Source organism: Bacillus cereus group sp. MYBK222-1 (genome assembly GCF_051916425.1).
GTDB lineage: Bacteria > Bacillota > Bacilli > Bacillales > Bacillaceae_G > Bacillus_A > Bacillus_A paranthracis.
The window spans coordinates 57,672-173,014 of sequence record NZ_JBQAGP010000004.1 but is presented as its reverse complement, the minus strand read 5'-3'; the positions used below and the strand labels follow the sequence as shown (position 1 = coordinate 173,014).

Here is a 115,343-nt window from a genome sequence, read left to right as displayed (position 1 = left end):
TTTATGTCAAAAGCTAAATCCTTTATTACCGGTGTCATTTGCGGCGGAGCAGTTGCTGGACTAGCTGTTCTTTTCTCAACTCCTTCTTCTGGCAAAGACATGCGCGGCAAGTTAAAAGAAAAAGGAAATGATATTAAAAAGACTTTAGCTGATATTACAGCTGATACAAAATTATTAAAACGTCAAATCGTTGAAACTGCTTCAGAAGGTAAAGAAGTGTTCCAAGAATTAAAAGACGATATGCACGATACACTTTCTAACTGGAAGCAAGATATTTCTCAAAACAAACGACATATTGAGAAAGAGATTTTGGACATTCAAAAATCAATTGAGAAACTACAAGAAGCTGTTCCGGAAAAAGCGTAAACAAATTCCTGCTTAGTTTTTTGCATATAACAAATATTTTTTATATAAATTGACCTTAACACGGCATATCACATAGATATGCCGTGTTTTTATGCATTTACAATATATGTTATCACTTAACATGTATGGACAACACATGTATTCATGACTCATAAACCGCTTCCATAGTTATGCATGATTTGTATAGAATGTCATTTTTTTAAAAAATTTTCACAATTCTCACAAAAAGACTTTATTAATTTTTATTTTACTGGCATAATAGATAGTAATGAAAAAGAATGTTAAAGTGGGTGAGTATATGAAAAGTGGAGAAAAAGATTACTCGGTAAAAGAAGCGATGATTTTCAGCCAACGCATTGCTCAATTATCGAAAGCGTTATGGAAATGTGTAGAGAAAGATTGGCAGATGTGGATTAAACCTTATGATTTAAACATTAATGAGCATCATATTTTAACAATCGCTTATCATTTAAAAGGGGCTTCTATTTCTGAGATTGCTAAGTTTGGAGTTATGCACGTATCAACGGCGTTTAACTTCTCGAAAAAGCTGGAAGAACGCGGCTATCTTGTATTCTCGAAAAAAGAAGATGATAAACGAAATACGTACATCGAAATTACAGACAAAGGGGAAGAATTACTACTTCGCTTAATGGAGGAGTATGACCCTGAAAATAATTCAGTGTTTAATGGGGCTCTTGCACTTCGTAATTTTTATGGGAAGTTCCCAGAAAATATCGAACTGATTGCTATCTTGCGTAACATTTACGGACAAGACTTCATCGATATTTTTGAAAAATCATTAGAAGATATTGAAGAGAACTTTACAGAATCCGATCAGAAGTTAGTTAAGAAATAATCTATTTATTTTTTCGCAATCATGCTTAAGAATTCATTCATAAGCGGTTTGAATAAACCTTGTTTTGCTAGCGCTTCCGCAGTTTCGTGTACTTCGAGCTGATGTGGAAGCGCTTTTTCAAATTGATCTAACAGCGCATCGAACAAAAGAAGGCCTTCTGCTTTCTCCGCTACATATTGTTCGTTCAGTTTTTCACAAAGATGTAGTATACGTTCAACATCTTTTTTACGAGCTTTTTTCTTTATGATCAAAGAATAAAATGGACACTTTTCTTCATCAATCATTTTAAATAGTAGGTCTACGTAGTATTCAGCTTGTTCTAATCTTCTAACAACGTCCATTTTCTCCCTCACTTTCTAACACAAAGTCTTCTATTTCTGAATTTTATAACACGAACAAAATATCGTATGATACAATATATAAAGTATATGTATTTTAGCCAAAAGGAGGTCTCGCCTCATGACACTTATAACAGTTGTTTTTGTCGCATTCGCACTTCTTGTTATATTTTACACGAATTTCATGACACATACACTGTGTGAACGAAAACAAATATCTGCGAGCCGCCAACCCGGTGTCTTTCGGGTTATTAATGTATGTATAACAATTTTATTAATTTCTAGTTATATAGAAATTATATTTCATGGAAAGTGAGGAAGGAAAGCCCCTTCCTCACTTTTTTCCTCTATAAGCAAATTATACCTACAATAACCAATAAAATAAACAGTACAAGTAATAAAATAAGTTGAGAATTCATCCCCATCCCCTCCTCTTTTCTGTATATGCGACATACGCCCAATATGGCACACCTTCAAAATCTGACACGTACTGGTTAATTTTTCTTTATCAATATGAAAACACGTCGAAATATGATATATTAAATTTTGTACATATTGCTTATACTATGAAATAAATGACACGCATCTTAACTTTATCCTAAAGCCTCGGTAAGCCCTGTTAAGCGCGCTTTACCAATATACAAAGCAAAAGTATCAGTGAGACTTAATCGGGCTCTTATGAACTAAAATTCATTGGTGTAGGATAAATTAAAAATACATAATAGTAGGAGTGTTTATCGAATGAAGAAAGCTATGCTTGCCTTAGCCGCAACAAGTGTAATCGCATTATCAGCATGTGGAACATCATCATCATCAGACAAAGTTGTTACTTCTAAAGCTGGTGACATTACAAAAGAAGATTTCTACACGCAAATGAAACAACAATATGGTAAACAAGTACTAAACAACATGGTTATGGAAAAAGTACTTATTAAAAACTACAAAGTTGAAGACAAAGATGTAGACAAAAAGTTCGATGAAATGAAAAAACAATACGGTGATCAATTCGATACACTATTAAAACAACAAGGTATTAAAGAAGAAACTATAAAAAATGGTGTGCGTGCTCAATTAGCGCAAGAAAAGGCTATCGAGAAAACAATCACTGATAAAGAATTAAAAGACAACTACAAGCCTGAAATTAAAGCAAGCCACATTCTTGTAAAAGATGAAGCAACTGCGAAAAAGGTAAAAGAAGAACTTGGACAAGGTAAATCTTTCGAAGAGTTAGCGAAACAATACTCTGAAGATACTGGTTCAAAAGAAAAAGGTGGCGACTTAGGATTCTTCGGACCTGGCAAAATGGTTAAAGAATTCGAAGAGGCTGCTTACAAGCTGAAAAAAGATGAAGTAAGCGAACCCGTGAAATCACAATTCGGTTACCACATCATTAAAGTAACAGACATTAAAGAGCCAGAAAAATCATTCGAACAATCTAAAGCTGACATCAAAAAAGAAATCGTTCAGAAGAAATCACAAGACGGCGAATTCATGAACGATCTTATGATGAAAGAAATCAAAAAAGCTGACGTAAAAGTTGATGATAAAGATTTGAAAGATCTTTTCAAAGAGCAAAAAGCTGACGCTAAGAAAGACGAAAAGAAATAATGAATTAAAAAAAGCTTGGGCTTAGGCCCAAGCTTTTTACTTAATATCAGTTTCTTCGATTTTCATTAAATTGTCACGAGTTAAATTTACACCTCGTAAACGTACTGCTTGATTTCGTTTTGTTTCCTCATATACATTACGTACGTACCTTCCGTTACCAAACTGTTCTGCTGTTCGAGCTATTTCAGCCTTCGCTCGAAGTTTCTCATAAGCAGCCTCTGTTAACTCATATCCGTTCTCTTTAAACATTTTCTCTCCCATTTGCAGTAGCTCATCAACACTATAATCTTTAAATTCAATTCTATTTGGAATACGCGACCTCAGTCCTGGATTTGTATTTAAAAACCCTTCCATTTCATCCGTATACCCAGCAAGAATTACGATTAAATCTTCACGATGGTCTTCCATCGCTTTTAATAACGTATCAATCGCTTCCTTCCCAAAACCATGGCTAGTATTTACATCTTTAGCTAGAGCGTAAGCTTCATCAATAAATAGCACTCCACCAAGGGCCGATTGAATCACTTCTTTTGTTTTTATAGCCGTTTGACCTACATATCCAGCAACAAGACCAGAACGATCTACTTCAATTACCTTATTAGAAGAGAGAATTCCTAGATGATACAGTAACTCTGCCACAACTCTTGCTACAGTCGTTTTTCCTGTTCCTGGATTACCAGTGAAGATCATGTGTAATGCGGATCCTTCATCTACTGGCAAACCTAAGTTTTTCCTTGTTTGTGTAATTCGAATTTGATCTTGTAAACTTCTCATAAAGTCTTTCACTTCATTCAATCCAATAATTTTCTGTAAATGTTCTTCTAATTGGAATTCTGCAGTTGCATTATTTTGTTCCTTCTCAAAATCTTCAGGAAGCAAGGTAACCATTTCATTTCCATCTAGAATGCCTTCATTTACAATCCGATTATCTAACTCTCTCTTAGCTTTCTCAATCACATTTCGTACCAATCTTCCATTTCCTGCATCGGCTTTCAAGCGTTTCACTTCTCTTGCAAGCACTTTCGACAACGGTGCAATTGACTCCTCTGCTAATACAAGTCCTTCCCTTTCTGTCGTTACCTTTGCAATCTCTACTAATTCAGCAACCGAATAGTCTGGGAAATATACATCATTCGGGAATCGAGATTTCAAACCTGAGTTAGCTTGTAAAAAGTCCCGCATTTCTTTCTCGTATCCAGCTAGTATAACGATAACGCTATCTCGATGATCTTCCACTAGTTTCACTAATGTATCAATCGCTTCTCTACCAACATTATCAGTACTCAACGCATATGCTTCATCTATAAACAGTATTCCACCAAGCGCAGACATAAATACTTCTCTTACCTTCTCAGGCGTTTGACCAGCGTAAGGAGAAATAAGATTACTCTTATCCACCTCAACCAATTTACCGCTTTTTAAAACCCCCATTCTCTTTAATAAATCACCAACTACACGAGCTACAGTCGTTTTTCCTGTCCCTGGATTACCAGTGAAAATCATATTTAAATTTTGAGAAGACTTCTGCCTAATCCCAACGCTTTGGCGAAGTTGCTGGGCAATTAGCTGTTTTTCTAATGAACGGACGAAATCTTTTATGTCCGTTAATCCAACAATTGTTTCTAGTTCTTTTTCTAAATCAAAATCTTTATCTCTTTTATCTATGAGAAAATCTGGTGCTTCGAAAGTAATAAGTTCTGTGGAATCCGTATATTTGTATTCACCTTTACTAATTCGTGCTGACTGTCTACGAATCCCTTCCTCCACAATATTTCTAATCATTCTTCCGTTTCCTGATTCTGCGGAAGATAGCTGCATTTCAGATTCTACTCTTTCCACTAAAGCCTCTCTTGCCTCTTCTGTTAAAACGAATTCTCTTCCTTTAATCATGCTTTCTCCAATCGCAACAAGCTCCTGTAGAGAGTAATCTTTGAAGTCAACATTTAAAGGGAATCGAGATTTCAGACCTGAATTTGTTTTGAGGAATTCTTTCATTTCCTTCTCATACCCAGCTAGTATAACGATTATATTCTCTCGATGATCTTCCATAAGTTTTACAATTGTATCAATCGCTTCTTTTCCATAACTATCAGTAGCTAACGCATACGCTTCATCTATAAATAATATCCCGCCTAAAGCAGACATAAATTTGTCAGTTGTTTTCGGCGCTGTTTCTCCTACATATCTCCCAACAAGCCCACCACGATCAACTTCAACAAAGTGTCCTGATTTTAAAATTCCCATCTCTTTCATCATTGTCCCTAATAATCTAGCGACAGTTGTTTTACCAGTTCCAGGGTTACCAGTAAAGATCATATTCAAGCTTTGATTCATCGTAGAGTGTAATCCAGCAGTCTTCCTTTTCTTTTGCGCTACAAGCTGAAGTTCCATCTCCCTCATAAATTCTTTCACCTGATCGAGGCCAATAATTTTATCTAATTCAGCATTTAAGTCAAATGTATTTTCGGCACCTAATCCAAAATCTTCTTTCGTTAACATATTTAATTCTTCATCACTTAAAAGTTTTAAAGCTTCACCAGAATTTTTAAGTCGACCTGATTGCTCTGCTATAGCTTTCTCAACAATATTTCTTGCCAAGCGTCCATTTCCAGAATCATTTTTTCCGGGTATTTGTTTTCTCGTAAATTCTTCAATCAATTCATCTTTCAAATCATCTTCAATCGTAAACCCTTCACTTTCTACAATTTTTTCAGAAATCATGAAAAGTTCTTCAGATGTATAATCCGGAAAATCTATATGATTATTAAATCTAGATTGCAGGCCTGGATTTGTCTTTAAAAAATCGTCCATTTCATCCTTATATCCAGCAAGAATTACAACTAAATCTTCTCTAAGGTCTTCCATTCCTTTAACTATAGTGTCAATGGCTTCTTTCCCAAAATCATTTCCTCCACCTCTAGCTAAGGAATATGCTTCGTCGATAAATAAAACCCCGCCTTTTGCAGAATCAATCACAGCTTGTGTTTTTGGCGCTGTATGTCCTATATATTGACCGACTAAACGAGATCGATCTACTTCCACTAAATGACCGCTTGATAAATAACCTAAAGCCTTTAAGTATTTCGATACTAATCGTGCGATAGTAGTCTTACCCGTACCTGGGTTTCCTGTAAAGATAAAATTCATCGTTAAACGCGTTTGTTTCGACCCGCGAGATTGTCTAATCTTTTGCAGTGCCAAAAACTCTTCCAGCTGAAAAACTCTTTCTTTCACTGCATTTAAACCAATAACTTTTTCAAATTCTTTTTTAATATTTTCTAAATTTTCTGCTCCTGCTTTTTTACGAGTAACTTGTATTTTCTCCACACCATCATCTAAATATAATTCATCTGATGCTGTAAGCTGATAAATGATGCCTGGTTCTACTTTTCCTGATATGCGTAAATTAGTGATAGATTGATAAATATCATCTTCTATATAATTCTTAATTCCGTGTACACCCATTGCTAAATTGGCTTTCTCAACAATAAAGTCAGATACACCATGAGTGTAATTCATATTCACTTGTAATTTCGTATGAATACGTTTTTGATATTTTTTCAAATAGCGATCTGATATTTTTATTAAAGTACGGGGCGGTAATACAGACGTTTGCGGATAATCTATTATTTTCTCTAATACTGTGGCCGGAAACATTGTACGAATATCTTTCAAATCTTTTTCGGTAGATAAAATAATTAACTTATTTTCTATTTGAATCGAATCAATGCTTTTCTCCGCTAAACTGCTATATGTTTTTTCGAGCGCTTGCCAATTTCCATTATAAACATAGCGATCCTTCAACTTAATTTTCCCATCCATAATTAATTCTGATAACTTAGAAATTAAATCAGGCGGACATTTGTCCACATTATCAAAGTACAGTACATCTGACTTAGACCTGATTCCTCTATATACATCTGATAAAAAAGTACTTTCAATATCTGACGCTCCAAGCGAATTGCTAATATCGATATAGTGTACATCTGGTTTTTCATATAAATCATACTCATTCATAATCGCTGTTAAATATTTTACGGATTTATATATACCTGTACCTTTTCGACCAGAGACAAAAATAACATTTTTTAAGTTTGCATCTGGACGTTCGTAAATAAAGCTTCTCATATAACCCGTACATAACTGATCGATAAACTCTTCCTGACCGAGTATATAGCTATTTAAACGTTTTTTCCCATCTTCAAATACCCTTTTATACTTATCGATTTCGTTGTTACGATTTTGCTCCTCCGTATTGGAATCATAATTCGGGTCTCTTCTTCTTTGCTGCTTATATTCCTCTTTAGGAGGTTGCTTCATATTTACACCTTGAGCATGTAGCATTAACTCACGGAATCGATCAGCCCACGAGGAATTCGGATTTCTCATCAAAAATTTCTTACAACACTTTATACATTGTGCTTCCATTTCTGACTGTAAAAGAGCTTTCGCATAGTAATACTCTAACTCTTCACTCTTTCCGCTTTTCAACGCCTGTTCAAAATATGTAATTGCTTGTTGCACTTGTTTTTTTTCAAATAGATAAGCTTGTCCAATTCTAAAATTTGCTTCATGGTGCGATGCATCTTGACTTAAAACTTTATTGAAGTAAAATCTAGATTTCTCGTAGTTTTCCTGTTTTAAATATAATTTTCCTAACCCCATTAACGTAGTTATATCTGCTTCACCTAAATTATATGCACTTAGAAGCAATGTTTCTGCTTGATTAAGCTCATTCAATTCTACGTAAGTTATCCCTAAATACACCATGTATTCACTATTGCTCTCGTCTAATGATAACGCTTTTTCAAAATACATTTTTGCCTTATCATAATTTCTATTATGTAAAAATAATAATCCGGCTAAATAAAATAACCCTGGATGATCAGGATATCTCGCAAGTAATCCCTCAATTTGAGTCAATGCTTTTGACAATTCTCCTGAATGGACATTTGCTTCAAATAATGATTTAAAAGCCAAAAACTCTTCTTTGTTATATAAATTTGTCGTTGACATTGTATCCCTCCTATAAAACAATTAAAGATTTATGAATAAAGAAAACTCCTATATAGGAGTTTTCAAATTGTTTCATCATCTTTTACCAAATACAACCGATATGGCGGTTAAAATACTTCGATTTCGCTTCTCTCTTTGGCCCGTATGAACTTCTTTATTATCAAGCCAACCTGGAATTCTACTAATTTTCCAAACAAAATAAAGCAAAGCTCCACTAATTACTAAACTAATAAATGAGAAAGAAAATAGTGCATTTAAGAACCATATTGCTGGAATAAATCCTAAACCAACAAAACGTCCTACAAGGAACTTTGTTTGTAATGCTTTTTCACCTAAATCAATAAATCTTTGAATGAATCCAAGTAAATCTCTATCTGTCGCATAAATCTTAGCTTCTCTTAATAAGATTAGTCCTTGTTCAGCGCTCTCTTGAGAAATATAGCTATAATAAGTCTCACCATTACTCTCTTGAGCATATAGCATCGATAAACACTTATAATAGTAATTATAAGCTAATTCATTACCTAAACTTGGGTCTTTCCCATATGTTTCAATTAATTGATGTAAAATATCAATCGCTTGATCATAATTATCTCTATATCTTGCGATTACTGCCATTCTGAAACGATATGCTCGCTCGTTCGGGTTAATACTTAATGCTTGTTGAGTTAATCTTTCAACATGATCTAATCGCTCTTCAAAGCTTAATTTCGGATGATCGAAATATACATCAGATAAATCATAATAGAATACATCGTTATTCGTTTCGATGTCCATCGCTTTTCTATACTCATAAATCGCATCATCATACTCATTCCACATATAATGCGCTCTCGCTAATATCGCCCATCCGTGTGCGTTAGCTCCATAATCTTCAGTGACCTTTTTCCCTACAACAATTGCATCTGCAATTCTGCCTTCTTCTAATAGGCTCCATGCATAATCTATTAATTCTTGTGCAGTAGATTCTGTTGTATTATTAAACTGTTCTTGGTGATTCGTATTCACTTCAGGCTCAGAACCTTCTAGCATACGGTTATACTCACTTCTCTTCGCTTCATCCAAAAGGATTACCTCAGCTTCAGCAAGAATCTCAACTTTTCGTTCTGCTTCCTGTCTACGCTTTAAATCAGGTGCATTTGTTCTCCCTAACCATTTTCGCTGCGCCTCAGTTAACTTCTCTTTCAGCTCACTTGCTCCAATATTTGGATCGACCTGCAGCAATTCATAATAATTCTCCAAAGGTTAAACACCCCTATCCGTATAAAATACATCAAAAAAAACCGTTATTCTACTGAAATTCCTGCTAATTTTTCAGCTTTTTGTTCAATTGCTGCTTCTGTTAAATTTGATTTTCTTTCAATTTGCATTTCACCTAAATGTTGACCAGTATTTTCATCTTTTCCATAAACGTGTACAACGCCATTTTCATCATATGTAAAAATGAAACGAACTGGGTATCCTTGTGGTTTTGGTCCTCTTAAATCTAGAATCGATTCACCGATAATTTTTACAAAATCAGGGTCACTGTCTTCCCCTTCTGTTACTTGAACGCGAAGAGATGTTTGCCCCTCATCAACTGTATAAAACACAGCTTCTTTACTAGTTGGAATTGGTGTATTTCGAACAATCATTTTTTGGTTAATGTCTCTACCAGTGTTATGATCAACAAGTAACATCCCTAAACTATGCGAGTTTACATCTACTACTCTCGTTTTCGGTTTAAACTCTTCTGCATTGTTAGACGCTTCATTATCTACTTGTAATAAACTTCCTTGAATAGCAGCTCCTAATGCAACTACTTCATCAGGGTTAACATCTTTTGAAGGCTTAATTCCTGTTGTACGTTCAATTAAATCTGAAACAGCTGGAACCCTTGTCGAGCCGCCAACAAGTACAATCTTATCAATATCTCCCCAAGCTAAATCAGCATCTATTAAAACATTCTTCATAATTAAAGCAGTACGACTTAAAAGAGGTGAAAGAAGCTCATCAAATTTTTCTTTTGTCACTTCAACTTTTACTGTACGCCCTTGAGATGAAAGTGTAATAACCGATTTTTTACGAGATGATAGCATTTTTTTACAAGCTTCAGCTTTCTCACGTAAATCTTGTACTGCATTTAAATCATCATATAAATCTAATCCATGCTCTTCTTCAAATTTCTGCTCTACTAATTCAAAGATTTTGTTATCAAAATCGAAACCGCCTAAGTTACGATCTCCCCCAGTAGCCTTAACAATTACTTCATCTTGATTTAGTTGTATCAGCGTCACGTCAAACGTACCTCCGCCTAAATCGTACACCATTACATTCTGCTTTTGCTCACGATTCGCTAAACCATATGCTAATGCAGCAGCCGTCGGTTCGTTAATTACCTTAAGTACTTGTAAGCCAGCAATTGTCCCAGCATCTTGCGTTGCTTTTCTTTGCGCATCATCAAAATATGCTGGTACTGTAATAACAGCTTTCGTCACTTTAGCGCCTATTGCTTCTTCTGCATCTTCTTTTAAACGTTTTAAAATAAGAGCCGAAAGATCCTCAGGTGTAAATACCTCTCCACCTATCGGGAATTTATAACTTGCATTTCCCATCTGTCTCTTCACAAATTGAACAGTATTTGTTGGGTCTGATACAGAAATACTTTTTGCAGTTGAACCTATAACAGGTGATCCATCTTCAAAAAATATAACTGATGGAGTAACTCTTTCTCCCTCACGGTTTGGCAGAATTGTTGGGTTTCCACTATCATCTATGTATGCCACCGCCGAGTTGGTTGTTCCTAAATCGATACCAATAATCACCTAATCAGCTCCTCAATATCCTTTTTTCACTACATATTGTTATAACAAATAAGATAAATCTAACATTTTTTTCACAAATTTACCATAAACACGACTCATTAATTATAATAAATAGTTAAAAAAGTTCCGTCAATGAAAATTTCCCTTAATTTAACTACATCATTTTATGTATATTTTATACCTTCTACAACCATTTTTGTTGTGTTTTTTCAGAAAAATCATAAATTTTTTCTGATATAAAAATAAGGCAGCTTTAGTAAGCACACTACAAGCCACCTTAACTACAAATATATTAAATTTTTTCATCTACAATGCGAATCATAAAGTACTCAACAAGCGATTCAATTGTTAGAAACTTAGTCCCAACTTCGTTCAAATCCATTTCAAAGTTCAGCTCGAAAATATCATGTAATTCAATAAGAGCTGAAATGAACATCCCTACATCCCCAGTGTATCCAACAGGGGATCCATCTATTTTCAACTCTTCTACTGGCTTTAATCCTTTTTCCGAAATCACCGCTAATACCGATGCAATTACAGATTGTATTAAATTCTCTTTTATTGTTTTTAATGTTGACATTTTATCCACCTCATAAATATTTTATTAAACTACTATCTTTTTCGCTTATACAACAGTTTTCCTAATTTAATAGTCAGGAGAGGGATAGCAATCGTAGCATACGTAACGTGACGACCCACATTTTTAGCTTCTTCTCCCAGCCCTTTCGCAAATTCTCTCGTAAATTCTTTCCTTCTAATTAATTCCTTATAATGTTCCATGGCATTTTTCCATTGTTCTACAAATGTATCTCCTTCACCATTTGCTTTTCCTTCCTCAACACGTGTACGAACGTGACGAAGAAATGGAACAATTTCTCCTAACAACCATTCCGTTACTTCACTTGCAAATTCTTCTATAACTTCTTCTATTTTCTCTTGTAATGTTTCACTTATTTCTTCGGGAATTTCATCTACACCAAGTTTACCTTTCACATAATGGTCTACCGATTCTGCGAGTATACTATTATTTCCTTGCAACGATTCTCTATAAGGTCACTTATCTACATTAAAAATCTTCTTCCCACGCTTCTTTTGCATCTATTAATCTTCGCAAAAAAAACTCATAAAAATTATTTGCTTCAATTGTTTCATCAATCCCCATTTGTCTATCCCATACTATTACCGGACACTCATTATTCTCCATTTCATCTGTATATAAACAATAAGCGTATTCTCCGCTATCTTCGATAACAACTAAATTTTTATCTAATCCTAAATCCCTAAACCTTTCTGTTTCAATAACAACAGAAGCTATATTTGACTTTGCTACTCCTAAAATATCAACACCAAACATCCCCCCAGATCCATAGTTAATTAGAAACCATTGATAACTTTTAGGGAATACTACCCCTAGCTTATTTTGAATAGTATTTATTTGCTTTTCATCTATCCCACCTGTGAAATCATCTAATTCCATATTTTCATTAATAAAATTAATTAATTCCTTCTGACCCATAATTCTTTTCACCTCTTAAATTTGTTCATTCTCTATTTGTCTAGCTCTCCATCTCCAATATTTTGTCCTAAAGTTATCATATTGCTTCCTTAATACAGGGTTATTCCTAAAACTCCCACCGTTCTCCACTAAACCATGCAAAATTTTATTATACTCATCATGCATACTCGCTGGAATTTCCACCATTGAGCCTGGCTCTCTTTGAATTAAATGATGAAGCTCTATAGCGGTTCCATCTTTCCAAATTGGTGCTCTTCCTTTTTTCATCAATTGAACGTTCGTCATACCAGTTTTCAAGTCAATTCTCTCGTAATCAATATCTAACCTTTGAAAAACCCGTCTGCTAATATCCCTTGCTTCCCCATCAACTTTAGTTGTCCCAGTATATTCCACAGCTTTATAGTTTTTATATTCTTTACCTAAAGTTTTCTCTGCCACATCAACAACTGTATCATTTAATTCTCGCTGCATCTCTTGCTCTAAATCGTCTTCCACTACACTTTCACTATTTGGAGCAAAAACAGAGTGTGTATTATTTTCTTCAAAATGAGATAGATCTTCTTCATCTATTTGATCCTCTATCCCCTCCCTTTCTATTTCTTGAACTTTTTTGTATCATCTTTTTTCTCAGAAGCCTTATCATCAACTTCATCAAATAACCCTGGTGTGTCCATATATTTGATAAGATACATTCTTCCATCTTCAAACAGATGTCTCGTTTCTCTCTGAATACCTTTTATATTATAATCCCACCATGCTTTTGGGCTCTTATTAGCTACCTCTAGCTGCGCCTTAAAACTACTTATTATCGTATTTGCTTCACCAGCTTCTCTCCATTTTTTATCACGTGCTTCCAAAACATCTCTTGCATCAGCTAACGGCTTATACTTATCAATGATTTTATCCGCTACTTTCATACTATCTTCATAAACTGTTTTTATTTCTCTACTAAACTCTTCTTTATTATATTTAAACCATTCTGCCGGCCCTTGCTTTATCGCTTCTATTTGTGCTTTAATACTACCTTTCAATGTGTACTTTTCGTCTCCAGACTCGCTCCATATTTTCTCGCGTTCTATGACAACCTCTTTTATAGAAAATAGTATTTTATTACCTTCTATCATTTTATTTGCTACTTTCATACTATCTTCATACACATTTTTTATTTCTTTACGAAACTCTTCTTTGTTATATTCCCACAATCTACCTTCTTTTGCTGCATCTATTTGTGCTCTTACACTATTTTTACACATTTCCAATAGCGTTGCGCCCTCGCCATCTTCTATTCGCTTTTCATGTCTCTCTCTCAATGATACTTTTGCATTTGCTATTACCTTATAAGTATCAGTAATTTTATCTGCTATTTTCACGCCGTCTTCATACACATTTTTTATTTCTTTACGAAACTCTTCTTTGTTATATTCCCACAATCTACCTTCTTTTGCCGCATCTATTTGTGCCCTCACGCTATTTTTACACATTTCTAATAACGTTGCGCCTTCACCATCTTCTATCCGTTTTTGATGACGCTCTTCCAGTGACACTTTTATATTTTTTAACGTTTGATAATTGTCGGTAATTTTATCCGCCATTTTTGCACAATCTTCATACGCAGTTTTTATCTCTTTACTAAACTCTTTCTTATTGTACTCCCACCATGCTTTTGGCCCTTGTTTTGCTGCTTCTATTTGCGCCTCAATACTACTTTTTAATGTGTATTTTCCTTCGCCAGCTTCATTCCATTTTTTATTCCGCTCTTCCAGTACTTCTTTTATAGGACCTAGTATTTTATTATTTTCAATTACTTTATTCGCTAACTTCATTCCATCTTCATACACATGCTTTATCTCTTTACTAAACTCTTCTTTGTTATATTTCAACCACGCTTTCGGACCTTCTTTTGCCGCATCGATTTGTGCTTGTATGGCATTCTTCCACATTTCTTTAAAACTATCACCATAGCCAGCTTCTCTCCAAGCATCTTTTCTTTCTTTTAAAATTTGTCCAATCGTTCGTTGATCTATCTCTTTCTTTTTCTGATCAAACAATTCATCTAAATCGAATCCCGATTCTTCTTCTGTCTCACTTCTCGGCTCAAACTCTTTTTTTACAGTTTCTTCTTCTCCTGGACCTTCCGACGAATCAGTTCCTTCTATATTCTCTCTTGTCTCAGGGGGGTTCTCATCCTCTTGCACTTCTTGTTCCGATGGTTCTTCCGTCTGATCAAGTTTCTTGTCTTCACCCGTTTCTTCTTGCTTCGGCATTTCTTCTACTTGCTCTGGTTTCTCTTCTCCAGTTTCTTCTGTTGTTTCTCCTGCCTGATCAAGTTGGTTTTCTCCATCTGTTCCTTCTCGCTTTGGCATTTCTTCTACTTGTTCTGGTTTCTCTTCTCCAGTTTCTTCTGTTGTTTCTCCTGCCTGATCAAGTTGGTTTTCTCCATCTGTTCCTTCTTGCTTTGGCATTTCTTCTACTTGCTCTGGTTTCTCTTCTCCAGTTTCTTCTGTTGTTTCTCCTGCCTGATCAAGTTGGTTTTCTCCATCTGTTCCTTCTTGCTTTGGTGTTTCTTCTACTTGCTCTGGGTTCTTTTCTCCTGCTTCTTCCGCCTGTTCAAGTTTCTTGTCTTCATCTGTTTCTTCTTGCTTCAGCGTTTCTTCTACTTGTTCTGGTTGCTTTTCTCCTGCTTCTTCCAGCTGATCAAGTTTCTCGCCTTCACCTGTTTCTTCTTGTTTCGGCGTTTCTTCTACTTGTTCTGGTTGCTTTTCTCCTGCTTCTTCCAGCTGATCAAGTTTCTCGCCTTCACCTGTTTCTTCTTGTTTCGGCGTTTCTTCTACTTGCTCTGGCTTCTTTTCTCCTGCTTCTTCTGGCTGATCAAGTTTCTCACCTTCACCTGTTTCTTCTTGTTTCGACGTTTCTTCTATTTGCTCTGGCTTCTTTTCTCCTGCTTCTTCCGCCTGTTCAAGTTCCTTGCCCTCATCTGTTTCTTCTTGCTTCGGCGTTTCTTCTACTTGCTCTGGCTTCTTTTCTCCTGCTTCTTCCGCCTGTTCAAGTTCCTTGCCCTCATCTGTTTCTTCTTGCTTCGGCGTTTCTTCTACTTGCTCTGGAGTTTTCCCTCTAGTTTCTTCCGCCTGTTCAAGTTTCTTGCCTTCACCTGTGCCTTCTTGTTCCGGCGTTTCTTCTACTTGCTCTGGGTTCTTTCCTCCAGCTTCTTCCGTCTGTTCAAGTTTCTTATCTTCATCTACTTCTTCTTGCTTCGACGTTTCTTCCACTCGCTCTGGATTCTTTTCTCCTACTTCTTCCGCTTGTTCAAGTTTCTTATCTTCATCTATTTCTTCTTGCTTCGGCGTTTCTTCTAATCGCTCTGGATTCTTTCCTCTATTTGTTCCTTCTAGAGATTCTTTTGCTTCCTTTATTTCTTCCGCATTTTCTTCCATATTCTCAAGCCGCTTTTCGGTCTCAACATTTTCCTTTTCAACCTTTTTGGCTTCCATAACTTCCGGAGAATCTACTTCAGGATTTATTTCATCTTGTTCATTTTGTTGTTCTGTTATGTCCTTATTTAATTGCTTTTGATACTTATCAAAACTAATATTTCGATTATTTTCAGCAAGTTCATCTTCAATCGTTTCCTGCTTACGCCCCTCAAATCGTTCATTATATTTATCAAAATTATAAGCCTGCTCCTTCTTGCTTTCTTCCTCTATACTTTTTTCTTTCTTTTCTTCAAGTTTGTCTTCTTCCTCTACTTTATCAACATGGTCTTTTCGATCGAAATCTTTCATATTCATTCATCCTTTAATAGATTATGTTTCATATAATTTATAACCGCTTCTCGTTTATAGCTTTCTTCTAAATCTCTGTTACCTAAAAAGACATTTAAACTACATAATCTCGTATGATAATTTTGGAGTGAGCTCATTCCATTCTTTTCTAACATTTCAAACAAGCCCTCAAACCAATCTGGTTTAAATTCTGCATTTTTAGCGTCATCTAACATATCGCTTAACCAATTTTGCTTCACAATAAATTCCTTTATTTTCCCCATCTCTTCACGACGGTTACACTTATCCATACAAAAAGCACAAGCAGGCCCAAAATCATATTTTCTATCATAGTGATGAAATTCTTTTTTCACTGTATCTTTCACATTTTGAATAACAGTTTTTCTTGGATAATCAAAATCTTCTTTTATATAAGGCATTTGTACAAGTTTTGGCCGCATATCTCCTTCTGCATAAACAGCAGCAAATCCTCTTCTTAAAGAACTAATATATTCAATTTGTTCTTGTGTCATATTCATAGATTGTCCAATTAATTCCCGATCTTCTTGCATAACTATTCTATGTACAATTTTTAAATTTGTATTTTTTAATGTATCCGGTGCTAGTTTCGTCGGAACTTGATCCGCAATTAAAAAACCTTGTCCATAACTACGAATTTCGGCTAATAAATTTGTGAAAAATTCTACTGATTTCGCACGAACATTCCCTTCCCCACCACTTGATACATTAGCTAACAATCTATGTGCTTCTTCAATTAAAATAAGATGTTCAAATCCTTTATTTCTAGTAAGCTTCGTTCTTCTATATTCATACAATTGAACTAAAATAATTCCCATCATAAATGCTTTTACATCATCGTCGCCTATATCTTCTAGTTCTAAAATGACAGGTCGGGACAATAAATCCGCAATTGGAATAGACTTATCTGTATTTAACATGGCACCTTTTCCACCAACACGTAATGAGTGAATCCTTGCCTTCAGTGCTGCTGTAATATCTGATTTCAAGCGTTGATCATACCCTAAATTATCAACAACAACATCCACTTTGTAATATAAGTCATCTAAAGTTGGAAAAACATTTGCACCGTATTTATTTTTATTACTTAAAATGTCCCAACCTCGATCTTCATATATTTGATAAATGCTAGTTTCTAAAACATGCGGCATTGGTGCATAAAGCTCAAAACTCGCCTTAAAGGTTGATAGCACATAGTCAATATGAGTCTGTAATGGAACACCTTCTATTTTTTCAAATGGGTTAATTCGATACGGAACAGAATTTTCATCCTCCGCTCCCAAGGTGAAAACTAAAACATCTTCAAAACCTTCCATATTATACATTTCCCAATATTCTCGTTTAGCTGATTCAATTACCATAAAAGGAATGCGATGCTTATTCCATAAATTACGAAGTAGTCCTTTAGACGTATTGGACTTACCTCCACCAGTAATTCCTACAATTAAACCATGTCGGCTTAAATCCATTAAATCCATATCATAGATGAGATTACTTGGCTCTAATTTTTCATACGACTTTATTTCTTCATTACCATTAATAATCTTTCCTACTGTAAAATTATTACTTGCATCATGGATTGAACGACGGTTCGCAACATCAAACTCCACATACTGATCAATATAAAAACCCGGCATTTCTTTCCGCGGGATTTGGCATAAAGTTGAAAGCTCTCTGGTCGGCAAAATTGTTTGATACAAATACTTATAACAATGAACTTCCTTCGTAATCCCTTCACCATGCAAATCCCATACTCCTATCGGATGCTTCATTGCCTTCTGGCGTGGTAATTCATTCGCTGGAAACTGAAAATTAGATGCATAGTATAAAATGTTATCTACAGGTAAAGTTCTTATTCTCTCCGGTTTAGATTGTTCACCATTATAAACAGAAGTAATTAAGTTTCGTAGTTTTGTTGCATTTGTGAATTGATCCGCCAAATAATATCCAGCAACTCTCCACATTCCCATCGTTCTTCCACTATCCATGCTCTCTTCTAATGAATTAAGGTTGTCCACGTACTTTTGAATGGTTAAGTTCGTTACTTCCCAAGATTCCTTACCTAGACTTCCACCTGATTCTGATACTTTAATAAACTTACTTACGTTATCAATTTCATTCAATACCCTTTCATGCGCTAACGTTACTTGAAAAGGACTCATCGACTTCGCAACCACAATATACGCCCAAGAACTCCCATACATCCCGGTACATAAACGTTCAATTTGTTGACTCTTACTTTCCCCAAAAGTTTTATTAGTCGGGATACCTGTAATAATTCCTCCGTTATTCCCGATGGAACGTAACTTCTGTGACATCTCATCCATTTCAACTTCTTGCAATTTGGCATAAGGATATGAAGCGTGTAATGAAGAAGATAAAATGGACTGATTGAATTGATCCGTTCCAACATAAACACCTATTTCTTTCGGACTACCAATCAGTAAAAATGTAAATGTTGACTGTAAAGATGCAAAACCACTAAGCACATCGCTCATAATGGCGTCAAAGTCAAATTCCTTTTCGTCCTTTCCTTCCCAAAAATTTGCAAGACCTTTTATTTTAACGAAACTAAGTTGTCCCAATGATTCCATATTTAAATTTGGACTTAAATTCGATTTATCCAAATAAGACTTTCTCAGTAAATGATCTTTTTCTCTTATTTCTACTGTATCTATGTTATGTAAGCGCAAAGAAATCCCCCCATTAATAAACTAAAGATTGCATAAAAAAGCACTCATACTTTTGAGTGCTCATTTTCATAATCTATTTAACGAAAAACCTTTTTAATCATTATCCAAATTCCGAAAAGAACGATGATTAACGGTAATATAGCAACAAATATATTTGATATGAAAGTCAAAATGACAGATACAACTAAATTAACAAGCCCAATCCAGTCAAAAGAAATAACAAAATTAATAATAAAATATAATAAGAACATAATAATTGCCGTCATAAATCTTACACTATTTGCTGACATACCACTATTGACTGAAACTGTTGTGTTGCTATTTAAATTTTCAATATGCTTAGCTACTACTGTCCCATGACGATCTCGCTTTCCAAACACTTGAACTAAATTATGATCTCCAATTTTCCCTCTTACAATTTTTCCATATACAACTACTTCATGTCCTTCACCATCTTGATCATACACTTGGAATGTATTCATATATCCATCCTTCATAAATGGAATTCCTTTTATACATGCATCAAACCATCTTCCAAGCGTTTTACCTGGTATTACATCTTCCTGAAAATTACTTACCTGCCCTTTTATCGATCCATTCTTTTTAGCCTTGCTTACTTTTATTGTTTCTCTCGCTGCACTTGTTTGCTGCTCCGTATATGTAGATTCAAATGGGTCAGTTGTTTTATTAGGGGGTGTGGGCTTCTTTTCTTCATAAAAAGTATTATCAAATACATCCGCAAAATCATCATTTACCGTAGTATTCGCTGATTTTGTTTTCATCCTTAAAAAGTTTTTACACTTCGGACATTCCCCAACATTTTTAGGATATTCCACCCCATCTAAACATATTGGACATTCTTTCACTTCTCTCTCTCTCCTCCCAAGGCAAGCCTTGTATAAAATAAATATTACATTTCCATACATATTTTAGTATATAATAGGAATTTAATTTTAATAAGCCATTTTTTATATTTTTAATAATAAAACTATTTTTCTGTATATAAAGAACATAAAATGTTATTTACAAAAAAATATAAATAAGTACTCGAACATACAATAAAGTGACCCTTTAATCAGGTGAGCTTTCTCCCCCTCATCATTCGTAGCACCAATCAGGATTGTTCGTGCAGTTAATACAGAATACAACAACTAAAAACAAAAAAGACCCTAACCTCCTCAAACTATACAGGAAATTAGAGTCTTGTCTCATTAATCATTGATTAAATTAAAAAACTATGTTAAATTAGTACAGAAACACGTTTTCAGAAATACAAAGAACGTATTTATCCGTATCTTAATTGTACACCAAAACACATCTTCAGTCAACCTCTATTTTTCACTTTTAAAGGAGTGCTACCGTATGAATAAAAAACTTGATTTAGAGCAAAAACGCTTGGATACCGTAATCGAAACGATTGCGAAACAAATTGATAAGCTGGAAAACGAAACTGGTAGACGCCGGGCAGAAGTAATCAATATTCGTAAACATTTCTGGGATGACGTGAAAGTGAATACTGATACTTTTGATGATTATCTTGAAACAGTTATCAACTTAAGACAACAAGCTCAGTCACTAGCTGTCACACAAATTACTCATAAGCACACCTTTAATCGGCTTGCCGCACTAAAACGCATGCATAAATCACCTTATTTTGGACGAATTGATTTTAAAGAAGAAGGAGAATCTGCTGCGGAGCAAATTTATATTGGCGTAGCTACACTTACTGATGCAAGCGGAGAAAATTTTCTTATATATGACTGGCGCGCACCCATTTCAAGTGTCTACTACGATTATCCACCAGGACCGGCTGAATACAGTACACCAGGTGGCGTAATTCACGGTAACGTGGAGAAAAAATTACAATACATTATTCAAAATGGCGAGATTGATTCTATGTTCGATACGAGCCTTACAATTGGCGATGAAATCTTGCAACAAGCGCTCGGAAAAGGTACGAACAAACATATGCAAAGTATCGTCGCTACGATTCAGCGCGAGCAAAATGAAATTATTCGTCACGATGAAGGCCGACTCCTTATCGTGCAAGGAGCTGCTGGTAGCGGTAAAACGTCCGCTGCGCTGCAACGAATCGCCTACTTACTATATAAATATCGCGAATGGCTAAAAGCGGATCAAATTATTCTCTTCTCCCCTAACTCTATGTTCAACAGTTACGTATCTAACGTACTACCTGAACTCGGCGAAGAAAATATGCAGCAAGTGACATTCCAAGAATATTTAAACCATAGACTAAGTAAGTCATTTGACGTGGAAGATCCATACGAGCAATTAGAATATATGCTAACTGAAACAAATAGCCCTACCTATAAAACGAGAAATGCGAGCATTCGCTTTAAAGCATCTACTCAATTTTTCGAGATGATTCGAGCGTACAGACAATCTCTTGAATCATCAGGCATGCTATTTAGAGGAATGAAATTTAGAGGAAAGCTAATTGTTTCTGCGAAAGAAATTACAGAGCAGTTTTACAATACCGACTCCTCCCTCCGCTTCCATAGTCGAATTGAAAAGTTAACGGATTGGCTAAATAAGCAAATAGATGCACTTGAAAAAGCAGAACTGAAAAAGCCTTGGGTAGAAGAAGAAATTGAACTACTGAGTAAAGATGAATATCAAAAGGCTTATAAATATTTACAGAAAAAAGGTGAGTTTGACGACAACTCCTTTAACGATTTTGAGAAAGAAGCGAAAGTACTTGGACGTATGATTGTCCGTAAAAAATTGAAACCACTTCGCAAAGGTGTTCAAACATTGCGTTTCATCAATTTCACAGGCATATATAAACAGCTATTCACAGATGCATCATGGGTTACGGGAGAAAAGCCGAAAGACTGGGATGACATTTGCTCATTAACGGTGAACATGCTAGATGAAGGAAAGCTATATTACGAGGATGCGACTCCATTTTTACTTTTAAAAGAATTAATTGAAGGCTTCCAAACGAATAGATCGATTAAACACGTACTCGTAGACGAAGCGCAAGATTATTCGCCGTTTCAGTTCGAGTTTTTAAAACGTCTCTTCCCTGCTGCAAGAATGACGGTACTCGGTGACTTTAATCAAGCGATATTTGCCCATGCAAGTGAAACAGTGAATTTCAATACACTTACTAGCTTATACGGACCGGATGAAACAAACGGCATTAACTTAACTCGTAGCTATCGCTCAACAAAACCAATTATTGAATTCACACGTGCTCTCGTACCAGAAGGAAAGAACATTCACGCCTTTGAACGTGACGGCGAGAAACCTACAGTGACGAAAGTATCAAATGACAGCGAACTGCACGAACGTATTACTGCCAAAGTTGCTGAACTACAAAAACAAAATCACAACACGATCGCAATTATATGTAAATCTGCAGCTGAAAGCGCCGCGGCCTATGAGGCACTTATTCATATCGAGAATATTAAACTCGTGAAGAGTAACTCAGCTGAGTATGAGCAAGGCATCGTCGTGATCCCAGCTTACTTAGCGAAAGGTATCGAATTTGATGCTGTTATTATTTACAATGCTTCTAAAGATGTATACAGCGATGAGAGCGTTCGTAGATTATTCTACACTGCTTGTACGCGCGCGATGCACGAATTGCAACTTTATAGCGTTGGCGAGGTTAGTCCTTTTATTGTTGAGGCTGATTCGGAGAGTTTTGAGCTTATTACAACACCTTGATAACAATCAAGGTGTTTTCTTTTTTATGCAGGACTTACACCTTTAAAGTAGAATATATCAGTTTAGAAAAAAGTTAAGGAGCGAAAAGATGAACCATTATTTTATTGCTATTTATGACGGTGAGTTTCCTACCGAGAAATTACATACCATTTTACAATCTAATCCCACTTTTACTGATCTAAACGTCCGCACCCTTTCAATCTCATCACCAAGACCTTTCACATTATTAGTTGACGAAGAACACGATGCACTTACAATTGAACTTACAGACAAATACCACTTATTAACGAAAGAATTGCAAACACTTGAGCAGCAAGAAAAGTACTACTATGTATACGATTATAAAATTAGAAAGACCATCGAGAATCCTACCCAAAAATGCTTTCCATTCGCACAAATCAATATAAGTGTTACGAAATTCCATCAGATGATTCAAAAAGTAAAAGACTTAAAACGACCTGTATTTGCAGGTTATAACATCGTCTCTCATGATGCAGACATACTTACGATTGATGTACTTCTTTCTTCACCTTTATTGGATCCTAACACTTCTGAAAAAGATGCGACAGAATATGTTTATTTGCAACAATTAGCTGAATCAATTTCTCGTTCTGAATTGTGTACTTCTATTAAAGCGAGTTCACTTATTTAAACATAAAATGAAACTTTATCGCTAAGTTAGAGTTGTTCTATTATAAATTTAAACAGGTGTGCTATCCGAAAAATACTATTTTAATAAGAAGGAACCCAAATCAAATTACTATGTAGGAACAAAATAATAAAGAGGGTAGCCCTCGGCATACCCTCTTTACTTCGCCCCTTAACTTTCTGAAGTCTGCGAACGTTTTATAAACAAAGCTACAACGACTGCAAGTAGTGCCAAACCAAAGCCAATTGTAAATGCGTTATGCACGCCTGAAACCATTGCTTCTGTCAATTGAGCTGGGTCAGTCGGATTTGAAGATGCATCCAAATATTTCTTCTGTCCGGAAGTCATAACGCTAATAAAGAACGCAACTCCTACCGCACCCGCTACTTGTGATAGAGTATTCAAAATAGCTGTTCCGTGAGGATAAAATCGCTTCGGAAGTTGGTTCAAACCGTTCGTTTGCGCCGGCATCATGATCATTGAAATAGATATCATCATAGTGACGTGTAATAGGATGAAAGTTATTTTAGACGTATCTGCCGTTACTTGTGTAAAGAACCACATCACACCTGCTAATAATAGCGTACCAGGAATAATAAGCGCTCTTGGACCAAATTTATCAAAAAGCTTCCCTGAAACTGGAGAAAGCAGACCATTCAACAGGCTACCTGGAAGCATGATAAGACCGGTTGCATAGACAGTTAAGCCTAAAGCACCTTGGAATAGAAATGGTAATAAAGTCATTGTCGAGAACATCGTCATCATCATGATCGTCAATAAAATTGTCGTGAGCGTAAACATCGGATACTTAAATGCACTAAGGTCTAGTAATGGCTCTTTCAATTTCAATTGACGCAATACGAAGAATAGAATTGCTACAAGACCAATTAGGATTATGCCATATACTTGGAAACTACCCCAACCTTCACCTGAGCTACTAAATCCATAAACAATTCCGCCAAATCCAATTGTAGATAAAAGAATAGATAATACATCCACCTTTGGTTTAGTAGGCTCAGAGACATTTTTCAAATAAATAAATGCAAAAACAATAGAAAAAATCGCGAATGGAAGAACGAAATAAAATAGCCATCTCCAATTCAATGTTTCCAAAATGAGCCCTGAAAGTGTCGGCCCAATGGCAGGGGCAAACATGATTACAAGCCCAATACTCCCCATTGCCGCTCCTCTCTTTTCAGGAGGATATAGAAGGAGAATCGTATTCATTAATACGGGCATTATTAATCCCGTACCTGCTGCTTGTAACAAGCGACCCATTAATAGTATAGAAAATCCAGGCGCAATCGCACTTACAAGTGTACCGAAAGTAAAGATTACCATAGCACCTATGAATACTTGTCTTGTTGTAAACCATTGTACTAATAAAGCAGAAGCTGGAATGAGTACAGCAACTACAAGCATGTACCCTGTTGAAAGCCATTGAAGAGTCGACGCTGTTACATTCAACTCAACCATTAATTGTGGAAAAGCAACGTTCAATAATGTTTCATTCAAAATGGTGAAAAACGCTCCAATGATCATTGATATTAAAATTGGGAGTCTTTTCACATTGTCAAACTCCTTTGACTGCGAAGAAACAGGTGCAGTTTGAGTATTCATACATAAACCCTCCTTGTATTTTCTTTTATAAGTTTTTACTACCTTTGCTAGTCATATTTAACGTAGAAACGCCCATACCAAATTGAAAACGGTAGAGCACAACTACAAGTAAGATCAACAATGACATCACGCCGAAGATATTACTATACATATTTGCAGCTTCATTTGCAACAAAAGGATTTAGCTTTAGTGAAGTCGATCCTTTATCAAGCAATTTCCCTACTACACTCATAGCCATCGCGCCAGATATGAAATTAATCATCGACAGTAATCCCATTCCCACACCTGTCTCTTCCTTTGACAGTGTTTGTGAAATCGTATTAGACATTGAAATCTGCATAAAGGTCTGTCCTACATTTCCGAAAATTAAAATCAATGCTATGACAAAAGCCGAGACCCCAATGAAAGTAGATAATAATGAGAAAGCAAGGAATATGAATACTGAGGCAATAAAAACGAGTACAAAATTGCCCCGAGTATCAGCTACCCTTCCTCCCTTTCTTCCCATAATTGCCGAGGCAATTGCAGCTGGAACTAAAACAAAACCAATATTCGAAGGAGTCAATCCATTTACTGCCGATAGAAATTGCGGCGTCATGAATGTCATGCTAAAGCTCATCGCTGTCGTCATAAAGGCAAGGAGTAACCCAATCGAAAAATTCTTATTTTTAAACAGAGTCGGTTTAATAAAAGGCTCTGTAGCTTTTCTAATTCGCAAAATAAAGAAAGCTAACATAACAAATCCTCCAAGGAATAACAGCACTTGCATCTGCGTAATGGCAAGCAAGAAGAACGCGACTGATATAGCTAATAACCCTCCGCCAAGAATATCAATACTACCCGCCTTTCCTTTTGCATTGTCTAAATACTTTCTAAAGAAAGGTAGCGTTAGAAGCGGTAGTAATGAAAGAACAAACATGAGTCTCCAGCTTCCAAAACTCGTAATTAATCCAGCGGCAACGGGCCCTAAAGCATTCCCAAGCGCTAAACCAACTGCTGAAGTTCCAAGCGCACGCCCCCTTTTCTCTGGCGCAAAGTATCTAACCGGAATAATCATTGCTGTCGCAGGAAGAACAGAAGCTCCCGCTGCCTGAATGACACGGCCTAAAATGATAACCCAATACTCAGTAGCAAGTAGACCAAGCAAGGAACCTAGAGCGAAAATAAGTAGTCCATACGTTAACAAATCCTTTAACCGATATTTATCCGCCAGTTTTCCCATTACGATGGAACCAACAGCATAAACAACCATATAACTCGTCATAATCCAGCTAACCTCTGAAGGAACAAGGTTGAATTCTTTACCGATTTCAGGAAGAGCTACATTAAACATCGTACCGTTCATAACCGAAAATATTAGCGTAACTACTAAAACTGCTAGTAATTTATCCGCATTTTGTGATGAATGATCTACCATCGTGTAGACCTCCCTTCCTCTTTCCCATAATCTACATAGATTTAAATGAGTATCAACATAATGAATATCCTCACTATTTTATTATAATGAGGATATCATTTTTATCGTACGTGCTCAGTTTCTACCTCTATTCAATCAAATCTACAATTCGCTTTACAGAAGTTCTGTTACCGCTGAAAAATGAATGACCGCAAGAACTAGTGCTAAAATCATAAGCACGGCTGCTGGCATGATTTTTCCAATTGGATCTTTAACACGCATATGTGACAATACAGCTCCTAACATAATACAAGCAATCCATAATGCTGCTAAAACTAATACGATCTCATTCCAGAAACCAAAAATTAGTCCAACCACGCCTGCCAAAGCAATCCAACCTGTCGCAATTCTAAACCATTGCGGTAAACCTAAATGAGCGAAAGCCTCTACTTGCATTTTTGCTCCCGCAATTTTACTCACACTCGAAAAGAAAAATGCAAAAATTAATAAACATTGAAGTACTAATGCTACAATAGTCATGTACAATCCTCCATTATATATTTTTTAAGGGTATTGCTATTAAATGCTGAAACGATTTGAAATTCCTTACATAAATCCACCTCTCTCTATTATCGTTTTCTATAGATCCCCGCATCAGTTATAATAGTAATTATCCCGCTATTACACATTATGAGTACGCGATATAATGAGGTTACTCACTAATTGTTTATAATATAGAGAGGATACTCACTAATAATATACAATATATTTATGAAACGTGCAAAAATGAACTACAAAATAATGAGGAGGTCATCCCATTCATGAAATCAAATAATCCAGCTGCAATAGATATCATCCATATTTTAATGCAATCGTCCAACTATGTTCAAAGAGAATTTCAATCTCAATTGTCAGCCCTTGACACACCTTATCATCTAACAGGTCCTAGGTTACGCGTTCTATCCACCGTTTCTGAAAATGGTCCCATTCGAATGAATGAATTAGCTGCTAAATTAGGCGTCAAAGCACGTACAGTTACCGATTTTGTCGATGCACTCGAACAAGACAAGCTCCTAGTTCGTATACCAGATCCAACTGATCGCCGAGCTACATTAATTCAACTTACTGAACGCGCGCATTCCAATATGGAGCAGGCGCTCGCGTTCCAAGACAAGGTCGCAAACGATATTTTACAAAACCTCACATTAGAACAACGCGAACAGTTTTTTGAACTTCTATTACTATTAATAAAAGATAAGCAAATTCCAGATTCATGCGGAGAAGTTGAGAACGGAAAAACTTGTTAAGTGTGTAAATAAAACCACCTACACCCTAAAAAATATAGGGACTAGGTGGTTTGTTTTTTAAGCTGATTTTCTCGCTGGAATGTCTTTACGTCGATATACACTTAGTACGATTCCCATTATAAGCGCATGAAATACAGTTGGTGTTAATCCATAACTAATAAAAGGTAGTGATATAGCAGTAATCGGTAATAAACCTAAAATCATACCGACGTTATAAAGGAATTGTACTACGAAAAGAGTCAATCCACCAACGAGCAGCAATTTACCGTACCGATCATTTATTTTATAAGAGATGACTATTAATCTTGCTACAAAAAGAGAAAGAACGAAGACAAGAATTAACGCAAGCCAATACCCATAATAGTAAGTCAAACTTGCAAATACAAAATCAGTATCCGGAGCAGGGATGAATTTCATATCTCCATATGTACCAAACCAACCTGCTGACGACATTACCTCCTTTAAACGTATATACATAAATCCTGCGCCCTGTGCATCACGCTCTGGATTCAAATACCCTAAAAATCTATCCAAATAAACTCCTTTTACTGTGTGCCAGGAAAAATAGGCCCCTATAATCAATAAACAGATTGGTACAATTGTAATAATTAATGCCTTTTTCTTCCCTAACTTACTCCACCAAAGCATAACGAATACCATCGTGATATAAATAAAAATCACTGAAAAAGCTGCGCCAATTAAAAATAAATACAAAGAAAATAAATAAAGAGCCACAAGATGCATTACTTTTATCCTACTATTATTGAAAAAAGAAGCCCAAGCTAGAAAAAAGAACGGCACTGCCATTAAACGGTCAATTGCAATAGGACCAACTTTTATTATCGGTTCTCCAAGCATCCCAGCATTCGGAAAGCAGTATAGCATTAACAAGATAAGTACACCAATTGTATAAAACAACCATCCTAATCTCTCTAACTTCCGATAATTAATCAGCATCATCCCTAACGCTGTTGCAATACCAAGAACAACAAATATCACCTTATCCATTAGTAAATCATTCATATATCCAAAAGCTATAACCGGCAAAAACCCTAACCCCATCGCAGCCACTAATAAACCAATTAAAAACCAATCAACCTTTGGCTTATGCAGTTTGTTAAGTTCTTGTCCCAGTTTAATTGGACTCCCCATTTGCTCAACAGCCTTATCTTCAGCAACTTCCTCACTTAACCCTTTATCCATCCACATATTCTTTGCCTGTTTTAAGTGAAAATTCAGTTCAGTTGCTACTAAGTCCTTCGCTTCTTTTGATTTAATATGGTTCGTAACTTCTGTTAAAAAACGCTCCCCTTTTTTATTCAATTTTTCTCACTCCTGTACGAATCCTTTTAATATAAATCGTGCCTTCGTAGCATTCTTCTCTGCCTTTCGCAGCATCTTGTTTCCTTTATCATTTAATTGATAATATTTAGCTCCTTCGTGGTCCCAGCTAGATTGGATAAAGCGATTCTGCTCTAGACGATGTAACAAAGTGTATAGAGACCCTTCATTACCTTCAAATGTTTGAATCCCTCTCCCGCGCAGTAACTGCATCAATTCATAACCTGTTTTTTCATTCATAAGAAGTTGCAACACTGCTAAAAGGATGTCTTCTTCTTTTTCGGACGATTGATTGATTTTTTCACGCACCCGCTTCTGGTGCTGATCAGAAAAACTCAAATGTTTAAAAGTTGTGTTCTCCATTGATTTTCGCAAACCTTTTAATCGATCTTCCATTTGACTATTCCTCCAATCCTTTCTTCAAAAGCTCCTTCGCTTTTTTCATCCTCGTTTTTATCGTGTTCTCCTTCACATCTATTACAATCGCAATCTCTTTAATTGATAATTCTTCATAATAAAATAGATAAATGACTTCTCGATATTTGATCGGTAAATTCATTACTGCAGAAGCAAGCCTACTATCCTCTGCACTTTGAATAACTATTTGTTCCACACTTTCTTTTTGACTCTCCATATACGTAAAGTCATCCTCTGTCACGATGACCTTTTTGTTATACCAACTTTTTAAATAGTCCTTACAATGATTAATTGCAATTCTCCATAGCCATGTTTTTAAGTTCGAATTCCCTTTATATGTATGAAGAGATTTATAACATTTCACAAATATATCTTGCGTTAAATCCTCCGCAACCTCTTTATTATTCACATATGAATACATAAGCTGTAAGACTTCTTGTCCATACTTGTTCATGATTTCGTCGATAAGGTCCTCCTTATCTTCTATTTCAAACGCTTCTACCGTTAATTCATCCACAGCCTTCCCTCCTTCCCATATATTAGACGACGCACTGTATGGAAAAGTTTTATAAATTTATAAAAAAATACAGAGGGTAATAACGTTTTTTATAAAACACTTCCTCAGCAACTTACATATAATAAACCGAATAGTCGTTACAATACATTCACCTAAAGAGCGTCTTTCTCCCACGGCGCTCTTTAAGTTTGCAATAAGAAGGGCGTCTTCGTTTCCTATCGCTAAATGAAAAAGAGAACCGATTTAATCGAGTCCTCCTTCTTTCTAACGCTCACTTAAAGAATCTAATATTTCATGGCCATACAAAGATGGATCGATACTATCAAAACCAGTACACTCTTCATACAAGTGTAGTATTTGAAATTCTATACATAACGCAGCTGTTTGTTCTTGTTGATTTATTGCTTTTTCTAGTTCTGCCGTGTATTTCATTTGGATATTGTTATCAGTATCTTTATTTTTTTAGTTATGTTTATTTAACAAGGAGTCAACTCCCCCCACTGAGATAAAGCCTTTCAGTGGGGGGTTGAGTTTGAACGCTAGGGCTTTTTATCTATATGTCTTGTTCCCTATTTTAAAACATAATACAATGAATACGTAACTTAATAAGCTATAACTAGTAGGTGTGGTAATCATCTCTTCCATTTTGAAAAAAGGGGGAGGTGATAATATGATCGCGATGTTTGTCATTAAATTAGTGTATGGTATCCTAACCGGAGCTGGCGTTGTCATCGGTAGAAGATACGTCGGTCCGTGGCTAATTTCTGTATACAAAAAAGCGAGAACCACCCTGCTTCGTGGAAAAGGTAAGGGCGGTTCTCGGCTAAAACGTTAATGTAATTGTCTTATAACCGCACCTACTACCACCACAATAGCAAGTTAGGTTACAAAGGCAGAAGTTTCTCAGGCTTCTGTCTTCTTTATTTTATGCAAAATTCATACTATATACTCTACCATCATTGTAACACATTTTATTTATTTTTAGTCAAGATAAAAAACACCTAAAGAGTTTCTCTTCAGGTGTTTCTCTATTTTACGCTAATGCAGCTGCATGCTCTTGTTGATCTACAGGAATGACAGCGTCTCTTAATGCTTTTTCTAGTTCTGCTGTGTATTTCATTTGCTCTTCTTTGCTCCAGCCTAGTTTTGCAGCCATGTAGTTGATTACTGCTTCTTTCCACTCGTATACCCAGTGGATGTTGAAGAATACAGCGCCTCTGCGGCGTACGAAGAAGTCGACTGGTTTTGCTGTCATTTCGTAATCCATTGCGTATACAAGTGGGATTAGAACGTCTAGCGGCATGTTGTATTCTTTCGCTTCATCTTTATGTTTTTTCGCTAGGTCAAATAGTACGTCAACGTTAGAGCCGTAGAATTTCGCGAATTCTTCTGCTTGTGCTGTTGTTAAACCGTATTTCGTACCTTCGCCTGCTTTTTTCGCGATAAATGCTGGTAATCCTTTAGAGCCATCTACATGTCCACCAGAGATTGGCATATGTTTCGTTGTGCTCTTCGGATATGCACTATGCCCTTCTTTTTGTAGTAAGTTCGTTACGTAGTCTACTACCATTTCAGCCATTTTGCGGTATCCTGTTAATTTACCACCTGCGATTGTAATTAAACCAGATTCAGAAGTCCAAATTTCGTCTTTACGAGAAATTTCAGATGCACTCTTACCTTCTTCGTAAATTAACGGACGTACGCCAGCCCAGCTTGACTCGATGTCTTTTTCCGTAATTTTTACGCTTGGGAACATGTAGTTAATCGCATTAATGATGTACGTGCGATCTTCTGTTGTCATTTGTGGTACAGCTGCGTCTTTATCATAGAACGTATCTGTTGTACCTACATATGTTTTTCCTCCGCGCGGAATCGCGAATACCATACGTTTATCTGGTGTATCGAAGTAAATCGCTTGACCTAATGGGAAACGTTTTTGATCAATTACTAAGTGAACACCTTTTGATAACTGAAGTACTTTTCCTTTTTTCGAGTTATCTTTTTCACGAAGTGTATCTACCCAAGGACCAGCTGCGTTTACAATTTTCTTACCGTAAACTTCGTATACTTCACCATCTAGTAAATCGATTACACGTACACCACATACTTTTCCATCTTTATATAAGAAACTATCTACTTTTGCGTAGTTAACAGCTTTTGCACCGTGCTCAATTGCTTCTTTCATTACTTCAATTGTAAGACGCGCATCATCAGTGCGATATTCTACGTAGTAACCGCCGCCTTTTAATCCTTCTTGTTTTACAAGAGGCTCTTTCTTCAGCGTTTCTTCACGGTTAAACATTTTTCTGCGCTCGCTTCGTTTTACGCCTGCTAAGAAGTCGTATACACGAAGACCAATTGATGTACTGAATGATCCGAACGTACCGCCTGTATGGAACGGAAGTAACATCCACTCTGGTGTTGTTACATGGGGACCGTTCTCATATACGATCGCACGCTCTTTACCCACCTCTGCTACCATTTTCACTTCAAGTTGTTTTAAATAACGTAGACCACCGTGTACAAGCTTCGTTGAACGACTTGATGTACCTGCTGCAAAGTCCTGCATTTCAAACACAATTGTTGATAATCCGCGTGTTGCTCCATCTAATGCAATACCAGAACCAGTAATACCTCCACCAATTACGATCACATCTAATTCTTGTTTATTTACTCCGTTTAATACGTCTTTACGTTGTTTACTTGAAAATTTCATGGTAATTCCTCCCTTTGATAACGAAAAAAGAGACCACAAACTCCGCTATAGATTTCGCCTCTATAGCGTGTTGTGGTCTCTCCAAATCTCCTACCGAATTATTAACTTGTCACCATTATAACACTGTTTATGATTATTTGAAAGCTTTTGTTGCTTCAATTGCTTTTTTCCATCCAGCATATAGCTCTTCGCTTGTTTCCGCTTCCATTGTTGGTTCAAAGCGTTTGTCCATATGCCACTGTTCTTTAATTTCATCTTGGTTTTTCCAATATCCAACCGCAAGACCAGCTAAGTACGCTGCACCTAAAGCTGTTGTTTCATTGATCACTGGACGCTCTACAGGAACATCTAAAATATCACTTTGGAACTTCATTAAGAAGTTATTTTTAACTGCTCCGCCATCAACGCGTAATGTTTTCAGTTCAATACCTGAATCTGCTTCCATTGCGCATAATACGTCTTTCGTTTGGTAAGCTAAAGATTCTAGTGTTGCACGAATGAAATGCTCTTTCGTCGTACCGCGTGTTACACCAAACATAGCGCCGCGTACTTCACTATCCCAGTAAGGTGTACCTAATCCTACGAATGCTGGTACAACGTATACACCGTCAGTTGATTCAACGCGATTCGCATACACTTCACTCTCACTTGCATCTTTAAACATGCGCATTCCGTCACGTAACCACTGAATTGCAGAACCTGCTACGAAAATACTTCCTTCTAATGCGTAGTTTACTTTACCATCTATTCCCCATGCAATTGTTGTTAATAGGCCATGCTCAGAAGCTACCGCTTTTTCACCAGTGTTCATTAGCATGAAGCAACCAGTTCCGTAAGTATTTTTCGCCATACCTTCACCGAAACAAGCTTGTCCAAATAATGCCGCTTGTTGATCACCAGCTACACCGGCAATCGGTACATTTTGACCGAAGAAGTGATAGTCAATTGTTTCTCCATACACTTCAGATGATGGACGTACTTCTGGAAGCATGCTCTTCGGTACTGTTAACATGTCTAGAAGTTCATCATCCCACTGTAAGTCGTGAATGTTAAACATTAATGTACGTGATGCATTTGAGTAATCCGTTACGTGCGCTTTACCACCAGATAGTTTCCATACAAGCCACGTATCAATTGTTCCGAATAATAGATCGCCGTTTTCTGCTTTCTCTCTTGCACCTTCAACGTTATCTAAAATCCATTTTACTTTCGTACCAGAGAAGTATGCGTCAATTAAAAGACCTGTTTTTTCGCGAACCATTTCGCTATAACCTTTTTCTTTTAACTCATCACAAATTTCAGCTGTTTGGCGAGATTGCCATACAATTGCGTTATAAATTGGTTTACCAGTCGTTTTATCCCATACAACCGCTGTTTCACGTTGGTTCGTAATACCGATACCAGCGATTTGTTCTGGTTTTACATCTGCTTCGCTTAAGCAAGTTGCGATAACCGCTAAAATAGATCCCCAAATTTCTTGCGCGTTATGCTCTACCCAGCCCGGCTTTGGAAAATGTTGCGTAAACTCTTTTTGAGCTGAATGAACAATTTCACCTTTTTTATTGAAAAGAATTGCGCGTGAGCTAGTTGTTCCTTGGTCTAATGAAAGAATATATTTTTTCATAATGGTTTCCCCCTTATGCTACTTTTCTACTATTTGTATTGCTTCCACTTTTTTTGCTTGTCATATAAGAGATTGCTAGTACAATCACAGTTGCAATAATCACATAAATAAGTGCTGCATTTTGTTTTCCTTCAAATACAACTTGATGGAATAATCCTGCCAGTGATCCACCTAAAATTGGACCTACTACTGGAATCCATGCATATTTCCAGTTTGAACCGCCTTTTCCTGCAATCGGAAGGAAGAAGTGCGCAATACGCGGACCTAAATCACGTGCTGGGTTGATTGCGTATCCTGTCGTTCCACCTAATGATAAACCAATACTTACAATTAAGAAACCTACGATAAATGGATTTAATCCATCTGCAAATTTATTTGCACCAATTGCTAATATACCAAATACTAAAACGAATGTCCCAATCATTTCACTTAAAAGGTTTGCAAATGTGTTCGGAATTGCTGGACCTGTTGCAAATACACCTAACTTTGTTCCTGGATCTTCTGTTTCTTTCCAGTGTGGTAAGTAATGTAAATATACGATAACTGCCCCGATAATTGCCCCAATCATTTGTGCTGCGATATAACCAGGTACGTCACTCCATGGGAACGCTCCCTTAAATGCTAATCCTATCGTCAAAGCTGGATTCAAATGTGCCCCACTAATTGATCCAACCGCGTACGCTGCAACCGCTACCGCTAAGCCCCAGCCCATTGTAATAACAATCCAACCAGAATCTTTCGCAAACGACTTCTTTAAACTTACACCAGCACAAACGCCGCCACCAAGTACGATTAACAACGCAGTCCCTATTAACTCTCCTAAAAATGCTGACATAGTATCCCTCCACAATCAATTTAAACGCTTTCAAATGTGATAGAGGTAAAATGAATGGCCATTCGTTTTTGTCAAAAGAAAAAGACCCACAGCTTTGCACGCTTCTATATAAATTTATATAGAAACAATGAAATGTGGATCTCTACTTTTCTCCGTCACGTTTATTAACTTGTCTATAATGTTAACCGTTAATGAAAGCGGTGTCAACAGAATTATTTCACATTTTCGTCACTTTTTTTGGTAATGTTTCCATAGTTCGCGTTTTGATGTCGTAATTGCTGTCGCACCAGCATTTAAAGCTCTCTCTACATCATCAACAGTACGAATAAAACCACCCGCTAAAATTGGTACACCAGTACGCTCTTTCACTTCAGCGATCACATCCGTTAACGCTCCTGGGAGCACCTCTATATAATCCGGCTTCGTCTTTTCTAAAAGATTGCAACTCTTCTCCATTGCACTCGAATCGATTAAAAAAATACGCTGAATTGCCACAACACCTTTTTGCTTCGCCTTCATAATGACGCTCGCCTTCGTTGAAAGTAACCCGTACGGTCTAAACTCCTGACATAAATACTCCGTCGCATGCCCATCACTCTGCAAGCCATGAATTAAATCCACATGTAAAAACACCTTTTTACAATATTGCTTCGCAAGTGATATAACACTCTTCAATTGACCGACATGAATATCTAAAATAACGATATACTCATACGAACTATGTAATAGCTTTTCCAAATCTTTAATTTGCCTTACTGCCGGCAAAATCTTTTGTTCATGAAATTCCATTCTAAATGTCCCCTTCTTTATGTCATCCTATCCTTTATAGTACACAATTTGAGTGAAAAGAACAGCTAGTGTAGGGGATTTCTTTCATTTTTCTCGTTCTTCTTTTAAACGTTCACTAAAAATCATACGATGTTTCTCACCTATCTACGTCTAGTATGAGCAAATACATGATGAGTAAAGCGAGTTGTCGTTGCGTTGGCTGTGCAACTTGTGCGTTACAGGTTGTAATGGTGCTATTTCATGTGCTATACAATGTAGGTTTCAGATATTTTTCTTCTATAATAATTTCCCGAACAATAATACAAAGAATTAATACGAATAAAGACTAAATGGGGCATAAAAAATACGCTATCCTTTCTTATCAGTCTCCAGAAAGAATAACGTAAAGTTTCATTTTCAAACCTTTTCTTCAAAAAAAGAAGCTAACAATTCAGTGTTAACTTCTCAACTGAAAGCAAAATAGTATCTTTCCTTACCTTCTAATATCTAGGTTGTGATTGAATATTTGTAAGATGAACATCATACATATCAATGATTTCAAGAAATCTATCAGCTTCACGGAAGACATGGTCTGCCAATAATGGGTGGATGATACTCTTTATTTTACATTGCTCAATTAAATCACGTGCTGTTTTCTTAAAGTCCCGAAGAGATGCAACCGACACACGATTTTGATCTAAAAATTGATCTAGAAGAGGGACAGTTTGGGATTGTGGTTTCATTGATTCTAAGTCAATTGCTTGATACATTAATGTATCAAAATCATTGCTAAAATTTCGCGCTGTATCTACAAGCTTTCTTTCCGATGGATCAAGAAGATGGCCAATAAATTTAGCATGGTCTGCCATAATCCTCAAAAAGAAAACATTTTCTTTAATAATAGCATCAGGAAGAGCATCTAATTTTCCTTCATTTAATTCCATTAAACGTTTTCTAAAATAATCAGCTTCCCTACTCGTATGGTCAACTAACAGTGGAAAGTTATTTTGTCCCGGCAATTTACATGTGAGAATCAACCCTAAAATCTTTCGTTTAAATCCCCAAATATTAGTTGCGGCTTGTTGTACTTCTGCATTAAATCTTTTGATTTGCTCAGGATCTGTTTCATTTGTGTAGGAATGCGCTATTTGTTCAATATGTTCAAACAATCGATAAAATTGATTCGCCTCTTCAATTAGTTGCGTATCCTCGCATCTAAACCCTAAGCGAAGAAAAAGAGAATGCTCCTTCATGATTCTAGACCAAAAACGAATTTCATTTAATGAACGCTCAACAAACATTACAGATGTAACACCTGTATCCGGATGTAATGGAGTTTCATCCCTATGCATTGTTAATCCCCCCCAGTAAAATACCCCGCTAGTTCCATTCTTATGAGGAAACATATATATAAATGCCCTCAATAAAAGTTCATAATGAATTTCGTATACATGCTTCCCAACAAAGAAAAAGGCTACCACCTAGATGTAAACTTCTACTAGATAATAGCCTTTCAACATTTCTATTAAAGCAATACAGAATCTTTATCACTATCCTGATTACGTTTCTCGCGCTCTTCTGCTAAACGCTTCATATACACTTCGCCTTCTTTTTCAATAAACTCATTATCCATCTCTTGCTCTTTTTTTGAAGTATATAAAACCATGTAGCCACTTAATACGATCCCAACGATTACAAGATACACCCACCATGGTAAAGTTTCCACTCTACTTCATTCCTTTCCTTAGACAAGCCTTATTAGTTTCACTGTATGAGGAAAGAAGTACATTTATGCTTAAAATTTTATCATTGTGGATTCTTCGCGAAGAACGCTTGTACATATTCCATAAACTCGATTGGTTCCTGGCGAAACGGTGCATGGTATCCCTTTTCAATAATATGAAACGTACTATTTGCAAATAGTCCATGATACAGTTCACCATTTTTCCAAGAAACACTCTTATCGTGTCGTCCCCATATAATTAAAGTCGGCACCTTAATTTTATCGGCTTCCATCGCAATGCGGCGCTCTCTCATTTTCGTCAGCTGATCATAGTGCTCTTTATCGTCACGACTATTTTTCACTTCATTTTTATTGTAATCCGTAATCTCAGTTACAGTTTGTAAGTCTGTCGATAACGGCGGCACTTCATAACTTTCTTTTTGCTGGAAAGATTCAATTCCTGTAGAGTCTGCTAAAATGAGATGCGTCACTGCGTCCGGATATAAATACGCTAAATTCAGTGACATCTCTCCGCCCATTGAATGACCGAGCACCGCAAACTGATCGTATCCGAGCTTTTTCATTAACTTATAATATAAATTCACTTGTGCAGGAAACGAATACTCAAAATCAATTGGCTTAGAAGAACGCCCAAACCCTAAAATATCCACTGCAATAATCGTGTGGTCCCGCGCAAGTTCCGGATAAATATCACTAAATCCATCTGAAGAACCACCAAACCCGTGCAGCATAAGTAAAGGTGGTTTCCCCTCACCAATTTTCTTAAAATAAATCGTCTGCCCATCAATTTGCGCCATACTCTCTTTCGTATGCAGCTTCATCATAACAGTATCTTTCACTTCTCCAACCTTCGCAATCGGCTTATCAACGAAGTTACATACGATAAGCAAAACGAGCACAATACCGCTAATCAAATAAAACTTAAACCGTTTCAACATTCCCGTCTCCTTTCTCTTGTTGCTATTTAAAGTTTTTACATTATTTGGTTGTTTTATAATTATTTTTAATTGTAACTGTATCGGTTACAATTATACCAAAAAAATATTTCTCACTTTTATTACTGATGGTTATTTTGTAACTATTATAGTTACATATTTAAAGTAAGTCAATTCTTTTTACGACCAAAAAGAAAAGAGACCTCGTTGTGAGGTCCCTTCACTTTATTATTTAATTTAAAAATGGTCAGCATGTGAGTCTTGTTTGCTAATACCGCCACCGTCACCTTTATTGAAGTTGGCTGGTGCTCCTCCATCGCCTCTATTATCTGCTGGTGCTCCGCCTGTTTCACCAATGTTAACGTAGTCTGGTCTTGCTGGCGCTCCACCCGTGTCTCCTCTATTAAAACTAGCATAGTCTGGTTTTACTGGTGCCCCACCAGTATCTCCTTTATTAAAACTAACATAGTCTGGTCTTGCTGGTGCTGGAACATCACCGTGCTCCGCTTGTTGTACAAAAGAACTATTTAAACCGACAGATACAATACCAACTAACACTATACCAGTTACAGCCATACCAATTTTTTTAAACATTATTTTAATGCTCCTCTCTCTATCTTCTTCTCTTTTGCCTGTAATGCTTTGTAAAAATAGTCACTTGCTTTCATGTAATTAGCATCCTCACGAAACTTTATTGCAAGTTTTTCAACATATTCCTGAGTGTAACTATATAAAGATTCTTTATCAAAATAAGTAATTCCTTTAAGAATAATTTGCTCTAATTCTTTAATAGGAACATTACCATTTACTGCTTTTAAAATACTAAAATGATGTATATACTCTTCATTTTCTAACTCCATACAAATATTTAATCCTCTATCAATTAATTCTTCAGCAATGTTTGTTTCTCCCAGTTTAAAATGTTCCCTAGCTTGTAGGAAAATCGCTTTGAAATGTGCTGGGAATTTCTCTGTTACTTCTGAAAGATGTCGAATAGCTAGTGCAGAAAGGTTTTGACTTGCGTATAGCCAGCCTAAATTATGACGTACCCTTAAAAGCAATATAGCGTTATCCTGTTTTTGTAGAATATCTATCGCTGAATTTAAACACTCTTCTGCTTGTTCATATTGCTTTATTTGTATGGCAGTTAGTCCTAAAAGATTCTGAGATAAAGCAATATTCATATCTTGTCCTGCTTGTTTTGAAAAAATTTCTTTAGCTTTATTTACATATTTTATTGTATTCATTGGTTGCCTTGTATTGTAGAAAAATGCAGAAAGACGATAACAGAATTCCCCATATTCTAATTCATCAGGGATATATTTTATTAGTGTTTTGGCCTTCTCATAACATCTACTTGCATCATTGTAATTTGATATTAGAGTTGCATGCATTGCCTTAAAAAAATAATAGTAATATGACAAACGATTTTCAGACGTTTTATAAATTTCATCAATTTTATCAAAACTATTTTTAGTAATTTGTAAACCATCCGCCAGCACTTTATATCTAAAATCTAATAAAGAGTAATATAGCCACAAATCCCCATCCTCTTTTACATTAGAAAATTCACTCTCAATCTCTTCCTTCATCTCCGTTGCTTTCTCTATGTTTTGCTGCAACATTACACGATACCAATCATCTAAAGAATGTTTCATTTGCTCCCTTGTTACTACATCTGCTCCCATACACTCGCATCCCCTTTTCTCCAAAATTACAAAATTAGGATATTTATAGAATTATCAAAATTGTATAGTATCACCTCTTTTCTATGTATCGAAAAATAATTATCAGAAAATTAAATATTTTAATTAATTATACCAAAGTTTTCCTTTTCGATAACTTGAGAAAGAGTTGTCAGAAAACTTAATAGAACAAATAAAAAAGCAAGCAGTTCCAGCTATCAGCTAAAACTACTTGCTCTCCTACTTATTATCTCTACTTTTACTCTTTAATAAATTCCTTCGTGCTTCTTACTGTATCAATTGGACGAACTAATTTTTCGATTTCTTCACGTTTTGGCTCTAGGAATGGAGGTAAAGATAATTTTTCGCCAAGTGTTTCGTATGGCTCATCCCCCATAAATCCTGGGCCGTCTGTTGCAAATTCAAATAAGATTTGTGGTGCAACTCTTGCGTATAATGACTCGAAGAAGTGACGGTCTACATAACCAGATGAAGGAAGCCCTACGCTACTGATTCTCTCAATCCATTCTTCTAATACAGCGCGATCTTCTACGCGGAATGCAGCATGGTGCACTGTACCAAAACCTTGTCGTGCTTCTGGAAGAACTGTATTATGTTCTACAATGACAGAAGCACCGTTTCCGCCTTCGTTTACTTCAAATAAATAGAATTCTCCTTCTTGCGCAACCTCTTTAAATAATAGAACTTTTTCTAACACTTCTTTGAAGAAACTAAAGTTCGCAATGCGGATAAATACAGGTCCTAAGCCAGTAATTGCATATTCTAATGGAACTGGACCTTTTTGCCATGGTGTACCTGATTCGATTCCTTTATCAAGTTCATCTGAGATTAATTGATAATGTTGGTCATCAAAATCAACGAAAGAAAGAGTTTTCTTACCGAATTGTTCTTTAATTCCTGTATGTTCCACTTTCAGACGGTCAAAACGTTTTACCCAATATTCTAATGCTGCATCAGTTGGCACGCGGAATGAAGTTTTTGAAATTTCATTCGTACCGTGTACTCCTTTTGGAATACCTGGGAAGTCAAAGAATGTCATATCTGTTCCTGCACTACCTTTATCATCTGCAAAGAATAAATGATATGTTTGAATGTCATCTTGGTTTACTGTTTTTTTAACTAAACGCATTCCTAAAACGTGAGTGAAAAACTCATAGTTTTTTTCTGCACTACTTGTAATTGCTGTAACGTGGTGAATTCCTTTTAATTGGTTCATTTTATATTCCTCCAATAGTTTTAAAATTTATGTTTTCTCTTCTATTACTTCTCTTCAATAGGTGCTAAATTCGCTTCAATCTCTGCACGCTGATCTTCTAGGAACGGTGGTAAATCAAGCTTTTCTCCTAAATGTTCCACATCTCCATCAACTGTAAATCCTGGTCCATCTGTCGCAATTTCAAATAGGATTCCGTTTGATTCGCGGAAATATAAGCTTTTAAAATAGAAACGGTCGATGATTCCTGAAGACTGGAAGCCTCTTTGTATCACCTGTTCTTCCCAATAAGCAAGCTCTGCATCATTTTTCACACGAATTGCTAAATGGTGAATGCTACCGCGGCCCGGTTTTTCAGTAGGACCATCTAAATATTTCACAACGATTTCTCCAAAAGCCTCGCCTTTAATGGACTGAAAAATCGCTTCCTCTTCGCTGCGGCTAACCTCTGTATAACCAAACATCTCTGTAAGTGTACTCGCCATTTTATCAAGTCTACGAACTGTCATTTCCACAGAACCCATTCCTTGAATTTGATGCTCTGCAGGAACTTCTGATTTCTCCCAAGTTTCCCAGTGCTCTACTTTTTCTCCGTTTGAAACGAGTAATACTAAGCGAAGACCTTCAGCATCCTCAAATTGCAAAGCAGGACGATTTGCATATGTTGTTATTTCACTATGTTTCACATCAAATGTCTCAAATCGTTCTTTCCAGTAATGCAAGCTATCCTCTGAAGGAACGAGTAACCCAATTCGAGTAATGGCATTCGTACCGCGATATGTTTTTCCTACTAAAGGAATTTCAAAAAACGTTAATTCCGTACCTGGACTTCCTGTTTTATCTCCATAAAATAAGTGATACATTGATGGATCATCTTGGTTCACTGTCATTTTCACGCGACGTAAACCAAGTACATTTTTATAAAAATGATTATTTTTATTTGCATTTTTCGTAACCATCGAAATGTGATGATGCCCTTTAATCTCATACATTGTTTATTCCTCCGTTTCGTTTTACTAGTCAAGTGATAACTAAAAAAATAACATTTCCCACAACTAATATGGTTTTTAACGTTTCAATTTATTCTTCATTATGTTTTTGTAAATTCATCTTAGTTTTTACTGCATAACTTACTTTGTTTTTTATCGAAAGCAACTGAGTGTATGTTTTTCATATGACTCAATCGCTTTCGTTACTATCACTTTACACCTCAAGTGATTAAAAAGCAAGAGAAAAATCTCGAATTTGAGATATTTTTTTGTTAAATAACATTTTAGGATAAAGAATCGTTAATTGCTATATTTTTTTAAAGCGGTTATTTACATATTTACGATAATAAAATCACTTCATTTCAATTTCAAAAACACAATAGCCTATAATCAGTGCCGGATGTCCCACACTGATTATAGTTTCGTTTTATATATTCCAAAAATCACTATTTATATCACTATTATATTTATAATCAACCTTTTCTTTACCACACTTTTCGCACTTATAAAAATTAGCTGTGCCCATCTGACCTGTTTTAAAGTTTTCACTATCCAGAGTTTTAATAAATTTATATTTGTGTATACATTTAGGTTCTTTTACTTTATTCAGCCATTTGTCTAACATAAAGTGATCACTCCCCCTTTAAAGAATCTTCCTAATACACCTATACATTTAGAGTAACCTACAAAAGATTTCCAATCAATGGGCACTCGCTCTTACCTTCTTTGCATCACATCGTATGCAATTTTTTGTTAAAGATTTTTACTTTATTGTAAACAGATTCTCAACCATTAGCTTTACACCGGCTAATTCAACATTAATTTCCTATAGTTTCTTCTCTTATCGGGCAATAAAAAATGGTGTGAAAACTTAATTTCACACCATTTTTTATAACCATATTGGCATTCCATATTTAAAAAAGCGATTTTAATTATGAAACGTCGGCTTATAGAACGAACGATTATCAAGAGCAAAGACACGCTCTGTGTATTCGCCTGGTTTTGTGCGTCCTAATGCGCGGTCCATCATGTTCATTTTTGCATCTAAGTTATCGATGTAATGCAGAATTTCTGCTTCTTTTACTAATGGTGGTTTTGGACTACCCCATTCTGCTTTTCCGTGGTGAGAAAGCACGATGTGTTGAAGAATTAATACTTCTTCTGCATCGATTTGCAGCTCGTCTGCTGCTTTACCAATTTCGTTCACCATAATCGAAATGTGGCCTAATAAATTTCCTTCTAACGTATACGTTGTGGAAATTGGACCAGACAACTCGATTACTTTACCAAGGTCATGTAAAATAACGCCTGCATATAGTAAGTCTTTATCTAATGATGGATATAGATTTGAGATAGCTTTCGCTAAATCAAGCATCGATACGACGTGATAAGCTAGTCCAGATACGAACTCGTGATGGTTCTTCGTCGCTGCTGGATAGTCTAAAAATTCGTTTTGATGCTTATTTAATAAATGTCTTGTTAGACGTTGAATGTTCGGGTTTCTCATTTCAAATATGTATTGCGTAATTTTCTCAACCATATCTTCTTTTTTCACTGGTGCTTTTTCTACGAAATCTGAGATATCCGTAACTTCATTTTCATTCGCAACACGAATTTGTTTCACACGTAATTGAATACGGCCTTTGTAGTTTAGAATGTCACCAGCCACTTTCACGATTGTTTCCGCTACATATTGTTTCTCAACTTCTGGTGATACATCCCACAATTTCGCTTCAATATCTCCACTTGGATCTTGTAAGATTACTGTTAAAAATGGCTTTCCATTGCTTGCGATACCTTTTGTCGCTGTTTTAATTAACAAGAAAATATCGACTTGTTCACCAACTTCATACTCTGCAATTTTCTTTTTCATTCGAATTCCTCCACCAAATCAGTTACTTTTAGTATAGCACACTACAACTCATTTTCTTTACGCATATGTGTTAATTTTACAATCTGTTTTTCTGTAAAATACGCGAGTAAATGCGCATGACATGTAAAGAATATGACTTGTCTATCCTTTGCAATTTCCTTTATAAGTTCAATCGTCCGATTCGTCCTTACCGCATCAAAGTGCACGAAACTGTCATCAATAATAAATGGATAATCATGCTCAAATGTGTTCGCTAATGCAAATCTCAGCGATAAATACAACTGCTCAGCTGTCGCTTGGCTTAGTTCATGACTATAAAAACGCATACCGTCGTTACGCTCAACGATGAACGGCTCCGCCTCTGACGGTGAAAAGATTTTACTATATCGTCCGCCCGTTAAATACACAAAATACTCTTCTGATTTTTGTAAAATACGAGGAAGATGTACTTCATGATAATATTGCTTCGTTTTCGTTAACACTGTCTTTGCGGCCGCATACGCAGCCCACTTCTTCACTTGCTCACGCACTTGCGCTTTTTTCATTTCCCATTCATGCATTAAATCACCGTACGTACTACCTTCTTCTAAATTCGCAATTTCCATACGATGCTGTGCAATACGCTCTGTCAGTTCTTTTTCTTGTGCCAGACAGTTTTGCGCGGCTGTCAGTTCTTGCTTTAATTTTTCATCATAACCGTCAGCTTCATAATGTTCAGCTAATGATAAACTCGTTAAACGTTGTTCTAAAAGATCAATTTGCGGTAATAAACGTCCTACTTGCTTCTCCGCATCTTCACGTTTTTCCGCTAGTTTACCTGCTGCTAAAAACATCTCTTCATTTGTAGCTTCTGCAATATGCCATAAACTGTCTCGTTCTACTAGTAATTGCTTTAATTGTTCTTGCATAAACTCATATTCTTCTTGCCATTCCGTCAGTTTTTCTTTTAACTGCTTACAAGTTTGGCGTTTTTCTTTCTCATTTTGCATACGACTTTGCGCCTCGTGCAGCTTACTATACTCCGCGCTACCGATAACAGTTTCTAGTTTATGTTCAAATTGCGAAATCATTTCATATAATGAAGATTTTCGCGCACCTTGCTTCTCTAATTCACGATATAATTGTTGCATTTTTTCCATACGCTCAAATGCCGGCAATATGTGTGCATACGTATAAAATTCAGGGAACGTATAGCGCTTTTTATACACATTGACTTGTTCGCTCGTGCGGAACGTTTCTCTCTCCCATTCCTCATACGATGAAACGACTTTATCATACGCTCGCTCCATTTGCTGCAATTTATATGACTCACGCTCAAATAACTTACGAATTTCTTCGTCTTTTTCTAACTCATAACGAACAGACATCGCTTCTTCACTTTGTCTCCCGCCAGCACTTTGCTGAAGAGTAAGGAGCTCTTCTTGTAACCCACTTGACGGATCTTTATATAAAACAAGAGCAAGAACAATCCCTACAAAAACAATGACACTAATAAATAAGAGTAGGCGATTGTCTATAAATAAACTTGTGAATAACACGCCTGTGTTAATAAGAAGTAACAGAAGACAAACTCTTTGCCACTGTTTTTTCTTTTGCATCGCTGCTCCTGCTTTTTCCTCATATTTGCGCTTCATTCTCTCAGCGCCCATACCGATAAACGCCGCATCTTGGAACGATTTTTCTTTCTCAACTAACGTATTTCGCTCTTCATCCGCTAACATTTGCTTCTGAATTTGTCTTATATTTTCTTCTTGTTCTTCTAATTGCTCTTGCGCTACTTTAAAACGATCATCAAGCTGTGCTTTTTGCGTTTCTAATTCGCGCGCCTTTTGTACTGCTTGCGTAATTAACTCTTTCGTTGCCAAACTCATATCAAACGAAAGGACTGTTTCTTTTTCAAAAGTAGCACCGATTTGTTGCTCTAGTTCTGCCAGTTCTTCTTTTATATTCGTAATCGTTCCTGTTATATCACGCATTTCTTGGCGTGCATTTTCGTAAGACATATGCTGCATACGAAGTTCTTCTACATAACTTTCTTTTTGTAAAAATTCTTCATCTATTTGAATCGATTCTATTTCTGACTGCACATTCTCTATTTTTTTATGTAGCGAGTCCACTTGTAATTGGAGCGGCTCCATTTTCGCCTTAATCGCTTCATAACGCGCCATTCCGTTTACAGGAAACTGCCCCTTCTCGTTTTCTAACACTTTCTCATACGCACGCTTTTCAATAACGAGAGGTTCAAGTGCTGCTAATATTTCATAATCTTGCTTTCGTTTTTCTGCACTCTCTTTTTCTGCGCGAACAGAAGCAAGCTTCTCTTCACTTTCTTTTAACTGCTCCACTTGCTTTTCATACGTGCCAATTTTTCCTTGCCACTCTTTCATCTTCTCTTCAAGTTTCTTCATCTCTTGCAATGACACGTTAATTTCTGGCTTACGACCACTCGGCTTAAAGCGCTGATCCATTTCTTTTTCTAGCTTTTTATCTAACTGCAATAGCGCATCGCTTCCGACTGCACTTGCCGAAAATAAATAATTGCCGATATCCGCTTCGCCAAGCTGATGAATGTTTTGAAGACCGTGCATATCAAAAGAAAAGACCGATTCAAATAAACTTTCATTCATCCCGCTTAATATATCGTGTAAAATTTCTTCGCCGCCCGTTTTCCCGTCTTCAAAATAAACAGTTACCTCACCAACAGCCGTCTTTGGCAATCGTTCAATTTTCAAACGGCCGTACTTCTCTGTTTGCACAGTGATTGCTCCGCCATACTTCCCGCCTTCTTTCGGTTCATAACGGCGCTGTCCTCTCGTCGGAAAACCGAATAAAATACTTTTCATAAATGAGCGAATTGTCGATTTCCCCGCTTCATTTTCACCGTATAACACCGTCAGCATTGAAAGGTCCATTTCCACATTTTCTAATTTTCCGTACCCATAAATATGGAGTTTTTCCATTCTCATTTTTTATCCCTCTCTTGCTGGAATAATTGTTCTAAAATAATATTTTCCGCTTCCTTTTGAATCTCTTTCTTCTCTTCTTCTGTAAAAGATTCAATACTATTACGCGCTACAGGAGATGTCCAAATCGTGCGCAATACGCCGTCCATATTTGTGAAAGCTTCTAACTCCTTTAGCACACTACCGACGAAATGATTTTCTTCTTTCAAACGTTCGATTTCCGCAAAAGAGACCGTCTCATTTTTCCACTTCATCGCATACACGAAATCTTTTCGCTCTTCGCCAGCTGCTAAAATATGAAAAATCTCTTCCACACGCTTTTCGTCACGTAAATACGGAGAAAGTGGGCCTTGTCCTGTAAATACGACAGTTAGTAGCGTACCTTCCTCTTCTCTTCGACATTCATTCATCGCTGTTGACACTGCCGTCATAAGATCATCAACAGTTTCAAGTCCATCAATATTCACTTCTATCTCATCCCACACAACATCTGCCGTATGGAAAAATGAACATTGCGTTCCTTGTTTCGTAAGTTCAATCAGGTACGCACCCTTCTCGCCTATTTCCTTACGATGACGACCTTGTATGTTCCCTGGATAAACGATGTATGGCTCTTCTAATAAAATTTCACGTTTATGTATATGGCCAAGAGCCCAATAATCAAACTGCTTTTCTTTCAGCTCACGAATTTGAAACGGTGCATAGCGATTATGCTCTGCATCCCCTTCCACACTTCCGTGAAGCATGCCAATATGAAAAGGCGCATCACTCATTTTCGTATACTGCGCTGTCATATTATCCGTTACCGCTTGCTGCAAATAACTAAACCCGTAAATAGAAGCTAACAACTCACCATTTTTATAAAATGATTTCTCTTCTACGTAAGGCTCCGTAAACACATGAACATTTTCCGGAAACTCAATTGCTGCCCAGCTTCCCCCTAAATGATCGTGGTTACCGTGAATAATAAAAACAGGGATATCGTACTGCGAAAGTCTCTTCATTTGCTCACGCACAAACACTTGCGCCCTCAAACTTCTCGTCTCCGCATCATACAAATCCCCGGCTAGCAATACAAAATCAACGCGCTCTTGAATCGCTTTATCAACAATACGTTCGAACGATTCAAACGTACTTTGCTTCATTCTCTCCCAAACAGACTGCGGTACATTCATCCCCATCCCTTTAAACGGACTATCCAAATGCAAATCAGCCGCATGTATAAACTTCACTTGTTTCACAAATAACGATCCTTTCTTTTCCGTACTTTACTACAAATAGTAAATCTAGTGTCCATAAAACTTTCACTCTATTTTAACACGCAATGTCATATATTTCTTTGCATATTCTAGTGATTTATGCCAAAATAGTTATAAGATTCTGATTTTTATTATTGGAGGGAATTTTCATGGGAGTATACGTTCTAACAGTCTTTGAAAAAGATGGTTCAAAAGCATTAGACGAATCATTCGAGGCGGCAACTGAAAAAGAAGCGAAAGCAAAAGGTGAATCTATTTTACGAGAAAAAGGATTGTATGAAAAAACACATCGCTGCACATCTACTGCAGGTAAGCTCGTTTTATTCCAGCGCTAAAAAAAGAAGCGTCATCCGCTTCTTTTTCACTCTACTATATCTTCGTCACACCACGTAAACACCACATCTAGAATGCGATTACCGATACGTACGCGCTTATTCCATTTTCCTGTTTGGATCTGATGTTGCAATTCCGCTTTCATCTTTTCCGTCCAGTCGTGAATCGTTTCACTACCGTCGTACGGATATACGCTCGGAAACTCTTCCTGCAGTAGATGCAAGCTCTCTGCATCAAAATGAAAATGGAAGAAGTAGTTTGCTGTAAGCGATGGTTCTTGCAATCGTAAAAAATGATCATCAATTTGCTTTCTATTTCGATAGAAAGTAAAGATATTCACCTTACCACTCGTAATTTGGTCAATTTGAATTTCGTGCTTCTCTATAATCACGTCTTGTCCACCTCGTTGTATACTATCTTTAGTATATATGTCTTTTGCAACAAAGTTAACCATTTTCGCGCGAAATTCATTTCCTTCATTATATTACCTGTACCTCCATATGCAATCAGAACAAATAAAACAAAGTTGAAGGGGAGCGATCACATGTATTTCGGAAGCAAAGGTTGGTATGTAAAAGAACTTAAAAAATTAGGTATCCGTACTTATGAAGGTAAAAAACTAGAATCGTATCGTACGCATGTGTTATCTAGTTTACTTGAGAGAATGAAGAGAGCTTCGGCTTAATAGATGTAGGAAGCAACTACGGTTGCTTCCTTTTTCATGCAAAGACTATAACTTTTGTTTGCAAATTCTTATCTTTTTTCAAAAAATTTTGTATAAAATCCTGATCTAAAGTTATAAAGTAATCACATTTATTTCTAGCTATTGCTAAATGCATTGCATCGTAGGCCTCTAATTGATAAAGCTTCATATACTGAGCTGCAGCATCTATAGCCTTCTTATCAGAAGAAATATATTCAACCTTAATTTTGAAGTGATTTTCCATACTATACAGAAATTCCTCGAAGGTTTGAACAACGTTTGTATAATACGCTGTTAATCCACTTCTTCTTTTAGCATGCCTTTTTCCTACCTTTAGTAATTCTTTAGCATAAACCTCTTTACTTTCATCTTCAGATTCTGCCCTTACTTTAATAATATATTGATAGATTTCATATAAATTACATGCCGCTTCTATAGAAACAATATCTCTTCTATCATCTTCACTCAAACACCCTATTCCTTTAGATTTTATATTTTCCATATTCTCTATATAGATTTTCAATGCTCGCTCAATTTTATTTTTCATAAGAATACCTACTACTTCTGTAAAAGTATGTGAGCTAATCCCCATTTCTATTTCTTTCTCCGTCCATGCGTTAATTAAATTAGCTACCTTATCAGAACGAGTATCATCTTCATCTAAAAATGCCAAAATAAAACAAGCATCTACATAAATCGATGCTTGTTGAATACTTAAAACAGCATCCTCACCTTGAACGAAATTAGTTACCATTTATATTTCTCCCTTATCTTTCTTCTTTATAAATATCTACTAAATTTTTACTACCTGCTGTACGAGTTCCGATCATTTTGCGTAAATCTTGAGCATCTTTTGGGCGACGAGTTACTAATTTCTCTGTTTCTTTTGTTTCTAACGGTTGCATATCAGTCACTACTTGACTCATATCTATTACCCCCAATTCATCTTCTTTTTCATTTAAATTTAAAGACTGCCCTAACTTTCGACATCTGTCCATGCTTTTCCTCCTTGTCCAAATTAAAATTGTTACATACATTTTTGACAGAAAAAAGCTCTACTTAAACATATGATTTTCTAAGTTAAATCATGAATCTGGAACATAAATTTTGCTGTACAAAAAATCTCCTCAAAGTATAGACTTCAAGGAGATTTTTCTTTTAACCACATATATATATTAATATCAATTTATTCACCTTCAATAAAATTCCCTCATACCAAAAATGCTATAATAAACCCAATCAAACTAAGGGGGATCATTTATCTTGCACGGAAAACACATTCAATTTCACAAGTTCGGCAATCCAAAAGATGTACTACAAGTTGAATATAAAAATATAGAACCATTAAAAGAGAATGAAGTTTTAGTTCGTATGCTAGTTAGACCGATTAATCCATCTGACTTAATTCCAATAACGGGAGCGTACGCTCATAGAATTCCTTTACCTAACATACCTGGTTATGAGGGTGTTGGTATTGTAGAAGATGTTGGCGCGGGCGTTACGAGAGAGCTTATCGGTAAACGTGTTTTACCGTTACGTGGAGAAGGTACTTGGCAAGAGTATGTGAAGACGTCAGCTGATTTTGTAGTTCCTATTCCGGATTCTATCGATGATTTTACAGCGGCACAAATGTATATTAATCCTCTTACAGCGTGGGTTACTTGTACAGAAACGTTAAACTTACAACGTAATGACGTTTTATTAGTGAATGCTTGCGGATCCGCCATTGGTCATCTTTTTGCGCAGTTATCAAACATTTTAAACTTCCGACTCATTGCCGTGACAAGAAATAATAAGCATACAGAGGAGTTACTACGCCTTGGTGCTGCATATGTAATCGATACTTCCACTACCCCGCTTTATGAAACCGTTATGGAATTAACGAACGGGCTCGGCGCGGATGCTGCAATTGATTCTATCGGGGGATCAGATGGAAATGAATTGGCTTTCTCCTTACGTCCAAACGGGCACTTTTTAACGATCGGTCTTCTATCAGGTGTACAAGTTAACTGGGCAGAGATTGTCACGAAAGCAAAAGTGCACGCGAACATATTTCATTTACGACATTGGAATAAAGAAGTAACGCCATATAAATGGCAAGAGACGTTTCGTCATTTAATTCACTTAGTAGAAAATAAGCAATTACGTTTTATGAAAGTACATTCTACATATGACTTAGCGGATGTGAAAACGGCGGTTGATGTTGTGCAGTCTGCTGAGAAAACGAAAGGGAAAGTCTTTTTGACTAGTTATTAACTACAATTGAAGTGGGCTTTTTGATTGGCCTTTTAAATAGACTAGATAATACCTTTAAGAGCGAACATTTGTAAGTATCTGGTATAATTCTATTAAAAGGTGAAAGGAGATTTTCACATGTGGTTAATTTCGGCAATTTGGCCTGTTATACTAGTCGGGGGAATTGTAGTATTTGTAATAAAAAGATTGGAACATAAATATAAGAACGGAAAATTAGGTAAGAAAAAATCAAAAGAAGCTCAAAACTTATTAGATAGTCTCATACCTATAGGAATGCTTGTTGGCTGTATAATCGGTTTGATTTTCGGTATGTTTTTCCCGGACTTCTCCCTGCTTTCAGTTAGTTTAGGATCTGGAATAGGCTATTTATTTGGTTATTTCGCCTATGAAATTTATAGTAAGACAGGCAACAATTTTTCCTAATCCAAAAAGAATAAGCCGGACAGTACATAATAGTCATATAAAATATGTACTGTCCTTTATTTTTGCATCAAAACTATCACCTTATCTTCCACATCCTATACACCTTTTTGATTGATTTTCCTCTCCTCCCTCTTTTGTATATTCGCTTTTTTGTTTTCATTAGATCTATACCCATAGTAAAGTAGAGCGCATGTAATAACTGAGCCTACAATGTATCCTAAAAAACATCCTAACCAAAACATAATATAATCGCCTCCATCCATAATAAATTTTATGTAATATAACTCTTTACATGCTCAATCGTTTATTTCTATCAACTATACACTCTCTAAAGCTATTCATACTATTATTTCTCTTCTTACCTCAAATAATAATTTTATTATTTGTCATAAAGTTAACATTTTTCCATATTATTACTTTTATCTTCAAGAATAATATACTACATTTGAAATAAGCAGGCTAGTATATCAGCTCTTCTCCCTCTTACCTTTAGTTATGAACAAAAAAACCCCCTCAAAGCATAATCTTCAAGGGGTGAGCCTGTTTTTTTATTTACTTATATACGTACAGCTGTACCACTTACAGCAACCATTAACATTCCATCACGAACAACCTCGTAATCTACGTCAACGCCAACGATAGCGTTCGCACCTTTTTGTTTTGCAAGTTCTTTCATTTCATCCATTGCGATATCACGAGCTTCTTTTAGCTTACTTTCGTAAGAACCAGCACGACCACCGACAACATCACGAACAGAAGCGAATAAATCGCGGACAATGTTTGCACCCATAATAGCTTCACCATTTACAATATCGATATACTCAATAATTTCTTTACCTTGAATTCCAGACGTTGTTGTTACAATCATGACTGACACTCTCCTAATAAGTTGTAGTTTGAATAAGCTTTCTTATGTCTTTATTATGACATGGAACAAGCAACGAATCTATTGAATTACCTTACAGGAATGTGACAGTTTTGTAAGAATACAGCGACTATTTTGTTTAATAAAGTGCTTTAACATTAGGATACATAAACGATTCCCTATTTTCTTTCCAGTCGCGTTCTACTTCTTTAAAAGTTGGTCGTCCTAATTCTTCATTGTTTTCATGTTTACGAAACCATTTCTTCACATACTGATCCCCGTTTTTATTTTGCACTGTACAAAGGAAACTATTATTACTATCCTTTAATATTTTTACAATCACGACAAGACACCCCTTCTCTCTTAAACTTGATCTTTTACCATAAGCCCTTCCTCTCTTATAGTCATACGACTCCTCGGTCGCGCCAAAGTTGTAAGATCAAAAACGATATTTACTTTGTTTACATTTTATTTAAAGAAATCAGAGTTATAAGCATTATACTTATCAAATATTTTATAGATTTCTAACTTATCATCTAATTTTGCATCTACTAAAATTAATATATTCCCATCGTAAATATATTCTTCATACTTTTTAGCATGGTCTTCAGGGATTCCTAAGCCGATAAATGCTCCTATTAAACTTCCAGCTCCTCCGCCAATACCGGCTCCCCCAATTGCTGCTGCGATCGGTCCCGCTGCTACAATCGGGCCCAGTCCAGATACAGCAAGTACACCAAGGCCTGTTAATAAACCTCCGAGTCCACCTGCTACTCCTCCTGCTACAAGTCCTGTCGCTGAAAAGATATCTCCTTTATGTGCAGTTTCATGATTCACTTTCTCACCTGATTTTTCTTCCAGATGTTCAATTTCCTTTTGATCTTTCGCAATAGCTGAAATGTTATCTGCCGGGTATCCTTTTTCCTTTAATTCATTAATAACGAGTGCCGCATCATCAATTGTTGGAAAAACACCTACTATTTTTCTATCCATATTCATAACTATTAACCTCCTAAAATTTTATATAACGTATCTTTATTACTCTTCGTTTTTATATACACTTATTTTTTTATTCACATAACCATTTACGAAAAATGCTAATAATAAAAGGACTACAAGAGAACTACTTAACAAGTAAATGAAATCAAATGTAATATCCGTTATCATTTTATCCATATGTAACAGTCTCCTTTTTATTTAAAGTAAAAGTATATTTTTATAGACTAAAACTTTACAATCCATCTTCGGTCAATCTCTTTATGGTATATGTATACCCTTCTTCCCCCTTTCTAAACGTAAAAAACTATAATTATATTTTTTCTTATTTATATGTTTAACATTTTTTAAAACGGGTACGTTTATATTGTTATGCTTATTATATGGAAAGGAAAATTACGATGAACGCCATTCACTCTACTACTATTCTTTATAATGAAACACCTACAATAACGCAGATTCATCATTTTTATGCTTTAATGACAACATTTCAAACAAATGTATTTATAAGTAAACGAGGAACACTTACTTCTATTAAAAACTTAAGCACATTAGTATCATTTTTCCTTACTGTAAAAAAGAGAGAGCTTGTATTATTTATATTTGAAGGAATAGATGCAAAAAGAGCTTTAAGAACACTCTTTCCTTCTTAAAGGTTTTATTACCCCCTATTCCCTCGATTGTTATTTTTCATACATAGTTTTATACTTCAAAATGATTTCCTCTATTCAAAACGAGACCCCCTAATACAATAGGGGGATTTCTAGTTTAGCCCTATGAAAACTGATATAATATATATTACGTTTTTCATTCTTTAAAATAGAAAACTTTTAATAACCTTGAAGGTAGGAATTTTTAATGAACTCGAAAGCAAAATTTAGTATTCGCTACAAAATTATGGCTGGTTATTTAGTTATCATTTTGTTTTTACTTATTTCTTTTATTATGTTAAACAATCAGATTTCCAATTTACAAAAATCTCGCAATTTTATTATTGATCACGATTTTAAAGTTCTCAATTTAACGAATCAAGTGGAGAAAGACTTGCTAACAATAGAAAATAAAGCGAAAGGCTTTATTACTTCTAATAACGCGAACTATTTGCAATCTCTTAACTCTGCCGAAAGAGATTATGAAAAACATTACCATAATCTTTTTTCTTTATTAGAAGATAATCCATCTCAGCAAGAAAAATTAAAAGAGATTAACGGAAACATTACTAATTGGATGAATAAAGAGATTCACCCGTTAATTGCAAATCATAATAGTAATAAAATACAAGAAATCGACACTACCGAAATCCAATCATTACAATCACAACTAACTGACTTCCGTAGCACTGAGGAGCAATTAACGAAAAAAAGAGCTGCACAATTAGATACTAAAAATAATAAATTAGAGCTTTGGTTATACAGTTTATTGTTCTTACTATCTTGTGTTTCTATTATCGTTTCACTTTATATTTCGAATTCCATTACAAAAACGATTAAAAATGTAATTCAAGCTATTAAATCCATTTCTTCTAAAGAAAAAATTACGGAAAGAATTCATGTAAATACACATGATGAAATAAAAGATCTTGCTCATACAACGAACCATCTGCTAGACGAAATATCGAAAAGAGAGTGGTTACAAACGGAGATTGCAGAATTAATTTTAATGTATCAAGGTGTATCTTCTATTGAGATGTTAGGTAACAAAATTTTGAGTGGAATTATACAAAAAACGCAAACTTCTTGCGGTGCGTTTTATGTACGTGAAGAAGTTGAAGAAACTGTCTACTTTGTGAAAAAAGCTTCTTTCGCCGATCAAGGTGTTGATATTGGAAAACAATCTATTAAAATGGGTGAAGGCTTCATTGGACAGTCTGCTTTAGAAAAGAAAAGTTTTATTCTTAGGGACATACCTGAAGAGTTTCGTTACGTTACTACTGGATTATTAGAAATACGCCCTAAAAATTTACTAGTCATCCCTGTCTTATTTGAGGATGAAGTGATTGCAGTAATGGAGTTAGTAAGTGTAACTGACATTTCAGATTTACATCAAGATTTAATTCACCAAACTGTTGATAATCTAGGTTTAACAATCCACAGCATTATGGGACGTATGCGAATTCAAACTCTTTTACATGAATCACAAGCAATGACAGAAGAGTTACAAGTTCAATCAGAAGAATTGCAAACGCAAGCGGAAGAACTACAAATGCAAGCCGAGGAATTAAGAACAACGAACGAACAGTTAGAGTCTAGAACGGAAGAGGCCGAGCAAAAGACAGCTGACTTACAAGTGACTAAATTAGAATTAGAAGAAAAAGCAAGCGAGTTGTTACGTAGCTCAAAATACAAATCAGAATTCCTAGCAAATATGTCACATGAATTACGCACACCGTTAAATAGTATTTTACTATTATCTGAAATGTTAAAAGAAAATCATGATAATCATTTATCCGATGATGAAATTGAATTGGCAACCGTCATTCATTCATCAGGGAAGGATTTACTTACTTTAATTAATGACATACTAGATTTATCTAAAGTAGAAGCCGGAAAACTAGATGTCATTTTTGAAGCAACGAACATAAGTGATATGGCAGCAAGTATGCAGCAAAACTTCTTACATATCGCTGCACAAAAAAATGTAGAATTTACTGTTGAAGACAGTGACACCATTCCTAATCTGTTTTATACAGATGCAAAACGGATTGAACAAATTATTAAAAACTTATTATCCAATGCATTTAAATTTACGGAAAAAGGATCTGTCTCTTTACATTTTGATTCAATAGAAACAAGCAACTTGAGTCATGATATGCAGTCTATAAGTAAAGACTGGATAACAATTTCAGTAAAAGATACTGGTATTGGTATCGCTAAAGAACAGCATCAACTTATTTTCGAAGCCTTTCAACAGGCAGATGGTGCGACGATTCGGAAGTATGGTGGTACAGGATTAGGTTTATCTATTTGTAAAGAGTTTGCTAGACTATTAGGTGGTTGGATTACGTTACAGAGTCACGTAGGAGAAGGTAGTACTTTCACTGTATATATTCCTAACCTTCCAAACGGATTAACTGATATACAAGTATCCAATTTAGAAGTCGCAGCAACAGTAGATGAAGTTATTCCTGCTGAAGTTGTTGAGGAAACCATCGTTCTTCCAGAAACAAATAATGTCTTCCAAGAGAAAACTATTTTAATTGTCGATGATGATCATCGAAATATATTTGCATTACAAAATGCATTAAAAAAATACCATGCCAATATCATTACTGCACAAAACGGCCTAGAGTGTTTAGAAATACTAAAAAACAATACAAATATCGACCTTATTTTAATGGATATTATGATGCCAAATATGGACGGTTATGAAACGATGGAACATATCCGAATGAACTTAGGGTTACATGAAATACCTATTATCGCATTAACTGCTAAAGCAATGCCAAATGATAAGGAAAAATGTTTATCTGCTGGCGCTTCAGATTATATAAGTAAACCATTAAATTTACATCAACTCTATTCGGTAATGAGTGTATGGTTAATAAAATAAGTGAGGTTTCGTTTCAGTGGAAAATAAGTATTATAATTTTGATCCATCAGTAGATACGGATAAGCGTACGAACTTAGAAATTGACTTACTATTAGAAGCGGTATTTAAACTATCAGGATTTGATTTTCGCCAATACGCTCGCACATCTATTTATAGGCGGATTTGTAATCGAATGCAGATTTCTCATATCCCTACCATTTCAAAGTTAATTGAAAAAGTAATTCATGAGGAAGGGGTTTTAGAGCAGTTATTAAATGATTTCTCGATCAATGTAACTGAGATGTTCCGTAACCCTATCTTTTTTAAGGCGCTGAGAGAGCATGTTATTCCTGAATTAAGAAAGCATCCTGAAATTAGAATTTGGCATGCTGGATGTGCCACTGGTGAAGAAGTATTATCCATGTCCATCTTACTTCATGAAGAAGGATTAAGTGAAAAAGCTATTATTTACGCAACAGATATGAATACAGATGTGTTAGAAAAAGCAAAACAAGGTATTCTTCCATTAAATAAAATGCAAACTTATACGAAAAATTATTTACAAGCTGGCGGTACACAAGCATTTTCTAACTATTATTCAACGGATAGTCGTTTTGCTTATTTTAATCCTTCACTGTTACAAAACATTATTTTTGCACAACATAATTTAGTAACCGATCAATCTTTTAACGAATTTCATATTATCCTTTGCCGTAACGTTTTAATTTACTTTACAAGTAAACTTCAAAACCAAGTACAGCAACTATTTTATGAAAGTTTAAGTCACAATGGATTCCTATGTTTAGGAAATAAAGAAACTCTTCGTTTCTCGGATATCATGCCGCATTATACGCAATTTAATCCACACGAACAAATCTATCAAAAAATACAATAAAAGCGTATGAAATCCTCTATTTGGATTTCATACGCTTTTTATTTCGCATTCGCTTGTATCATGATAAGACACATATCATCTGATTGTGCTTCCTTCTGTTCTTCCTTGTAAAACCCTTCTATCTCTTCTTCTAACTCTCCCCATTTTCTTTCTGTAAAAGTACGTAATTTCTCTTCAGCCTCAAATTCATCATTTGCTATTGCTTCAAGTACACCATCTGTAAACAATACGATTTGAGCGTTCTTCTCAAAAGGTATAACTGTCTTTTCAACTTTTATTTCATCAAAAAATCCTACCGCACAACTCCCGCGATTTAGTTCCACTACATTTGTTTCATCAACTAAAACGTATCCAGAAGGATGTCCTGCATTTACATATTCAATCGTTCTATCTTCTGTATTAACTACTAAGTATATCGCTGTAAAATAATAGGGAATATTGTCATTCTCATTATGTAAAAGGGTCATATATTTATTTAAGTCTTTCATGACAAGTTCTGGATCGATTAAACATTTAATCGTTTCACGTAATACAGACGAAATGAACATGCAAACTAAGGAAGCGGATACACCATGTCCCATCACATCTAATAATATAATACCGTAGCGGTTTTCATCGATTTTATACCAGTAATACATATCTCCAGCTAGTTTAAATGAAGGTAAGTAACTTGCTTCGATTTTTATGTGTTCTTCTCTTAATGGGCTACTTAATAAGTTTCTTTGTACTTGCGTAGCTAAATCTAGTTCATTCCGAAGATTTTCTTCCTGTTCTTTATGCCAATTTAATTCCGATTTCAAGCGTAATGCTACACGCATACGCGCTAACAATTCAACTTTATTTATAGGTTTTGTAATATAATCCATTGCCCCCATATCAAGAGCTTCAGCTAATTTATTCGCATCTTCTAAAGCTGTTACAAAAATAATAGGAATATCTTTAAACTTCTCCTCTTTTTGTAATCGCCTACAAACTTCAAGTCCATCAATTTCAGGCATCATAATATCTAATAGTATTAAATCTATTTCATTATGCCTGGAAGAATCTTTTCCAAAATGGATGTATTCGAAAAGCTCTTGTGCAGAATTCAGCGATACAAGATCCTGATATCCGGCTTGTTTTAAAATCTTCTTAATTACAAAGATGTTAACCGGATTATCATCTACAATTAAAATGGACACAAGTGATTTCCCCTTTTCTTATATAAAATGTAAATCGATTATTATTTTCTATTTTTCTAGTATTACATACTCAGTTATAAAATAAAAATTTCCTACTCAAACATATTTTTTATATAGCAAAAGAACAAACCCCCAGAAATGAGAGTTTGTTCTTTCACTCTATAAGTTTCCACTTTTAATTTAACACCATTGCTTTATCATTTAAAAGACGATCCAATTCTTCCATATGATTTGTTTCATCTGCGATCATATCTTCTAACTTTACAACTAACTCTGTCATATTTAATTTCGCTGCTTGTTCTTTTCTCTTTTCATAACGCTTAATTGTTTCATATTCTGACTTTCTAGCTTCTTCTAACATTTCTCTAACGTCTTCTACTTGTTTCACTGGTAAAGGGATCGTAGTAGGTGTACCACCTAACGTCTTAATTTTCTCCGCTAAATATAGGGCATGTCCTTGTTCATCACTAATTTCAGATTCAAAGAAAGGTTTTAACACTTGTCTATATATACCAGAAACTGTTGCTGCATTATGGTTATACATAATAATTGCTGAGTATTCTCCTGCTAAATCTTCATTCAATCCTTCGATTAGTTCTTTCACATCGTGTGACATTTTTATATCTCCTCCTATACTTAATACGTACCCCTTTTCTCATGTTTTAAACATCATTATTTTAAATTTTTTATGTATCTAAAAATGCGGCTTGCTTCAATTTACTTATCGCTTGTCTTTTAATACGAGAAACGTGCATTTGTGAAATACCTAACCGTTCCCCTGTATCCTTTTGATTTAAATTTTCTTCAAATATATAATGAATAACACTCTTTTCCGTTTCATTTAATACGTTAAAAATATCTTTTAAAACGAGACGCCTTTCTGTCTCTTCATATCCTTGCTCTACTTCACCTACAGATTCAATTCTCGCTACCGAACTTCCATCAGATGCATTTTCAACTACATCATCTAAGGAAGATACTCGATAATTATTTTTCGCATCCATAATTTCTAGTACTTCCTCTTCGGATAGTCCTAAATGATCCGCAATCTCTATAATTTTCGGTGAACGTTGCAAATGATCTGTTAGCTCCTCTATCGCAAGTTTAATTTTTCCACCTAAATCTTTAATTCGCCTTGGAACGTGAATGCCCCAAGTTTTATCGCGTAAATACTTCTTTATTTCCCCTACTATCGTAGGTATTGCAAAAGGCTCAAAAGCATTCCCTATCGAATAATCATACCTTCTTATTGCGCCTAAGAGCCCTAACATGCCTACTTGTATAATATCCTCATGCATCGGCCCGCCTTTTGAATAGCGATATGCAATGGAATAGACAAGATTTTTATAATGATCAACTAACCTTTCCTGCGCTTCATCACATTGGTTTTGTTGAAATTCTGCAATTAGTTTCATAACGTCTTCTTTAGTAAGAGTTGTAGGTTGAGATTGGATTTCCATCATTCTCCACCTGCTCTCTTTGTATATATTTTGTCATTAAAACTGTCATGCCCTCATCATGCATGATTTGTATATCATCCATTAATGTATTAATTAAATATAAACCTAAACCATTTTCCGGCAAATGTTCTACTGGTTTACTAATATCATACGGACCAACTTTACTTCTTAAGTTGTTAAAATCAAAGCTAACCCCATTATCCGCAACCATAATTTCTAATCGATCTTCATATAGCCCAAAGACAATTGCAATTTCTCCAACGTCTTCTTTGTATGCATGTTGTACAATATTTGTACATGCTTCACTAATAGCAATTTTCATATCTTCTATATCGTCATAAGCAAAGCCCATTCGATTCGCAACACCAGCCATTGTTAAACGAATAATAGCCACATATTCTGCCTTTGCAGGAATTTTCATTTCTATCTTTTCAAATCTCTCCATCATCCCTAGTCACCTTCTTTCTACTTTTTCAAAATCGGAATTCAAATTTAATATTTCTGTTAACCCTGTAATATCAAATAATCTTTTTAACCTTTTAGATACACCAATAAACTCTAGTTTTCCATCATTTTTCTTAACTGCTTTTAATAGCGCTATAAAAACACCTAAACCTGTACTATCCATATACTCTACCTCAGTAAAATCTACGACAATATGAACCTCTTTTTCGCCTGCAATAGGCATCATCTTATTTTTCAAATCTGATGCCGTATATGCATCAATTTCACCATTAAGCTGTACCGTATACCCTACATCATTTTGCAAAATATTTATTCCCAAATTCATCATTTCCGCCCCCTTATCTCAAACTACTACTATGTTAATTACCCATAAAAATTAGTTTTAAACATATTTTTTTATTTTTATTATAAATAAATTTTCCACACCTTTCTCAGCTTAACACGTAAAATATACTACTAAATGTTTAAACCTTATAAATTTGTGTATGTATAATGTATAAACATTATTTTTAGGGGGATCTATCTATGGAAGAGCACAATTTTAAAAAAGGAGATTTTGTTCAATTTTCTTATCGACACGATCATGCTACAAAATTAGTTGGTTCCATTATTAATATACTAACGAATACAATTGTAGTGGATATAGGTAATAGCGAGGACTTACCTCATATAGAACCAAGGCAGGTCGTAAGAATAAATAATTGTAAAAAAGTAACGATGGTTTAATACATAATAGAAATTGTAATTTCAATGAGTGGGGGTTCTTCATCCTCCACTCATTCCTATGTAGATTACATTAAAAAAGCATCCAAATTAGTTTAATTGGATGCTTTTTTATGTATATTTATCACTCTATCAACCTTATAGCTATATATAAAAAATTTAAGATTACTATTCATGATCATACTTACGCTTTCCGTAGCATTCTAGAGAAGAATGTAACGATTAAAATAAAGACGATTGCACCTAATAAAGCTGGAAGAATAAAGATGCCTCCCCATTCAGGACCCCAATGACCAAATAATGCACTACCTACCCAAGATCCGATTAATCCGGCAATCACATTACCAACTATACCTAAAGGAAAGTCTTTTCCCGTAATCATTCCAGCTAACGCACCAATAAGTCCACCTACAATACACGTAATAATCAGTCCCACAATTAACCCTCCTATATTCGTTTTATATTGTATTTATCAAGCTTTGGTATGTAACCAAAGCTTGATAAACATGTATTATTCTTTATTATCCAACCCATCACTAATCTTTTGTTTCACTTTTCCGACTTTTTCTTTTATCGTTCCCTTCGTCTTGTCCCACTTCCCTTCATTTTTCAACTTTCTATCTTCTGTAACTTCACCAATTCCTTCTTTCACTTGTCCCTTTGTCTTTTCCACTTTACCAGTAATTTGTTCTTTTAGTCCGCTCTCACTCATATTTCCCATCTCCTTTTCGTAATAGATTTATAGATTTACAGGATACAAATTTAAATAGAATACATGCATCTTCTTTCTTGTAACCATTCACCGACTCTCTCTAAATCTTTAACGAATAACAAGATTTTCCCTTCATCCAGCTTTTCTTCGTAGAAGTTCGCTTCTTCCTCATTAAGCCCTAACTCCTGCATCTTATTTCTTAACTGATCTCCCGTTTTTTGAAAGACGTTAATAATACTTGTCCCAAGTCCCTCCTCTTGTATACCAATTGTATTCACGTCTGCATTGTCTGCGATTCTATCTGTCCTTTCTTTCTCGTGTGTTAATACGTAAATATCTTTTTGGTCTATTCCTTTCTTTACTAGATCATTCGCCGCATTCATGACCTCTTTCTCCGTAATAAATTCATATACAAAAGGTTTCCTATACTTCGTTTCCATCTTTAACTTCCTCCTTTAAAATGAATTATTTGTTATATTATATGTAGTACACCTATTTTCGAAATGTTAAACATAAAATTTGAAAAAAAAATGAAAAGGAGAGTACATATGCACTTTCGTCTAGAGTTATTTGTAGAAGATTTGCAAAGATCTATTCGTTTTTATGAGGAAATCCTTACCCTTGTATTCTCAAAAAAGAATGCAACTAGTGCAATGATTAAACTAGGGGATTTTTCTTTATTATTAACCCCTGATTATATTCTCAATGAAAATCATTATTTAAAAACAGGTGGACTTAAGCCAAAAGGTAAAGGTGTTGAAGTTATCATGGTTTTTGATAATATTGAACAAATATACCAACATGTATTAGAAAAAAATTATCCAGTGGAATCTAACCTTAAAATGCAATCTTGGGGAATGAAGGATTTTCGTATTGTAGACCCTGATGGTTATTATTTACGGTTAACCTCCTCTTGAATTTTCTCTATCCTAAAACTAGTAAAATAAATCCTCTTACAATAACTACCTAAATTAACAGAAAATTGTTATGATTAAGCCAAGGAGGGGATATAATGAAAAAAACCACTTATATATGCGCTCTAACCGCTCTATCTTTCACTTTAATAGGCTGCACAAGCACCTCAGCTACAGATAAAGCTTCACAAGCTAAGCAAGAACAGAAACAAAATGCCTTTCAATTAAACTCCGCAAACATTACAGATATCGAAATACTTCAGACAACCAATAATACTACTTCTAAATCTCAAACAGACAACGAAGAAATGATACAATCTATCGTTTCCGCAGTTCAAAAAGGCACGCCTAAAACAATCACTTTAGATCAAAAAAAGCGAGAATCGGCACATTCTACTATTACCGTTACATATAAAGATGACACAAAAGAAGAATTTCTTGTTTGGGTTGATAATAATGAGAAAATTACGATTGCTAAAGATGAGAAGAAGGATAAGGTTGAAGGTGTAACAGTGAATATTAAAGATGTGAAAATGATGAAGGATTTCTTTTAAAATTTTAATATAATTGATGTTAAAAAAGAGTAGGATGTAATCCTACTCTTTTTTAATCTTGTCCAATAAATAAACTTTTATAAAAGCTATTTAAGATCTAATTTTGCTAAATCATGTTGTAAAACATTATTTCCTTCTTGTGGGTTAAATACGATTGCACTAAGACCAAAAACATTCGTAACAACATCTCTATCTTTCGAACGAATGATTCTTACTTCATAAGCAAAAACACCTGAAGAAAGAGCTGCTGAACGAAAAGTAACACGTCGATTAGGTGCCAATGTTTGTGTTGAAGGGTCTACTAATGGTAACAATACCGGAGAACCCGATGACCAATCAAACATTTCAACAGTTACTGTATGAGTATCATCTGGATCAACATTCATAGCTTCCACAGTAAGAAACAACGTAGCGGAATGTCTACGTAATACACCCGTTGACAAAGTTTCATTGTGGTGTTTATGATGTTTTTCAGGAGGATGATCATAGCCATAACTCATACTAATCCCCCCTTTCATTTACAATTAAGGATAAGTATTCCTTACAATATATAATGCTAGTATTATTTTAATGAAAGGTATAAAAGCGGATTTCTATCTGTGTTTTTGGAAATTTTATTTCCTACTTATTCCCTATTAATAAATAATATAAATTCTCCTATTTTGTCCTTGAACTCCTTCAAAGAATAAATCTATTTTAAAAAGAACCTGCTCCATTCATAAATACATAAAGTAAATGGAATCCGTTAAAACACATAATTGATCCTTTGTTTTCCCCCTCCTATTTAAAGGAGGAACTGTTCTCGGCTTTGGTGATAGTTATGGCTTCGCGGGAGGATTTGCTTTATTAGTTGTATTGTTTATTTTATTAATCATCATTGGAGCTGCTTGCTTCTGCTAAAAAACTATTGGAAAAGACATGCGATATGCAGAGTTTCAAGTGCAACTATTACTTTAATGATGTAATATTACATTCGCCCCCAAAATGAACTTCGATGCTATAAAAAAGATAAAGTGTTCATTTATACAACCTTAGCTTGATAGCAATATCATGAGTTCCCATCCCAGACAAACTAGTTAACATCTCAATAATTGCTATTGCAGAAAAGTACAACAAGCTGGACAACATAGATTTCAAACTGTAAGATTAGATGTTGGTGAAATCGGACAGCAAAGTATATATAGAAAATAGGTGTTAATTTTGAAAATCAATAAAAAATTTGAACCGATAATTTTTAATCTCTTTATGATTTTAGGTATATCTAGTATTATCTCTTTCGTCATGGTTTCAATGAATGTTGGGTATACAGCTTTATTTCTCAAATCATGGATAAAAACATGGGCAATTGCTTTCGTGCTTGCATTTTTAGCTTCTAAATTACTACCCTTTGTAGTGAAAAGGATAATGAAAATATTCATATTTGTTGAGAAGGATGCTTAAAAATAAAGTGATGTACTACTCTAGTTCATTTAAATGAAAAGAAATAATCATCACAAAACTTAACCTAGTAAAATGTTTCAACTCGAAGGAAGGCACCTTAAAAGTTGCTTTTCTTTATATGTTAAAAAAGCTCGCCTATTTCCGTAGGCGGGCTTTATCTTTATTACACAATAAGAAAGTATACTCTCTTTTTCTCGGAAATTTTATGTAATTTTACATATTCATGAACATACATGTTTTGATGGACTTTATCTATATACTCATGGCAGTAATCCATTAAAAATGTATCTTCTTGAAAGCAAAACTCTCTTTTAGAAAAAAGAAAAGACACCCTAAAGTGCCTTCCTCCGACTTGAACCATCTTAATTTTAATAATATGTATTGGACTCCCATCCAACTATTATTTTACCATGTTAAGTTGTTTTTGTTTATTGAGAAATACAATAATTTATTTATGCTGACCGTCTGTATGAGATCCTTTGTAGTCCATGCAGCAATTAACAAGAGAACAATAGCCGTGATAAACACCTAAAAGTCCTTGCTTGAGCCACATAGATAATGCGGCATTTGAGCCAATGGTTAGAAACATAAGCATGACTGTGTATTTATTAAATCTCATTATAAGCAATCTCCTAGTGGAACTGCGCATAAGAAAATTTCACCATTCATTTATCACGTAAAAAATGGTATTAAATAAAATTTAGATTCCTTATTTACAATTAAAATCTATATTTTTAAAAATGATATAGAAGAGGGCATGAGTAAAATTATGCACTAAGCCAATGTGATACTATCTCCGAAGGAAATACCGTATTGCAGAGTAAAAACATTGTACTTCCTAGTGGAGTGAAATTCAGTGTTATTTTTATAACTCTCCATGTTTCCATTCTTTATTATGAATATCTAATCCTTCTTGACCAAAGAAATGGAGAATAAATTCTTTTTCATCACTAACAGTTTTTTTAGCTAGTTTAGATCCTTCCATACTTTGCTTTGTTCCAGAACGTAAATAATGAATTTCCCTAAAGTCTTCAACTGCAGATTCGAAATTTTCATCGTACCATTTGTTCAGAATAGATTCATATTTGGGTCTTTCATCATTATTGATAACATTTAAGTTGTTTTTTAAGTATTGAATGTTTTCTTTTATCATTTGAAACCGCCCTACATCACGAGTACCAGAAACATGAAGATTATTCCCATTGAATGTGAGTTTTTGTAAAGACATATGTATCATCATATCATTTATCGTTTGCTCGTTTTGGATTTCACCAATCGACTGTGCCGCTTTAGATAATTCATCTTCACTTACTACATAACTATCTTTTTGTTGCTTTTGAATGGTTTGAACTTTCAATTTTTCCTGAACCTTTTCTTCTTGTTTAGGTTTTGATTCAGTTGCAGCCTTCTCATTTGAGCTACAAGCAGCCATTCCCATAAGCAATGTACTGCATGTTAACGCCGTAAGTAACTTTCGTTTCATTTTTTCACGCCTATCTGTATTGGTTATTTTAAATAGATTTTTTAGAATGTAAGATTTCTCATCTCATAGTAGCAAACAATTCGTTTGTATATTGTCATGTTTTGTCGAAGGATAATAAAAAACACCCTATGGTGCCTTTCTCCGGCTTGAATTATCTTAATTTTAATAATATGTATTGGACTCTCATCGCCTATCAAGCTAAGAAAATACAACTACCCCAGAACGAGATTGTATCCTAACTTACAATAAAAAAGTTCATTTTTTCGTTTTGGGGTAATTTAAAATTTTTAAGTTAATAGGCACAGGGCACGCTCTATAAAGCAGATTTTTTGAACGGTGTAACATATAAATAAAATGATATGTTAAATTAAGTTATAAAAAAACAACCTAGATCCCATAGGATCTAGGTTATTTTTTACATAAACGTAATCGTCACTAAAGAATACCCTTCTTTCGCATTATACGGCTCCGCTTTATAAGAAACACGGCTCGCCCCTTGCGGATAACCGATTTCCCCAATTGCTTTTTTCACATCTTGCAATGCGCCATCCATTGATTGTTTATAAAGGATTTCGATCTTTGGTGACTTTTCGTTATAACGTTGCTGCATTTTATTTTTTAATTCGTTATAGTTATTTGCAATGTATTCATTTCCTAAATAGTTTAACTTTGTATCTTTTAATATTTGCTGATAGGCAGGGATTTTCGTACCACCTGCAGCAATTTTATTTGTTAATGTACTATAATAATTTGTTGTAGCTTGCGGATAGTCCCCGCGGTTCCACTCATGATTTCTTGCGATTTGCTCATCTGATAAGTTGAAATAAGAATATGTTACGCGGCCTTGTTCATCTGGCAGAGGATCATCAAATGTTGTATCAAGATGGTACCATTTGTTTTCGATTTTCACTAAATTCCAAGCATGAGGCTGACCGTCTCCAGTTCCTACTACAAAATGATTCTCAATTCCTGCTTCTTTTAATAATTGATAAGTTAATAGTGCGTAACCTTGGCAAACCGCAGAACGATTTACGAGTGCTTCATATGCTGTGTAAGCTTTATAAGACGTATCATAAGAAACATGTTTTACGACATAATCATGAATCGCTTTCACTTTTTCGTGATCATCCATCCCAACTTGTGTAATAGAAGAAACAATTGCCTTCGCTTGCTTCATTACATATTCTGTTTGTTCTTTCGTTTCACGATATGTAATTTTTAGCGTAAACGTATAATTTCCAGGTGATCCAGAAAGTCCATATGAAACATTCGATCTATTATTATTTGTATACTCATTTTTACTTGCCACTTCTTTATAGGCGTTAAAAAGTGTATTCATCACTTCTTTTGTATTACTATTTGTCGTTTTATATGGAAGTGTAATATTCGTTTCGTACGCATTAATACGCTTCTGCACTTCATCTTTGAATCCTGCTAATAGTGCTGCATCTCCTGTATTTTGCACCGCAACCGCAGGCTTTTTATACTGCAAAGCATTATATAAAAACTGTGCATATTGTTCACGCGTTACCGTTTTAGCAGGTTCAAATTTCCCGTCGCCTGTACCAGATGCAATCCCGTTTGACTGCACCGCACTAATCGCCCCTTCTGCCCAAAAACCATTAGGAACATCATTAAATGTATGCTTTTGCTTAGCCGAAACTTGAAAAGCATTTTTAATAATTTGCGCCATTTCTGCACGGCTAACAGAATCTTTCGGTCTAAAACCTCCGTTTCCATCCCCGTTAAAAATCCCTAATTTCGTTAACGTTAAAACCTCTTCTGGAAACAATGTGGATCCTGAGCGAATATCTCGATACGGATTGTTTAAAGTAGATCCATCTTGTAATACGTAACGAGCACCATCATTACTAAACGTACCACCTTGCTTATTCGGTAACAACGCACGATAAATTAAAGCTGCAACTTGCTCTCTCGTTGCAACATCACCGAAACCAAACTTCCCATTTCCATAACCAGAAATAATATTTTTACTCGATAAATCTTTAATCGCCGGATACGACCAATGCGACGTAGGCACATCAGAAAAAATACTTGCCTCAGCTGCTCTTACATCACTACCATTTGTATATAGTAAAGCACCACCAATAAGTGATAATGATGTAATTGATTTTAGTAGTTTTGTGTACATAATTCCTTCTCCCAATATCTTTTCTATTTATGTTATTTTTTGTCGAAAAATCTAAAAGAATATGACAAAACATATTATACTATTAAAATTTTTTGAAGGATATATTAGGTTTTGAAATATGCAAAAATTCATATTGTTATAGGGATTCATGGTGATATTATGTTGTTTTATTTGTGAATATATAAATAGTAACTCGTTATAACTCCCTCATGATAATCTCTAATTTAGTATTGAAATTCTCTAAATCTCAATGTATTATATTTTTGTATTTTCTCAGTTTCCCAAGCCGAGAAAACATCATCACTTCTAAAAGGACCCGAACTCCAGGGGGTCCTTTCTTTTATTCCTCATTTTTATAAACGTATTTATCGTTTTATCTAGTACAATACTAAGAGACTCTCGCGTTTGCTTTCGTGCCATATCATCACTTATTTCATTATACAAGCTACAGCCATTTCTAATTTCTGTGGAGCGATGTATTGCCTTACTAACCCTAAACCAATCGTATCATTTATTAAATTATCTATTATTATAATCTAATTTATAAAACATGAATTCCTTCGAATAAAACTCAATATTATGTCCATAATGTTGATAGGCTGTATGCCAAAACCCATTTAGTTTTCTCTGTATCTCCTTGTATTGAGCAGTTAGCCTTTGCTAGCTGCTCTTTTATTTGTAACCTTGTTAGACAAGTTTTCATATAATGTAGTCATTCCTTTCTTATAAATTAAGCTCGTCACTTGAATTATAAAAATGGGATTATATCCTATAACATTTTCAGGAATTATCCATATTTTATTTCTGAAAAAGTGCTTTATTTTGCTGAAAGGTGGTTGCGGAAACAACCGCCTTTTTATTTATGGCAAAATGAGATTTCTATTACGATCTATTACAAAGTATGTTATTACTGGTACAATCCGGTATAATAAATACAGATCAAATATTGAAAGGAAATATGACAATGAAAAGATATTTGAACTTCATTTCACTTTTCTTAACTGTACTTGTAATAATTAATCTTACAAATATACATACGAAGTACCAATTCTTTATAGGTGCATCTATAGCAATATGTTTAACTATTATTTCTACAAATGAAATTATAAAATTCCTTGCTACTAGTAGCTTATTAGTTTATGGATTTGCCGCTTTTACTTATTTAAGTATTGCTTGCTAACTTTCAATTTCGTTTTGTATTAAAATAACATTTTTATTTAACTTCATCACGTTAAGTTATATAGAAAACTATATATAATTGAATATTAAAAATGTTATTTCGATTCTAATATAGAGGCACATACGACTTTTTTCTTTGTTTATGGAGTTCTTACATAATAGTAAGGACCTTTTTTATTTCAAACACAATTTGTTCATTTTTTTGATACATTTATGAAACATTCATGTGTTATCTTCAGTACGTTCTATTCTTTTTATAATGTCGTGTGAGATATACCAAAACGTGAAACCCTAGACCCCTTAAACCTAGGGCGATTTTATTTAATTACTAGTTTTCATCAACCCGAGAGCTTAGTAATTACCTCTTCAGGCTCAACTCTCTCCCTTTTGAGAATTGAGCCCTTTATTTATAATATTATCTCCATACTTCCTACTTATTTGTACAAAATTCTACTTCAACCTCTCCCAAAAACTTTAATATCACATAAAGCTTACGTAAAGATTGCTATAATTCAATTTATCCCTCAATAAACGTTATATAATAAAATTGAAAATATCCAGTTTGCATACAATTGTCTTTCTGTATGACATATAACTCTTTTGCTAAGAGAAATCCTAGCTTTTTTATAGAGAATCAGTTTAAAAATCAAAAATAAAAGAACCTCAATACATGAGGTTCAAAAACTCTACTATTTTAAATTACCTTCGTAAAAAGCAACTCCATTTTGAACATGCTTTAAATACCATGTAATCGTCCCGCCACAAACATTTTCATTAAAACTATTAGCATATACTCCATTTGAGTAATAAAGAGTTCTTTTAAATTTACCATTAGAATACTCATAAGGAATTGAGCATGCTGCTTGCTTCGGAGAACTCACAGCTTTTTGCGTATCAGCTGAAGCCGCTCCAATTCCTCCTGTTAATGCAATACCAGTTGCCAATAGCCCTACTACTAATTTCTTAAACATAATAAATCCCCCTTTAATAGTTTTTATAGCTTACAACTTAAATGTATCACTTTTGTAATTTATGTAAATATCTTGAATATGTAGAAATATTTATTTAACTCTTGGTAATATTAGGATTTTATTTTATCAAATGAAAAATAGAGGAATTTAGAGAAGTATGTAACAGTGCATAATAAAGTGAAACTTTAATCAGCGGGGGGGTTCTTTATCCTCCACTGATTATTAGTTGAACCAATCGGATTTTTATGGGCAGTTGATCCCCCACCTAACTTCTTTGCTTTCGCTGGAGGATTTGCTTTATTAGTTGTATTATTTATTCTATTAATCATTATCGGATGCAGTTGTTTCTGCTAAAAAACTATTAGAAAAGGTACCTATATGGGTACCTTTTCTTTATATGCCTTATTCATTATCTAGTTCCAAATTTTTATCACGATTGAATTTGTTTTTTCATTTTTCGTATTCATCATACCTGAAATAAGAATCGATTTCAGACATGTGTTTTTAACGAAAAGAATTGGGGACCATTTTTTCCCACAAAGGAAATACCTTTTTGAAAATCTCTACCATGGAAGGATCAAATTGTGTACCAGATCCTTCTATAATACGTCTATACGCTTCTTCAGGAGATAGAGCCGAACGATACGCTCTTGAAGAAGTCATCGCATCAAAAGCATCTGCTATTGCAACAATTCTTGCGCATAATGGTATTTGATTTCCTTTTAGTTTTTGAGGATAGCCCTTTCCATCCCATCTTTCATGATGAGAAAGAATTATATCTTCGCTACCTTTTATTAAAGATATATTTTTAAAAACTTCTAATCCTAATTGTGGGTGTGTCTTAATAAGATTATACTCTTCTTCTGTAAGAGAAGATGCTTTCTTTAAAACCTCATCCGGAATACCTATTTTCCCTATATCATGTAATAAACAAATAAAATGAAATTGTTTTAAAAAATTATCATCATATTCATTTGTTTCTTTAGCAAGAATCGTAGCATAATTGGCTACACGTTCACTATGTCCTTTCGTATATTGATCCTTTAATTCCATTATCCTCATTATCGATAAAGCTGTTTCTTTCATTTGTTTTTCATAGGATGCTTTAATTTTTTGTACTAAAAATTTTAATGAAAGAAATACAAAAAATGACGTAACAAAAATGATTAGAAACAATAAAATTAATGATATTGGATAGTTAATTTCAAAATAATAAATAGCAATTAAAAATCTACATACCATACAAATAGATACCGTTAGAAGATAATGAATACTTAAAAATAAAGGTGCAGAAATTACTAGGAAGCACTCTAAATATGGGATATGTAAAGACGAACCTGGATCACGTATAAACATAAGATCATATGCCAAAAGATAAATAATACTAACACCAAGAAAAATATATTTTGTAAACATTTGTTTATTCATTTTTTGTAAACACTTATTACATAAAAAAAATGAAATGAAAATAAATAAAAATACGAGTTCAAATAAAAGCTTCTCTAGTGTAAAATCCTTTCCAAGAATAAAATGTTGATAAATATTATCAAACAAAAGAGTACTACAGGGAATAAATAGAAACATGTTTATCGGTTCTTTCGTTTCAATATTTTTAATCCCTTTCATCATTTTACACACCGCCAAACTTTTTTAATAAAAACATAAGTTCATATAGATATTATTAATAATATCCAAGAATAGATAATAGTGCAAAAAATACCCTTTCTCATAACCTATAAATGGGGTACCGCCATGATAGGAATGTATAAAGAGATGGATAGGGTTATAGAAAAAGAAAAAGGCGAATTCCTTTTGAAATTTGGAATTCGCCTTTTTCTTGCTACCGATAATGAGACGTTATATTAACCTCATATGTATAGAATATACAGTAAACTAAAAAGGAAAATTTTACATTTTTTATTGTTTCTTATAAGTGCACTATTTGTATTCCTGTCTATATAATTTAAACGAATAAATAGCTCCAATAAAGAATACAAAAGCTTCAAATAATATAAAGATTTGACGGAAATTCTCGATATCTTTACCAACTAAAGAAATAAATATGGCATTCATTAGAATTTGAGTAATAAACATACGAGAAGTAATTTTTAAATAAATAGCATTTGTTCCTTCATCTGGTTTACCAATTTTTTTGTAAATAATAATAAGTGCAATTACTGAACCTAAAAATAGAAGTGCTGTAAGTCCTACAACAATATTGAAATTCCCTGTACTTTCTAACATCCATTTATTTAATAGATCAATCATTATTATCTTCCTTTCCTACATAAGAGAATATTTCTTTCTTCTTTTTCACTATAATAAAAAAAGAAAAAGGAAAACATCGAACTTTCTTACAAACATTCTTGTATTCTTACAATTTTGTCATTTTGCAAATGTATTCATCGCCTTTCCTTTCATTATTTTCTTTGGAAAGCATAGTGAATTACGAAATAGAGCGCTACATGATCAACTTCCAAGAAGTAGTGCACGAAACCTCTTAATTCATGCAATTAGTATATAGAATACTAATGAGTTATTGATTAAGAAGATAAAGGAATAAGAAACACGATAAAGAATTAGAATAGATAATGTAAAAAATGGAAAGAGGGGAAAAGATGAATCTAAAATTAATAGATGTAACAGAAGAAAATTTCTTTGAAATTATTAATTTAAAATCAGATAAACTTCAAGAAAAACACATTCAAATATATGAAAGATGGGTTGGTTCAAATGCTTTCTTTCTTGCAGCTTGCCAAACGTTTGGGTTTACTCCGAAAGCTATATATGATAATGATGTTTTAATAGGTTTTGCTTCGTATGGGTTTAGAAATGAAACGAAGCAATATGAGTTAATTAGTATGATGCTTGGCCATCAATATCAAGGGATAGGGTATGGGGTTCCTGTTTTAAAAGCAGTAATAGATAGTATGGTTCAGACGTACAAATGCGAAGAAATATTCTTATCGGTTATTCACGATAATGAACGCGCAAAGCGGATTTATGAAAAAGTGGGTTTTAGGCCAACAGGAGAGATTGAAGAAGGACACCATCCAGAATTAGTTTACTGTTTAAAATTAAAAAACTATGTAAATGTATAAAATTATATATACCTCTAGTTCTGTATGAATCATTTCATTTTCTGGTTTTTGTTCCATATTCTTTAACATATGAAGCAAAAAAATTAATTTTGTGTAGTTTATTTTTGTTAGCATGATAGCGATGTGGTGCTCCCCTGTTAGTAGTAATTTTAATATCACTATGGATAAATTACTTTTAAAACTTTACTTCCAAGAACGGATTTTATGTGAACAATTAGTTGGAAATTCCCTTTATTAATTAACTAAGTAATATTTTGAAAGAACATATAGATATAATAGAAAAAATACTCGGTGCATCATCTCAACGCGCTGAATAGGTACATTATTGCATGTTAAAAATTTAACTTAAGGTGGAATTGTATATGACTGAAGATAAAAGACTGAAAAAGCCGGTGGTAAGTTTTATATTACTAACCAACATTATTTTTTGGCCACTTTTTCTGCTTGTAGGAATTACAAAGTTATTACATTTTCCAACTTGGATTTTTGATGTAATGCTCTGCATATCAGCTTGGTCTTCCACTTTTGCTTTTATGTTTCTATTTAAAAGAATTTATCCTGGACAAAGTTTTATTCAATTCGTAAAAAATAGATTTAAAAATAAACTTAACTACTCTATCGTTCTTACTGTCAGTATGATTCAAATAATTATATTTTTGACGATGTTGTTTCTCATTTCGACTAATAGTGAAGCAGACTCTATTTTTAATAGAACTACATGGGGCGTGTTAATTTATTATGTTGTTAAAACTATTGTATCTGGACCACTAGGAGAAGAATTAGGGTGGAGGGGTTTTGCATTAATGGAGCTCCAGAAAAAATACTCGCCATTAAAATCTTCAATCATTATTGGTTTTTGGTGGGGAATGTGGCATCTACCTATATGGTTTACTACAGGTTTTACAGGCAGTAATTTAATCAAATATATTTTATTTTTTATGATTGCAATTATATCTACTACAATTATCATGGCAACATTTTATAATTTAAATCAAAATTTAATTGTTCCAATGATCATCCACTTTTTCTTTAATTTATTTATTGGCATAATAAATGGACCATTAATTGAATTAATTATGTATACTGCAATTTTTTATTCAATAGTTGCCATTTTACTTATAGTTATAAATCCAAAGAAAGTTTTATATCGAAGATACTATAATTTTTTATAATTCTTGATTTCTCAATCTTCTTGCATGATAAATTTCTCCATACTAATTAACAACTAATATTAAAACTATTAATCCAATAAATCCTTAGAAAAAATGGTTATCTATACACTAACTTAGTTAAATATGGATATTTTTCAAGGAGATAAAAAAAACTAATCCCTATAAGGGATTAGTTCAATATCTCAAAAGCTATTATATTACATAGTTTTATGAGCAAACGTTATATAATGTTGTGTGGGATACATAACCTGTCATCCCTTTATAAGTAACTTTTAACCACTGTTTAGAATTACTATAATGCCCTTGAACATACTCACCTGTTACCCATGTGCCAGTAATTTTCTGACCACTAGTAAATGTATGTAAGACAGGTGATCCCACAGTGTAACCACTGCGCATCTTTGCACCATATGTACCTACCGTACCTCCCTTGGCACAAGCTGCTACTACTGTTTTATTTTCAGTAGTATTCGTAGCCGCGAAAGCAGAGCTGTTAAATGTAAATAAAGTAAACATAAAAGCTGTTAATAAAGTACAAATAGATAAGCGACGTAACAAAATAAATTCCCCCTTTTTTTATAATTTCTTTCTTCACAAACGATTATCTTAAATATTCTAATTATTTTCAATATATTAATGTTGAGAAATATTAGTTGTATTTTTGAAATAAAATTTTATCAAAAATAGTAACAAATTCATATTTTACAGAGAGCCCGAAAATAGTCTTCTACCAACTATATAAAAGCCCCTTCACCTTAAGGCAAAGGGACTTTCTCATTCCTATTTCAAACTACCCGCAATCTCCGTAAAGATAACTCCAAGCGCATGTGCACCTGCATCAGGGTATCCTAAACTTCTTTCACCTACTGTACCGGCGCGGCCCATGCGTGCTACGATTTCTTTCGTATACTCTGCTCCTTTGACCGCTGCTTCTGCACCTTTTTCAAAGGCAGTTTTCATATTTTCTTCGCTTGAAGCGCTAGCTAACCAAGAGTCTACACATGGAGCAAGTGCGTCAACAAGTGTTTTATCACCAACTACCGCTCCTCTGCCGAATGATCTTTCACCGATCGATTGTATGCCTTGCAGTGTGCTGCTTGTAACATTTCAGCAAATTCTTTCACTGTTAACTCATGCTTCTCGCCTGCTGCTTTACTAGCTGCGCGGAATGCCACTATCTAATTTCATAAACGTTAACACCTTTTCCGGGAACATTGTAAAACTTGAGCGAATATCATGATCAGGATTGTTTAAAATAAATCCATCTTTCAATACATAATGAACAGCATCATCATCGAAAGTACCACCCTTGTTTACTCGGTACTAATACACAATAAATTAAAGCCACTACCCGCCCCCCTCGTGGGAATACCAACCAAAATAATAATCCTGTCTCCTAATACATCTCTTATTCTAGTTCTTCCCTAAAAAACTACAAATACGCCAAAGGATATTATATAATTAGGATTTTACGAACTATATACTAAATCATCAAATATCATGTTTATATCAATTGTATTGATATAATTTTTTAAAATTAATAGAACAAAGAATGTTACTTCCTAAAAAAATTCTTTATTATTAATTTTTTATTAAATAGTTTTTAAACAACAAGTGTTTTACTGTAAAGGAGAATTTTTTAATGCAAGAAATTTACGCTGAAAAAATTAAATACATTATTGGAACAGTTATAGATACAGTCTACGCTAATTATAAAAATCCGCTATCACCCTACTGTATCTGTGATATATTTATCCAGGAAACAAATATAGATGTAAGTCAAGATAAAATACGAGTTATTTTTCATTCTCCCCCCCCAGAGAAAGACCAAACCTATAAATTTTTTGGCACTGTTGAAATTAGTAAAAAATACGGTATGTCTTTCAAATGCGATACATATATTCGTGATATTCCTATAAACTCAGTTCATGTCATAGAGTTTTTAAGCTCTGGTCTTTTCAAAGGGATTAAAAGAAAACGAGCAGAGCAGATTGTAGAAACGTTAGGAGAAGATTGTTTAATTAAAATTGTTAATTCACCTGAAGTGTTGAGCCAAATTAAAGGTATCCCTCAAAAAACAATTGCAACAATTCAAGAAACTATTATCGAAAATTTAGGAATGCAAAAGATTATTACTAAACTTCATGAATGGAGAATTTCTTTGAATCTAGCAAAGAAAATTTTCCGGTTATATGGAGATGCATCTGTACAAAGAATTATGGAAAATCCATATTGTCTTGCAAATACAATACGCGGTATTAGTTTTAAAAGGGCAGATGAAATTGCAGAGAAAATCAACATACGAGGAACAGATACTCGCCGTATTAAAGGCGCTATTGAGTACGCTCTACATGAAATTTACGAACATGATGGAAGTACTTTTGCAATGAAAGCCTATGTTATAAAGAAGGCAGGACAAATTTTATTCAATCAAGATGGTGTGCAATATCCCCCAGAAGTAATAGATGAAAATTTGACTGAACTTATTTCTACCAATGTAAATGAATTAGAAGATTTCACAACTGAAATTGGTCAAATTCGTCAAATTGAAACACGTATTTATTTAGCAAGATATCATAGCTACGAGCAAACTATTGCAGAAAAACTATCCCTTCTATGCTGTTTCAAAACACAACTAACAGAAGAGGATACTGATATGTTATTAGATCACTTTATTAATATACACAGAAGGTTACCTTTCAGTTTATCTGATGAACAACAAATAGCAATTATTGAATCCATGCGCAACAATGTACTTGTTATTACAGGAGGACCAGGAACAGGTAAAAGTACAATTATAAAAGCGATTTTAATGCTATATAATCGCTTTTTCGAAATCTATGACTTTCATCAACTTTTAAATAAGGTTGTTTTACTAGCTCCAACTGGCCGAGCTGCAAAAAGAATGACAGAAATCACAGAAATTCCAGCTCAAACAATTCATCACTTCTTATTAAATCAACAATCAGATGATAAGAATACTGAGAACCGGCTCTTTATTATCGATGAAATGTCAATGATGGACATTTCTACTATGAGCCGTTTCCTTGAACAATTGCACGCCGGAGATCGAATTATATTAGTGGGTGATAAAGAACAACTTCCTCCTATAAAAGCCGGAAATGTATTTGAAGATATTATCAAGTCTAATGCTTTTCCAACAATTGAATTGGACACTACATTTCGCCAGCAACAGCACTCAATGATAATTGATTTAGCTGCCACTATTCGGAAAGGGGATATTTCAAAAAAACTCATTAAAACTAGCGACGATGTTAAATGGCTTCCAACAACTAAAGATGACATTGTAAAAACAATTGAATCCGAAGTATTTTCTATCCTTGACCGTGGTATTCCATTTGAAAATATTCAAATTATTGCCCCCATTCATCGAGGAGAGCAAGGGATTACTAATATTAATAAACATATTCAAAATTTATTAATTACCCAAAAAATCCCATCATCTCATTCCTTTATGGAAACAGGATATGCCAATAAGCATTATGAATTTTATGTAGGTGACCGAGTGATACAATTAAAAAATGATAGTAATAAAGATGTATTAAATGGGGACCTAGGAATGGTGATTGGTATTCTGCCAGCAAGCACATCAGTACAAAATAATGAACAAACAGTTGAAGAACCAGAAAAATTAATTATTGATTTCGGTGAAAAAGAAGTTTTTTATGATAAGGAAGAACTAGATGAACTTGCATTAGCTTATTGCTTCTCAGTTCACAAATCTCAAGGTTCCGAATTCTCCCATGTTCTGCTTCCAATTTCAAGCTCGTATACACTTATGATGAATCGCAACTTATTATACACAGCGATTACTCGTGCTAAAAAGGAAGTTACAATTATTGGGGAGTTAAATATTTTTCTAAAAGGACTTAAAGAAAAGCCACGCCAACGGTTTACCTTTTTAAAAGATATGCTATCATCGATTTAAATACAATTATGATATTTAGCTTTTAATAAGGTTTGTAAACAATTAACATTATTACATACTGCTCCAATCAAAATACACGAATGAAGATAGCTTTTTATTTTATAAAAAAACAATTAAATCATAATTTAAAATTCGCTCCACAGTAAGAGAATTACTGTGGAGCGAATTTTGTATCACCCTTATTTCAAACTACCCCCAATCTCCGTAAAGATAACTCCAAGTGCATGCGCACCTGCATCAGGATATCCTAAACTTCTTTCACCAACTGTACCGGCGCGGCCCATGCGAGCTACGATTTCTTTCGTGTACTCTGCTCCTTTAACCGCTGCTTCTGCCCCTTTTTCAAAGGCAGTTTTCATGTCTACTTCATTTGAAGCGTTATCTAACCAAGAGTCTACACATGGAGCAAGTGCGTCAACAAGTGTTTTATCACCAACTACCGCTCCTCTGCCGAATGATCTTTCACCGATAGATTGTATGCCTTGCAGAGCTGCTTGCAACATTTCAGCGAATTCTTTCACTGTTAACTCACGTTTTTCGCCTGCTGCTTTACTAGCTGCGCGGAATGCACCGCCCCAAATTGGACCAGATGCGCCGCCGCAATGTTCCATAATAATCATGGAACAACCGTCAAGGAATGATCCGATCGTTACATTCTCTTGTTCTACAATAGAGTGCCACTCACGTTTTAATTGCTTAAATCCTTTTGCCACACTCATTCCAAAGTCGCCGTCACCCGCATGCGTGTCTAGCTCACAGAACGGTACTTCATTTTTAATAATAATATCGCTCATTTTATCAACGAGATAAATCATGTTATTTAATGTAATGACATTATCTTTAATCACAGCGTGCTCTTCCGCCGTTTCTAGTTCAAAGGAAACTTCCTTCTCTTCTGCCTCTTCAAGTACATTTACATACTCAACACTTTCAACTGGCCCGTCTACTTTAAACGCTGGTGTATTACATTCTTTCGATAGTAATGTTTTTAGCTCATCATCTAACTTCATTACCGTTAAAGACATACCTGCCATATCGATACTCGTCATATAGTTACCGACGAATACTCTATTGATTTTAATGTTTCTAGCAGCTAGTTCTCTCGTCACTGCGTTGTTAAATAAGTAAAGTTCTTGCAGTGGTGTTCCGCCAAAACCGTTAACTAGCAGTGCAATTTCCTCGCCATCTTTTACTCCTAAATCTTTCATTAAATCATTTGTCATACGGTTCGCTAGTTCATCAGCTGACAACATTTTTTCACGTTTAATTCCTGGTTCGCCGTGAATACCTACGCCGTATTCCATTTCATCTTCCGCAAGTGTGAAAGTAGGTGATCCGCTCGCTGGAACTGTACAAGAAGTTAACGCTAAACCGATTGTGCGCACGTTAGCAGCTGCTTTTTCGGCTACTGCTTTCACTGCTCCTAAATCCATACCTGCTTCCGCTGCTGCACCGGCAATTTTATGAACGAGAATAACGCCCGCAACACCGCGGCGTCCTACTGTGTACAGGCTATCTTCTACCGCAATGTCATCGTCTACTTTTACATAGTCGACTTCGATTCCATCTTCAGTCGCTAAATGCGCACCGTTTTTGAAATTCATAATATCGCCGCTGTAATTTTTAATAATTAATAACGTACCTTTTTTACTAGCTGTCTCTTTAATCGCTTGGTATACCTGAATTTGTGAAGGCGAAGCAAACACATCTCCGCACACTGCCGCATCTAACATTCCTTTTCCGACTAATCCCGCATGTGCCGGCTCATGACCACTACCGCCTCCGCTAATTAACGTTACTTTATTTTCGTTCATTTCTTTCTTCTTAATGACTTTATATTTTTTCAAAAGCTCAAGCTCTGGATGAGCCATAACCATTCCATTACACATTTCCATTACTAATGTTTCTGGTTTGTTTATAATCTTTTTCATTGTAGTTCTCCCTCAATTCCTTTAATATATTGTGATATATTTGAAATCTTCTTCTTACTATCCATGTTAAAATGAAAGCGTTTTATAGTAAACGGACAAAATGGACAATCTGTCTAAAGACACCGCTCTCATTTATGGGTAGGATTTTCATATTACTAACATTCTAGGGATGATTCAGATGACCTCTTCTATAATTTCTAAAAAGATAATCGCGAATTCATTGAAGTATTTAATGGAAACAGAGTCATTTCATAAAATATCAGTGAGCGATATTATGTTACACTGTCAAATGCGTAGGCAAACTTTTTATTATCATTTTAAAGATAAATTTGAACTATTAAGCTGGATTTATAGAGAAGAAACGAAAGAAAACATTATCGACTTTCTCGACTATGAAACGTGGGAAAATATTTTCGATTTATTATTTGATTACTTTTATGAAAATCAAAAATTTTACCGAAACGCTTTTAAAGTCATTGAACAAAACTCGTTTAATCACTATTTATTTGAGCATACGAAAAACTTATATATGAAGATTATTGATGAACTATCTGTAAGCTGTGGATTCAGCCTTTCTGATGAGACAAAAAATACGATTGCCTCCTTTTATAGTCACGGCTTCGTTGGAACGATAAAAGATTGGATTGAAAGTAAGTGCGAAGTAGATCCTTCCATTATGTCTTCTCTCATGAAAAATATGATAAACAATCAATTACTACTATTACTGGAGCAATCAGCAAAGTAATTAAAGGGTGGCAAAAGCAATGAAAAAGATTATGAATGATGTACAAAATATCGTTCAAGATATGCTGCATGGCTTTTATTTTGAACATAACGACAAAGTAAATTATGACGAAACAAATAACATCATTTATGTAAAAGATATCGAAAAACTGAAGCAAAACGTTGTCATAATAAGCGGCGGTGGTAGCGGACACGAGCCTGCTGATATTGGTTATGTAGGAAAAGGAATGCTTACGGCGACCGTAAACGGCAGCATCTTCACTCCGCCTACAGTGGAACAAATTGTGGCGGCAACTCGCCTCATGCCAAAAGAAAAAAGTATACTATTCATCATAAAAAACTTTAAAGATGACGTAGCTAACTTTTTAGCGGCAGAACAAATCGCAAAAGAAGAAGGAAGACAAATTGACCACATCATCGTAAATGACGACGTTTCAATTGAAGATGATGCTTCTTTTAATAAAAGAAGACGCGGCGTCGCTGGTACTGTTTTCGTTCAAAAAATATTAGGTGCGGCCGCTCTTGAAGGTCATTCTTTAGAAGAACTGACTGCACTCGGCCGTTCTATCACTGAAAACTTACACACATTAGGAGTCGCCCTTTCACCTGCCAACGATCCGGTGAAAGGACAAGCTTCATTCACATTAAACGAAGATGAAGTTTTTTACGGCGTCGGTATTCACGGCGAAAAAGGTTACCGTAAAGAAGCACTATCCTCTTCTGAAATATTAGCGATTGAACTGATGAACAAACTAAAAAGCATTTATCGCTGGAGAAAAGGTGACAACTTCGCCATCCTTATTAACGGACTCGGCGCCACTCCATTAATGGAACAATACATTTTCGCAAATGACATTCGCCGTTTGTGTGAGCTGGAAGGATTACAGATTACATTCGTAAAAGTTGGTACGCTACTCACTTCTTTAGATATGAAAGGTGTTTCACTCAGTTTACTTAGGGTAGAGGATTTGGATTGGGTGAAGTGGTTGAAGGCGGATGCTCGAGTGGGTAATTGGTAACTAAAATTATGATGATAAAAGCCTTTAACTATAACGAGTTAAAGGCTTTTTGCAAATTGAAATATCGTACGGGCATTAACAAGAAATTCTTAATCGCCTCACTGAAGGATGACAGGTCTTCCAAATAAAGCTGGATAATAAATTAACATCGCACCTACAAATGAACACACTAAACAAAAAATAGCCTCGTATTTTATGACTAGAGAAGAGTTCGTATCAAGCTTTTTTTCCTCTCTTTTCAATATCAATTTAAATAACGCTGTATATAATACTTTATATAATACATACCCAATAATTGCCCCAAGGGTGTTCGTAAATAAATCATCAATATCTGTAATTCTATTATTTAGTAATTGATTTAACTCAATTGCCAATGAAAAAAAGAATCCTGCGCATACGGTGTTTTTCATTTTTCTAAACTGCGGCCAAATAGTCGGTAGTAAGAAACCGAATGGCATAAACAGTACAATGTTCAAAAGATACGTAGTACTACCTGCCGTATCAAATAGAGTCAAGTTGATTTGATTTACACGAATCCACGTTTCATATCTACTTATATCCCATACAGTCGCAATCTGCGTCACTTTATACACTAGCGAAAGGTAGAATAGAAAAACATATACCCATAAAAAATGTCGAATAGATATATTGTTTTTCGCTTTAAAATAAAATCCGATTTGAAATAAAACACAAAACATAATTGTAAAAAAATAAGTATACAAATAACTCATTAAAACTCCTGTATGCATGTGGAATCCCCTAACTTTACATTTTCATCTATTATTTAGAACATAGTTTAAGAACCAGTACTTTGTTCATATATTCAATCTTCTACTTTGTCTTCGAATATAGGGAATATATTAAAAATAAAAAATCCCCACTTCTTCATTTTCAGTCTCCTCCTTGATGTAACTTGTTTATAGGATAGGAAAAACTTTTAAAATAAAATGTGGGGTAAATATAAAATTTTTCTTAAATTTTATGTTGGGTTTTATTATTACTCTCGTTAGGAATCCGCTATTCGTTGTTAGATAGCAACATGCTTACACCTATAAAAACATTGAACTACTGAAAAATTCTGCCCTCAATATGACAGCAGATTCACATCAAAAATGTAAATCCTCATTTTCCTCGTATTTTCCTTTATTAAGTCTCTGTCTTATAAATAATTCTGCGATAATTAAATTAGGTACCCACGCTAACCAAGCAATAACCGCGTAACTAAGTTCAAACCGCTCTATTCCAAATAGAACGATAAACAACGGTAGCCAAATTCTTAATGTAACTGCCGCAAAGGTTAAAGCATAATTTCTAATCATCCAATTCCGATGCTCTTTCATTTTTTTATTTTTAACTCTATGTAATGCTTGATATGCTGATGTTAGCCAAAATACGGATAACAAACCGAAACCTAGCTTCGCTACCAATCCCCCCGTAGCATAAAAGGACAGGTACAGTCCAGAAATGCCCCCTAATAATATACCAACCATATAGATTCTCCCCATTATTCGATGATGATTGATATTCCTTTCTCTAAATTTAGTCGATAATGTAAACGGACCAATTACTAATGCTACTATACTCGTTGTAATATGCGTAAATAACATACTATACCAGAACTCACTTAATTTAGATCCAAACATAAGCTTCGCTTTTACAAGCCCTGTTTGAAATCCATCCATAATAAAATATTGGACAACAATATAACCAGATACTAAAAGAGCAAAACAAGTAAATACAAACCAAATTTTCCTGTTCAAATTTCACTGCCTCCCTATTACATTCATGGAAATTAGATTATACGTTACTGTTCATTCTTGTAATAAATAGAAAATCCTTCTAGACAAATGAAATACCTCCGAAAAAGGGACATGTAATAGATTAAGATTTCAAAAATAATGAATATATATGTTATATTGTTAAAGGTACTGAAATGGGAATTTTTCTAATGGATATGTTGCAACAAGTAATAGATACATTTAAAATGAGCAAACTTTTTATATAATAAAAAAACCTCAAGTATATCATTCTATACTTGAGAGTTTACTCATCTATTCCTCCGCATCTCTCATACTGTAATACCCCAAATTAATAATAACCAAGAAATACCCACTCATAATTCCAGCTGCAAATGTCCACATGTACTCACGGTGTTCAATTTCATACATAATAATTGCGCCGAGTATGGCGGCTGCGAACCGGTTCATCATTCCAAGCATCGGTGCTTTTTCTTTTTTTACAATGCTACCTCCGAACTTTTCAATACGTCTTTCTAAAATCCAGGCGCAGTACATACTAACTAAAAGGCCAATGCTTATCCCTACAAACTGGGCTCGAAAAGGTGTCATCGCCCATCCCAATAACATCACGCCTAGCAAACAATACATTTGTATATTGAATGATCTTAATGCCATACGAATCATGTTCTGCTCCTTACCTTTCCTATTACTCCCATCTTTCGGACTTCAAGCTTTCCGATATATCTTTTTTAAAATGAGGGAATTTAATTTTACTCACCATTAAATAAGCGAGTACGCATGTACCAAATGCCACGGAAACTGGATTATTCAAAAAGCATAAAATGAGGAGACACATGGCTGCGAATGGAATTGGCATTCCGATGAATGTCGGGAGTTTGCTTTGTTGTGTATTAAATCTCGCAAGCCGAAGCATTCCGCAAATACTATAAGCAAGCGCACATATCATCCCAATAGACTGCAAATCTTTTAAAGCGACACTATAGGCAAGAATAGACGGTGCCACGCCAAACGTAACTAAATCCGCAAATGAGTCTAACTCTCCGCCAATTTCCGAAACAGAATCAAGTTTCCGAGCAACCATGCCATCAAACAGATCAAATACCATACCTGTAATAATGAACATGACTGCACCATACATATCGTGAACGAAAACAGCGTGAATAGCGAGAAGTCCACATACAAAGTTTGCTATCGTAATCATATTTGGTATGTGACTCATCATACGCTTCTCCTCCTTTCTACTCATTATCTCATTCAAGTTCTTACTCATTACAATCAAGATCCTTCTGTTTTTCTTCCAATATCACCTTATTTATTTTCTTTAACGTATCCGTCATTTGTTCTAAAGCACCGATATCGATTTTTGAAAAATACTTCTCAATTAATACATCATCTAACTTAGACAACTGCTCCATATACTTACTACCGTTCGGACCAAGTGTAAGGAAATACTCCCTTTTATTATTAGGATTTACTTGTTTTGAAATCATCTTCTGCTTTTCCAATTTCGATAAAACTTGACTCACAGCGCTTTTCGATATGTTAAAAGTAGTCGCAATGTGATTCGCTGTCGTGTTTTCATTTAAATGAATATGAAATAACATACTCTCTTGCTGTCCTGTAAGACCGTACTCATCTTTCAACTCCTGAAATAGTAAAATGTAGAATTCATTATAGGCTCGGTTCATTTCATTAATTATTTCTTTATACGTTCTAGTCATAGCACTCTTCCTCCATGCTGTTATTTTGTTTAATAGTTAAGTTCACTTAACTTAACTATATTATACCGTTATGTTTGTGTAAAGGGAAATCAATTTCCATACTTTAAAAAAGAAGACATCCATTAAGATGTCTCCTTTTCATACTTAAGACTCCAAACTCTTACCATTCGTCGCAATTACTTCTTTATACCAGTCGAAGCTTTTCTTCTTCGATCTTTTTAATGAACCTTTTCCTTCATTATCTTTATCAACGTATATATATCCGTAACGTTTCTTCATTTCTCCAGTAGAAGCACTTACAAGGTCAATTGGGCCCCAGCTTGTGTATCCGATAATATCTACACCATCTTGGATCGCTTCTGACATTTCGATCATATGCTTCTCTAGGTAATCAATACGATATGCATCGTTCACTTCGTCTGCATCATTTAATTCATCGATTGCACCGAGACCATTTTCAACGACGAATAAAGGTTTTTGGTAACGATCGTAAAGTTGGTTCGCTGTAATACGGAAGCCTTTCGGATCAATCGTCCATCCCCACTCTGATTTTTCAAGATATGGATTTTCAACAGAACCGAATACATTCCCGCTCGTTATGCTTTTTAACACTTCTGGATCTGTACTTGTTGCTCGGCTTGCATAGTAACTAAAGCCAATATAATCAACTGTATGCTCTTTTAAAATCGCCTCGTCTTCCTTTTCCATTTCAATTGTTACATTATTATCTTTAAAGAAGCGTTTTGCATATCCAGGATATGTGCCTCTTGCTTGTACATCAATGAAGAAGAATGATTCTCGGTCTTGTTCCATCGCACGAAAAACGTCGTCTGGATTACACGTATATGGATACGTTGCACCGGCAGCAAGCATACAACCGATTTTTGCATCTGGAATGATTTCATGACACGCTTTTACAGCTAACGCACTTGCAACAAGTTGGTGATGTGCTGCTTGATACTGAATTTGTTTTTTATTATCACCTTCTTTAAATGCTAGACCTGCTCCCATGAAAGGTAAATGTAAAAGCATATTAATTTCGTTAAACGTCATCCAATATTTCACTTTATCTTTATATCTATTAAAAATCGTTTTTGCATACGTCTCAAAGAAAGTGACAAGCTTTCTACTTCTCCAGCTTCCATACTTTTCTACTAAATGAACAGGCACATCAAAGTGAGCCATCGTAACAACTGGTTCAATGTCATGCTTTAATAGTTCATCAAATAAATTATCATAAAACTGTAATCCTGCCTCATTCGGCTTTTCATCATTACCATTTGGGAAAATACGTGTCCAAGCAATCGATACACGTAACGCTTTAAATCCCATCTCTGCAAATAGAGCAATATCTTCTTTATAACGATGATAAAAATCAATTGCTTCATGTGATGGATAAAACTCTCCTTCTACCGGTGTAAAGGAATGAATATTTCCTTTCATAATATCCCAGCGGTTTTCACCAGTTGGTAATAGATCAACCGTCGTTAATCCTTTTCCGTCTTCTGCATACGCTCCTTCAACTTGATTAGCTGCAGTCGCTCCACCCCATAAAAATCCTTTAGGAAAAATAACTTTAGACATATAGAAAAACTCCTTTATATAAGATTTAACAAGGAAAGGTATTATGCTTCTCAAAGAATACCTTTCTTCGTGTGAACCAATATGAAATATAACTACTATTTAACTCCTAACTCTAATAAAGAATCTCCTGCTTGAATCTTTTCTACTTCTGTTTTTTTGATGCTATATTTATCATAATTTGTAACAACAACTGGTGTTGTCACAATATAACCCGCCTTTTGAATTTCAGCTATATGAAACTCAATAAGTAACTGACCTTTTTCTACTCTCGCTCCTTGTTCAATATGAGAATAGAAAAATTCGCCATTTAATTTCACAGTATCCATTCCAATATGGATTAAAATTTCTGCACCTGAATCCGCCGTAATTCCTACCGCATGATTCGTCGGGAAGAGCGCAGAAATTGTACCTGAAACTGGTGAAAACAACTTTCCTTCTGAAGGCTCAATAGCAACGCCTTCCCCTAACGCACCTGATGCAAATGCAGCATCGTCAATATTTTGAAGCGACTTAACGACACCATGGAAAGGACTAAATATTACTTCATCATCATTTGATGCAGCAATTTTATTACTTGTTTCATCTGTTTCTGTAGATGTTTGTTTTTTCGTAAAACCAAATAAGTAAGTCAGAATAAAACCAACAAGTAAAGAAACAACCATCGAAACAATTGCGCCCCAAAATCCAGCTGTAATCCCATCTTTCGGACTAATAAATGTCGGAAGCGTAAATATGCCAAGCCCGCCTGTCATATAACTTTGTGTACCGAATACGCCAAGTATTGCGCCGCCAACTCCCCCAGCAATACAACTCATAATAAACGGCTTTTTAAGAGGAAGTGTAATACCATAAATCGCCGGCTCTGTAACACCGAAAATACCTGAAATAAAAGCTGGAATACTAAGTGTTTTTAATTTCTTATCTTTCGTTTTCACCCAAACGCCAAGTACAGCACCAATTTGAGCAAATGAAGCAGCAAATATAAGCGCTAGTATTGGATCAATACCGTGTACTGCTAGATTGTTATAGCCAATCGGAACAACACCCCAATGAAGACCGAATATAACAAGCACTTGCCAGAAAGCACCGAGTAAAGCACCCGCTACTAATGGGCTTAAATGATAAACCCAAAGCGTCGCCTGTCCTAAAAATTGTCCTGCCCACGTCGCAATTGGACCAATAACGAGAAATGTAACTGGTACAACGATTAGTAACGTTAAGAATGGTAGTACAAATGTTTTCACAACATCCGGAATGACTTTCTTTAAAGACTGTTCAACTCTCGCTCCAAAATAAGCAGCAAGAATAATTGGAATAACAGATGATGCGTAGTTCATTAAAATAACTGGTATTCCTAAAAACGTAATATGAATTGGTGATTCAAACATCGTTCCTGCAAATAGTGTATATAATGGCTCACTTGCTTTTAAACCGGATAAAGCCGGATAGACTAACGCGCCCCCAATTGCCATACCGATGAATGGTGATCCTCCAAATTTCTTACTTGCTGTATATCCTAAGAAGATTGGGAAGAAGTAAAATAGCGAATCGCCAACTGCATTTAATATTTGATACGTTCCTGACTCATTACTTAACCAGCCTAGCGCTACAAATAGTGCATTAAATCCTTTAATCATCCCTGTTGCAGCTAATACTCCTAAAATAGGAGTGAAAATGCTAGAAAGAATATCTATAAGACTACTCTTTTTCTTCTCACTCGCACTTTCTTCCTCTGTCTCTTGAAACCCTCCAACAGCAATAACCGCTTTATACACGTCGGATACATGGTTACCAATTACAACTTGATATTGTCCGCCACTTTTCATTACAGTCACAATATCTTCCATGCCTTTTAGTACTTCTGTATTTGCTTTCCCCTCATCTTTTAACTGGAATCGTAAGCGCGTTATACAATGTACAACGCTATTTATATTTTCTCTCCCGCCAACATGTTTCAGTATTTCTTTTGCTAATTTTTCATACTTCATAGTAACTTTCCCTCCCTACAATCATCCCTTTTATTATTTTTATAAAAGAAAAAACCTAAACTAACCATAACGGTGCGATACATACGAATCACTCCATTACAAGTCAATTTAGGTTTTGCCTGCCAAACAGTAACAATCCCGTTTATTCAATTACATAATTCATTTCGTTTCGTTACACGATGAATGTGCAACGTTAAGTACACTTTTTCATCTTTTGAAAGATGACTATTATGTGCTTTTTGTAAGTATGCTTCAATTTTTTCTGTACAACAATATGCCTCTTCATACTTACTTGTCACTTGCTCGTATAAAAAATCATCATCGGCCGAGTTCAATTCCTTCTGCATTAAACGCTGAGCAAAATATCGTAAATGCGTTACAAACCGGCTATAATTAAATGAATTTTCATCTAAGTTCATCTTATAGTGGTACTTTACAACATTTAAAATATCTTGAACGATTTTCGTCATCGCTACCGTTTGTTGCATCGCCGGCTCTCCTTGTTGCGCATTAACGAAATGCAAGGCAATTGACCCTGCCTCATCTTCAGAAAGTCTAAATCCAGTCTCTTCTTCAATAATGTTCAAAGCTTGTAGACCAATTTCAAACTCTTTCTGATAGAATCTCTTAATCTCCCAAAGCAAAGTATTTTTGAGATCCATTCCTTCTTTATGCCGAGTTAAGGCGAAACTTAAGTGATCCGTTAATGTAAGATAAATATAATCACTTAAAGTCCCCGGCAACACTGTCTTAGCAAACTGAATAATGCTCTCTGTAATCTCTAAATTTTCTACAGGAATTTCAGTTAGTAACCTAACGAGTTTCTCTGATAATTCTCTTGTTTCTAGCACAAAGGTTTTTTCTATCTTAGATTCATCAATCGCATCGCCTACTTTTTTCTGAAATCCCAAACCTCTGCCCATAAGTACAACTTCTGTCTCATTATCCTTCATCGTACAAACAACATTGTTATTTAAGATTTTATGGATTCTCATATTGTTCCGCCTTCTTCTTCTTAAAGTCACAAAAGGTAATAAAAAAACCTAAACTGATTCCAAAAGCCACACTACACCCGTAGCCTCTAGATCAATTTAGGTTTTGCCTGCCGAACAGTAACAATCCTTTTACTTATTAACTTACCTTCATTATACACAAAAAGTAAGCGGTTGCAATAATAAATTATTGAATATTTTTTTACAAAAAAACACTAACAGTTCATCAACTGTTGCTTACATTCATTACACCACTAGTTATATACATCATTATATTTTAAAATTACTATAGGTAACATATATCTTTAACTACATCTATCATTCTGAATAAATAAACATAATCATTACAAAAATTCCATATAGACCCATTACTGGTTAAAATGTTATAATGAAATCACCCTACATAGTTACTCATATTCCGATTGAGGAACTAGCGTCTTATTAAGCAATGCGCATAAATCAAATAAAAAAGACACTTTTTACAGTGTCTTTTTTATTTATATTCTCATAGAAAATATCTCTTTTATACACAAAATCTAGCAAATGAAAAAGGAGACTATCATATGGAGCATCCTCTAGCAAGAGAATTACGTAACATACGTATATGCCTTATCATCTTAATTATCGTCATCGCATTTTGGGACCGTGAGAAACCTGTAGAAATCACTGACCATAGTAGCGATCCTATGTTAAACACTAGTAATATGACCCAAATTGGCGATCATACATTTGCCTATAAAGATGAATCTAATCAAATTAAAATATTTAAGTTTAACCCAGATACAAATGAAATAAAGCTAATAAAAGAATTTTACGCTAACGAATATTAATGAAATAAATGGGACGGAAGGCACCTCAAGGTGTCTTTTTTATTTTCAAAAGGACCTGCTCACATTCAGGCGTCAAACATAAAGTAAATGGAATCCGTTAAAAAACACGAGTGACCCTTTGTTTTCCCCTCTTATTAAAGGAGGAACTATTATGGGATTTGGTGGTAGTTGCGGCGGAGGCTGCGGTTTTGCTGGAGGATTTGCATTATTAGTTGTATTGTTTATTTTATTAATCATCGTTGGAGCTGCTTGCTTCTGCTAAACAAACTATTGGAAAAGACACTCTTATATGGGTGTCTTTTCTTTGTAAACTAAAAAGTATATGAAATGAAGACATAGTAAAAACGGGATACTTACTCAAATTGTTTTTCACCTTATTAATTATATCCAAAAAGTTGGATAGCTTCTTTTACTACTCATGTTATTAATGAATAAAGCAATAACTACAATAACAAGGGAACCAACTAAAACTGGTGTTACTAAATAACTCCAACTGTATGCTCCTAAAATAACGACAATTGGATCAGCCCCTGCCGGAGGATGCGTTGTTCTCGTTAACATCATAACGGCTATTGCCATCCCCACTGCTAAAGCTATCGTCCAATATTCATTCCCAAACAAATGATATATTGATAGACCAATGAAAGTTGAAATCAAATGTCCTCCAATAATATTACGTGGCTGTGATAACGGTGCATTCCAAACTCCAAACGCTAATACACAACTCGCCCCAAATGGAGCCATTAACAATTCTGTAGAAGTTATACTCGTTCAATATGTTAAGGTGAGAATTGTTAAAAATCCCCCTAATAGTCCCGTCAAAGAGTCCTTTATGTTTACTTGTAACGGACTTCTTCCTTTCCCTTTCATTTTTGCAAAATATCGTACACTTATTGGTGGAGCCTCTTTCTGCTTAGCTGCTGTTATATGATTCATCATTCTCCTCCTTTATTTACCAATAATTATATTTCAAACAAACTAACTGGTCAATATTAATTTTAGGGGTTAGTTTGAAAATACATAAAAAAGATCAACTGCTATAAGTTGATCCCTAAACTTCTTCACATTTTCGATCCTGGAATTTTGCTACCTTTTTTCGGTTCCCACATATTTTCATAGAACACCATTTTCGTTTTCCACTTTTATCTATAAATAATAAAACACAGTCAGGGTTTGAACACCTTTTAAGAGAAATAAGCTTATTTTCTGTTATTAAGGTTAAAGCATCAAATGCAATTAACGATACAAGTACATCCTCAATCTCTCCAACTGGGATAGGTACTAGACGTTGTTCAATGACTTTATATGTAAAGGGTGCCTTCTCAATTTGTTTTTCTAAATACGTAATAAAATCATTAAAAATTTCGTGCTGATCAGCAATTGCCTCAAACTGTTTTCTCAGTACTTCTCTTGCCCCTAATATGCTAGATGTAACTTGATTCATGCGCTCTTGAATTCCTATAAGTGTTTTTTCATTCCAAAAAGGCAAATTAACCTTTATTACATATAGCCATTCTAATACATCTTCATCCGTTATTAATAAATCATAACGTTGTCCACGCCTAACTAACTCTGTATTCACTAAATCTAATGAGAGATTTCCAGATATAAGCGGGAATTGTTTTGTTTCCTGCATGTACTCATCACCTACTCTTTAAATAATCATATTCCAAATTCATACAGAAGTACAACTTTTTTATTAACTATAAAGTATGAAGATCAAAGCCTTTAGCCATAATTACGACTAAAGGCTTTTTTGTATGTAACTTAAAAAGGAGCTGACTGTATGGAACATAATAAAAATGGAATGCTTGCTTTAATCGTTTTATTTGTAGGACTCGCATTTTTTGTTTTCGGTATGGTTTATCATTTATGGGGAACGGTTTAAAAATAAATAATAATTCATTTAAGAAAAAGTACTCGTATGAGTACTTTTTTTAAGCTGTCATGTAAAAACATTCTAAACTTACTTACATGCATACAATCACTAATGATAGTTATATAATTGAGAAGGTTGTAAATTATCAATCTATTTTTATGTGATTTGGAAAGGAGCTAAAAACTAAAAATGTTAGAAATCATTTTTGTTACTGTATTACTTTTATCTAGCATCACTCCCATCTTTATCGAACGAGGTTTGACGAAAAAAAATGTAGTCATTTTACTGATCAATTATGCATTCTTATTTGCCACCATCATTGTAATTGGTGCAAACTGGCGTATGATCCCCGCCTATTTCTTATTGTTCGTTTTAACATTACAAGTTTTTTTGAAACCCAAAACTACAGCCGTTTCTGAAAAGTTAGTGATGAAAGTTTTAAAAGGCTTAGGAATTATCTTAACTGCTATCGCAATGTTTACATTACCTTTACTTTTTCCGATTATAAAACTCCCTGAGCCCACTGGAAAATATACAGTAGGAACGAAAGCTTTTCATTTAATTGATAAAAATCGAAAAGAAACCACTGTACCAAATAATCATGGAAATCGTGAGTTAATGATACAAGTATATTATCCTGCCGAAAAAGGATCAGGGAACTCTTCTGCCTATTTTGAGAACATAAACGAACTTGCTGAACAATTGGCAGTAACAAACGGTGCTCCGTATATCGTAACGACACATTTAGGGCTGACAAAAACACATTCTTATCAAGATGCTAAGCCACTTCAAGATAAAGAAAAATTCCCCCTTCTTTTATTCGGCCATGGGATGGGATTATATGGTCAACAAAATACATTCCAGTTAGAGGAATTAGCTAGTCAAGGCTATGTAGTAATCGCTCTTAACTTCACAGGATATGCCGCAACAACGATTTTCCCTAACGGAAACCGTGTAGACTCTATACCAATTGAAAATACACCTACGGCCTTAAATACGATAGTTCAAAAATGGGAACAGGATACTACTTTTGTTTTAAACGAAGTAATAGAAGGTAATTTCGATAAAAGTTTTAAAACTATTGCAGACTTAATTAACTATGACAAAATTGGAATGTTCGGTCACTCTTTTGGCGGAGCAACTTCCGCACAAATGTTAGTAAAGGATACGCGTATTAAAGCTGCAATTGATATGGATGGCGGATTGTTTGGCGATCCCATGCCTAAAGACGGTCCTCAGAAACCATTCATGTTGATGAATGCTGAGGCTACGATTCATTATATGAAAGAAGCGGAGAATCAAAAGACAACCGGAATCCAAAATGAATTATTGGAAATATCCTATTTAAGAAATAAAACGATTGAAAAACCGGGTGTGTACACAGTGGTAATTCCAAAAACAAACCATACCAGTTTTACAGATTTAGCAGCATTTTCACCTATTATTAATGAACCAGACGAAGATGTAGCCGCAAATTATACACTCATTAATAAACTAGTAACTAGCTTCTTTGATCAAAATTTAAAAGGGATAAACGAAAATCATTTAGAAGAAATTCAGAAGCAATATCCTGAACTTCAGCTCATTAAACACTAATAATCATTCATTTCCCTAGTCATGAAACCCCTCACTATGCTTGAGGGGTTTCTGCTTTAACACAATTATAAAAAAAGGTCCCATAACTGGGGCGCTCAAAAAATAATATAAGTCAATGAATGAAAACAAATAACAGACAACTAAAATATATACGATAAAAATTGTATAATTCATATATATGCAATATTACATAGAAAAATTTCATTATTACATGCTATACTAAAATAGGAGTCGACAATCGTTATTTTCTTCTTAGTTTTAAAGCAATATGGATATATACCTTCTTATCGCATTTGGATTGTACAAGCAAAAGAAGACATCTTAATTGATGTCTTCTTTTCTTATATTTTTATGAATTCCTTTGAGCAGATGCTCTCCAAGCACGAAAAGATGTTGGGTGTCCAGAATGAGCTCTTTGCTTTGCAGCAGCAACAGCTGGTTTTTCTTCAATAGTCTTTGGTTTTTCTTCCACAATCAATGATTTTTCTTCAAGAGTATTCACAGCTGTTTGCATTTTTTCCAGCTGTTCTTTTAAAGCTTGCTGTTCAATCTTTAAATCTGTAAGTAAACGTAAAATCATTTCAGAATTAGCCATAAAGATCCTCCTTCCCCCAATACACAGAATAAAATAGAATATGTCATCAGCGGAATAACGGTGACAAAAATAAGGTCGTCAACTCTCTTAAAATCTAAGCACCTTTATTTTTCAAAAGGACCTGCTCAAGATTATCCGTAAAAACATAAAGTGAATTAAATCCATTAATTAATGGTCTTTATGGAAGGAGGAGTTAATATGGGCTATGGCGGTAGTTGTGGTGGAGGCTGCGGTTTCGGCGGCGGTTTCGCTTTACTTGTTGTACTGTTTATTTTATTAATCATCGTTGGCGCTAGCTGTTGGGGCGGCGGATTCGGCTGCTAAGGGGAGGCACTCTTGAGAGTGTCTTTTTTTTTATGTTTTTGGATGTACAGCCCATACCTATCCGTCGTTTCCCAGCGCTAAAAAAACAATGTTCTTGTTATCTTCTCCCTCGAAATTCGTACATTTTGAAATTGACATAACACTTAACACACCATATACTGTTAACAACAGTATACTGTTGTTAACAGTATTAATCATAATTCATTCTAGGAGGAAGATCCATGAAACATACAGGAAGACATACAGGTGCATTTCTTTTGTTATTTTTAGCTGAGGGCGATAACTACGGCGGGCAATTACTGCAAAAGTGCGAGGAAGAACTTCCCGTCAATCCAATCGATAGTGCCATTTTATATCGTACGTTAAAGAAATTAGAAAACGAAGGTGCGATTGAATCTTATGTAAGTACAGATTATCAAGACAAACCGAGAAAGATGTACAAAATTACGTCTGCTGGAAAAGAACAACTGGCAGATTTTCAAATGGATATTGAAGAAAAAATGAAGAACTTATCCTTTTTCCTGGGCAAATATAAAGACTTACAGGAATCCGATCATGATTAACGGCGTGATTCTTTACACGTTAGCCATTATTCTTACTGGGATTTCTTTTATGAAGGACCGCAAGAAAACGAAAGATGCTCTAATGAAGTCGTGGAAAATGTTTCGTAACCTTCTCCCTGCGATGCTCTCCATCATGCTTTTCGTTGGCTTATCGCTTTCTATATTAACGCCGTCCTTTATTTCTTCTATCATTGGAGAACAGTCCGGATTGTTAGGTATTATGTATTCAGCAATACTCGGCTCCGTTGCACTTATTCCAAGCTTTGTCGTATTCCCTCTTGGAAATACATTAGTCCAACACGGTGCAGGCCTACCTCAAGTTGCGGCACTTATATCTACACTCATGTCAGTAGGACTTACAACTTTACCGATGGAACAAAAGATATTTGGGCGAAGCTTTGCTTACGCACGTAATGCAGCTGCTTTGCTCATGTCTCTTTTATTCTCCTATATCATTTGGATGGTGATGGTATGAAAGAACTAAAAAGATATCGCTTCTTTTTCGTCTTACTACTCGGGCTCTTCATATTAACGTTTATAAATCAATCTTTAGGATGGAGTGCATTACAACTAACAGGAAATAGCATTTTAGATATGCTGTTTCTCCTCCCCCCTGTCTTACTATTTGTAGGGCTACTTGATCAGTGGGTGAAAAAAGAAACGCTCATGAAATATATGGGTGAAAAATCAGGTATATACGGAATCTTATTTTCTCTATTATTAGGAGGCATTGCAGCTGGTCCTCTCTACGTCGCCTTCCCAATTGCAGCACTATTATTAAAAAAAGGTGCAAGCATTCGGTACATCGTATTTTTCTTAGGCGTTTGGACAACTGCGAAATTGCCAATTCTCGTGTATGAATTTTCTTCATTTGAAGCTACTTTTACACTCATTCATATTTGCTTTGGGCTAGTATTCTTCTATGTAATGGGGCTTATTTTTGAGAGGTTTTATAATCAGGAAGAGTTGCTAAGGTATGATGTTACGGAGGAAATGTAAGATTAACAAACATTGCATAACAGACGCAGAAAATCGAACTGTCATTGAAGCATCTTTCATTTCAACTCCTTAAAAGGAGGTGTCCCACGAGTCATTTTTTGACTATGTGACACCTCCTTTTTATTTTAGAAACATTACCATAACCTTAATTTGATACAATATAAAACATGTATATTACAGAAAATCCCATATATTTGTTTTGTAATATTTTTTGGAGGTGATTATCTTGAGTAAAAACGTCAATTTACTTCTTCAAATAGTAATTGGAATTATCATTATGATCGCACCTATTCTCATTACAGGGACTATGTATGATGTCACGAAAACGATGGGTGACTTATTAGTTGCAGAACTTATTATAAGGACACTTTCCCTCATTATTGGACTTTTAGTTATTAGTAAGGCTTTATATCGTTATTCTCAATAGTTCTTCATACTAAAAACAGACAATACATACACCACATTGCCCTTGGCTGTTTGAACCATTATTACGAAAGAAATATAAAAAGACATCTTTAATCATAAAGATGTCTTTTTATATAAACCTTAATTTTCGTTCTGTAAAACTCCCTTTACTTCCACTCCCTTTTTCTCTTCTTTTAAGAACAACGATACGATAAAAGCAACGATGATAAAGATTAATCCAAGTGCAAATGCACCTTGGAATCCTGACGTTAAACCATTTAACTTCTCTACTGGGTCCATTGGGTTTGCGGAGCTTTCCATATACTGAGTTGTTCCTGAAGACATTTTTGAAATAAAGATAGCCGTACCAATTGCCCCAGCTACTTGCTGCAGAGTATTAAACAACGCTGTTCCGTGCGGATATAGGTCTGGTGTTAATTGATTTAAACCGTATGTTTGTGCTGTCATGACAAACATGAGTCCAACCATTAATACGCTGTGCATAATAATAATTTGTAACATTGATGTGTCAGGCGTAATGCCTTTAAATAAGAACATTGCAATCCCTACTAACACAATGCCGGGAACGATAATAACTTTCGGACTAAATTTATCGAATAGTTTACCTGCAATTGGTCCCATTATAGCGCTAATAATACTTCCCGGAAGCATGATAATTCCTGATTTAAAAGCTGTAACGAGTAAAACTGTTTGCAAGAACATCGGTAATAAGGTCATCGTTGAAAATAAGGACATCATCACAATGACAATTAATCCAACTGATAATGTAAACATCGGAACTTTAAATGCGCGTAATTCTAAAATTGGATTCTCAATTTTTAATTGTCGAACGACAAAAATACATAATGAGATAAGCCCAACAATTAAAGTGCCATATACTTTCGCATCGGACCATCCTAAGTCACCTGATGCACTAAAGCTATACACAAACCCGCCAAATCCTAATGTCGATAAAAGGATAGATGGATAATCTACTTTTGGTCTTGTTAACTCTGAAACATTTTGAATGTACTTCATTCCAATCATAATTGAAATGATCACGATAGGAATAACAATATAGAATAACCAGCGCCAATTTAATGAATCCACAATTACTCCAGATAATGTAGGGCCAATTGCTGGAGCTGCCATCATCACAAGTGCGATTAATCCCATTGTGGCACCACGTTTTTCAGGCGGACAAATAATTAAAATCGTATTCATTAATAACGGTGAAATTAACCCCGTCGCTACAGCTTGGACGATACGGCCAATTAATAAAACAGAAAATGTCGGTGCAAATCCCGCAATTAATGTACCAGCTAAAAACGTTACCATAGCGATCAAAAACATCTGTCTCGTTGTAAGCCATTGCTGAAGTAACGCTGTAATTGGGACTAAAACCCCAACCACCAACATGTATGCTGTAGAAAGCCATTGAATCGTTGAAGCTGTTACACCGAATTCTTTCATTAATACTGTTAACGCATTACCAAGTAACGTTTCGTTTAATAATGCAACCATTGCCCCTAAAAGTAATGCAATTAAAATGGGGGTATGTTTCATATTAGAAGTATCAACTTTGCCACTTGCAGGGCTCTTAGTTGTCATATTCATTTGCAGATTCTCCTCCTGTTTCTTACTTAAAAAACTTTAAATATACCTAAACACATGTAATATAATATACATATGTAGATTAAAAAGGGAGAATCAATTTTCAGCCACTGTATATTTAATCTACAAAAAAGGAGAATTGTAGATGAACGATAATGAAAAACAAATTGATTTACGTATTAGACGTACACATAAATTACTATGGGATTCCTTATTTGAATTAATGACGCAATCAAAACAGAAATATAGTACCATCACGATTAACCAAATATGTGATCGCGCGATGGTACACCGAACAACCTTTTATAAACACTTTGAAGATAAAGATGCTTTATTAGCCTTTGGATTTAAACGATACAGCAAGATGATTGCTGAAATACCCGTTTCAGATCGATTAAGTAAACCATTTCAAGTAATGGAACAATTTCTACACCATGAAGAACTCGGTAAAATATTAGAGACGCAAATGTCTGATGAACAATTTATTAACCGGACACAGTATTTAAGTCACGAAACGAGAAAACAAGAAATAGAAGCGTTATATCAACTGCGCAAAAATCATACGATGCCAAATGATTTAATCATTGAATTTTATTCAGGGGCAATCACCTCATTAAGCGCATGGTGGTTTAAAAATGAAAGAAAAGTTTCTGCGGCTGAAATGGATAGGTATCTCCAACAACTTATTAACCGAGATATTTTTCAGTTTGAAAAGGAATAAGACTACACCTTTTCAATCATGCAATCAAATTGACCCAAAAATAGGAATATGATATATTTTCCGTAGAATACTATATAAGTGTAACAGCGAATAAATTGGCATATAATAAAAAGAAGAGATGCGCTAACATCTCTTCCTTAACTCCTACCGTATAGGGTGGTGGTTATTATACGTTATTATTTTTTGTGAAACCCACCCTTTTGCTTCCTACGGCGCGGAGTGGGTTTTTTGTTGTCCTTATCTAGAAGTTGCTTCCGCAAAAAATACGCTGAAACTTCGCGCACAGTTGCTTTGACAAACTCTTTTACAAGGTCAAACAAAAAGTCCATATTATCCCCCCCTTTCCTTCCAAATGGAAAGAAGGGATAACCACCCACCCTCACAATACGCAGTTGACTTTATTTTATCAAATGATTGTAAAGATATTATGTAAATAAAACAAATGAAATTTTATATAGAAAAATATGAGTTTATATTATTTTCATTCTCTTCACTTAGATTACTTACTGCACATAGTCATACAGATTTTTCGCTAACAACAAACAAGTTACGGTAATGAAAAGGGCGCGAACATACCCGCTTCCTTTTTTTATAGCAAACTTAGAGCCAACAATCCCTCCAGCAATTTGAGCAATTCCCATTATGAATCCATACACATAGTTTACTTGACCTACATACATAAACATGAACAATGCACCAACGTTACTTCCTAAATTAAGAAACTTCGCCGTACCTGCTGCTTTTAAAAAATCATACCCAATGAATAAAAGAGCAAACATTAAAAATGAACCTGTACCAGGACCTAGAAATCCATCATAAAAACCAATAACAAAAATAAAAAAGGTAAAAATAATGACGTGTCGACCAGACAATTTTTTATGAGTGGAAATACTTCCCCAATCCTTTTTGAATATCGTATAAATAGCGACTGCACCAAGCATTATCAGCATCAATGGCTTCAGTACTTCTGGATTCATTAAATGAACGGTCCATGCCCCTATTATGGAACCTATGAAAGTGATTGGAAATAATCTTAAAGCCGATTTCAAATCAAGATTACCAGAACGATAAAACACAATATTACTAGTTGCACTCCCCATTGTTGATGCTAATTTATTCGTGGCTACTGCACTTGCTGGATTCAATCCTGTAAATAATAAAGCTGGTAAGGCGATCAATCCACCACCACCTACAACTGAATCAATAAATGCAGCCACAAACCCAAAAACAATCAAAATCATTAATACAGATGGGTCTAAATAAAAATCCATACTAGTAGCCTCCCCCTTAGTCACTATTGTAATAGTAACTATCAATTTGCTAAATGTAAAGAGTTATTGTAACGTTGAAATATAACAGCAAACATCGGAGGACAAAAAAGTGGACTACATAGTGCAACAGCTTAAAAAAATGGGTTTTAATGAATATGAAGCTAAATCTTATGTATCTCTTGTTAAACAGGGGCCTGTCACAGCCTACCAAGTGAGTAAAGATTCGGGTGTCCCTAGAGCGCGAATTTATGAGATTTTGGGTAACCTTGTAGAAAAAGGAATTGTCATGAAGGAAGAAATAAATGACACTACTCGCTATTCACCCCTACCCGTTGAAATCTTTTTACAGAAGGCTCAATCAGAATGGCAGTCTACTTATGAAGGAATTAGTGATTCATTAAAAAAACTAGAAACTTCTGAGGAGAAAACGGATAATCGAGTGATTACTTTAAAAGACAATCAAACAATCATTAGCTACTGTCAAACATTAATAAAAAAAGCAGAACGACGTATTGTCATTTCAATGTGGGATGAAATGTATGAAGCATTAAAAGAGGATCTAGCTGAGGTAGCTGATAAAGTCACAGTACAAGGCATTACCTTGCATGTTGAAAATCCTATTAAAAATCTAGAAGCCCATCGTATAACAACTTATACAGAAACCCTCTCTACAGAGCATTGGTTTATTTTATCAATAGATTCTAAAGAAATGATTTATGGACCATCACTTGAAGAGCGTAATATTGCTTTTTATACAGATGACCCCGTTCATATATACTTATTAGAGGATTATGTATGGCATGATGTTTTAGTAAATCGACTTGTCCGACGTAGCCAAGATGACTTGGAGCAGTGGATTACTGCGGAGAGACGATCTTTCTTTATGGGGAAATAAGAAACATATTCAAAAAATAAAGCATAAGTGAATACAATGGAACACTTATGCTTTATTTTATATGCAAAGTAATACTCAAGTCTTTTCACTATTTCCCCTCCACAAACCGACCAAACTCCTTCATAAACCGCAGCTTAAAACTCCCCACAGGTCCATTCCGATGCTTCGCCACATGAATCTCCGTCATCTCTTTCTGCTTCGTTTCCTTATCGTAATAATCTTCGCGATACATAAGCATAATAACATCCGCATCTTGCTCAATTTGCCCTGTCTCTCTTAAATCAGATAAAAGAGGACGCTTATCTTGACGCGACTCTACAGAACGAGACAATTGCGACAATGCTACTACACAAACATTTAACTCACGTGCTAATAACTTAAGTTTACGAGAAATCTCACTAATCTCTTGAAAACGATTGCCCTTATGCTTCGGATCGCCCGTAATAAGCTGCAAATAATCTACAATAATTAAAACCTTTTTATCACCGTGCTTCCTCTTTAACTTACGAGTTTGCATCCAAATATCTTGCACCGTAACCCCTGCATTGTCGTAAATCTCAAGAGGTAACTCACCAATCTCCGCAAACGCCTTACTCACCCTTTCCCAGTCTTCCATCGCAAAACGATGCTTCGGATTTTTCAGCCTACCTCCTGACACTTCACCTACGCAAGAAGCCACCCTTTTCAATAATTGCTTACTACTCATCTCTAACGAAAACAACCCAACCGCCGCTCCAGACTTCGCCGCATGCAGTCCAACATTTAGCGCAAACGCAGTCTTTCCCATAGAAGGACGCGCACCAAGGACAACAAAATCACCTTCCTGCAATCCGCACGTCATTTTATTTAGCGATGTATAACCCGTCTCAATACCAGTAATCTCTTTCGCATCTTGATGAAGCTCTTCATATAAATCAACTAGCGCATCCTTCAAATCAAACTCACATACACAGTCCTTCTCCTCTAACTCACAAAGTGCCGTAATCGTCTCACCAATAATTTTCTCACTCTTCTCCGCAATAAGACGCTCTCCCATCTTGTGCCCAAGAACACCCGCCTGATACATTTTCCAGGCACCTCGAACAAGCCCCTCATAATAAGAGAAGTTGGCAGTTGTAGGCACACCATCCATTAACCCTATAAAATACTCCATTCCCCCGATCCCCTTCAAAAACTTCGGATCCACTCTAGAAGTGAACGTCACAAGATCAATCGGTTGCCCCTCATCTTCCATCTTTCGCATTAACTGAAATATAGACTTATGCACCGGCATAGAAAAATACTGCTCCGTCAAACGGCACTCCTTAATAAGCTCTCCATCAAGTAATAGAGAGCCTAACACCGTCTTTTCCGCCTCCACATTTTGAATACTCATGGACGCCACCCGCGCTCCGCTAAAAAGCGCTGCAACTCTTCCTCAGACGGCGTATTCTTCTCCCACTCCTCACACCTCGCCAAAAACTCCTCCGTCTCCCCCGTACTAACAGACGACCCCTTCTTCCGGAAATTCGCAGCATCCGCCTCAACCTCAGACACTTTCGTAAACCCTTTCCCGTACCAACCACGCAAAATCCCCTTCACATAAGCCATCTTCCGATTTTTATTCTCATACGAAATTTGAAGAGCCTTCAGCACCAGCTCCTCTGACAAATCATTCATCCATGCATTCAATTCCTCCACCGTAAAAGGAGACAAACTACCAAAATGTTGCTCATAAAACGTGAACACCTTACTTCCCGTCTCTTCCTGAACAACCTCTTCTTCCTCTACCTCCTCACAAGCCGGCTCTACATCATCCATAGCCAAATCACCAGGCATACCGAAATGCGCTAACAGCATCGGAACATTCATCTCCTCCTCTACGCACTTCTGAAGAAACATATGTACAAACTCCTTATTCTTCACACCCTTAAGCTCACGAAGCACACACTTCTCCACATTCGTATTTGTTACCGGATTATAACGAAGCCAATTCAAAACGAATAACTCCCGCGTATCCGCATCATAAAGAATCTTTCCATAATCAACAAAGCGTTGCACAAGCTTATCAACAGTCTCCCGATTATAACCCGTCTCCATCTCAGCTAACCGCTTCGGAAAAGGAAAAATCCCGCATTGTGTCGTCTTCGAACAAGTTAATAAGTACACATAAAAATACCGCTCCTCCGGCGTCAAATCCAAAACAAAATCATCCTGCCAAAAATTCACCTGCACAGTACGATACACCGCCATCCTAATTCCTCCCGTCCTAATTCAAAAATGAAAATTTCCTCTTTGTACTATATATAGGAAGGAGGGCTGGGTTTTTGGCGTGTTATTTCAAAAATTTTTTCGACTCCTACTACGGTGTTTGTTGGTGTTTTTGTTTTGTTATGTTTTTTCTTAGTGATTTATTACTTGGTAGGGGCTTGTAAGGGGCTTAGGAGGGGCTAGTTATCGGTTACTTCGATTAGGAAGATTCGATCTGAGAAGCCGCCTCTTTCTTCTGCTTTCTTTTTACGGATGTTGTTGATTTCTTCTAGTGTTGAGCCTTCGTGTTCGGCTAGGGCGTTGATTAGTTCTAGTAGGTCGGATAGTTCTTCGAGTTTATGCGGTTTTGTTTTCGCTTCGATGTATTCTGTTAGTTCTTCTTGTGTTTTTTTGCAGATTTCTTTTATGTATTCGTCTTCGGGTAGGATTCTTGTTGTAGGTGTTTTTCCGTTAGTTTTTATTATTTGTGGGATTTTGTTTCTGATTAGTTTGTTGTAGGTTGGCATGGGATTTCCCTCCGTTTGGTTTTCTTCTATTATAATGGAAAAGCAGTTTAACTAGGTGTTAAACTGCTTCATTGCTTCTTTTATATAGTTTTCTTCTTCGGTTGTGAAGAGGGTTGGGAATTCGGATAGTGGGAGGTTTGATTGATTAATTATGTCCTCTATATTACTTTGAGGAATATCAAGGGAATTTGTTATCTCTTCTATTACATTGAAAAATCCCTTCAAAGTAACTTGAACTTCAGGATGACTCGGATCTTTCTCTTCTACCTTATACTTTTTCAACTTCCCTATCACATCCATAAATCGCTGTTCAAACTTTTCTTTTAGTTCCTTATCATTATAAAAAGCTCGAACACTATCCGTTAAAAAGTGTTCCTCTAACCATTCCTTATTTTCTTTCTCCCATATAAAAGTTTGCAAAAATGAAGAAAACAAAGCGACATCCACTCGTTCTTCCTTTTGAAACTTCTTCGTCATCTCATCCATATGCGAAAGTACCTTTGTAATTCTTTCTTGCTCTGCCAAAAGCAATTCCCTTTGAAAATGTATTTGTCTTAAAAATTCTTCCGTCTCTATATCACGCTGCAATATAATATTTTGAATTTCCCCAAGCGAAAAACCGAGATGCTTAAACGATTGAATTTGTTGCAGCACATACAAATCATCTTTCGTATATAACCGATGCCCACCTTCAGTATAATCGCTCGGCTTTAATAAATTAATCTTATCATAATAACGAAGCGTCCGCACCGTAACATCCCCAACACTTGCAAACTCACTAATCATCCACGCCATACCATCACCTACTCCGATAACTTCTCTTTCACATACTTAAGCATATGAGAAAAACTCATCTCATTCTGCCTACAATATTGAAACAAACCTACAACAAGTAATAAAAAAGGAACATTCCCTCTATAACGATTTTCATACTCACTAATACCATCATAAAAGTACTCATACTTTCTTTTTCGTAAAACAATATAAATAGCAATAAACAACACTACAATCATAATAAAAATTCGCTTCCCCCTTATCTCCACTTCTTGTTTCATCACCTATTCTCCTTCCACCGCATACTTATCTTCTTTAAATAACGGTATTCGAATGAAATAGCGATATGGTTCGTCGCGTATTACTTTCCACGCAACAAAAATCACTTGAACGACCTCAAAGGCAAATACGATCCAAAATAAAATATCACTAATACGCGAACTAATATTAAATAGGAGAAAAATTAACAAATGAAAGTTGAACGCCTTTCGGCAATGATATTTGTACACCTCACTTTTACGTGCCAGTGTGATGTACATGAGTAGTGGTGAAAAGATTCCTATCGTGGCTGAGAGTAGTAGCATGATGATGGTGTTTCTTTTTTCTTTTGTGGTGGTTTTCATGGTTGGTTTGGTCCCCCCTTTTGATTTGTCTTCTTTAGGTTAGGGGGTGACGTTGGGGGAGGTGCAAGAATGAACTATAATTTGTTATAAAAAATAGACACAATGGAACCTCTCACATACTCCATTACGTCTATTTATCTTATTAAAAATTAATTATCTATCAAAAAACATTTTAAATACATACTGTAGCCAAAATAACATACATGTAATAAACATCCCAAACGCTATATTTTCATTAAATTTCTTAAAAATAACATTCCATTTAACAACAATATATTGATTCACAACACACCAATAGAGGAGAAATAAAATTGAGATACCGGTCAAAAGAATCATAAATTCCAACCCCCTTCCTCCTTTCAATTTTATGATTCTCTTATTATACCCTCCACTAAATTAAAAGATTAACTATACACTTACTCTTTTAATACTAAAAATTTATCTAGTTGCGAATTCCCTCATCTTAATCCCTATGTAAATCACTTAAGAAGTTTTAAAAAACTTGACAAGGGGACCTCCTACTTTTTTAATTTTTAACTATACTTATACAAAAACCACCTCAAACAAATATACCGTCCAAGGTGGTTTTCATCTTACTATTAAATTACTACTTCAATCTATCCTGCAACGCACTAATATTAATAATCACAGGACTACCCGACTTCAACGTACCATCCTTCTGTAACATTGGCCCAGAAGTGATACATTGACCTTTCTTCAATGTTGCAAGTCGTTTTTCCCACTCTTTTCGTACAGCTGAATCTTGAGCAAGGTTCGATGCAATAGCACTAATTTCATTTTCTGGTGGCATGAAATACACTTTTTGACTGGAATTCTGTAGTCGTGAAATTTCATCCATTGTAAATTGTCCTTTTAATGATTGTGTTGCATACCAACCTGACCAACCAAATTTTCTTCCTTCAGTTAAAATTTTGGCACTTGGTGATTTTTCTCTATGATCAAGATTTTGCGCTTCATCTAATATAACTGGGAATGGTTTATTTTTGTCTCCATGGTGTAATTGATAGTTCCAAATATCCCATAAGATAAACTCTGTAATCATGAGCTGTACATCTCTATTAAAGCCCGTTAATTGTACAATAAACACTTTACCTTTTTGGTTCAGTATGTCCCCCCAATTATATACAGCATTATGATTAAATGGATTCTTATCAATAAACGGCTTAATTTGTGACCTTGCTGTTTTAGCCGGCCCAGAAGTATCCTCTTCTAATTCTGCTAATAAATAATTTAAATTCATACCTTCGCCATATTTATCTAAACCGCGCATTACCGCCTCATATATAGCGTTTTGTTGCTGAATGCCTAAATCTTTATATACAGCTGAAAATACACTTTTAATTCTTTCAGCAACATCTGTATTATCTTCATCGATATAAATTCCTTCATCCAATTCTTTTTGATTTCGCTTAAATGGATTTACTGGGAATTTATCTTTTGCTACTAGGAATTGTTCAATATTGTCTTGGAGTTTCTCTTTGAATTCCGGTTCTAACTTAGAATTCTTGAATCCATCTGTGTAGTCAAATATCATACTAGAAATTCCATTTTGCGCCAGCTCAAGTAGTAAACATTGAATGAAGTAACTCTTACCTTGTCCTGATTTACCCGAAATTAAAATATGTCTATTTGCTAGCTCTGGATTTCCGAATTCCCAATATATTTCTTGAGTCGATCCCTCTACTGTTCCTAACAAAACGCGGATGTCTTTTAATTCTTTTGTTCCTTCCGTTCCTTTTTCTTCCCTTTCTTCTTCAGAATGAGGTACAGTTGGAACGACTTTATTGCTAGTTTTTTTTAACACTTGATTAGAATCATGATTCTGATTCAATAATCTATCTGGATTAATATCAGTTCCACCCGAATGGATTTTCATTTTGAGTGCTTCAATTTCTTCGATTACGCCTTCATATCCATCCTCTTCGGTTAATTCCACTAATAAAATATCTTCTTCTATTTTGATGGATCTCCATGATTGTTCCTTTTTGAATGATAAAATTGCTCCTTTTCCAATTTTATCATCCAAATGTCCACTCATTTCGTAATCATCATTTAATAATCTTTTCTTTAGTTCTTCAATTTTCTCATAAGATTTTTCTGGCCAAATGTTGTTTGCAATAAATTTCTCAGCATTTGCTAGCAATAACTGTACAAAGAAGTTTCGGAAAAACTTATGTTTAAATACATGTAAACCATCTTCACTTGTTTTAGAAAGTTGCGTATCAAATAGTTGCTTAGTAGCATTAATTTGCTCTTTTGCTTTTGCAATAGCACTTTCTTGATTTAAGCCGATTTTCACTTCCACTGGATAATAATGCACTGATAATTTATCATCTTGCATTTCTACTCCGATTAAAAGTAAATCGTCACTATGTGCACCTTTTCCACCTAGATTCTTCGCAGAAAATACACCTTCACTTTTCGTTAATTTCACCGCTCCAGCAACACGCAATATTTCTTCTAATGAGATAGGAACCCATAAAATATTCTCATGATCTAAAGCACTTAATATATACTTCACAGCTGAAATAATACTTAACTTTTCTCTTGAGAATTGTCCCTTACTTCCTATAATTCGTAGTAACCACTCACCATTTAAACTATTGAAAGCTCTAATAGCTGTATTAATTTTTTCAGGTGTCGATACAATTTCTTTTTCCGCTAAATACTGTTCAATGACCGCTCGGTATTGTCTTGCTTTATCCGTTACTGTAATTGCATCATACTGGCTTGATGAAGAATATTGATCACTATAATGAATAACCAATAAATTACGTGATGAATCTTGGAAGAAATCTAAACCTACATTAGGTTCAATAAATGTTACCCAATAAGAAGATTCATATAAATGTTCTAAAACTTGTTCATCATAGGTAGATGTTCTCGTAACAATTGTTTCGTTCTTACGATAAGGGTTTGTACCATCGTTATTTAAATTACTTCCTAATTCATTCATTCCTCTAGCAGTTTGAATTAACAAATGTTCATTATTCAATACATTTTTCAATCCAAATCCTGTACGATAATCTACTTCTGTACTAATAGATGATAGAGATGATAACATTCCATTTAAAGATAATCCTGTTTCAATATCTTCCATTGTACTTTTCGCATGCTTCTCATTTGAAATCATTTTATAGAATGAAATATGAGCGTAACCATATTCTTTCGTACCAATAAGTTTATAATAGAAAACATTTTCTCGAATCAGCCTTAATACGTCTACAGCATCGAGATTCTTTGATGCTAACGATAACTCAAAGAACTCCTCAAATTTTTGAACATCATCATATAGAGAAAATTTTTCAAAGGCGCTTAGTATATTACTCTCATGATATAAAGCAACCTCTACTGGTATAATTTTGGACGGCCCTTTTTTATCTATCTGCTTCTTAATAAACTGTACTAAACCTCTTACAACTTCTTTATCATTATTTATATTAATCACATTGATTCGTATCGGAGACTTAGATTCTTGTAAAAATAAGTATTGGAAATGTTCCACAAATTGTTGAAGCTTTTCTTCAACTACATTAGCTAAAAATGCATTAGATTCTCCAATCGCAACCTTATGAAGTGGTTCATAAACAGTCCATTCAGGCGCTTCATTTTGAGAAACTGGTCTATACAACTCATCATTCTGTCCATATATATATGGCAATAGATTGTTAGGATGCAGACGATTTAAAATATGCATCTCAACTACTTCGTTTTTAATTTCATCATTAACACTTAACTGATAGGCAACATTAAGCGGATGCAACGGTGTTAGTATGACCCTTTGTTCCTCTTCAATAACTCCCAATTTAAACAGATTCTTTTCTTCTTCTTTTAACATTACATTTTCTTGTATATGAGCAATGCTTTCATTAAAAGTCTTCAAATATCTTATAGATAGGTCTCTTAATTGATCATCCACAAAACAAAGACTAGGAAGCGTATTATTAAACTTATAGTAATTTAATAATTGCTGATACGCATCTCTCAATGACGGGTTCATTAATAATTCAACCTTATTTAGCCCTGATACCCCTCTAACTGCAAAAGCGATTTCATTTTCAATCCATACTCTCTCGTCTTGTAAATAATTTCGAAATCCTTCTCGTGCTGAAAATTCCCTTGCACCTTGTTTTAATTTATTTGTATCAAAGTTATATTCAAAGCTTTCTTGATGTTCTCTTTTTAATTTCCATACCCTTTCTCCTGATACTGGAACAGTCTTTGCAACTTGCTCTCTAATAAGAATAGGAATTAAAGAGGTTTCAATTTGAACAGAAAATGATAAGCTATCGTCATTCCATGCAGGAGAAGATTCAGAGACTTCAAAACTTCCACCTTGCCAATCTATAATCTGTGCATCTTCCTCAATAAATACTTCTTCTGGCTCATTAGAAATATCTCCAAAAATAATACGTTCTTCAGCTTTATTCATAACTACGTTTTTCTTATTTACATTTACTTCATAAATTGTTTGAAGCGATTGTAAAAACGCGGCTTCACATTCTACAACAGCAATATGAAACTCATATTTCGACTTAGATTGCATCTTATGCGTATATACAACTTTATGGAATGAAGTCACATTTTGCTTATGCGTTAAACTAACCGTTAGTTTTTTCCCAGCTATCCCACAGAAACCCTGTGAATTTTTATGAATGTATTCCTTCTTCAACTTTTCTTCAAATTCAAAGTTCAGGTTGATATCTTCTATCTGTGTAGGATTAAAAACGAGAATATGGCGTTTACGTCTCCCAGCCTTTGTCTCAGCTTGTGCTTTTTCCCAATATAGCAGACCTTCTTTTGAATATTTCTTTGGTGATTCGATATATTCTAATGGGCGATCTATCTCAGTCATTTTGTCGTAAGAATCTTTAACAAGAACATAATCCGCTTGCTGCCAATCTTCTTTCTTCAGGCGAGAAACACCTTTCTCATCAAATAATTTTTCTAATTGACTCTCTAAATGTTCATACTCGTGCATCTGTTGCACTTTCTCAAAGAATGAAGCATTTTCTTCTAGCCTTTTTTTCATTTGAGCTGAAGTAAATTGATTTAAATTTTCATCATAGAAAATACCTAGATTAGAATAATCTTCTCTCGCAATCTCTTGTTTTGATAAAAATCCAAGAATTTCTTCATAATCCCAAAGAGATGGTCGCACAATTGTATCATCTAATTTTTTACGTAAATAAAATGAAAGTACTTCTTTCTCTTCTTTATTTAAAGAAGAAGTTTCAATTTCTTCTTTTAATGTTTTCAAAATTGATTTTACATTAAATGGCATACCTTCTTTTTGCAAATCACTGCTACCACCCTTAATACTGTCCAGTGTCTCATGACATATACTAAGTAAAGCTGTTTTCTCCCAAACATCCTTTTGTTCACCGACTTCATTACGAAGTGTTACTAAAAAGTCCGGAGTAACATTTGCCGATGTAGTCGCAACAACTACTTTCATCTCCTCTGAAACCTTAATAGCAATCGTTTCGTATGGAGTTCCCTGCTTATGCTGATAATAAAACGCCTGCGATAAATCTTGTTCTTTTAATGTGTCATAAAATGCTTGTACTTGTTCATGATTATCAAATTGAAGGTAAAATCGCTCTCCACCTCTAAGGTTTTCCGATTGTAAATAATTTATTAGTTTATCTGAAAGATAATTATAAAATTGGTTTAACATACTGTGCATCACCGCTATCACTTTTTTTGTCTATTAAATTCAGCTTATCAAATAACTGTACAATTTCTTCTTTTGAGTAACGATCGAAGAATAAACCTCTAGCCTCTAAATCTATAAATACTTGCTTCAAAGGTTTTCTTTCCTTTTTTAAACTCAATGCTGTTAGTAGCAATAACATATCTTGACTAATATTAAGCATATAACCAAGTGAACCTCGAGTTTTTAAGAAATATTTTTTCCCAACCTCTTCTATTGATAAAGAGTATCTATGTCGCGGCCCTTGCATCGTATCTTTTTCATAGGCTTCTTCTATACTACGGAATAAGGATTGTACAAGCGTATCATATTCTAATTCTAAATTTCCTTCATAAGCCCCAAGACCTAAATGTCTTCTATATTCCATAACCCAATCACAAAGCATCTCTAAAAATACTTTTTTATCCTCATCGGATAATTGCTCATATGTTTCCTTTAATTCAGGATAGCCACCCGCTTTTTCTACTCCCATTAGGAAATTTAAATGTTCTAAGCAATTAATATGTAGTAGTAAATGTCTACCTGTATCTTTAATCATTTGATAACCATGAGTATAACCTTTTCTATTCTTACTCGTAGACTCCCAGTCAAGTGTAAAATAAACTTCGTTGTTCTCACTAAAGTTCGCTTTCCCAACTTGTGAAAGCTTTAAAGTCAATTGAGTAATATATAAAAAGTAATAATAACTAAGAAACAAATGATAATGAGTTCTAAAATAATCTTTATGTTCCGCTAAAAATTGAAAATCTTCTTTGAATAGCTTTGAGATAAATGGAATTTGATTAATATAAGGACGGCGTTCTTTTTCGTCGCTCTCCAAATGATTTAATTGTTTTAACACAAGACGTGACATTAAATCTGTTGAATCACTTTTTCCAAAAATCTCTTCTACGGTTTCTTTTTCACCTAATAGGACGTCTAAAAGGAATCTAGCAATATCTTGTTCTCCTTTTTTATCAGCCTTATCACTTAATGGTAAATATTGAAACAAATGCAAATGAAAAATTTTAATTGTATTGTCACTATCCTGCAGAAAGGTACGTAGTATTTGTTCAAATTGCGACTTATCTTGCTTTGATACATCAACAGATTTACTAATCTCTCCAATAAGTTCTTCTAGATTAACTTCCATTTTTAACTTATTTCCGCTGACTAGACGCGTAAACTCTCCTAATACTCCCTGAAACCCTTTTGCGAATTTTGCCCGCTCTGTTCCTCGGGTAGAGAAAGGTAACAGAGGAGCTTTTTTATTTATTGTATGTTTTAATCCTAACTTTTCTGGTTTAATACTCAGCGAGTTTTTCAAATCCTCTAAATTCTCTCTTACAATCATTTTCTAATCCCTTCTAAACGTAAATTCTTCAAAATCTTCGTCGTATGTTAGTCTAAACATTCCATTTTCATTAGATTGAACAAACAATAATTCTTTTTCTCTATTTCCTAATTTCATTATCTTATCCACAAATTCAACGAACTGAATACAATCTTCTTTATCCTTTTTATTCGGGCGATAACCTTTTGAAAGTTTGACCATCATTTCATATAATGGATAATCAATTTCTAAATATACAGGAGCTACTTTATCTTCATTGGAAAAAGCAAGTAATATATTTAATTTAAATCGATTTAAAACCTCCGGTTCTACCCCTTTCAAATGTCCTACAAACGGCTTAATTTTAAGAGACTGTGCAACCTGAGTAGTATCATTTGAGTAATCCATAAATACATAATCTGACTTCGGACTTCCGTTCCATAAGAAAATTGATTTTCTCGCTAAATTATACATATCTTTTAAATCAGATCGATTTCCTTTATTAAAAGCATATAAATATTCCATATATTTCTTATAATTTTCATCCCCAAATATTTCACTTAAAACCGGAGATAAAAATAACGACATACGTATTAATGTTTTATTGAACACCTGTCTAGATGAATCACTTAGCTCAAAGAAAGAACCCATCTCTTCTAGCCCTTCTATCCATCCATCAAGTCCATGTAAATT

General features: G+C 34.9%; 113 protein-coding genes and 4 pseudogenes (1 of these 117 only partly in view). 37 read left to right on the top strand and 80 right to left on the bottom strand.

All coding sequences use genetic code 11. The features are described 5' to 3' along the window. Nucleotides 1-3: 3 nt before the first annotated feature. Both ACTFR9_RS19580 and ACTFR9_RS19575 read left to right on the top strand, forming a co-directional pair. Nucleotides 4-366, top strand: coding sequence for a YtxH domain-containing protein (locus ACTFR9_RS19580; RefSeq protein WP_000030300.1), 363 nt, complete (start codon nt 4-6; stop codon nt 364-366). 298 nt (nt 367-664) lie between these two features. Beyond that, nucleotides 665-1,222, top strand: a complete 558-nt coding sequence (locus tag ACTFR9_RS19575) for an HTH-type transcriptional regulator Hpr (protein WP_000834918.1) — start codon at nt 665-667, stop codon at nt 1,220-1,222. A 5-nt stretch (nt 1,223-1,227) separates the two neighbouring features. On the opposite strand, the gene ACTFR9_RS19570 is transcribed toward ACTFR9_RS19575, so the two are convergent. Next, nucleotides 1,228-1,563 (bottom strand): DUF1878 family protein, encoded by a 336-nt coding sequence (locus ACTFR9_RS19570; protein WP_000383660.1) that lies wholly within the window; start codon nt 1,561-1,563, stop codon nt 1,228-1,230. Between the two features lie 118 nt (nt 1,564-1,681). Here ACTFR9_RS19570 and ACTFR9_RS19565 point away from each other — a divergent pair, with 118 nt between their 5' ends. Beyond that, nucleotides 1,682-1,876, top strand: coding sequence for a hypothetical protein (locus ACTFR9_RS19565; RefSeq protein WP_000172692.1), 195 nt, complete (start codon nt 1,682-1,684; stop codon nt 1,874-1,876). A gap of 425 nt (nt 1,877-2,301) precedes the next feature. After that, nucleotides 2,302-3,168 (top strand): peptidylprolyl isomerase PrsA, encoded by an 867-nt coding sequence (prsA, locus tag ACTFR9_RS19560; RefSeq protein ID WP_001993409.1) that lies wholly within the window; start codon nt 2,302-2,304, stop codon nt 3,166-3,168. Nucleotides 3,169-3,204: 36 nt separating this feature from the next. Here prsA and ACTFR9_RS19555 read toward each other — a convergent pair whose 3' ends face one another. From ACTFR9_RS19555 to ACTFR9_RS19510, 10 genes are all read right to left on the bottom strand, one after another. Beyond that, on the bottom strand, nt 3,205-8,184 hold the full coding sequence (locus tag ACTFR9_RS19555) for an AAA family ATPase (protein ID WP_229136445.1): 4,980 nt from the start codon (nt 8,182-8,184) through the stop codon (nt 3,205-3,207). 75 nt (nt 8,185-8,259) lie between these two features. Beyond that, the gene (locus ACTFR9_RS19550) at nt 8,260-9,426 is read right to left on the bottom strand and encodes a tetratricopeptide repeat protein (protein ID WP_440049013.1); all 1,167 of its coding nucleotides are present in this window, start codon (nt 9,424-9,426) and stop codon (nt 8,260-8,262) included. A gap of 44 nt (nt 9,427-9,470) precedes the next feature. Continuing rightward, nucleotides 9,471-10,988 carry an Hsp70 family protein gene (locus ACTFR9_RS19545; RefSeq protein WP_000583402.1) on the bottom strand — a complete coding sequence of 506 codons (1,518 nt, stop codon included), beginning with the start codon at nt 10,986-10,988 and terminating at the stop codon, nt 9,471-9,473. 292 nt (nt 10,989-11,280) lie between these two features. Continuing rightward, on the bottom strand, nt 11,281-11,568 hold the full coding sequence (locus ACTFR9_RS19540; protein ID WP_000105692.1) for a hypothetical protein: 288 nt from the start codon (nt 11,566-11,568) through the stop codon (nt 11,281-11,283). Nucleotides 11,569-11,600: 32 nt separating this feature from the next. Beyond that, entirely contained in the window at nt 11,601-12,026 is a 426-nt protein-coding gene (locus ACTFR9_RS19535) for a hypothetical protein (protein ID WP_163258133.1), read from the bottom strand. 28 nt (nt 12,027-12,054) lie between these two features. Further along, nucleotides 12,055-12,504 carry an SMI1/KNR4 family protein gene (locus ACTFR9_RS19530; protein ID WP_049111581.1) on the bottom strand — a complete coding sequence of 150 codons (450 nt, stop codon included), beginning with the start codon at nt 12,502-12,504 and terminating at the stop codon, nt 12,055-12,057. 15 nt (nt 12,505-12,519) lie between these two features. Next, nucleotides 12,520-12,999, bottom strand: a complete 480-nt coding sequence (locus ACTFR9_RS19525) for an HNH/ENDO VII family nuclease (protein ID WP_229136441.1) — start codon at nt 12,997-12,999, stop codon at nt 12,520-12,522. Between the two features lie 98 nt (nt 13,000-13,097). Continuing rightward, nucleotides 13,098-16,283, bottom strand: coding sequence for a hypothetical protein (locus ACTFR9_RS19520; RefSeq protein ID WP_440049012.1), 3,186 nt, complete (start codon nt 16,281-16,283; stop codon nt 13,098-13,100). A 2-nt stretch (nt 16,284-16,285) separates the two neighbouring features. After that, on the bottom strand, nt 16,286-18,994 hold the full coding sequence (locus ACTFR9_RS19515; protein WP_229136828.1) for an ATP-binding protein: 2,709 nt from the start codon (nt 18,992-18,994) through the stop codon (nt 16,286-16,288). A 77-nt stretch (nt 18,995-19,071) separates the two neighbouring features. Then, a complete protein-coding gene (locus ACTFR9_RS19510; protein WP_000656650.1) occupies nt 19,072-19,860 on the bottom strand; it encodes a hypothetical protein in 789 nt (262 codons plus the stop codon). Between the two features lie 496 nt (nt 19,861-20,356). Between ACTFR9_RS19510 and helD the strand changes: the two genes are divergently transcribed. Together helD and ACTFR9_RS19500 are read left to right on the top strand one after the other, a co-directional pair. Further along, on the top strand, nt 20,357-22,690 hold the full coding sequence (helD, locus tag ACTFR9_RS19505; protein ID WP_229136827.1) for an RNA polymerase recycling motor HelD: 2,334 nt from the start codon (nt 20,357-20,359) through the stop codon (nt 22,688-22,690). An 88-nt stretch (nt 22,691-22,778) separates the two neighbouring features. Further along, entirely contained in the window at nt 22,779-23,342 is a 564-nt protein-coding gene (locus ACTFR9_RS19500) for a hypothetical protein (RefSeq protein ID WP_001017107.1), read from the top strand. A 168-nt stretch (nt 23,343-23,510) separates the two neighbouring features. On the opposite strand, the gene ACTFR9_RS19495 is transcribed toward ACTFR9_RS19500, so the two are convergent. The 3 genes from ACTFR9_RS19495 to ACTFR9_RS19485 all read right to left on the bottom strand — a co-directional run bounded on the left by ACTFR9_RS19495 (nt 23,511) and on the right by ACTFR9_RS19485 (nt 26,895). Beyond that, nucleotides 23,511-24,959, bottom strand: a complete 1,449-nt coding sequence (locus ACTFR9_RS19495; RefSeq protein WP_001097156.1) for an MDR family MFS transporter — start codon at nt 24,957-24,959, stop codon at nt 23,511-23,513. Nucleotides 24,960-24,984: 25 nt separating this feature from the next. Next, the gene (locus ACTFR9_RS19490; RefSeq protein ID WP_000227532.1) at nt 24,985-26,376 is read right to left on the bottom strand and encodes an MFS transporter; all 1,392 of its coding nucleotides are present in this window, start codon (nt 26,374-26,376) and stop codon (nt 24,985-24,987) included. 153 nt (nt 26,377-26,529) lie between these two features. Then, nucleotides 26,530-26,895: a DoxX family protein gene (locus ACTFR9_RS19485; protein WP_000156910.1), complete on the bottom strand. Its 366-nt coding sequence runs from the start codon at nt 26,893-26,895 to the stop codon at nt 26,530-26,532. A gap of 281 nt (nt 26,896-27,176) precedes the next feature. Here ACTFR9_RS19485 and ACTFR9_RS19480 point away from each other — a divergent pair, with 281 nt between their 5' ends. Further along, nucleotides 27,177-27,662 (top strand): MarR family winged helix-turn-helix transcriptional regulator, encoded by a 486-nt coding sequence (locus ACTFR9_RS19480; protein ID WP_000841457.1) that lies wholly within the window; start codon nt 27,177-27,179, stop codon nt 27,660-27,662. A 57-nt stretch (nt 27,663-27,719) separates the two neighbouring features. On the opposite strand, the gene ACTFR9_RS19475 is transcribed toward ACTFR9_RS19480, so the two are convergent. The 4 genes from ACTFR9_RS19475 to ACTFR9_RS19460 all read right to left on the bottom strand — a co-directional run bounded on the left by ACTFR9_RS19475 (nt 27,720) and on the right by ACTFR9_RS19460 (nt 30,369). Continuing rightward, on the bottom strand, nt 27,720-28,985 hold the full coding sequence (locus ACTFR9_RS19475; RefSeq protein ID WP_001034637.1) for an FtsW/RodA/SpoVE family cell cycle protein: 1,266 nt from the start codon (nt 28,983-28,985) through the stop codon (nt 27,720-27,722). Nucleotides 28,986-28,991: 6 nt separating this feature from the next. Beyond that, nucleotides 28,992-29,399, bottom strand: a complete 408-nt coding sequence (locus ACTFR9_RS19470) for a PadR family transcriptional regulator (protein ID WP_000390164.1) — start codon at nt 29,397-29,399, stop codon at nt 28,992-28,994. Nucleotides 29,400-29,403: 4 nt separating this feature from the next. Then, nucleotides 29,404-29,937 carry a sigma-70 family RNA polymerase sigma factor gene (locus ACTFR9_RS19465; RefSeq protein WP_073541620.1) on the bottom strand — a complete coding sequence of 178 codons (534 nt, stop codon included), beginning with the start codon at nt 29,935-29,937 and terminating at the stop codon, nt 29,404-29,406. Nucleotides 29,938-30,201: 264 nt separating this feature from the next. Next, nucleotides 30,202-30,369: a hypothetical protein gene (locus tag ACTFR9_RS19460; protein ID WP_000877814.1), complete on the bottom strand. Its 168-nt coding sequence runs from the start codon at nt 30,367-30,369 to the stop codon at nt 30,202-30,204. A 238-nt stretch (nt 30,370-30,607) separates the two neighbouring features. Between ACTFR9_RS19460 and ACTFR9_RS19455 the strand changes: the two genes are divergently transcribed. After that, the gene (locus ACTFR9_RS19455) at nt 30,608-30,772 is read left to right on the top strand and encodes a hypothetical protein (protein WP_000561154.1); all 165 of its coding nucleotides are present in this window, start codon (nt 30,608-30,610) and stop codon (nt 30,770-30,772) included. 198 nt (nt 30,773-30,970) lie between these two features. Here the strand turns inward: ACTFR9_RS19455 and glpD are convergent, their stop codons facing one another. The 15 genes from glpD to ACTFR9_RS19380 all read right to left on the bottom strand — a co-directional run bounded on the left by glpD (nt 30,971) and on the right by ACTFR9_RS19380 (nt 48,544). Continuing rightward, complete coding sequence (gene glpD, locus ACTFR9_RS19450; protein ID WP_000672812.1) at nt 30,971-32,653, bottom strand: aerobic glycerol-3-phosphate dehydrogenase; 1,683 nt, start codon at nt 32,651-32,653, stop codon at nt 30,971-30,973. A 133-nt stretch (nt 32,654-32,786) separates the two neighbouring features. Further along, nucleotides 32,787-34,277, bottom strand: coding sequence for a glycerol kinase GlpK (gene glpK, locus ACTFR9_RS19445; protein ID WP_000759991.1), 1,491 nt, complete (start codon nt 34,275-34,277; stop codon nt 32,787-32,789). Between the two features lie 13 nt (nt 34,278-34,290). Beyond that, complete coding sequence (gene glpF, locus ACTFR9_RS19440; protein WP_001272193.1) at nt 34,291-35,112, bottom strand: glycerol uptake facilitator protein GlpF; 822 nt, start codon at nt 35,110-35,112, stop codon at nt 34,291-34,293. 228 nt (nt 35,113-35,340) lie between these two features. Beyond that, nucleotides 35,341-35,901 carry a glycerol uptake operon antiterminator GlpP gene (glpP, locus tag ACTFR9_RS19435; protein ID WP_000394287.1) on the bottom strand — a complete coding sequence of 187 codons (561 nt, stop codon included), beginning with the start codon at nt 35,899-35,901 and terminating at the stop codon, nt 35,341-35,343. A 479-nt stretch (nt 35,902-36,380) separates the two neighbouring features. Then, nucleotides 36,381-37,232 (bottom strand): DUF2935 domain-containing protein, encoded by an 852-nt coding sequence (locus tag ACTFR9_RS19430; RefSeq protein ID WP_061185156.1) that lies wholly within the window; start codon nt 37,230-37,232, stop codon nt 36,381-36,383. Between the two features lie 173 nt (nt 37,233-37,405). Further along, entirely contained in the window at nt 37,406-37,606 is a 201-nt protein-coding gene (locus ACTFR9_RS19425; RefSeq protein WP_000449227.1) for a sporulation YhaL family protein, read from the bottom strand. An 80-nt stretch (nt 37,607-37,686) separates the two neighbouring features. Further along, the gene (locus tag ACTFR9_RS19420; protein WP_113732940.1) at nt 37,687-38,559 is read right to left on the bottom strand and encodes an alpha/beta fold hydrolase; all 873 of its coding nucleotides are present in this window, start codon (nt 38,557-38,559) and stop codon (nt 37,687-37,689) included. Between the two features lie 237 nt (nt 38,560-38,796). Continuing rightward, entirely contained in the window at nt 38,797-39,153 is a 357-nt protein-coding gene (locus ACTFR9_RS19415; protein ID WP_000473356.1) for a Phr family secreted Rap phosphatase inhibitor, read from the bottom strand. After that, a complete protein-coding gene (locus ACTFR9_RS19410) occupies nt 39,153-40,247 on the bottom strand; it encodes a tetratricopeptide repeat protein (RefSeq protein ID WP_071741428.1) in 1,095 nt (364 codons plus the stop codon). The genes ACTFR9_RS19415 and ACTFR9_RS19410 overlap by 1 nt, the downstream gene beginning before the upstream one ends. A 256-nt stretch (nt 40,248-40,503) precedes the next feature. Further along, a complete protein-coding gene (locus ACTFR9_RS19405; RefSeq protein WP_061131470.1) occupies nt 40,504-41,481 on the bottom strand; it encodes a ring-cleaving dioxygenase in 978 nt (325 codons plus the stop codon). 44 nt (nt 41,482-41,525) lie between these two features. After that, nucleotides 41,526-42,470 (bottom strand): ring-cleaving dioxygenase, encoded by a 945-nt coding sequence (locus ACTFR9_RS19400; RefSeq protein ID WP_000272995.1) that lies wholly within the window; start codon nt 42,468-42,470, stop codon nt 41,526-41,528. A gap of 424 nt (nt 42,471-42,894) precedes the next feature. After that, nucleotides 42,895-43,092: a hypothetical protein gene (locus tag ACTFR9_RS19395; protein ID WP_000884893.1), complete on the bottom strand. Its 198-nt coding sequence runs from the start codon at nt 43,090-43,092 to the stop codon at nt 42,895-42,897. Between the two features lie 303 nt (nt 43,093-43,395). After that, nucleotides 43,396-44,340: a 3'-5' exoribonuclease YhaM gene (yhaM, locus tag ACTFR9_RS19390; RefSeq protein ID WP_000726639.1), complete on the bottom strand. Its 945-nt coding sequence runs from the start codon at nt 44,338-44,340 to the stop codon at nt 43,396-43,398. A 41-nt stretch (nt 44,341-44,381) separates the two neighbouring features. Continuing rightward, entirely contained in the window at nt 44,382-47,306 is a 2,925-nt protein-coding gene (locus ACTFR9_RS19385; RefSeq protein WP_229136825.1) for an ATP-binding protein, read from the bottom strand. Next, nucleotides 47,303-48,544, bottom strand: coding sequence for a metallophosphoesterase family protein (locus tag ACTFR9_RS19380; protein ID WP_076856183.1), 1,242 nt, complete (start codon nt 48,542-48,544; stop codon nt 47,303-47,305). Before ACTFR9_RS19380 ends, ACTFR9_RS19385 begins: the two co-directional genes overlap by 4 nt. Before the next feature lie 167 nt (nt 48,545-48,711). Between ACTFR9_RS19380 and ACTFR9_RS19375 the strand changes: the two genes are divergently transcribed. Further along, the gene (locus ACTFR9_RS19375; protein WP_000539554.1) at nt 48,712-48,897 is read left to right on the top strand and encodes a YhzD family protein; all 186 of its coding nucleotides are present in this window, start codon (nt 48,712-48,714) and stop codon (nt 48,895-48,897) included. A gap of 26 nt (nt 48,898-48,923) precedes the next feature. On the opposite strand, the gene ACTFR9_RS19370 is transcribed toward ACTFR9_RS19375, so the two are convergent. Beyond that, the gene (locus ACTFR9_RS19370) at nt 48,924-49,286 is read right to left on the bottom strand and encodes a hypothetical protein (RefSeq protein ID WP_029437729.1); all 363 of its coding nucleotides are present in this window, start codon (nt 49,284-49,286) and stop codon (nt 48,924-48,926) included. Between the two features lie 153 nt (nt 49,287-49,439). Between ACTFR9_RS19370 and ACTFR9_RS19365 the strand changes: the two genes are divergently transcribed. Next, entirely contained in the window at nt 49,440-49,580 is a 141-nt protein-coding gene (locus ACTFR9_RS19365; RefSeq protein WP_000273537.1) for a YflJ family protein, read from the top strand. A gap of 34 nt (nt 49,581-49,614) precedes the next feature. Here the strand turns inward: ACTFR9_RS19365 and ACTFR9_RS19360 are convergent, their stop codons facing one another. Then, a complete protein-coding gene (locus tag ACTFR9_RS19360; protein WP_076856184.1) occupies nt 49,615-50,352 on the bottom strand; it encodes a type II toxin-antitoxin system VapC family toxin in 738 nt (245 codons plus the stop codon). A gap of 13 nt (nt 50,353-50,365) precedes the next feature. Beyond that, nucleotides 50,366-50,596 carry a hypothetical protein gene (locus tag ACTFR9_RS19355; protein WP_000373322.1) on the bottom strand — a complete coding sequence of 77 codons (231 nt, stop codon included), beginning with the start codon at nt 50,594-50,596 and terminating at the stop codon, nt 50,366-50,368. 265 nt (nt 50,597-50,861) lie between these two features. Between ACTFR9_RS19355 and ACTFR9_RS19350 the strand changes: the two genes are divergently transcribed. Beyond that, nucleotides 50,862-51,854, top strand: coding sequence for a zinc-dependent alcohol dehydrogenase family protein (locus ACTFR9_RS19350; RefSeq protein WP_000546061.1), 993 nt, complete (start codon nt 50,862-50,864; stop codon nt 51,852-51,854). Between the two features lie 117 nt (nt 51,855-51,971). Beyond that, nucleotides 51,972-52,277: a hypothetical protein gene (locus ACTFR9_RS19345; protein ID WP_000266262.1), complete on the top strand. Its 306-nt coding sequence runs from the start codon at nt 51,972-51,974 to the stop codon at nt 52,275-52,277. 556 nt (nt 52,278-52,833) lie between these two features. On the opposite strand, the gene ACTFR9_RS19340 is transcribed toward ACTFR9_RS19345, so the two are convergent. The 4 genes from ACTFR9_RS19340 to ACTFR9_RS19325 all read right to left on the bottom strand — a co-directional run bounded on the left by ACTFR9_RS19340 (nt 52,834) and on the right by ACTFR9_RS19325 (nt 54,318). Then, nucleotides 52,834-53,145, bottom strand: a complete 312-nt coding sequence (locus tag ACTFR9_RS19340; RefSeq protein ID WP_000637511.1) for a YbjQ family protein — start codon at nt 53,143-53,145, stop codon at nt 52,834-52,836. 136 nt (nt 53,146-53,281) lie between these two features. Beyond that, nucleotides 53,282-53,485 (bottom strand): DUF4028 family protein, encoded by a 204-nt coding sequence (locus tag ACTFR9_RS19335; protein ID WP_001996867.1) that lies wholly within the window; start codon nt 53,483-53,485, stop codon nt 53,282-53,284. A gap of 125 nt (nt 53,486-53,610) precedes the next feature. Next, entirely contained in the window at nt 53,611-54,141 is a 531-nt protein-coding gene (locus ACTFR9_RS19330) for a general stress protein (RefSeq protein ID WP_001055598.1), read from the bottom strand. Between the two features lie 39 nt (nt 54,142-54,180). Then, the gene (locus ACTFR9_RS19325) at nt 54,181-54,318 is read right to left on the bottom strand and encodes a hypothetical protein (protein WP_000359816.1); all 138 of its coding nucleotides are present in this window, start codon (nt 54,316-54,318) and stop codon (nt 54,181-54,183) included. A 221-nt stretch (nt 54,319-54,539) separates the two neighbouring features. Here ACTFR9_RS19325 and ACTFR9_RS19320 point away from each other — a divergent pair, with 221 nt between their 5' ends. From ACTFR9_RS19320 to ACTFR9_RS19310, 3 genes are all read left to right on the top strand, one after another. Further along, nucleotides 54,540-54,791: a hypothetical protein gene (locus tag ACTFR9_RS19320; RefSeq protein WP_000991342.1), complete on the top strand. Its 252-nt coding sequence runs from the start codon at nt 54,540-54,542 to the stop codon at nt 54,789-54,791. A 205-nt stretch (nt 54,792-54,996) separates the two neighbouring features. Continuing rightward, nucleotides 54,997-57,687, top strand: coding sequence for an ATP-binding protein (locus ACTFR9_RS19315; RefSeq protein WP_229136824.1), 2,691 nt, complete (start codon nt 54,997-54,999; stop codon nt 57,685-57,687). A gap of 16 nt (nt 57,688-57,703) precedes the next feature. Beyond that, on the top strand, nt 57,704-58,561 hold the full coding sequence (locus ACTFR9_RS19310; RefSeq protein ID WP_076856186.1) for a CheR family methyltransferase: 858 nt from the start codon (nt 57,704-57,706) through the stop codon (nt 58,559-58,561). A 38-nt stretch (nt 58,562-58,599) separates the two neighbouring features. On the opposite strand, the gene ACTFR9_RS19305 is transcribed toward ACTFR9_RS19310, so the two are convergent. The 5 genes from ACTFR9_RS19305 to rsbV form a co-directional block, all read right to left on the bottom strand. Next, nucleotides 58,600-59,742 (bottom strand): fused response regulator/phosphatase, encoded by a 1,143-nt coding sequence (locus ACTFR9_RS19305; RefSeq protein ID WP_076856187.1) that lies wholly within the window; start codon nt 59,740-59,742, stop codon nt 58,600-58,602. Nucleotides 59,743-59,917: 175 nt separating this feature from the next. Continuing rightward, on the bottom strand, nt 59,918-60,358 hold the full coding sequence (locus tag ACTFR9_RS19300; RefSeq protein WP_000017747.1) for a ferritin-like domain-containing protein: 441 nt from the start codon (nt 60,356-60,358) through the stop codon (nt 59,918-59,920). A gap of 70 nt (nt 60,359-60,428) precedes the next feature. Beyond that, entirely contained in the window at nt 60,429-61,205 is a 777-nt protein-coding gene (gene sigB / locus ACTFR9_RS19295; protein WP_033670914.1) for an RNA polymerase sigma factor SigB, read from the bottom strand. Continuing rightward, the gene (gene rsbW / locus ACTFR9_RS19290) at nt 61,168-61,650 is read right to left on the bottom strand and encodes an anti-sigma B factor RsbW (protein WP_000970575.1); all 483 of its coding nucleotides are present in this window, start codon (nt 61,648-61,650) and stop codon (nt 61,168-61,170) included. The genes sigB and rsbW overlap by 38 nt, the downstream gene beginning before the upstream one ends. Nucleotides 61,651-61,656: 6 nt before the next feature. Beyond that, nucleotides 61,657-61,995 (bottom strand): anti sigma b factor antagonist RsbV, encoded by a 339-nt coding sequence (gene rsbV, locus ACTFR9_RS19285; RefSeq protein WP_061131460.1) that lies wholly within the window; start codon nt 61,993-61,995, stop codon nt 61,657-61,659. Nucleotides 61,996-62,192: 197 nt separating this feature from the next. On the opposite strand from rsbV, the gene ACTFR9_RS19280 reads away from it, so the two are divergent. Beyond that, nucleotides 62,193-62,393 carry a hypothetical protein gene (locus ACTFR9_RS19280; RefSeq protein WP_000391006.1) on the top strand — a complete coding sequence of 67 codons (201 nt, stop codon included), beginning with the start codon at nt 62,193-62,195 and terminating at the stop codon, nt 62,391-62,393. A gap of 181 nt (nt 62,394-62,574) precedes the next feature. Here the strand turns inward: ACTFR9_RS19280 and ACTFR9_RS19275 are convergent, their stop codons facing one another. The 3 genes from ACTFR9_RS19275 to ACTFR9_RS19265 form a co-directional block, all read right to left on the bottom strand. Next, nucleotides 62,575-62,826 carry a GlsB/YeaQ/YmgE family stress response membrane protein gene (locus tag ACTFR9_RS19275; protein ID WP_000522902.1) on the bottom strand — a complete coding sequence of 84 codons (252 nt, stop codon included), beginning with the start codon at nt 62,824-62,826 and terminating at the stop codon, nt 62,575-62,577. Nucleotides 62,827-62,901: 75 nt separating this feature from the next. Continuing rightward, nucleotides 62,902-63,102, bottom strand: a complete 201-nt coding sequence (locus tag ACTFR9_RS19270) for a CsbD family protein (RefSeq protein ID WP_000004269.1) — start codon at nt 63,100-63,102, stop codon at nt 62,902-62,904. A gap of 50 nt (nt 63,103-63,152) precedes the next feature. Further along, nucleotides 63,153-63,542, bottom strand: coding sequence for a general stress protein (locus ACTFR9_RS19265; RefSeq protein ID WP_000448798.1), 390 nt, complete (start codon nt 63,540-63,542; stop codon nt 63,153-63,155). Between the two features lie 108 nt (nt 63,543-63,650). On the opposite strand from ACTFR9_RS19265, the gene ACTFR9_RS19260 reads away from it, so the two are divergent. Both ACTFR9_RS19260 and ACTFR9_RS19255 read left to right on the top strand, forming a co-directional pair. Further along, nucleotides 63,651-64,019: a VOC family protein gene (locus tag ACTFR9_RS19260; protein ID WP_000545705.1), complete on the top strand. Its 369-nt coding sequence runs from the start codon at nt 63,651-63,653 to the stop codon at nt 64,017-64,019. A gap of 95 nt (nt 64,020-64,114) precedes the next feature. Next, nucleotides 64,115-64,570, top strand: a complete 456-nt coding sequence (locus tag ACTFR9_RS19255) for a hypothetical protein (RefSeq protein ID WP_000754259.1) — start codon at nt 64,115-64,117, stop codon at nt 64,568-64,570. An 86-nt stretch (nt 64,571-64,656) separates the two neighbouring features. Here ACTFR9_RS19255 and ACTFR9_RS19250 read toward each other — a convergent pair whose 3' ends face one another. After that, nucleotides 64,657-65,070, bottom strand: a complete 414-nt coding sequence (locus ACTFR9_RS19250) for a hypothetical protein (protein ID WP_000120200.1) — start codon at nt 65,068-65,070, stop codon at nt 64,657-64,659. A gap of 325 nt (nt 65,071-65,395) precedes the next feature. Here ACTFR9_RS19250 and ACTFR9_RS19245 point away from each other — a divergent pair. After that, nucleotides 65,396-65,470 (top strand): annotated as a pseudogene (locus ACTFR9_RS19245) (YjcZ family sporulation protein); the annotation flags it as partial. A gap of 300 nt (nt 65,471-65,770) precedes the next feature. Beyond that, a complete protein-coding gene (locus ACTFR9_RS19240; RefSeq protein WP_000700215.1) occupies nt 65,771-66,010 on the top strand; it encodes a DUF2798 domain-containing protein in 240 nt (79 codons plus the stop codon). An 865-nt stretch (nt 66,011-66,875) separates the two neighbouring features. On the opposite strand, the gene ACTFR9_RS19235 is transcribed toward ACTFR9_RS19240, so the two are convergent. After that, entirely contained in the window at nt 66,876-67,493 is a 618-nt protein-coding gene (locus ACTFR9_RS19235; RefSeq protein WP_000823725.1) for a DUF6241 domain-containing protein, read from the bottom strand. Between the two features lie 415 nt (nt 67,494-67,908). Continuing rightward, nucleotides 67,909-69,645, bottom strand: coding sequence for an S-layer homology domain-containing protein (locus ACTFR9_RS19230; protein ID WP_000288203.1), 1,737 nt, complete (start codon nt 69,643-69,645; stop codon nt 67,909-67,911). Nucleotides 69,646-70,609: 964 nt separating this feature from the next. On the opposite strand from ACTFR9_RS19230, the gene ACTFR9_RS19225 reads away from it, so the two are divergent. Further along, complete coding sequence (locus ACTFR9_RS19225) at nt 70,610-70,825, top strand: hypothetical protein (RefSeq protein WP_000833256.1); 216 nt, start codon at nt 70,610-70,612, stop codon at nt 70,823-70,825. 688 nt (nt 70,826-71,513) lie between these two features. Here the strand turns inward: ACTFR9_RS19225 and ACTFR9_RS19220 are convergent. Beyond that, nucleotides 71,514-71,795 carry an LCI fold-containing protein gene (locus ACTFR9_RS19220; protein WP_000473834.1) on the bottom strand — a complete coding sequence of 94 codons (282 nt, stop codon included), beginning with the start codon at nt 71,793-71,795 and terminating at the stop codon, nt 71,514-71,516. Between the two features lie 279 nt (nt 71,796-72,074). Between ACTFR9_RS19220 and ACTFR9_RS19215 the strand changes: the two are divergent. Then, nucleotides 72,075-72,149: pseudogene (locus ACTFR9_RS19215) on the top strand (YjcZ family sporulation protein); the annotation flags it as partial. A gap of 150 nt (nt 72,150-72,299) precedes the next feature. Here the strand turns inward: ACTFR9_RS19215 and ACTFR9_RS19210 are convergent. Continuing rightward, the gene (locus ACTFR9_RS19210) at nt 72,300-73,424 is read right to left on the bottom strand and encodes an HD-GYP domain-containing protein (protein WP_000975377.1); all 1,125 of its coding nucleotides are present in this window, start codon (nt 73,422-73,424) and stop codon (nt 72,300-72,302) included. Between the two features lie 309 nt (nt 73,425-73,733). Next, entirely contained in the window at nt 73,734-74,063 is a 330-nt protein-coding gene (locus ACTFR9_RS19205) for a hypothetical protein (protein ID WP_000566279.1), read from the bottom strand. A 350-nt stretch (nt 74,064-74,413) separates the two neighbouring features. Here ACTFR9_RS19205 and ACTFR9_RS19200 point away from each other — a divergent pair, with 350 nt between their 5' ends. Then, nucleotides 74,414-74,896, top strand: coding sequence for a GNAT family N-acetyltransferase (locus tag ACTFR9_RS19200; RefSeq protein WP_001049722.1), 483 nt, complete (start codon nt 74,414-74,416; stop codon nt 74,894-74,896). A 362-nt stretch (nt 74,897-75,258) separates the two neighbouring features. After that, complete coding sequence (locus ACTFR9_RS19195; protein WP_074532292.1) at nt 75,259-76,068, top strand: CPBP family intramembrane glutamic endopeptidase; 810 nt, start codon at nt 75,259-75,261, stop codon at nt 76,066-76,068. Between the two features lie 207 nt (nt 76,069-76,275). On the opposite strand, the gene ACTFR9_RS19190 is transcribed toward ACTFR9_RS19195, so the two are convergent. Beyond that, nucleotides 76,276-76,626 carry an SH3 domain-containing protein gene (locus ACTFR9_RS19190; protein WP_000946189.1) on the bottom strand — a complete coding sequence of 117 codons (351 nt, stop codon included), beginning with the start codon at nt 76,624-76,626 and terminating at the stop codon, nt 76,276-76,278. A 222-nt stretch (nt 76,627-76,848) separates the two neighbouring features. Continuing rightward, nucleotides 76,849-77,240: pseudogene (locus ACTFR9_RS19185) on the bottom strand (DAK2 domain-containing protein); the annotation flags it as partial. Nucleotides 77,241-77,710: 470 nt separating this feature from the next. Between ACTFR9_RS19185 and recD2 the strand changes: the two are divergent. Then, the gene (gene recD2 / locus ACTFR9_RS19180) at nt 77,711-80,017 is read left to right on the top strand and encodes an SF1B family DNA helicase RecD2 (RefSeq protein WP_229136822.1); all 2,307 of its coding nucleotides are present in this window, start codon (nt 77,711-77,713) and stop codon (nt 80,015-80,017) included. 179 nt (nt 80,018-80,196) lie between these two features. On the opposite strand, the gene dhaK is transcribed toward recD2, so the two are convergent. Then, a complete protein-coding gene (gene dhaK / locus ACTFR9_RS19175) occupies nt 80,197-81,948 on the bottom strand; it encodes a dihydroxyacetone kinase subunit DhaK (RefSeq protein ID WP_169509492.1) in 1,752 nt (583 codons plus the stop codon). A 178-nt stretch (nt 81,949-82,126) separates the two neighbouring features. Between dhaK and dhaS the strand changes: the two genes are divergently transcribed. Then, the gene (dhaS, locus tag ACTFR9_RS19170) at nt 82,127-82,693 is read left to right on the top strand and encodes a dihydroxyacetone kinase transcriptional activator DhaS (protein WP_000204220.1); all 567 of its coding nucleotides are present in this window, start codon (nt 82,127-82,129) and stop codon (nt 82,691-82,693) included. A 19-nt stretch (nt 82,694-82,712) separates the two neighbouring features. Then, nucleotides 82,713-83,711: a DhaKLM operon coactivator DhaQ gene (gene dhaQ / locus ACTFR9_RS19165; protein WP_440049011.1), complete on the top strand. Its 999-nt coding sequence runs from the start codon at nt 82,713-82,715 to the stop codon at nt 83,709-83,711. Between the two features lie 98 nt (nt 83,712-83,809). Here the strand turns inward: dhaQ and ACTFR9_RS19160 are convergent, their stop codons facing one another. The 8 genes from ACTFR9_RS19160 to licT form a co-directional block, all read right to left on the bottom strand. Beyond that, complete coding sequence (locus tag ACTFR9_RS19160; RefSeq protein WP_098487699.1) at nt 83,810-84,460, bottom strand: VanZ family protein; 651 nt, start codon at nt 84,458-84,460, stop codon at nt 83,810-83,812. Between the two features lie 357 nt (nt 84,461-84,817). Beyond that, entirely contained in the window at nt 84,818-85,471 is a 654-nt protein-coding gene (locus ACTFR9_RS19155; protein ID WP_098487700.1) for a DUF2306 domain-containing protein, read from the bottom strand. 291 nt (nt 85,472-85,762) lie between these two features. Further along, nucleotides 85,763-86,134: an ATP synthase subunit I gene (locus ACTFR9_RS19150; protein ID WP_229136821.1), complete on the bottom strand. Its 372-nt coding sequence runs from the start codon at nt 86,132-86,134 to the stop codon at nt 85,763-85,765. Nucleotides 86,135-86,156: 22 nt separating this feature from the next. Beyond that, a complete protein-coding gene (pssA, locus tag ACTFR9_RS19145; protein WP_113732456.1) occupies nt 86,157-86,741 on the bottom strand; it encodes a CDP-diacylglycerol--serine O-phosphatidyltransferase in 585 nt (194 codons plus the stop codon). Beyond that, nucleotides 86,734-87,192: a MarR family winged helix-turn-helix transcriptional regulator gene (locus ACTFR9_RS19140; RefSeq protein WP_061535745.1), complete on the bottom strand. Its 459-nt coding sequence runs from the start codon at nt 87,190-87,192 to the stop codon at nt 86,734-86,736. The genes pssA and ACTFR9_RS19140 overlap by 8 nt, the downstream gene beginning before the upstream one ends. A gap of 144 nt (nt 87,193-87,336) precedes the next feature. Then, nucleotides 87,337-88,776: a 6-phospho-beta-glucosidase gene (locus tag ACTFR9_RS19135; protein WP_001984321.1), complete on the bottom strand. Its 1,440-nt coding sequence runs from the start codon at nt 88,774-88,776 to the stop codon at nt 87,337-87,339. Between the two features lie 95 nt (nt 88,777-88,871). Next, nucleotides 88,872-90,764 (bottom strand): beta-glucoside-specific PTS transporter subunit IIABC, encoded by a 1,893-nt coding sequence (locus ACTFR9_RS19130; RefSeq protein WP_095842624.1) that lies wholly within the window; start codon nt 90,762-90,764, stop codon nt 88,872-88,874. 146 nt (nt 90,765-90,910) lie between these two features. Next, nucleotides 90,911-91,759 (bottom strand): BglG family transcription antiterminator LicT, encoded by an 849-nt coding sequence (licT, locus tag ACTFR9_RS19125; protein ID WP_001219864.1) that lies wholly within the window; start codon nt 91,757-91,759, stop codon nt 90,911-90,913. A gap of 560 nt (nt 91,760-92,319) precedes the next feature. Between licT and ACTFR9_RS19120 the strand changes: the two genes are divergently transcribed. Together ACTFR9_RS19120 and ACTFR9_RS19115 are read left to right on the top strand one after the other, a co-directional pair. Next, the gene (locus tag ACTFR9_RS19120) at nt 92,320-92,586 is read left to right on the top strand and encodes a YmzC family protein (RefSeq protein ID WP_061131448.1); all 267 of its coding nucleotides are present in this window, start codon (nt 92,320-92,322) and stop codon (nt 92,584-92,586) included. 151 nt (nt 92,587-92,737) lie between these two features. After that, nucleotides 92,738-92,848 (top strand): YjcZ family sporulation protein, encoded by a 111-nt coding sequence (locus tag ACTFR9_RS19115; protein ID WP_000505679.1) that lies wholly within the window; start codon nt 92,738-92,740, stop codon nt 92,846-92,848. A 119-nt stretch (nt 92,849-92,967) separates the two neighbouring features. Here the strand turns inward: ACTFR9_RS19115 and ACTFR9_RS19110 are convergent. After that, a pseudogene (locus ACTFR9_RS19110) lies at nt 92,968-93,522 on the bottom strand (HPP family protein). A 115-nt stretch (nt 93,523-93,637) separates the two neighbouring features. Next, nucleotides 93,638-94,222, bottom strand: coding sequence for a CGNR zinc finger domain-containing protein (locus ACTFR9_RS19105; RefSeq protein ID WP_001158441.1), 585 nt, complete (start codon nt 94,220-94,222; stop codon nt 93,638-93,640). Nucleotides 94,223-94,654: 432 nt separating this feature from the next. Between ACTFR9_RS19105 and ACTFR9_RS19100 the strand changes: the two genes are divergently transcribed. Continuing rightward, nucleotides 94,655-96,061 (top strand): alpha/beta hydrolase family protein, encoded by a 1,407-nt coding sequence (locus ACTFR9_RS19100; protein WP_000889715.1) that lies wholly within the window; start codon nt 94,655-94,657, stop codon nt 96,059-96,061. Between the two features lie 349 nt (nt 96,062-96,410). Here ACTFR9_RS19100 and ACTFR9_RS19095 read toward each other — a convergent pair whose 3' ends face one another. Continuing rightward, a complete protein-coding gene (locus ACTFR9_RS19095) occupies nt 96,411-96,656 on the bottom strand; it encodes a hypothetical protein (RefSeq protein ID WP_000013680.1) in 246 nt (81 codons plus the stop codon). Between the two features lie 198 nt (nt 96,657-96,854). Here ACTFR9_RS19095 and ACTFR9_RS19090 point away from each other — a divergent pair, with 198 nt between their 5' ends. The 5 genes from ACTFR9_RS19090 (at nt 96,855) to ACTFR9_RS19070 (ending at nt 98,969) form a co-directional block, all read left to right on the top strand. Beyond that, on the top strand, nt 96,855-96,980 hold the full coding sequence (locus ACTFR9_RS19090) for a YjcZ family sporulation protein (protein ID WP_000540377.1): 126 nt from the start codon (nt 96,855-96,857) through the stop codon (nt 96,978-96,980). A gap of 221 nt (nt 96,981-97,201) precedes the next feature. Further along, complete coding sequence (locus ACTFR9_RS19085; RefSeq protein ID WP_000683196.1) at nt 97,202-97,543, top strand: PadR family transcriptional regulator; 342 nt, start codon at nt 97,202-97,204, stop codon at nt 97,541-97,543. Continuing rightward, entirely contained in the window at nt 97,536-98,018 is a 483-nt protein-coding gene (locus tag ACTFR9_RS19080; protein ID WP_000606986.1) for a hypothetical protein, read from the top strand. Before ACTFR9_RS19085 ends, ACTFR9_RS19080 begins: the two co-directional genes overlap by 8 nt. Next, nucleotides 98,015-98,542, top strand: coding sequence for a permease (locus ACTFR9_RS19075; RefSeq protein WP_000661320.1), 528 nt, complete (start codon nt 98,015-98,017; stop codon nt 98,540-98,542). The genes ACTFR9_RS19080 and ACTFR9_RS19075 overlap by 4 nt, the downstream gene beginning before the upstream one ends. A 226-nt stretch (nt 98,543-98,768) precedes the next feature. Next, the gene (locus ACTFR9_RS19070; RefSeq protein ID WP_000042279.1) at nt 98,769-98,969 is read left to right on the top strand and encodes a hypothetical protein; all 201 of its coding nucleotides are present in this window, start codon (nt 98,769-98,771) and stop codon (nt 98,967-98,969) included. 119 nt (nt 98,970-99,088) lie between these two features. Here the strand turns inward: ACTFR9_RS19070 and ACTFR9_RS19065 are convergent, their stop codons facing one another. Further along, nucleotides 99,089-100,564 (bottom strand): MDR family MFS transporter, encoded by a 1,476-nt coding sequence (locus tag ACTFR9_RS19065; RefSeq protein WP_001057542.1) that lies wholly within the window; start codon nt 100,562-100,564, stop codon nt 99,089-99,091. A 142-nt stretch (nt 100,565-100,706) separates the two neighbouring features. On the opposite strand from ACTFR9_RS19065, the gene ACTFR9_RS19060 reads away from it, so the two are divergent. After that, nucleotides 100,707-101,282: a TetR/AcrR family transcriptional regulator gene (locus ACTFR9_RS19060; RefSeq protein WP_000999280.1), complete on the top strand. Its 576-nt coding sequence runs from the start codon at nt 100,707-100,709 to the stop codon at nt 101,280-101,282. A gap of 176 nt (nt 101,283-101,458) precedes the next feature. Here ACTFR9_RS19060 and ACTFR9_RS19055 read toward each other — a convergent pair whose 3' ends face one another. Both ACTFR9_RS19055 and ACTFR9_RS19050 read right to left on the bottom strand, forming a co-directional pair. Next, entirely contained in the window at nt 101,459-101,611 is a 153-nt protein-coding gene (locus ACTFR9_RS19055; protein WP_000346675.1) for a hypothetical protein, read from the bottom strand. 174 nt (nt 101,612-101,785) lie between these two features. Beyond that, complete coding sequence (locus ACTFR9_RS19050; protein WP_000348464.1) at nt 101,786-102,553, bottom strand: TSUP family transporter; 768 nt, start codon at nt 102,551-102,553, stop codon at nt 101,786-101,788. A gap of 109 nt (nt 102,554-102,662) precedes the next feature. On the opposite strand from ACTFR9_RS19050, the gene ACTFR9_RS19045 reads away from it, so the two are divergent. Beyond that, entirely contained in the window at nt 102,663-103,448 is a 786-nt protein-coding gene (locus tag ACTFR9_RS19045; RefSeq protein WP_000384630.1) for a TrmB family transcriptional regulator, read from the top strand. Nucleotides 103,449-103,536: 88 nt separating this feature from the next. On the opposite strand, the gene dnaB is transcribed toward ACTFR9_RS19045, so the two are convergent. The 9 genes from dnaB to dptF all read right to left on the bottom strand — a co-directional run. Then, the gene (gene dnaB / locus ACTFR9_RS19040; RefSeq protein WP_000027333.1) at nt 103,537-104,823 is read right to left on the bottom strand and encodes a replicative DNA helicase; all 1,287 of its coding nucleotides are present in this window, start codon (nt 104,821-104,823) and stop codon (nt 103,537-103,539) included. Then, the gene (locus ACTFR9_RS19035) at nt 104,820-105,680 is read right to left on the bottom strand and encodes a DnaD domain-containing protein (protein WP_000312207.1); all 861 of its coding nucleotides are present in this window, start codon (nt 105,678-105,680) and stop codon (nt 104,820-104,822) included. Before ACTFR9_RS19035 ends, dnaB begins: the two co-directional genes overlap by 4 nt. Before the next feature lie 197 nt (nt 105,681-105,877). Beyond that, on the bottom strand, nt 105,878-106,204 hold the full coding sequence (locus ACTFR9_RS19030; protein ID WP_001143689.1) for a nucleoside triphosphate pyrophosphohydrolase: 327 nt from the start codon (nt 106,202-106,204) through the stop codon (nt 105,878-105,880). A gap of 51 nt (nt 106,205-106,255) precedes the next feature. Continuing rightward, nucleotides 106,256-106,999: a MerR family transcriptional regulator gene (locus tag ACTFR9_RS19025; protein WP_000312433.1), complete on the bottom strand. Its 744-nt coding sequence runs from the start codon at nt 106,997-106,999 to the stop codon at nt 106,256-106,258. A gap of 8 nt (nt 107,000-107,007) precedes the next feature. Next, nucleotides 107,008-107,259, bottom strand: a complete 252-nt coding sequence (locus ACTFR9_RS19020; protein WP_000808320.1) for a hypothetical protein — start codon at nt 107,257-107,259, stop codon at nt 107,008-107,010. Nucleotides 107,260-107,262: 3 nt separating this feature from the next. After that, a complete protein-coding gene (locus ACTFR9_RS19015; protein ID WP_000859136.1) occupies nt 107,263-107,601 on the bottom strand; it encodes a DUF4870 domain-containing protein in 339 nt (112 codons plus the stop codon). A gap of 607 nt (nt 107,602-108,208) precedes the next feature. After that, nucleotides 108,209-113,302, bottom strand: a complete 5,094-nt coding sequence (gene dptH / locus ACTFR9_RS19010; RefSeq protein ID WP_000934167.1) for a DNA phosphorothioation-dependent restriction protein DptH — start codon at nt 113,300-113,302, stop codon at nt 108,209-108,211. Further along, entirely contained in the window at nt 113,283-114,671 is a 1,389-nt protein-coding gene (dptG, locus tag ACTFR9_RS19005; protein ID WP_000637017.1) for a DNA phosphorothioation-dependent restriction protein DptG, read from the bottom strand. Before dptG ends, dptH begins: the two co-directional genes overlap by 20 nt. Before the next feature lie 3 nt (nt 114,672-114,674). Continuing rightward, nucleotides 114,675-115,343 carry the final stretch of a DNA phosphorothioation-dependent restriction protein DptF gene (dptF, locus tag ACTFR9_RS19000; RefSeq protein WP_073536382.1) on the bottom strand. Its footprint extends 1,698 nt past the window's final position, so the window shows 669 of its 2,367 coding nt (coding positions 1,699-2,367); its start codon lies off the right edge, out of view; it ends in the stop codon at nt 114,675-114,677.

What these genes read in the sequence shown, in the direction of transcription:
- ACTFR9_RS19580 (WP_000030300.1), top strand. Translation starts at nt 4, where the DNA reads ATGTCAAAAGCTAAATCCTTTATTACCGGTGTCATTTGCGGCGGAGCA.
- ACTFR9_RS19575 (WP_000834918.1), top strand. Translation starts at nt 665, where the DNA reads ATGAAAAGTGGAGAAAAAGATTACTCGGTAAAAGAAGCGATGATTTTC.
- ACTFR9_RS19570 (WP_000383660.1), bottom strand. Translation starts at nt 1,563, where the DNA reads ATGGACGTTGTTAGAAGATTAGAACAAGCTGAATACTACGTAGACCTA.
- ACTFR9_RS19565 (WP_000172692.1), top strand. Translation starts at nt 1,682, where the DNA reads ATGACACTTATAACAGTTGTTTTTGTCGCATTCGCACTTCTTGTTATA.
- prsA (WP_001993409.1), top strand. Translation starts at nt 2,302, where the DNA reads ATGAAGAAAGCTATGCTTGCCTTAGCCGCAACAAGTGTAATCGCATTA.
- ACTFR9_RS19555 (WP_229136445.1), bottom strand. Translation starts at nt 8,184, where the DNA reads ATGTCAACGACAAATTTATATAACAAAGAAGAGTTTTTGGCTTTTAAA.
- ACTFR9_RS19540 (WP_000105692.1), bottom strand. Translation starts at nt 11,568, where the DNA reads ATGTCAACATTAAAAACAATAAAAGAGAATTTAATACAATCTGTAATT.
- ACTFR9_RS19530 (WP_049111581.1), bottom strand. Translation starts at nt 12,504, where the DNA reads ATGGGTCAGAAGGAATTAATTAATTTTATTAATGAAAATATGGAATTA.
- ACTFR9_RS19520 (WP_440049012.1), bottom strand. Translation starts at nt 16,283, where the DNA reads ATGAAAGATTTCGATCGAAAAGACCATGTTGATAAAGTAGAGGAAGAA.
- helD (WP_229136827.1), top strand. Translation starts at nt 20,357, where the DNA reads ATGAATAAAAAACTTGATTTAGAGCAAAAACGCTTGGATACCGTAATC.
- ACTFR9_RS19500 (WP_001017107.1), top strand. Translation starts at nt 22,779, where the DNA reads ATGAACCATTATTTTATTGCTATTTATGACGGTGAGTTTCCTACCGAG.
- ACTFR9_RS19495 (WP_001097156.1), bottom strand. Translation starts at nt 24,959, where the DNA reads ATGAATACTCAAACTGCACCTGTTTCTTCGCAGTCAAAGGAGTTTGAC.
- ACTFR9_RS19490 (WP_000227532.1), bottom strand. Translation starts at nt 26,376, where the DNA reads ATGGTAGATCATTCATCACAAAATGCGGATAAATTACTAGCAGTTTTA.
- ACTFR9_RS19485 (WP_000156910.1), bottom strand. Translation starts at nt 26,895, where the DNA reads ATGACTATTGTAGCATTAGTACTTCAATGTTTATTAATTTTTGCATTT.
- ACTFR9_RS19480 (WP_000841457.1), top strand. Translation starts at nt 27,177, where the DNA reads ATGAAATCAAATAATCCAGCTGCAATAGATATCATCCATATTTTAATG.
- ACTFR9_RS19470 (WP_000390164.1), bottom strand. Translation starts at nt 29,399, where the DNA reads ATGGAAGATCGATTAAAAGGTTTGCGAAAATCAATGGAGAACACAACT.
- ACTFR9_RS19460 (WP_000877814.1), bottom strand. Translation starts at nt 30,369, where the DNA reads ATGAAATACACGGCAGAACTAGAAAAAGCAATAAATCAACAAGAACAA.
- ACTFR9_RS19455 (WP_000561154.1), top strand. Translation starts at nt 30,608, where the DNA reads ATGATCGCGATGTTTGTCATTAAATTAGTGTATGGTATCCTAACCGGA.
- glpD (WP_000672812.1), bottom strand. Translation starts at nt 32,653, where the DNA reads ATGAAATTTTCAAGTAAACAACGTAAAGACGTATTAAACGGAGTAAAT.
- glpK (WP_000759991.1), bottom strand. Translation starts at nt 34,277, where the DNA reads ATGAAAAAATATATTCTTTCATTAGACCAAGGAACAACTAGCTCACGC.
- glpF (WP_001272193.1), bottom strand. Translation starts at nt 35,112, where the DNA reads ATGTCAGCATTTTTAGGAGAGTTAATAGGGACTGCGTTGTTAATCGTA.
- glpP (WP_000394287.1), bottom strand. Translation starts at nt 35,901, where the DNA reads ATGGAATTTCATGAACAAAAGATTTTGCCGGCAGTAAGGCAAATTAAA.
- ACTFR9_RS19430 (WP_061185156.1), bottom strand. Translation starts at nt 37,232, where the DNA reads ATGCATAGGGATGAAACTCCATTACATCCGGATACAGGTGTTACATCT.
- ACTFR9_RS19415 (WP_000473356.1), bottom strand. Translation starts at nt 39,153, where the DNA reads ATGTTTAAAAAAATTGGTATGGCTGTAACTGGTATAGTGTTAGTTGGT.
- ACTFR9_RS19410 (WP_071741428.1), bottom strand. Translation starts at nt 40,247, where the DNA reads ATGGGAGCAGATGTAGTAACAAGGGAGCAAATGAAACATTCTTTAGAT.
- ACTFR9_RS19405 (WP_061131470.1), bottom strand. Translation starts at nt 41,481, where the DNA reads ATGAACCAATTAAAAGGAATTCACCACGTTACAGCAATTACAAGTAGT.
- ACTFR9_RS19400 (WP_000272995.1), bottom strand. Translation starts at nt 42,470, where the DNA reads ATGTATGAGATTAAAGGGCATCATCACATTTCGATGGTTACGAAAAAT.
- ACTFR9_RS19395 (WP_000884893.1), bottom strand. Translation starts at nt 43,092, where the DNA reads ATGTTAGACAAATGGCTGAATAAAGTAAAAGAACCTAAATGTATACAC.
- yhaM (WP_000726639.1), bottom strand. Translation starts at nt 44,340, where the DNA reads ATGAAAAAGAAAATTGCAGAGTATGAAGTTGGTGAACAAGTCGATATT.
- ACTFR9_RS19385 (WP_229136825.1), bottom strand. Translation starts at nt 47,306, where the DNA reads ATGAGAATGGAAAAACTCCATATTTATGGGTACGGAAAATTAGAAAAT.
- ACTFR9_RS19375 (WP_000539554.1), top strand. Translation starts at nt 48,712, where the DNA reads ATGGGAGTATACGTTCTAACAGTCTTTGAAAAAGATGGTTCAAAAGCA.
- ACTFR9_RS19365 (WP_000273537.1), top strand. Translation starts at nt 49,440, where the DNA reads ATGTATTTCGGAAGCAAAGGTTGGTATGTAAAAGAACTTAAAAAATTA.
- ACTFR9_RS19360 (WP_076856184.1), bottom strand. Translation starts at nt 50,352, where the DNA reads ATGGTAACTAATTTCGTTCAAGGTGAGGATGCTGTTTTAAGTATTCAA.
- ACTFR9_RS19355 (WP_000373322.1), bottom strand. Translation starts at nt 50,596, where the DNA reads ATGGACAGATGTCGAAAGTTAGGGCAGTCTTTAAATTTAAATGAAAAA.
- ACTFR9_RS19345 (WP_000266262.1), top strand. Translation starts at nt 51,972, where the DNA reads ATGTGGTTAATTTCGGCAATTTGGCCTGTTATACTAGTCGGGGGAATT.
- ACTFR9_RS19340 (WP_000637511.1), bottom strand. Translation starts at nt 53,145, where the DNA reads ATGATTGTAACAACAACGTCTGGAATTCAAGGTAAAGAAATTATTGAG.
- ACTFR9_RS19330 (WP_001055598.1), bottom strand. Translation starts at nt 54,141, where the DNA reads ATGAATATGGATAGAAAAATAGTAGGTGTTTTTCCAACAATTGATGAT.
- ACTFR9_RS19325 (WP_000359816.1), bottom strand. Translation starts at nt 54,318, where the DNA reads ATGGATAAAATGATAACGGATATTACATTTGATTTCATTTACTTGTTA.
- ACTFR9_RS19320 (WP_000991342.1), top strand. Translation starts at nt 54,540, where the DNA reads ATGAACGCCATTCACTCTACTACTATTCTTTATAATGAAACACCTACA.
- ACTFR9_RS19315 (WP_229136824.1), top strand. Translation starts at nt 54,997, where the DNA reads ATGAACTCGAAAGCAAAATTTAGTATTCGCTACAAAATTATGGCTGGT.
- ACTFR9_RS19300 (WP_000017747.1), bottom strand. Translation starts at nt 60,358, where the DNA reads ATGTCACACGATGTGAAAGAACTAATCGAAGGATTGAATGAAGATTTA.
- sigB (WP_033670914.1), bottom strand. Translation starts at nt 61,205, where the DNA reads ATGATGGAAATCCAATCTCAACCTACAACTCTTACTAAAGAAGACGTT.
- rsbW (WP_000970575.1), bottom strand. Translation starts at nt 61,650, where the DNA reads ATGATGGAGAGATTTGAAAAGATAGAAATGAAAATTCCTGCAAAGGCA.
- rsbV (WP_061131460.1), bottom strand. Translation starts at nt 61,995, where the DNA reads ATGATGAATTTGGGAATAAATATTTTGCAAAATGATGTAGGGTATACG.
- ACTFR9_RS19280 (WP_000391006.1), top strand. Translation starts at nt 62,193, where the DNA reads ATGGAAGAGCACAATTTTAAAAAAGGAGATTTTGTTCAATTTTCTTAT.
- ACTFR9_RS19270 (WP_000004269.1), bottom strand. Translation starts at nt 63,102, where the DNA reads ATGAGTGAGAGCGGACTAAAAGAACAAATTACTGGTAAAGTGGAAAAG.
- ACTFR9_RS19265 (WP_000448798.1), bottom strand. Translation starts at nt 63,542, where the DNA reads ATGGAAACGAAGTATAGGAAACCTTTTGTATATGAATTTATTACGGAG.
- ACTFR9_RS19260 (WP_000545705.1), top strand. Translation starts at nt 63,651, where the DNA reads ATGCACTTTCGTCTAGAGTTATTTGTAGAAGATTTGCAAAGATCTATT.
- ACTFR9_RS19255 (WP_000754259.1), top strand. Translation starts at nt 64,115, where the DNA reads ATGAAAAAAACCACTTATATATGCGCTCTAACCGCTCTATCTTTCACT.
- ACTFR9_RS19250 (WP_000120200.1), bottom strand. Translation starts at nt 65,070, where the DNA reads ATGAGTTATGGCTATGATCATCCTCCTGAAAAACATCATAAACACCAC.
- ACTFR9_RS19235 (WP_000823725.1), bottom strand. Translation starts at nt 67,493, where the DNA reads ATGAAACGAAAGTTACTTACGGCGTTAACATGCAGTACATTGCTTATG.
- ACTFR9_RS19230 (WP_000288203.1), bottom strand. Translation starts at nt 69,645, where the DNA reads ATGTACACAAAACTACTAAAATCAATTACATCATTATCACTTATTGGT.
- ACTFR9_RS19225 (WP_000833256.1), top strand. Translation starts at nt 70,610, where the DNA reads ATGAAAAGATATTTGAACTTCATTTCACTTTTCTTAACTGTACTTGTA.
- ACTFR9_RS19220 (WP_000473834.1), bottom strand. Translation starts at nt 71,795, where the DNA reads ATGTTTAAGAAATTAGTAGTAGGGCTATTGGCAACTGGTATTGCATTA.
- ACTFR9_RS19210 (WP_000975377.1), bottom strand. Translation starts at nt 73,424, where the DNA reads ATGATGAAAGGGATTAAAAATATTGAAACGAAAGAACCGATAAACATG.
- ACTFR9_RS19205 (WP_000566279.1), bottom strand. Translation starts at nt 74,063, where the DNA reads ATGATTGATCTATTAAATAAATGGATGTTAGAAAGTACAGGGAATTTC.
- ACTFR9_RS19200 (WP_001049722.1), top strand. Translation starts at nt 74,414, where the DNA reads ATGAATCTAAAATTAATAGATGTAACAGAAGAAAATTTCTTTGAAATT.
- ACTFR9_RS19195 (WP_074532292.1), top strand. Translation starts at nt 75,259, where the DNA reads ATGACTGAAGATAAAAGACTGAAAAAGCCGGTGGTAAGTTTTATATTA.
- recD2 (WP_229136822.1), top strand. Translation starts at nt 77,711, where the DNA reads ATGCAAGAAATTTACGCTGAAAAAATTAAATACATTATTGGAACAGTT.
- dhaK (WP_169509492.1), bottom strand. Translation starts at nt 81,948, where the DNA reads ATGAAAAAGATTATAAACAAACCAGAAACATTAGTAATGGAAATGTGT.
- dhaS (WP_000204220.1), top strand. Translation starts at nt 82,127, where the DNA reads ATGACCTCTTCTATAATTTCTAAAAAGATAATCGCGAATTCATTGAAG.
- dhaQ (WP_440049011.1), top strand. Translation starts at nt 82,713, where the DNA reads ATGAAAAAGATTATGAATGATGTACAAAATATCGTTCAAGATATGCTG.
- ACTFR9_RS19160 (WP_098487699.1), bottom strand. Translation starts at nt 84,460, where the DNA reads ATGCATACAGGAGTTTTAATGAGTTATTTGTATACTTATTTTTTTACA.
- ACTFR9_RS19150 (WP_229136821.1), bottom strand. Translation starts at nt 86,134, where the DNA reads ATGATTCGTATGGCATTAAGATCATTCAATATACAAATGTATTGTTTG.
- pssA (WP_113732456.1), bottom strand. Translation starts at nt 86,741, where the DNA reads ATGAGTAAGAACTTGAATGAGATAATGAGTAGAAAGGAGGAGAAGCGT.
- ACTFR9_RS19140 (WP_061535745.1), bottom strand. Translation starts at nt 87,192, where the DNA reads ATGACTAGAACGTATAAAGAAATAATTAATGAAATGAACCGAGCCTAT.
- ACTFR9_RS19135 (WP_001984321.1), bottom strand. Translation starts at nt 88,776, where the DNA reads ATGTCTAAAGTTATTTTTCCTAAAGGATTTTTATGGGGTGGAGCGACT.
- ACTFR9_RS19130 (WP_095842624.1), bottom strand. Translation starts at nt 90,764, where the DNA reads ATGAAGTATGAAAAATTAGCAAAAGAAATACTGAAACATGTTGGCGGG.
- licT (WP_001219864.1), bottom strand. Translation starts at nt 91,759, where the DNA reads ATGAGAATCCATAAAATCTTAAATAACAATGTTGTTTGTACGATGAAG.
- ACTFR9_RS19120 (WP_061131448.1), top strand. Translation starts at nt 92,320, where the DNA reads ATGGAGCATCCTCTAGCAAGAGAATTACGTAACATACGTATATGCCTT.
- ACTFR9_RS19115 (WP_000505679.1), top strand. Translation starts at nt 92,738, where the DNA reads ATGGGATTTGGTGGTAGTTGCGGCGGAGGCTGCGGTTTTGCTGGAGGA.
- ACTFR9_RS19105 (WP_001158441.1), bottom strand. Translation starts at nt 94,222, where the DNA reads ATGCAGGAAACAAAACAATTCCCGCTTATATCTGGAAATCTCTCATTA.
- ACTFR9_RS19100 (WP_000889715.1), top strand. Translation starts at nt 94,655, where the DNA reads ATGTTAGAAATCATTTTTGTTACTGTATTACTTTTATCTAGCATCACT.
- ACTFR9_RS19095 (WP_000013680.1), bottom strand. Translation starts at nt 96,656, where the DNA reads ATGGCTAATTCTGAAATGATTTTACGTTTACTTACAGATTTAAAGATT.
- ACTFR9_RS19090 (WP_000540377.1), top strand. Translation starts at nt 96,855, where the DNA reads ATGGGCTATGGCGGTAGTTGTGGTGGAGGCTGCGGTTTCGGCGGCGGT.
- ACTFR9_RS19085 (WP_000683196.1), top strand. Translation starts at nt 97,202, where the DNA reads ATGAAACATACAGGAAGACATACAGGTGCATTTCTTTTGTTATTTTTA.
- ACTFR9_RS19080 (WP_000606986.1), top strand. Translation starts at nt 97,536, where the DNA reads ATGATTAACGGCGTGATTCTTTACACGTTAGCCATTATTCTTACTGGG.
- ACTFR9_RS19075 (WP_000661320.1), top strand. Translation starts at nt 98,015, where the DNA reads ATGAAAGAACTAAAAAGATATCGCTTCTTTTTCGTCTTACTACTCGGG.
- ACTFR9_RS19065 (WP_001057542.1), bottom strand. Translation starts at nt 100,564, where the DNA reads ATGAATATGACAACTAAGAGCCCTGCAAGTGGCAAAGTTGATACTTCT.
- ACTFR9_RS19060 (WP_000999280.1), top strand. Translation starts at nt 100,707, where the DNA reads ATGAACGATAATGAAAAACAAATTGATTTACGTATTAGACGTACACAT.
- ACTFR9_RS19055 (WP_000346675.1), bottom strand. Translation starts at nt 101,611, where the DNA reads ATGGACTTTTTGTTTGACCTTGTAAAAGAGTTTGTCAAAGCAACTGTG.
- ACTFR9_RS19050 (WP_000348464.1), bottom strand. Translation starts at nt 102,553, where the DNA reads ATGGATTTTTATTTAGACCCATCTGTATTAATGATTTTGATTGTTTTT.
- dnaB (WP_000027333.1), bottom strand. Translation starts at nt 104,823, where the DNA reads ATGAGTATTCAAAATGTGGAGGCGGAAAAGACGGTGTTAGGCTCTCTA.
- ACTFR9_RS19035 (WP_000312207.1), bottom strand. Translation starts at nt 105,680, where the DNA reads ATGGCGGTGTATCGTACTGTGCAGGTGAATTTTTGGCAGGATGATTTT.
- ACTFR9_RS19030 (WP_001143689.1), bottom strand. Translation starts at nt 106,204, where the DNA reads ATGCCAACCTACAACAAACTAATCAGAAACAAAATCCCACAAATAATA.
- ACTFR9_RS19025 (WP_000312433.1), bottom strand. Translation starts at nt 106,999, where the DNA reads ATGGCGTGGATGATTAGTGAGTTTGCAAGTGTTGGGGATGTTACGGTG.
- ACTFR9_RS19020 (WP_000808320.1), bottom strand. Translation starts at nt 107,259, where the DNA reads ATGAAACAAGAAGTGGAGATAAGGGGGAAGCGAATTTTTATTATGATT.
- ACTFR9_RS19015 (WP_000859136.1), bottom strand. Translation starts at nt 107,601, where the DNA reads ATGAAAACCACCACAAAAGAAAAAAGAAACACCATCATCATGCTACTA.
- dptH (WP_000934167.1), bottom strand. Translation starts at nt 113,302, where the DNA reads ATGTTAAACCAATTTTATAATTATCTTTCAGATAAACTAATAAATTAT.
- dptG (WP_000637017.1), bottom strand. Translation starts at nt 114,671, where the DNA reads ATGATTGTAAGAGAGAATTTAGAGGATTTGAAAAACTCGCTGAGTATT.